The organism is Caballeronia sp. ATUFL_F1_KS4A (assembly GCF_023630905.1).
GTDB classification, from domain to species: Bacteria; Pseudomonadota; Gammaproteobacteria; order Burkholderiales; family Burkholderiaceae; genus Caballeronia; species Caballeronia zhejiangensis.
The window spans coordinates 1-115,343 of record NZ_JALQEB010000009.1 but is presented as its reverse complement, the minus strand read 5'-3'; the positions used below and the strand labels follow the sequence as shown (position 1 = coordinate 115,343).

Sequence of the window (115,343 nt, the reverse complement as noted above, 5' to 3'; positions counted from 1 at the left end):
ACTATTCGTTCTGTGCTATGCTTCTCGGATTAGCTGTCGCTTTTTAGGTCCTTCCAAGCAGACTTGATTCGCGCAATCCGCTAAACGGTCAGGCCGTGGCGCGGAAGGTTTCGTAACCCGCACTTCCTCGAGAAACTCGAAGAAAGGTGAGCGTAAAATGATGAAGCAATTCCAGTCGAACTCTTATCTGTTCGGCGGTAATGCTCCGTACGTCGAAGAGTTGTACGAGCAATATCTCGATAATCCCGCGTCAGTGCCCGAGACCTGGCGCGCCTACTTCGACGCGTTGCAGAACGTGCCCGCTTCGGACGGCACGGCTCACAACGACGTGGCTCACGGCCCCATCGTCGAATCTTTCGCTCAGCGCGCGAAGGCGAACGCCTTTCTGCCGCGCGAAAGCACCGGTGATCTGACCACCGCGCGAAAGCAAGTCTACGTCCAATCGCTGATCGGCGCGTATCGCTTCCTTGGCACGCAATGGGCCAATCTCGATCCGCTCAAGCGCCGCGAGCGTCCCCCCATTCCCGAACTCGAACCCGGCTTCTACGACTTCACCGAAGCCGACATGGATCAGGTGTTCAACGCGAACAACCTGTACTTCGGTTTCGAGCAGGCATCGCTGCGCGACATCGTCAAGGCGCTGCGCGACACGTACTGCGGCACGATCGGCGCCGAGTTCATGTACATCAGCGATCCGGAACAGAAGCGCTGGTGGAAGGAGCAGCTCGAGTCGATTCGCTCGACGCCGAATTTCTCGAACGACAAGAAGAAGCACATCCTGAATCGCCTGACGGCCGCCGAAGGCCTCGAGCGTTTCCTGCACACCAAGTATGTCGGCCAGAAGCGCTTCTCACTGGAAGGCGGCGAGAGCTTCATCGCGTCGATGGACGAAGTCGTGCGTCACGCGGGCAAGAACGGCGTGCAGGAAATCGTCATCGGCATGGCGCACCGCGGGCGTCTGAACGTGCTCGTCAATACGCTCGGCAAGATGCCGGCGGACCTTTTCGCCGAATTCGAAGGCAAGCACGTCGATGACCTGCCGGCCGGCGACGTGAAGTACCACAAGGGCTTCTCGTCGGACGTCGCCACGGAAGGCGGCCCGGTTCACCTGTCGCTCGCATTCAACCCGTCGCACCTCGAAATCGTGAATCCGGTGGTCGAAGGCTCGGCCAAGGCGCGTATGGATCGTCGCGGCGACGAAGAAGGCCTGCAAGTGCTGCCGGTGCAAGTGCACGGCGACGCGGCCTTCGCGGGCCAGGGCGTCGTGATGGAAACGCTGAACCTCGCGCAGACGCGCGGTTACGGCACGCACGGCACGCTGCACATCGTCATCAACAACCAGATCGGCTTCACGACGTCGGATCCGCGCGATGCGCGCTCGACGCTGTATTGCTCGGACGTCGTCAAGATGATCGAGGCGCCGGTGCTGCACGTGAACGGCGACGATCCCGAAGCCGTCGTGCTGGCGACGCAGCTCGCCATCGACTTCCGCATGAAGTTCCACAAGGACGTGGTCGTCGACATCATCTGCTTCCGCAAGCTCGGTCACAACGAGCAGGACACGCCGGCGGTCACGCAGCCGCTGATGTACAAGACGATTGCGAAGCATCCGGGCACGCGCGCCGTTTACGCCGAAAAGCTGGTGCAACAGGGCGTCATCACGGCCGAGGAAGCGGACAACTTCGTCAAGGAATATCGTCAGGCGATGGACGAAGGCCATCACACGATCGATCCGGTGCTCTCGAACTACAAGAGCAAGTACGCGGTCGACTGGGTGCCGTTCCTGAACCGCAAGTGGACCGACGCGGCCGACACGGCGGTGCCGCTCGCGGAACTCAAGCGTCTGGCCGAGCGCATCACGACCATTCCGGAAAACTTCAAGGTTCACCCGCTCGTCGAGCGCGTCATCAACGACCGCCGCGCGATGGGTCTCGGCGAAGCCAAGCTCGACTGGGGCATGGGCGAGCACCTCGCGTTCGCATCGCTGGTCGCATCGGGCTATGCCGTGCGTCTGACGGGCCAGGACTCGGGCCGCGGCACGTTCACGCACCGCCACGCCGTTCTGCACGATCAGAACCGCGAGCGCTGGAACGACGGCACGTACATTCCGCTGCAGAACATCGCGGAAGGCCAGGCCAAGTTCACGGTGATCGACTCGGTGCTGTCGGAAGAAGCGGTGCTCGGTTTCGAGTACGGTTATTCGACCGCTGAACCGAACACGTTCGTCGCGTGGGAAGCGCAGTTCGGCGACTTCGTGAACGGCGCGCAGGTCGTGATCGACCAGTTCATCTCGTCGGGCGAAGTGAAGTGGGGCCGTGTCTCCGGTCTCACGATGATGCTCCCGCACGGCTACGAAGGTCAGGGTCCGGAGCACTCGTCGGCGCGTATCGAGCGTTTCCTGCAACTGTGCGCGGATCACAACATGCAAGTGGTCCAGCCGACGACGCCGGCGCAGGTTTTCCACCTGCTGCGCCGTCAGATGATCCGCCTGTTCCGCAAGCCGCTCATCATCTTCACGCCGAAGTCGCTGCTGCGTCACAAGGAAGCCGTGTCCGATCTGTCGGAACTGGCGAAGGGCTCGTTCCAGCCGGTCATCGGCGAAACGGACGAAGCCATCGAGGCGAAGAAGGTCAAGCGCGTGATCGTGTGCTCGGGCCGTGTCTATTACGACCTCATCGCGCATCGCCGCGAAGCGAAGAGCAACGATGTCGCGATCGTGCGTATCGAGCAGCTGTACCCGTTCGCGCACAAGCAGTTCGACGCGGAACTCAAGAAGTACGAGAACGCGACCGAAGTCGTGTGGGTGCAGGACGAGCCGCAGAACCAGGGCGCCTGGTTCTACGTCGAGCACCATCTGCGCGAAGGCATGCGCGAAGGCATGAAGCTGGCCTACAGCGGCCGTCCTGCATCGGCATCGCCGGCGGTTGGCTACTACGCGAAGCACTACGAGCAGCAGAAGGTGCTCGTGGAAGGCGCGTTCGGCCGCCTCAAGGGCGCGCAGGTCATCGCGAAGTAAGCATTGCTTGATCGAAACCGGGCGAACGGACGTTCCCCGGTTTCGCTGCTCGTACACACAGACACGCATCAGGAAAATACAGAAATGGCTATCGTAGAAGTCAAGGTTCCCCAGCTTTCCGAGTCGGTCTCGGAAGCGACCATGCTGCAGTGGAAGAAGAAGCCGGGTGAGGCTGTCGCCCAGGACGAAATCCTCATCGAAATCGAGACCGACAAGGTCGTGCTCGAAGTGCCGGCTCCGTCGGCCGGCGTGCTGGCGCAAGTCATCAAGCACGACGGCGATATCGTCACCGCCGACGAACTCATCGCCAAGATCGACACCGAAGCGAAAGCGGGCGAAGCGCCTGCCGCCGTCGCCGCTGCCGGCGACGCCGAAGTGAAGCCCGCGCCGGTCGCGGAAACCGCCGCTGCCACGTCGGCTCCGGCTGCTGCGCAAGCATCGGCGGGCGGCGCCGCATCGCCGGCCGCGACGAAGATCTTGGCCGAGAAGGGCGTGTCGGCGGATCAGGTGTCGGGCTCGGGCCGCGACGGCCGCATCACGAAGGGCGACGCGCTCGCCGCTCAAGCCGGCGCACCGGCTGCCGCACCGGCCAAGCCCGCCGCCGCACCGGCTCCGGCCGCCGCGCGCGCCGCGAAGCCGTCGCTGCCGCAAGTCAGCGCACCGGCATCGGCCGATCAGTGGCTGAAGGACCGCCCGGAACAGCGCGTGCCGATGTCGCGTCTGCGTGCGCGTATCGCCGAACGTCTGCTCGAATCGCAGCAAACCAACGCCATCCTGACGACGTTCAACGAAGTCAACATGGCGCCGGTCATGGATCTGCGCAACAAGTACAAGGACCGCTTCGAGAAGGAACACGGCGTGAAGCTCGGCTTCATGTCGTTCTTCGTGAAGGCCGCCGTCCACGCGCTGAAGAAGTTCCCGCTCGTGAACGCATCGATCGACGGTAACGACATCGTCTATCACGGCTACTTCGACATCGGTATCGCGGTCGGTTCGCCGCGCGGTCTCGTCGTGCCGATCCTGCGCAATGCGGATCAGATGAGCCTCGCCGACATCGAGAAGAAGATCGCCGAATTCGGCCAGAAGGCGAAGGACGGCAAGCTGTCGATCGAAGAAATGACCGGCGGCACGTTCTCGATCTCGAACGGCGGCGTGTTCGGCTCGATGCTCTCGACGCCGATCATCAACCCGCCGCAATCCGCGATTCTCGGCGTGCACGCGACGAAGGAACGCGCGGTCGTCGAAAACGGCCAGATCGTGATCCGTCCGATGAACTACCTCGCGCTGTCGTACGACCACCGCATCATCGACGGCCGCGAAGCCGTGCTGTCGCTGGTCGCGATGAAGGACGCGCTGGAAGATCCGGCTCGTCTGCTGCTGGACCTGTAATACAAGCTTAGTTGCCTCGATGCGCGCGATAGGCTCGCGCGCATCGCAAGAGGCTGCTCCGCAAAAGCGGAGACACACCAAGGAAAGTCATGTCCAAAGAATTTGATGTCGTCGTGATCGGCGCGGGCCCTGGCGGCTATATCGCGGCGATTCGCGCAGCGCAGCTCGGCAAGTCGGTTGCGTGTATCGAGAAGTGGAAGAACCCGGCAGGCGCATTGAAGCTCGGCGGCACGTGCCTGAATGTAGGCTGCATTCCGTCGAAGGCGCTGCTGGCGTCGTCGGAAGAATTCGAGAATGCGTCGAAGCATCTGGCCGATCACGGTATCAGCGTGTCGGACGTGAAGCTCGATGTGTCGAAGATGCTCGCGCGCAAAGACGGCATCGTCGAAAAGATGACGAAGGGCATCGAGTTCCTGTTCCGCAAGAACAAGATCACGTGGCTCAAGGGTCATGGCAAGTTCACCGGGAAGAACGCGGCCGGCGTGCAGATCGAAGTGTCGGGCGAAGGCGAGACGGAAGTCGTCACGGCGAAGAACGTGATCATCGCGACGGGTTCGAAGGCGCGCCATCTGCCGAACATTCCGGTCGACAACAAGCTGATCGCCGACAACGAAGGCGCGCTGTCGTTCGATTCCGTGCCGAAGAAGCTCGCCGTGATCGGCGCGGGCGTGATCGGTCTGGAGCTCGGCTCGGTGTGGCGTCGTCTCGGCGCGGAAGTGACCGTGCTCGAAGCGCTGCCGCAATTCCTCGGCGCGGCGGACGAGTCGCTCGCGAAGGAAGCCGCGAAGCAGTTCAAGAAGCAGGGTCTCGACATTCACCTCGGCGTGAAGATCGGCGAAGTGAAGACGAGCGCCAACGGCGTTTCGATCGCTTACACGGACAACGCAGGCAACGCGCAGACGCTGGAAGCGGATCGTTTGATCGTGTCGATCGGCCGCGTGCCGAACACCGATAACCTCGGTCTGGAAAGCATCGGCCTGAAGGCGAACGAGCGCGGTTTCATCGACGTGGACGATCATTGCGCGACGAGCGTGCCGGGCGTGTACGCGATCGGCGACGTGGTGCGCGGCCCGATGCTCGCGCACAAGGCGGAAGACGAAGGCGTGGCGGTGGCGGAGATCATCGACGGTCAGAAGCCGCACATCGATTACAACTGCGTGCCGTGGGTCATCTACACGGAACCGGAAATCGCGTGGGTCGGCAAGACCGAGCAGCAGCTCAAGGCCGAAGGCCGCGAGATCAAGACCGGCCAGTTCCCGATGATGGCCAACGGCCGCGCGCTCGGCATCGGCCGTGCCGAAGGCTTCGTCAAGATGATCGCGGACGCGAAGACCGACGAAATCCTCGGCGTGCACGTCATCGCTGCGGACGCGTCGGATCTGATCGCGGAAGCGGTCGTGGCGATGGAGTTCAAGGCGGCGTCAGAAGATATCGGCCGCATCTGCCATCCGCATCCGTCGCTGTCTGAAGTGATGCGCGAAGCGGCGCTCGCCGTCGACAAGCGCGCGTTGAACATGTAATACCGTTTGCCTTGGCAGTAAGGCAGCACAACAAAGGCGAGCGGGTTGATCCGCTCGCCTTTGTCACATCGAACGGCCGAAGATGAACGTCACCGAATACTACGAAAACGAACTGCGCACGCGGGGTTATCAATCGGACGAGGCGCAGCTCGCGGCGGTCGCGCGTCTTCAACAGTGCTATGAAGAGTGGGTCGCGTACAAGGCGCGCCGCTCGAACGCGCTCAAGAAGTTTCTCGTGCGTCCCGAGTTGCCGCGCGGCGTCTACATGTGGGGCGGCGTCGGGCGCGGCAAGAGCTTCCTGATGGACAGCTTCTATGCGGTCGTGCCGGTGCAGCGCAAGACGCGTCTGCATTTTCACGAATTCATGCGCGAGGTGCATCGCGAGCTGGAGGAACTGAAAGGGCAGTCGGATCCGCTGGACGAACTCGCCAAACGCATCGCGAAGCGTTATCGGCTGATCTGTTTCGACGAGTTTCACGTCTCCGATATCGCCGACGCGATGATCCTGTATCGCCTGCTCGACCGTCTTTTCAAGGCCGGCGTGCAGTTCGTGACGACGTCCAATTACCAGCCCGACACGCTGTATCCGGAAGGGCTGCATCGCGATCGTCTTCTGCCCGCGATCGAGCTCATCAAAGAGCATCTCGACGTGCTCAACGTCGATGCCGGCACCGATTACCGCAGGCAAACGCTCTCGACGGTGAAGGCGTATCACACGCCGCTTGGTGCGTCGGCGAGCGAGGCGTTGCGTGCGGATTTCGCGAAACTCGCGGCCGTGCCCGACGAAAGCCCGATCCTGCACATCGAGAAGCGCGAGATCAAGGCATTGCGCAAAGCCGACGGTGTCGTTTGGTTCGACTTTGCGACGCTATGCGGCGGCCCGCGCTCGCAGAACGACTATCTCGAACTGGCGAACCGCTTTCACGCGGTCATCTTGTCGGACGTGCCGCAAATGACGCCGCGCATGGCATCGGAAGCGCGCCGCTTCACCTGGCTCATCGACGTGTTCTACGACCACAAGGTCAAGCTGCTGATGTCGGCGGCCGTGCCCGCGGAAGAACTGTACGTCGAAGGGCCGATGGCCAACGAGTTCACGCGCACGGTGTCGCGTATCGTCGAGATGCAGTCGAAGGAATATCTGGAGGCGCCGCGCCGCGTCACCGATATTTCGCTGACCTAATACGAGTATCAAAAATCTGCGGTAGGCCAATCGGCATAAGGTTTTGCGAGCAATTTCAAGATTCGGACCACTCCGATTTGCTGGCTTTCAGGTACTCGGTATCGTCGATACCGGTTATCAGTCAGTAAATTGGAGAAACTACCGTGAAGCCCTATCGCGACATGTCCGACGAAGAATGGCAGATGGTTGCACCGCTGCTTCCCGAACTGCGTCCGCGTTCGGAGTTGCGGGGCCGGCCGCTCGCCAATACCCGCGCCGTGCTCAACGGTGTCCTCTGGGTCATGTACAGCGGGGCGTCATGGTCCACGCTGCCGCGCAAATATCCGTCGTATCAGACGTGCCATCGGCGCTTCAAGGCGTGGCACGAATCGGGCGTCCTGCTGCGCGTCATGACGCAGTTGTTCGGGCCGGCCGGCGAATCGCTCTATGCGTTGATGACATCGCGCATGCGTGTGCCGGGGGAATTCAAGCCGGAAGAGCCGAACCTGCCCGCCGAAGCACAAGCGGAAGATGCGCAACATCGTCACGCCGCATGATTGCTCGAAGCGTGCTCGCGAGATGAGCAAAGCCGGTCGAAGATCGACGTCTTCGACCGGCTTTGTCTTTATATAAAGCTATTGCTGGCGCACCCAGGTTTGCGAGCGCCCCAGCAGCGAAACGCCGATATACCCGCGCACGACGAGCTTCTTGCCACCGTCTTCGAGTTTCATCTTGCACTTGTAGAGCTTGCCGCTGTCCGGGTCGAGAATCTGGCCGCCTTCCCACTCGTCGCCGTCCTGACGCATGCCGGTGATGATCGTCATGCCCTTGATCAACTGATCCTTGCGTTCGTCCGTGCAGGCCGTGCAGCGCCGTTCCGGATGATCGAATTCGCCGATGCCACGCACGACCTTGCCCGACAACTGCCCGTTGCCGTCGTCGGCGATCTGGATGATCGCTTTCGCTTTGCCGGTCTGATCGTCGATGGTCTGCCAGGTGCCGACGGGCGTCGCCTGCGCGAAAACGCTCGCGGCGAAAGTGGCGCACAGCGCGCCGAGCGTCACGCGTGCACCGCGCGAGCCGATGAAACGGGTCATGTCGTCTCCTTGTCGTGAACGGCCGAGCATACGAGAAAGCGACCGTTCCCGTCTGAGAAGAATCGTTCTAGACGCGCGCGGACCGAAAACTCAGACGGCGCGTTTAAGACCCGCTTCGAGCGTGGCGAACGTGCGCTCGTCGGTGCGATCGAAATGGAGCGGCGTGACCGACACGCTGCCTGCCGCCACCACCGCCGTTTCGCTATCGGGCGAATTCGGGCGCGGGCCACGCTGAAAGCGCAGCCAGTGATAGTCGATGCCGCGCGGATCGACGAGCGGCAACACGTCGATGCCTTCCACGAGCCCGATGCCTTGCCGCGTCACGGTGAGCGGACCCGCGGCAGACGCGTCGCAATCGGGGAAGTTGACGTTCAGGCACGTCGGCGCCTCGTGGGAAATCGAGAGCAATTGGCGGATCACGCCCGGCGCCAGCGCGCGCGCCGTGTCCCAGCGCACGTTCTCGCGGTCCGTGAAAGCCTGACTGAGCGCGATCGACGGCAAGCCGAGCAAGAGGCCCGTCATCGCCGCGCCGACGGTGCCGGAGAACATCGTTTCGACGCCGAGATTCGCCCCGCGGTTGATGCCGGACAGGACAAGTGTGGGCGGCGCGTCTTTCATGATGTGGCGCACGCCCATCACGACGCAGTCGCCTGGCGTGCCCTGTACGCCGAAGCGCCGTTCGCCCTGACGCGAGATGCGCAGCGGCGAATGCAGGCTGATGGAATGCGAAGTGCCGCTCTGATCGTGCTCGGGCGCGATGACCCAAACTTCGTGCGCGAGTTCGGCGGCGACCGCTTCGAGCACGGCGAGGCCGGGCGCGTCGATGCCGTCGTCGTTGGTGATGAGCACACGCTGCACGATGGGTGAGAGGGCGGACATCGCGAATCACTCCTTGGTCGGTGATGAAAAAGTATCGACCGATTATTACAGAGTTCGCGTTCCCGGGCGTCCGCGGCCCGTATCGAAATGAAGCCTTACTTGACGCCGAGCCCGCGCAGCACGGCGTTGCCGTCTTCGGTCAGGCGCACTTTCGGGGTGCCGGCGTCCGGCGACACGATCTCGACATAGCCGTATTCCTGCAGCGAGGCGACATCGGGCGTGGCGGCCATCACATCGATCGGCGCGTGCATCAGCAGGAGCAGCGTGGCGATTTCGTGATGGCTCAGAAGCTTTTTGATGGCTCGCACGGGTGCGGAAGCCGGACGGCGGAGGTTCATGAACGATGTCCTCAGGTTTGCATGACGATGTGCGGCGCTTTCGGCTTGACGCTTCGCGCGGACCTTGATGTCGATGGAGTGCGGGCAGGTTATCGGCCGACTCTTAGGCGAAACTTAAAACGCGCGCCGCGCGGTGCGACGAGTTGTTACACGGGATGTCACGAAGTCAGCGCGCGCTTCAAATCAGAAGGAAATCAGAAGCGATAGTCGGGATTTTTCGGGTCGAACGTCAGGTCGTCGAAGGGTTTCGTCTCGATGCGCTCGAACACGACGCTTTCGAAAATCTCGCCGTCGTTGTCGTACGACTCCAGCGTACGGAAAACCGGCCGTTCGAGGTCGAGTCCGAGCACTTCCTTTTTCGCATAGAAGGTGGGTTGGCCTTCGACCGTTTCATACGTAAGCGCGATCACGCGCAGTCCGTCGACGTTCTTCACTTCGATGTTCGTCGGTTTCGTGATGCCCGCTTCGGCGAACTTGCGCCCTTCGTCGATGAAGCGTTGCGTGATCGCGTCGATGCCGAGCTCGCGGATCGAATGATTCGACTGCGCGCGGGCGAGCGCGCCGTTCACCGATGCCCACATCGGCACGACGCCCAGAAAGCCGCCGAGATGACCGTAAAGCTGATCGGGACGCTTCGAATCGTCGTAGATGACTTCCTGGCCCGCGTGCCCGCCATCCGGCAGCCATTTCGCATAGATGCGCAGCGGCTCGCGCGTGACGCGCACGAGCATGTGATCCGCGCGCTTCGGCCATTTGCCTTTGATGCGCTCGCGGCGGCGCATCGTGAACTCGCACGAATCGAAATCGCGTAAGCCGTCTTGCAGATAGCGCGGCAGCGTGCGCGCGTCGAGCGAGCGGAAGAGGGCGACGAGTTGCGCATCGTCGAGACTGGCGAGCGCGCCGCTTCCCGCCGATCGCGACAGCCATTGCACCTGCTGCTCGACGCCGAGATCGCCGATGCGCGCAACGTCATCGGATGGATCGGCGCGTGCCGCGAAAGACGCGAGCGCGAGACACAACAGGCTCGCACAAGCGAACCGGAAGCCGGAAGCCGAGCGCGGCATGGGTATCTCCGTGAGGGCTAGCCCTGCGATGTGGATCCGGCGTCGCGCAGTTCGCGCCTGAGCACCTTGCCGATCGGCGTGAGCGGCAGCGCGTCGCGGAACTCGACATAAGCAGGCACCTTGTAGCCGGTCAGGTGTAAACGCGCGAACTTCAGCAGTTCTTCCACCGTGAGCGTGTCGTCGCGACGCACGACGAATGCCTTCACGCGCTCGCCCGTCACCGGATCGGGCACGCCGACGGCCGCGACCGCGCGCACTTTCGGATGCGCCGCGAGCACGTCCTCGATTTCGTTCGGATACACGTTGAAGCCCGACACGATCATCATGTCCTTCTTGCGGTCGATGAGCCGGATGATGCCGCGCGCATCCATCACGCCGATGTCCCCGGTCGCGAGCCAGCCGTTCGCGTCGATGGCTTTCGCCGTGTCTTCCGGACGGTTCCAGTAGCCCTTCATCACTTGCGGACCCTGGACGCAAAGCTCGCCCGGTTCGCCGACGTTCGCCCACGCGCCATCTTCGCGGCGCAGGCGCACGAGCGTGGACGGCACCGGCACGCCGATGGTTCCATCGAAAGCGCTGTCGCCGTGCGTATCGAGCGGCGTCGCGGCGACGAGCGGCGAACACTCGGTCAGGCCGTAACCTTCGACGAGCGTTTTGCCCGTCAGCGCCCTGAAGCGCTCGGCGATCACCCGCTGGGTCGCCATGCCGCCCGCCATCGCGAGCTTGAGCGACGAGAAGTCGCGCTGACGGAAGGCTTCGTTGTCCATCAGCGCGCTGTAAAGCGTGTTGAGCGCGGTGATCGCCGTGAAGTTCTCGTGACGCAGCGCGCGCACGAGGCTGCCGATATCGCGCGGATTGACGATCAGCACGTTGCGCGCGCCGATCGCAAGAAACGCGAGCGCATTCACCGTGAGCGAATAGATGTGATACAGCGGCAACGGCGTGACGACGGTCTCTTCGCCCTCGACGAGCCGCGCGCCCGCCCATGCAAGCGCCTGCATCAGATTGGCGATCACGTTGCGATGCGTGAGCATCGCGCCCTTGGCGATGCCTGTGGTGCCGCCGGTGTACTGAATGAACGCGATATCGCCGTGACCGACGCGCACCGGCTCGAACTTGCGCCGCGCGCCGAGCGCGAGCGCTTGCGGCAGGCGCACGGCATCGGGCAGCGCGTAGGCGGGCACCTGCTTTTTCACATAGCGCAGGATCAGATCGATCGCGCGGCCTTTCACGTTGAGACCGCCGCCGAGCAGATCGCCGAGCCCGGTCACGACGATGTTCCTTACGCGCGATCCCGGCCGCGCGTCCTGCACGGTCTTGGCGAAGTTCTCGAATACGACGATCGTCTGCGCGCCGCTGTCCTTCAACTGAAGGCCGAGCTCGCGCACCGTATAGAGCGGATTCACGTTGACGACGATCGCGCCCGCGAGCAGCGTGCCGAAGAGCGTCACCGGATAGACGAGCGTGTTCGGCATCATCAGCGCGACGCGATCGCCGGGCTTCACGCCGATGCCCTGCAGATACGCCGCGAACGTATGCGCCTTCTCGCCGAGCGTCGCGAACTTCAGTTCCGAGCCGAGGCTCACGAACGCGACATGATCGGCAAAACGCGCGACGCATTCGTCGAAGAAATGCGCGAGCGAGCGATAGCGCGAAGGATCGATCTCATGCGCGACATCCGGCGGATACGACGCATACCAGATGCCGTCTGTCGCGTGCGGCTCGGAAGTCCCGCGCGGCGCTGCCTGTCCCGGGCTCATGTGGTGTCTCCGTCGGCTTGTATTTTTTTGGCCGATATTTCCGGCTACCGCTCCAGTATCGCGACGACGCCTTGTCCGCCCGCCGCGCAGATCGAGATCAGTCCGCGCAACGGCTTGCCGTCGCTGCGCGCGGGCGCGTTCGCGAGCATCTTCGCCAGCGTGCCGATAATGCGCCCGCCCGTCGCCGCGAACGGATGCCCCGTCGCGAGCGAGCTGCCGTTCAGGTTCAGACGCGCGCGGTCGATCGAACCGGGCGGCGCGTCGAGTCCGAGCGCGGTGCGGCAGTATTCGTCGTCTTCCCACGCGGCGAGCGTGCACAGCACCTGCGCCGCGAATGCTTCGTGGATCTCGTAGAAATCGAAGTCCTGCAATGCGATTCCGGCGCGCGCGAGCATCGGCGGGACCGCGTAGACGGGCGCCATCAGGAGGCCTTCGCGCTTGTCGAAGAAATCGACGGCGGCGGTCGCGGAAAACGTCAAGAACGCCTGCACCGGCAAGCCACGCTCGGCGGCCCATTGCTCGGACGCGAGCAGCACCGCCGATGCGCCGTCGGTGAGCGGCGTCGAGTTGCCCGCGGTGAGCGTGCCCGCGTCGCGATCGAAGACGGGCTTGAGCGCCGACAACTGATCGAGCGATACGTCGGGCCGCAGCGTGTTGTCGCGCGCGAGGCCTTTGTACGGCGTCATCAGATCGTTGAAAAAGCCGCGCCCGTACGCCGCCGCGAGCTTGCGATGACTCTCCTGCGCGAGCGCATCCTGCGCCTCGCGCGAAATCTTCCAGCGCTTGGCCATCAGTTCGCAGTGCTCGCCCATCGAAAGGCCCGTGCGCGGTTCCGCATTGCGCGGCAGGAGCGGCCTGAAGAACATGCCGGGCCGCAGTTTAGCGAGCGCGCCCACGCGCTGTCCCGCCGAGCGCGAGCGATTCGCTTCGAGCAGGATTCTGCGCATGCGCTCGTTCACCGCGATGGGCGCGTCCGACGCCGTATCGACGCCGCCCGCGATGCCCACGTCGATCTGTCCGAGCGCGATCTTGTTCGCGACCAGAATCGCCGTTTCAAGGCCGGTGCCGCAGGCTTGCTGCACGTCGTAGGCGGGCGTTTCCTTCGCGAGCGTCGTCGACAATGCGGCTTCGCGCGTCAGATTGAAATCGCGCGAATGCTTGACGACCGCGCCCGCCGCCACTTCGCCGAGGCGCATGCCGTGCAGGTCGAAGCGATCGACGAGTCCTTGCAGCGTGAAGCTCAGCATGTCCTGATTCGACGCGCTCGCGTACGCCGTGTTCGAGCGCGCGAACGGAATGCGATTGCTGCCGATTACCGCGACACGACGCCCTTCGCTCATGGCAGCTCCCATTCGAAATGGCCACGCAGATGCGGCCGGTCGCCGGCGAGATCGCGCACTTCGAAATCGCGCGCGACGGGCGAGGGCGCGGCGGTCCAAAGCGTCGCATCGCCGGGAATGTATAGCGGCGTCTTGAAATCGCCGTGGGCGTAACCGGAAGCCAGCGCCTTGACCGGATGCAACGCGGCGAGCGTGCGCGCGAGCGTCCACATGCCATGCGCGATGGCGCGTGGAAAACCGAACGCTTTCGCGCTCAGCATGTGCAGATGGATCGGATTGAAGTCGCCCGACGCCTTCGCGTAGTCGCGTCCGAGTTGCGGCGGAAGCTGCCAGCGCGCTTCGCGCGCGAGCAGCGGCACGCGTACGTCGGCGGCATCGGCGATCTCGATCGACGGCGCCGCGCGCTCGCTGCGCGCGCCGCGCTTCAGATACACGCTGTCGCCGTCCCACACCGCCTCGCCGCGCCGATAGATGCGCGTATGCAGCGTGAACGCCTGGCCCTTGTGATGCGGCACGAGCGGCCCGCATTCCACTTCGATGCGCAACGCCTGACCGGCCGCGAGCGGACGCCGCAGCCGCACGCTGTTCGACAGATGCACGACGCCGAGCGCGGACCATGGAAACGACGGATCGGTGAGCATCATCAGATGCAAGGGAAAAGCGAGAACGTGCGGAAACGTGAGCGGCACGCCGTGCTCGGGAATGAAGCCGCACACGCGCGCGTATCGGCCGACCTGTTCGGCGTCGATCCTCACATTCGGGCGCACGAGCCGCAACGCGGGCAGCTCCGGCGCACGCGCGCGCCGGAAAAGCGCGGGCAGCGCGCGGCCGTAGAGCTTCGCGGGCGGCGGCAGCGTTTCGACGACGACGGTGCGGGCGCGCGGCATGGTCGGTGCGTGCATCGCGTTCTGCCTCCTCACGCGCCGATCAGGCTCTGGCCGCACACGCGCACCACGTTGCCCGTGATGCCCGCGCTGCCCGGACTCGCGAGCCACGCGACGGTCTCGGCGACATCGACGGGCAAGCCGCCTTGTCCCATCGAATTGAGGCGTCTGCCGGCCTCGCGCACGCCGAAGGGCATACGCGCGGTCATATGCGTTTCGATGAAGCCCGGCGCGACCGCGTTGATCGTGATGCCGCGCTCGCGCAGCAACGGCGCCATCGCGTGCACGCGGCCGATCACGCCGGCTTTCGACGTCGCGTAATTGGTCTGCCCGCGATTGCCCGCGATGCCGCTGATCGACGACACCGCGACGATGCGCCCGCCCGCGCGCAACACGTTCTGCGCGAGCAGCACGTCGTCGATGCGTTCCTGCGCGAGCAGATTGATGTCGATGACGCTGTCCCACATGTCGGCGGTCATGCGCGCGATGGTCTTGTCGCGCGTGATGCCCGCGTTATGCACGACGATATCGATGCCGCCCGACGCAGCCAGCGCCGCCGCGATTTCGGCGGGCGCTTCGGGCGCGGCGATATCCGCGACGAGCGCCGCGTGCGCGCCCGATGCCGGCGACGCGTCTTCGATCGCGAGCATGGTCTGATCGAGCGCATCGCGGGCGGCGTCGATATCGAGCCCGGTGACGATCGCGCCGTGCTCGGCCAGCACCGCCGCGATCGACGCGCCGATGCCGCGCGCCGCGCCCGTCACGAGCGCGCGTTTGCCGGCGAGCGGCTTGGCCCAGCTTGGCGGCGCGTCGGCGGGCGCATCGATGGTCACGACTTGGCCCGAGACATAAGCCGAGCGTGGCGAAAGGAAAAAGCGCAGCGCCGACTCGACATCCGCGCCATCGGCTGCGCGCAGCAGATTCGACGTAATGCCGTTGCGCGCTTCCTTGCCGAGCGAGCGGACCATGCCTTCGAGCGCATGCTGCGCGGTCGCGGCGCGGACGCTCGAGCGCGTGGCGGGCGGACGCCCGAGCACGACGATGCGCCCGTTCTTCGCGAGCGAACGCAGCGCATCGTGGAAGAACGCGTAGAGCGAATGGAGTTGCGCGCTTTCGCCGATGCCGGTCGCATCGAAAATCAGCGCCTCGACGCGGTCGGTCGCGGAAGCGTCGCGCGAGCGCGGCTCGAAGCGGCCGCTCATCGCGCCGTGCCGCGCGGCGACCGGCAGCCAGCCGGACGCGCTTTCGTGCGCGATGCCCGTCATGCCGATCGCCGACAGCACGGCCATCAGATCGTCGAAGAGCGCGGGCGACGGCCCCGCGCCGATGGCGGCCATGCCGCCGAATTCGGCCTGATCCGCGCGATGGCGGCGCAAAACCTCGGGACGCGGAAGGCCGAGCGAGCGTGCAATGCTCGTGCCGAAGGGCGAATTGACGAAGTCGAGATAGCGGTCTTTCATCGATTGTCGATCGGTCGTCGGGCGCGCGGGGCGGTGCCTTTGGTCCTGAATGCTTCAGGCAATGGCTTCGGGCAAGTGCCGCTCGAGCGCCGCGCTGCGCTTTTGCAATGCTTCGAGGATACCGAAGTCTGCGGAAAAATCATCGACTTTCACCGCTTCCTTCGCATGAGCGGCCCATTCGGCGAGCAGCGCGCGTTCGTTTTCGTCGATGAGACCGCGCGCCGCCGCCGTCTGCGACCAGGCTTCGATGTCGTGCGGGCTTTGCGGCAGCGGGGCGGCGGCGCCCGCCTTGACGGCGTCGCGCAGACGCGCCTCTAGCGCCGCGACGGCAGGCGTGAGCGCGAGCAGCTTTTCGCCGCGCGCGATCGGATCGTCTTCGAGCGCCGAAACGTGCGAGCCTGCGACGAGGCGCTCGCGCGCGTCGCCGGGTGCTTGCATCAGTATCGCGACGTCGTTGCCGAGCGCATCGACGCTAGGGGCGTGCGGCAAGCCGAACGGGAACGCGACGATGCGCAGAAACGCCGCCGCCGCGCGGTTCGGATAGTTCGCGAGCAAGCCCTCGAACGCGGCGCGCGCCTGATAAAGCGCGTCTTCGGCGCCCCAGCGCACGAGCGGCAGATCGCTTTCAGGGCGGCCATCGTCCTCGAAACGCTTGAGCGTCGCGGAGAGCAGATACAACTGCGAGAGGATGTCGCCGAGACGCGCCGAAAGACGTTCGCGGCGTTTCAGCTCGCCGCCGAGCGTGAGCATCGACACATCGGCGAACAACGCGAACGCGCTCGACAGACGCGTGGCCGCACGATAGTACGGCACGAGACGCGCATCGGCGCGCGCGGGCTTCGCGACGAACACGCCGCCGCCGCATGCGTACACGAAGGCGCGCATCGCGTTCGATGCCAGAAACGCCGCATGTCCGAAGAACGCGGCGTCGAACGCGCGCAGATCGTTGTCGCGCGTCGCTGCCATTTCCTTCAGCACGTAGGGGTGACACCGGATCGCGCCCTGTCCGAAGATGATGAGACAGCGCGTCAGGATATTCGCGCCTTCGACGGTGATCGAGATCGGCATCTGCTGATACGCCCGCGCCAGAAAATTCGACGGTCCCATGCAGATGCCCTTGCCCGCGACGACATCCATGCCGTCGTTGATGACCTTGCGCGCGCGTTCGGTGATGTGATACTTCGCGATCGCCGAGATGACGGACGGCTTCTCGCCGAGATCGACGGCCTGCGCGGAAAGACGCCGCGCCGCGTCCATCACGTAGAGATTGCCGCCCATGCGCCCGAGCGCTTCCTGTATGCCTTCGAAGCGGCCGATCGGCGTGCGGAACTGACGGCGCGCGGCGGCATACGCGCCGGTGCCGCGCACCGCGAGCTTCGCCATGCCGACGTTCGACGAAGGCAGCGAGATCGCGCGGCCGGCGGCGAGGCATTCCATCAGCATGCGCCAGCCGTTACCCACTTGCGCGCGTCCGCCGATGACCCAGTCCATCGGGATGAACACGTCCTTACCCCAGTTCGGGCCGTTCTGGAACACGGCGTTGAGCGGCCAGTGCCGCCGTCCGATGTTCACGCCGGGATGGTTCGTCGGAATGAGCGCGCAGGTGATGCCGGGCGCGTCGTCGTCGCCGAGCAGGTGATCGGGATCGAGCGCGCGAAACGCGAGGCCGAGCACGGTCGCGATAGGACCGAGCGTGATGTAGCGCTTTTCCCACGTGACGCGAAATCCGAGCGTCTCGCGGCCCTCATGCACGCCGCGACACACGATGCCGATATCCGGGATCGCCGCGGCATCCGATCCGGCGTATGGGCTGGTCAGCGCGAAGCACGGAATTTCATCGCCGCGCGCGAGCCGCGGCAGATAGTGATCTTTTTGTTCCTCGGTGCCGTAGTGCAGAAGCAGCTCGGCGGGACCGAGCGAATTCGGCACCATCACCGATACGGCCGCCGCCGACGAATGCGTCGCGAGCTTCATGATGACCTGCGAGTGCGCGTACGCGGAGAAAGCCTTTCCGCCATAGCGCTTCGGAATGATCATGCCCAGAAAGCCCTGTTCCTTGAGGTAAGCCCACGCTTCTGGCGACAAGTCTTGCCAGATGGCGGTCGTATCCCAGTCGTTCGACAGGTCGCACAGACGCGCGCATTCGTTGTCGATGAAGCTTTGCTCTTCCTGCGTGAGCTTCGGCATGCCGTGTGCGAGCAGGCGGTCCCATCGCGGGCGGCCCGAGAAAAGCTCGGCGTCCCACCAGACCGTGCCGGCTTCGATGGCGTCACGCTCCGTCGACGACATCTCCGGCAGGATCTTGCGAAACACGGCGATTACACGGCGGCTGACGAGCGCGCGACGCATCGGTGTCAGCGTGAGCGCGAGCGCCGGAAGCACGAAGACGATCGCGAGCAGCGTCGCGCCGAGCGGGACCGTCAAACCGGTCAGCGCGCCGGCGGCGACCCAGACCGCGAACCCGGTGAGCCATGCGAGCGCCGGCGCCTGCAGGAAGGCGAGCGTGCCGGCGAGCAGGAGGAAAGCGATGACATACAGGGCAGGCATCACGAATCTCCGGTATTTCAACACTCGGAGCACACACCATGCCACAGAATAAACAAGAGCATAACGACCGATTAGAACTCTAATTCGGAAGTCTCATTCTTTAGGATGTGTCCACTTCAAGGATTCGAGATTCGGGCGTTATGCTTTTGTTTCGCATTAGCACCGACAAAATCGAATGATTAGTTCGATTTACTAAACAAAATTAAAGCGATTGGATTCTTGACACCCCGCAGTACGCGGGGCGTCAAAGGGGCTGTGGGTCGTTCTTCGCGGGATGCGCCACAGCAGGTCACATCGGAGGGCTTCTAGTGTGACCACCTGCCACGCGTACGGTGGCCATAGGAGCATATTTGGAAATGGAGACGAGAGATCACTTAGTCAGGCTAAGCATGGGCGCCGTTCCTGATGACATCGGTGTTTCTGACTGGATGCTGCTTACGGGGGATGTGCTGTATTTGCTGGCCCGTTGCAGTGGCGAGGTCAGTTATCTGCGTGTGCCGCTGGATCTGGAACTGCTCAATAACGTGCGGAAGTCGACCATGCGAAAGGGAGATGGCGTGTATCGGAATAGTCGAGGTGAGCCGACACTGCTTGCCACGTATCTGGCCTTCGTTTTTCTGCAGCGGGACGTGCCGATTCAGGCTATCAGGCGCGAACTCGGCCTGTCCGAAGCGATGATGAATCTATTGCTCGTTGTCTGGCATTTTGCCGTCGGCGTCATCGATTGCGGTAGCCGATTGCAACTGATTCCCCCGCTGCCGTTCGAGGGAAACGGAGATGTCTAGCTCGTGGGAACGTCGGCAGCGCCAATTCGGAAACATCTGGTGGGGATGGCCGTGAAACGAGCTAAAAATATCGAGAACTCGCACCGCGATTGCCCTGGTCGAGGGGTGCGAGCGAGTATCGGTCCTGACTCCGCTCAGGCGAAGCCAGGACGCGTAGGAATGCCGTGATCGGGTTTCCAGACCCGCGCACGACGATCGCAAACTACAGTCGTCTCCTGTAGGCAGCAATCACCTGCCGTTAACAATCGGCAACAGGAGAGTAAGTGTTCCTAAATAAATGTGTTTACCGAGTCGAGCTAAAAATAAACTCGCTGTACAGAGAGACCGCTCCGATCGATCGGAGCTACGTTTTCGACAGCAAGCTCTATCTCTTCAGCAACGGCACGGACGGCTATAGCTATCGGTCCATATCGCTGGACTGCTCGGCGCCCAGGAAATTGCGCAAGGAGTTTCGGGTCGTCGAGGCGTCGCCGGGCGGCGGCGTCCGAGGACGCGTCGACTTCAAGAGGAAATTCCAGGCGCTGGCATTGCTGCACGATGGCGCGCCGGTCGTCGAGGTTTCGCGCGAGGTCAACTTGTCGGTGACGACGGCTTATCGCTATCGCAGGGAACTGCACGGCCTCGTCGCATTGCGCCCGCAGAACACGAATTCGCTGCTGCGGATGCTTGCCTTTCGGGGCGACGAAGCGCGATAAGCGAGGCGCGTCGGACGCGAGCCGGGTGGCGGAGAAACGCAGTTGTCCGTCGCGTCGGCTTGCGCGCGGAGCGGGGCATCGATGCTGCTGCACTTGCGGCTGAAGAAAACCAGCGCCGCGGGGACTGGCGCGCCGCCGCGTCCGCACGAAGGTGAATCGGCGAACGCAGATTCGTTTCGATTTCAATTCGACATCCGCGGACCGAATCGGAAACGGAATTGCGAACGGAAAACGAAGGCGGAAAACAAAAACCCCGCGACGATGCGCGGGGTTTTTGCGTGCGATGCGCTCGAACGAGCGTCTCGCGAAAGAGGGACCTTGGTGCCCAAGAGAGGACTCGAACCTCCACGGTGTTGCCACCGCTAGGACCTGAACCTAGTGCGTCTACCAATTCCGCCACCTGGGCAAGGGTGCGTGTTACTTCAAATCTGCTGCGCTTTACTGATCGTTCGAATGAGTGTTAAGCAGCAGAGAACGCAATTATAGCGAGCCTGACGCATCTGTCAAGCGTTTCCATGCGATGCCTGTAACGAGCCGCGAAGCGCGCCGCGTCACGAGCCGCGAAGCGCGCCGCGTCGGCGTCTCGCGCCCGTGGCGCTTAAAAGACGGGTGTTAGAATGACCCGCAACGATGACCGCATTATTGGTTGCAAAGCACCGCAAAAGTCCCGTCCAACGAGAAAAAACACGACTACGCCCTTGAGCAAATATCCGTATCCGATTCCGAGCCGCGAAGAAATTCTCGGCGTGCTGCGCACGAGCGAGACACCGCATGCCGCGAACGACATCGCCGAAGCGTTGTCGATCAAGCGCCAGGAGCGCGAAGGATTTTTCAAGCGACTGGCGGCCATGGAACGCGACGGGCAAATCCGCCTCGACAAGCGCGGCCACTATCAACTCACGCATCCGTCGAATTTTGTTGCGGGGCGCGTGCAGGGGCATCGCGACGGCTTCGGCTTTCTGATCCGCGATGACGGCCAGGACGATCTCTTCCTCCCCAATGGCGAAATGCAGAAGGTCATGCACAACGATCGCGTGCTCGCGCGCATCGTCGGCTATGACCGGCGCGGACGGCCGGAAGGGCACATCGTCGAGGTCACGGATCGCGCCAACAAGCGCGTCATCGGGCGCCTCGTCAACGAGAACGGCGCGCTGATTCTCGTGCCCGAAGACAAGCGCATCGGGCATGACATCCTCATCACGCAAAATCCGAAGAAGGCCAAGGTCGGGCAGGTCGTGTCCGTCGATCTGACGGATTTTCCGAGCCGCCATTCGCAGCCGCTCGGACGCGTGGTCGAAGTGATCGGCGATATCGACGATCCCGGCATGGAAATCGAAATCGCGGTGCGCAAGTACGGCGTGCCGCACGAATTCAGCGACGCCGCGCTCGCCGCCGCCGCCAAGCTGCCCGACGAAGTGCGCGCGGCGGATATCCGTCATCGCGTCGATCTGCGCGACGTGCCGCTCGTCACCATCGACGGCGAAGATGCGCGCGATTTCGACGACGCCGTGTATTGCGAGCCGGTCGCCGTGGGACGTGGTCAGGGTTTTCGTCTGCTGGTCGCGATCGCGGACGTATCGCATTACGTGCGTCCGAACGAAGCGCTCGATATCGATGCGCTCGATCGCAGCACGTCGGTGTATTTCCCGCGCCGCGTGATTCCGATGCTGCCGGAGAAGCTGTCGAACGGCCTGTGCTCGCTAAACCCCGATGTCGATCGCTGCGTGCTCGTGTGCGACATGGTCATTACCGCGCGCGGCGAGATCAAGGCGTATCAGTTTTATCCCGGCGTGATGCACTCGGCGGCGCGCCTGACATACACCGAAGTCGCGGCCGTGCTCACCAACACGAAGGGTCCGGAAGCGGCGAAGCGCGCCGATATCCTGCCGCAGCTGCAGAACCTCTACGGCGTCTACAAGTCGCTGCATGCCGCGCGCCAGAAGCGCGGCGCCATCGACTTCGATACGACCGAGACGTATATCGTCGTGAACTCGCAGGGCAAGATCGAGCAGATCGTGCCGCGTCATCGCAACGACGCGCATCGGCTGATCGAGGAATGCATGCTGGCCGCGAACGTCTGCGCGGCCGACTTTCTGAAGCGCAACAAGCATCCCGGTTTGTATCGCGTGCACGCGGGGCCGACGGAAGAGAAGCTCGAAAACCTGCGCGCGTTCCTGCGCGGCGTCGGCTTGACGCTCACCGGCGGCGACAAGCCGCACGCGAGCGATTACGCCGCCCTCATCGCGCAGATTCGCGACCGGCCCGACGCGCAGATGCTGCAATCGATGGTGCTGCGTTCGATGCAGCAGGCCGTCTATAGCCCGGACAACATCGGCCATTTCGGCCTCGCTTATGAGGCGTACGCGCACTTCACGAGTCCGATCCGGCGCTATCCCGACTTGCTCACGCATCGCGCGATCTACGCGATCTTGCAGGGCAAGAAGTATCTGCCGGACGTCGGTCACGATGTTTTCCTGAGCACGGGCCTCACGAAAGCCGCGCGCGAACTGCAGAAGGCCGACGACTCCGCGCGTGGCCGCGCTCGCAACAGCGTCGCGATCTGGGAAGAGCTCGGGCTGCATTGCTCGTCCAACGAGCGTCGCGCCGACGAAGCCTCGCGCGACGTCGAAGCGTGGCTCAAGTGCTACTTCATGCGCGACAAGCTCGGCGAGGAATACGGCGGCATGGTGAACGGCGTGACGTCGTTCGGCATTTTCGTGCAACTGGATTCGCTCTTCATCGAAGGACTCGTGCATGTGACCGAGCTCGGCTCGGACTATTTCCAGTACGACGAGATCAAGAACGAACTGCGCGGCGAGCGCACGGGCATTCGCTACCGGATGTCCGATCGCGTGCGCGTGCAGGTGAGCCGCGTCGATCTCGATGCGCGCAAGATCGATTTCCGGCTGGTTCGCGATACGCCGGTGAAGCCGCCGTCGCCGCGTCCGTCGACCGGTGCGAGCGATGCAGCGGCTGCCGGCATCGGCGCGGGACCGCGTATCCGTCCGTTCGGCGACGACGACGCCCCGAGCACGCGCGCGCGCGGCGGCACGAAGAAGGGCGCGTCGCTTGCGGCGAGTCCGCGCGGCGGCGCGGCGAAGAAGCGCGGAGCGGCGTCGAAGTCGGCATCGCAGGGACGGCCGGCGCGCAAGAAACGTTAGGGCGGCGCGTCAATACAGCCGCCATCGAATACGCGCGGTCCGATGCTTCGTGCTTCGGACCGCGTCGTGCTTTTCAAGTTTTCACCGAAGGTTCGGATCAGTCATGTCACGTCTCAAGGTTCTATACGGATTTCACGCAGTGACCGCACGTTTGCGCGCGGATGCATCGTCGATCGAGGAGGTGCTGTACGACCCCACGCGCAAGGATCGGCGCATGCAGGACTTTCTGCGGACCGCGAAGGAAGCGGGCGTGCGGCTGATCGCGGCCGATGAAGCGCGTCTCTGGGGGCTGTCGGGCAACGTCCAGCATCAGGGCGTGGTGGCGCGCGCGCACGATCTGCCGCTCGCGCAGAATCTGGCCGAACTGCTCGATGGCATTTCGGGCACGCCTTTGCTGCTGGTGCTCGACGGCGTCACCGATCCGCATAATCTCGGCGCGTGTCTGCGCGTCGCGGATGCGGCCGGCGCGCATGCGGTGATCGCGCCGCGCGATCGCTCGGCGGGCCTGAACGCGACGGCGGCGAAGGTGGCGAGCGGCGCGGCGGAGAGCGTGCCGTATATCACCGTGACGAATCTGGCGCGCGCGCTGCGCGAACTCAAGGAGGCGGGCGTCTGGGTGATCGGCACGGCGGGCGAGGCGACGGCATCGCTTTACGAGACCAAGCTGGATGGTCCGGTGGCGATCGTCGTCGGTGCGGAGGGCGAGGGCATGCGTCGCCTGACCCGCGAGACGTGCGACGAAATCATGAATATCCCGATGGCGGGGACGGTCGAGAGTTTGAATGTGTCGGTGGCGTCGGGGGTTTGTTTGTTTGAGGCGGTGAGGCAGCGGGCGGTGAAGAAGTAACTGCTGACCAGCATTTGAAACAGAATTCGTCCTCGCTTCTACATGGCGTCACTTAACGCAAAGCTCGAACGGCTCGGCCCTTCTCACCGAGCCGCTCTCCAATGGTTTCAGGACTTTCAAGGCCAAGAAGTGGAATGGCCAAAGCCTTTGCCGGATGGCACTTTTATCGTCAACAAGGCAAAAGGCATACATAAACCGAAAGGCATCGGCTACGCCGTCAGCGTGCGTCAGTCGCTGAATAGCCCGTACGCCGATCACGAGCCGATCACATTGTCAGACGGGTCTTGGACCTACCGGTATTTCCAAGAGCAACTCGATCCCGCTGAGCGTGATAGTCAGTTCACAAATCGCGCGCTTGTGGCATGTATGAATGATGGGATTCCGGTTGGCGTTCTGCGTCAGGTCAAGCCTAAGCCGAGACCGCGCTATCGAGTTCTCGGTTTGGCGCTGGTGACTCGTTGGCAAGATGGGTATTTCGAGCTGAAGAGTCCCCGCTTCGATTCGCCAGTGGCCAGCGCTCTGCTCATCGATCGAGTCGAGCAAGCTCTTGAGACTTTCACTGAATTCGATCCATCGTGCATCGAAGACGCCCGCAAGAAGACACTCGTTTCCATCGTCGTAAGGCAAGGCCAACCCGCGTTTCGCAATGGACTGCTCAAAGCCTACGAGCGCCGTTGCGCGCTCACGGACTGCGCGGTCGAAGCGGTTCTCGAAGCCGCGCATATCTGCGGCTACATGGGCACTGAAACCAACGACGTTCGAAACGGCCTTTTACTTCGTGCGGACTTGCACACGCTTTACGACCGCATGCTGATTACGATTGACCCTGCGACCTATGAAGTGTCGATTTCGCCGGAACTGAAGGGCAGCGAGTACGCCGCGCTAGCCGGCAAAAGGCTTCGGCTTCCGAAAGATCCCAAAAGCCAGCCGAGCCGCGACGCGCTTCTCACCCACTGGATGCACGTGCATTCGCTTCGAGAAATGCAATCGTGACGAGCACCACACGCGCGATTCGTCTTGCCGCAGCAATCTCCGCATGCCTGCTCACCGCCTGCACCGCGATGCAAGACCGCACCACCTACATCGCCGACACGCAGTACCACGCGAAGAACGCCGATTCCCGCATCCGTTTCCTCGTGATGCACTACACGGAGATCGACGAAGCGGGATCGCTCGCCGTCCTGACCGGCGATGAAGTCAGCGTGCACTACGTCGTCCCCGACGCCCCGCGCATCGAGAAAGGCGAGCCGGTCGTCTATCAACTGGTGCCGGAAGACAAGCGCGCCTGGCACGCCGGCGTGAGCTCGTGGCAGGGCGCGACGGAGCTGAACGCGTCGTCTATCGGCATCGAGAACGTGAATCTCGGTCCGATCGGCCCGCTGAGCGATGGAAAATGGCAGCCGTATCCGCCCGCGCAAGTCGATGCGCTCATCAAGCTCTCCCGCGATATCGTCGCGCGCTACCACATCCCGCCGACGCGCGTCGTCGGCCATAGCGACATCGCGCCGCAACGCAAGATCGATCCGGGTCCGCTTTTCCCGTGGCATGCGCTATACGACGCCGGCGTGGGCGCATGGCCCGACGACGCGGCTGTTGCCACGCATCTCGCGGGCCGCGATCCGAAGGCGCCATCGGACGTGCGCGCGCTGCAGGAAAAGCTGAACCGCTACGGCTACGAAGTCGCGACCGACGGCGTGCTCGACGCCAAAACCCGCCGCGTCTTCAGCGCGTTTCAGATGCACTTTCGCCCGTCGGATCACGCGGGCAACGCGGATGCAGAAAGCGACGCGATCGCCCAGGCCCTGCTCGATAAATACTTCCCACAATGAACGACTGGTTTCCGACACTGCGCGCGATCCACATGACCTGCGCCGGCCTTTCCATCGCCGGATTCGTGCTGCGCTGGATCTGGATGCTGACGAATTCGCGCCTCCTCGCCGCGCGCGCGACGAAAATCCTGCCGCATATCGTCGATACGCTTTTGCTCGCGAGCGCCATCGCGCTGGTCGCGATCATCGGCTTTTCGGCGAACGCTGCGTGGCTCGGCGCGAAAATCGCGGGGCTCGTCGTCTATATCGTGCTCGGCACGTTCGCGCTCAAGCGCGGCCGCACGAAGGGCGCGCGCGCCGTTTATGGCGTGCTGGCGATCGTCGTGTTCGCGTTCATCGCGTCGGTGGCGCGCACGCACGATCCGCTCGGCTTCCTGCACGCGTTGGCATGATCCGCGAGGCCGTCGCCCGCGCTCCGATAAAATCTCAGTTTTCACCGATACAGCAGCACCGCTCCCATGACTCAAGACGAACTCAAGCAACTGGTCGGTCAGGCCGCCGCCGACTACGTGAACGCGAACGTGCCGGAAGGCGCGATCATCGGCGTCGGCACCGGATCGACGGCGAACTGCTTCATCGACGCCATCGCGAAGTCCAAGGCGCGTTATCGCGGCGCGGTGTCGAGTTCGCTCGCGACCACGGCGCGGCTCGAATCGCACGGTTTCAAGGTGTTCGATCTGAACGACATCGAGACGCTCTCCATTTACGTCGACGGCGCCGATGAAATCGACGCGAGCGGCGCGATGATCAAGGGCGGCGGCGGCGCGCTCACGCGCGAGAAAATCGTCGCGTCGGTGGCGGACGTGTTCGTGTGCATCGCCGACGCGAGCAAGCGCGTCCCGGTGATGGGCACGTTCCCGCTGCCCGTCGAAGTCGTGCCGATGGCGCGCACGGCAATCGGCCGCAAGCTCGCGGCGCTCGGCGGCGTGCCGATCGTGCGCGTGACGAAGGACGGCTCGCCGTTCATCACGGACAACGGCAACGAAATCCTCGACGTGAAGGGCCTGTCGATCACCGATCCGCGTGCGCTCGAAGCGCAGATCAACGCCTGGCCGGGCGTCGTGACGGTCGGTCTGTTCGCGGCGCGCGGCGCGAATATCTGTCTGCTCGGCACGGAGAACGGCGTCGAGCGCATCGACTACAAGTAAGTCACGCGCGCACCAAGCGAAAGGCCCGGCGATCCGAAAATCGCCGGGCCTTTCGCGTTTTTACGCCGATCAATACGCGTTGCGTCCGATGAATCCCTTGAACATCGTCATCGCGACGATCTTGATGTCGAACCAGAACGACCAGTTGTGAATGTAGAAGAGGTCGAACTTCACGCGGCTTTGCATCTTCTCGACCTTTTCCGTCGCGCCGCGATAGCCGTTCACCTGCGCCCAGCCGGTAATGCCGGGCTTGATGCGGTAGCGGAACATGTAGCCGTAGACGAGATCCTTGTACAGATCGTCGTGCTCGATCGCGTGCGGGCGCGGACCGACCACCGACATATGCCCGAACAGCACGTTCAGGAACTGCGGCAGCTCGTCGAGGCTCGTGCGCCGCAGGAACGCGCCGACCTTCGTCACGCGCGGATCGTTGCGCGTCGCCTGCGTCACTTGACCGTGCTCGCGATGCACGCCCATCGAACGGAACTTGTAGATGCGAAACGGCCGTCCGTCCGCGCCCTTGCGATGCTGCGTGAAGAACACCGGACCCTTCGAGGTCGTCTTCACGGCGATCGCGATCGCGATCATCAGCGGCGAGAGCGCGAGCAGCGCGGCCGCCGCGAACAGGCGGTCGAAGAGCATCTTCGGCCACATCTGCAGCGTGCTGATCGGAGACGTCGTCAGGTTGATGGTCGCGAGCCCGGCGACATCCGTCATCGAATGATTGAAGAGCGAAATGCTGCGCGTGTCCGGAATCAGCCGCAGATTCACGAAATCGTGCCGCAGCGCATGCACGAAGCGGTAGATCGTGTGCTCCTGCGACAGCGGCAGCGCGAGCCACACTTCGTTGATTTCCTCGGCGCGCACCTTCTCGACGAGTTCGTCGAAATCGTTCAGCACCGGCAAACGATTGCCGCCCATGCCGATCGCGGTCGTCGGCGTGGGCATGCCGCTGATGCCGCTCGCGTGCAGTTCCTCGTCGCCGGTCGTATCGAGAATGCACACCGGAGTAAAGCCCTGTTCGGGCGTGCTGCACAGGTGCGCGAGCAAGGTCCGCGAGAAACCCTGCGCGCCGACGATCGCCACGGTGCGCTGATTCAGGCCGCGGCCGCGCATCAGGCGCAAGGCCGAGTACACGATCAGCTTCGAAGCGATGATGAGCGCGCCGGAAATGAGCGTCGAATACGCGAACCAGAGTCGCGACACCGTATCCATGCGATGTAGCGTGAAGGCGAGCAGCAGGGCGCCCGCGACGACCGCCATCCACGCCAAAGTGACGCGCGCCAGCATCATGGCGAACGGCTTGCCGCGCCAGGTTTCATACACGCCGAAAGCCGGGAAGAGCAGGAGGGCGAGTGCGGAGTTGAACGCGATCAGAAGCCTTTCGATATCGCTGACGAAATCCAGCGACGAAAAGCGTACGTCATGCGCGATCAATCCGCCCGCGATGATGAGACAGACATCCAGAACACGCGCCAGCCATGAGAACAGATCGAGGTTTTTTTCTTGCATTAATCCTAGCCGTTAGACACTTGAGGCCGATATCGCCTCGGTTGCACGAAGACGCGGAAGTAGTCGATCGAACTCCCGCTTGACGAGCCCGTAGCACTCGCATGCGCGTGCTTCCAGACCCTCGCGATCCACGACCTTGATGCAGCCGCGGCTGTGATGAATGAGACCCGCGTCGTGAAGCTTGCCCGCCGCTTCGGTCACGCCTTCGCGGCGCACGCCCAGCATGTCCGCGATCAGTTGCTGCGTGACCTGCAATTCGTTCGACGCCGTGCGATCGATTTCGATCAGCAGCCAGCGGCAAAGTTGCTTGTTCAGCGAGTGATGCCGGTTGCATGCCGCCGTCTGCGCGACCTGCGTGAGCAGCGCCTGCATATAGAGCAGCATCAGGCGGCGCAGGAAGTCCGAGCGGCCGAACTGCTCGCGCAACGCTTGCGCGCTCATGCGATACGCGAAGCCCGGGCATTGCACCTGCACGCGGGTCGGCATCGTTTCGCCGCCGGTCAGAACCGGCACGCCAGTCATGCCTTCGCGTCCCACCGCGGCAATCTCGACCGAACCGCCGTCTTCCATCGTGTGCAGCAGCGAGATGATCGCGGTCGTCGGGAAGTAGACGTGGTGAATCCGTTGGCCGGAGTCGCACAGCAGTTGCTCGGTGCGCAATTGCACGAGTTCGAGATGCGGCGTGAGCGCCTGCCATTCGTGCGCAGGAAGCGCGCCAAGCAGATGATTGCCGTGCAGGTCGGACTGGAGGGTCAGCATGATTGTTCTCTCTCGTAACTTTCGCGCGTTGCGCTTCAATTTTTATTTACTGATGTGACCGTTTTCGAAGATTGCCGCTTGCGCCGGTTCCTCGAGGAAGGATGACATCAGCCCCGTAGCCGCCCGTTTCGTACTTGAATTGCTTTTGGTTGATCGCACTGGTCTGGGTTGCGTGCTTCTAATAGCGAGGACTGTGCCAATGCGGGCAATCGCAATGCTGGCGGGGCCTCATAACTCGTGCACTTTTTGTGATGCAGCGCAGCGCTGCGTTTTTGTTTCAGTCTTGAACATCGGTGGTCTTAGGAATACGTGCGTGCCCCGATGAGTTTCATCAGCGCATACCCCTCGAATGGCGGTTGAGGATTTTTTGACCACGGTGCGACAGGCCTCACGGGTCGACATCCCTTCGACATACCACCTTCTTTCGTAGGGACAATGGAAAATGATTCATCCGTGTTCCATCGGCTCCGTGGGCTGGCGAACGCGTGTTTATCCGAGCGCTGCTTGATTCCCCACGAAGCCTTGCCGGATAAGGCTTTGCCGGTATCGGGAAAAGTCTTCCGCGCGGCGTTGCATGAAGCGGAAACGTTGCGCCCGTTGCACGAAGTGAAATCTGCGTGTGCGATTCCTCGCGCATAAGCGCCTCTGTAGCGCGGCTTTCGGCGAGGAGTAGCCCACACAGGCCTTGTAGCGACCCTCTCGCGAGTTCGGCACGCGACTAGCCGCCGTGAAACGTTTGCGCGTCATTCATCGGATTCATGGTCGGGCGCAGCGCATTTCAGTCGTGCACGCGATGCCCTGAAATGTTTCATCGAGGACAATCTCATGCGGAACTCATTAACGCGGAGAAACCGTCGCGCAGAAATTCTCGCGGCGACATCACGAGGTCATAAAAACCCGCATAAGACGCGAAGGTAAGCGAGTGAAAAAACCCTTGAAACAAGGGTTGAAATGTGTCTTTTTAAACAGTCGCTGCCGAGATGAAAGCGCGTGCGAATCGCGGTTCGACATCAACGTTCAGCACACGATGTCCGCAAGCGGAGGAATCACGCGTTCGTACGCATCCTCGATCACGTCGAACGATGTCTCGCACAGCTCTCGTCGTCCGCGCGAAAGGGCGCGCGCGAGGCGGCACTGCATCACCATGGTTTCGCTCGCGATCTTGCGCGCGCCCGCATACGTCTGCACGGGAATGTCGAAGCCTTGTTCGCGCATCCACTGCAGATAATGCGCGAGCAATTCGAAGTTCGCGCCGAGTTGCCTCATCACGTTGAAGGCGTAATGACGCGCATACGATTCGCCGCGCGCAATCATCGTATCGAGATGCTCGGGAAACGCCGCGCGCCAACGCGTGATCGGATTGTGCATCGGACGCCGCAACAGATGCGCGCACAGCAGATCCGCCGATACTTCCGCGAGCGGCGTGCCCGACAGCGGCTCGCGCACGCGCTTGACAAACTCGACGTGCGGAAAAAGCGCCGGCTCGGGCGTCGCATTCGAGCGCAGCACGCCGTCGTAGTCTTCGCCGTCGAGAAGGTGATAACCCGTGTGATGAAAGTAGCCGAGACGCCGCGCATCGCGATCGATCACATCGATGCCGATGGTCGTCTTCGCATGCTCGCGGCGATACGAAGCCGTGCGCGTGTCCGGCAGATAGAACGCATCGACTTCGACGAGCACGATATTCGCGCGGCGCGTCTGCACGAGCGCGCGCTCTTCGAGCGAATCGAACACGGAAAGCTCCTGCACTTGCAGGCCGTAGAGTTTTTCGATGTCTTCGAACGGCAGCTTGCCGAGCGTGAACTGATCGGCTTCGAAGTCCTGAGCGACGGCGAACGCGAGCGCAGCGCGCGGTTCGAGCCCGTTGCCGTGCAGAATTTCGATCCACAGATCGACGGGCGCGACCGCTTCACGCCAGATGCGCTCGCCGCGATGCAGCGCGTGCGCGTGATGCCGCCGCGCACGCATGCGCAAGGGATCGAGTGACACGACGCGGGAACGACTTGCTCCTGAATCCGTCACACCGCTCGTATGGAACGCGCTCATGCCGTGACCTCGGGCCGGAAAGGCCGGCGTTCGATACCGCGTGCGCAATGGAGCGAATGTGCTTTTAATCGTGCGTCTCTATCGCGTTCGATGGCGGTATGCATTGTGATTTTCCCATGAAGGTGCCGTATTACGCGAGTGCTATCGACGCCATGCGACGCGCGCGCGGCAGCCCGCAACCCGGGCTGTAGCGCGGTCGCATTGATCGTCGGAAAGGCGTCTTTTTCCCCGGGACGCCTTTGTGCGTGTGGTCGAGCTTATTTGAAAGGCGCGCGCGTCATGGGTCGGTGCGATGGCGCACTGAATTCAGGCGGGTCGGCACGTAACGTTCAATCGTCGCAACGCCGGTAATTGCCGGTAAAGCATGGAGATAATCGATGAACTGGAAAACGCTGGATTTCGAACAACTCACTGCGCGGGAGCTTTATCTGATTTTGCGCGCGCGCAGTGCGGTGTTCGTCGTCGAACAGTCGCATGTCCATCTCGACCCGGATGGTCGCGATGAAACCGGCACGCACGTATTCGCCGCCGAGGACATGAGCCGTTCGATGCCCGTGCTCGCCTATGCACGCATCAACGAGGGCGACGCGGATGATCCGGAAGTCGTGGTGGACAAGATCTTGACGAGCCCGCTGCGTCGCGGCGACGGCACCGCGCACGCACTGATCGAACGCGTGCTCGCGGTGACCGCCGAGCGTTGGCCCGGCCGCCGCGTGCGGCTGACCGCGCCGGTGAGCCTGCGCGGTTTCTACGAGGCGTTCGGCTTTCGCAAGACCGAAGGGCCGTTTCTCGAGCACGGCATGCCGTACATCGGTCTGACGAGAAAGGGCCGGCAATCGCGCGAAGCATCGGGCGCGAGCAAGGCTCCGTTCGCCGCGAGCGACAACGCCACGACGTACGAGTTGCTGTAAGCGCCACCAGAGACGCGCAGCGTGCGCCGCAACCGCGCGCGCGGCGAAAGAACCAACGCGGCAGTCAGCAGCATCGAAGGCGTGGACCGTCCGGGCATCGAGGCAATAACAAAGCGATAACAACGCGATAACAACGCGATCGGCGCGGCGCAGGCCGCTTCGAGACGCGTCCTCGAAACAATAAGATCGACGCCGCCGGCATGGGCCGGCGAGCGCACAAACAGCCTATCTCATGCGAATAGTCCATCTCGCCAATCACGCGCAGACGATCGGCAACGGCACCGTCAACATGATGGTCGATCTCGCCTGCATGCAGGCGCGCATGGGGCAGGACGTCGTGGTCGCGTCGTCGGGCGGCGGCTTCGAGCCGCTTTTGCGTCGCCACGGCATCACGCATGTTTCGCTGCAGCAGTCGCGGCAACCGTGGCGCGTGCCGTCGATGATCGCGGGATTCAATCGTCTCATCGATCGTTTCGATCCCGACATCGTGCACGCGCACATGATGACCGGCGCGCTCATTTCGCGTTTCGGCAGCATGCGGCGGCGCTTCGCGCTCGTCACCACGGTGCATCACGAACTGCAGAAAAGCGCGGCGCTGGTGCGCGCGGGCGATCGCATGGTGGCCGTGAGCCGCGCGCTGGCGCTCGATCTGGAGGCGCGCGGCATCGGGCCGGCGCGGTTGTCGACCGTGCTCAACGGCGCCGTCGGCGCGCCGCGGCTCATCACGCGGCCGCCCGCGAAGCCGGTGCGGCTCAAGCATCCGAATATCGTCTGCGTGGCGGGGATGTATCGCAGGAAAGGGATTGCGGATCTTCTGCAGGCGTTCGCGCAGGTGCGCGAGCAGTCCGCGAGCGAGCGCGAATTCATGGCGGAGCCGCATCTGTATCTCGTCGGCGAAGGCCCCGATCGCGGATCGATGGAAGCGCTGGCAGCCGAGCTCGGCATCGCGGAGAACGCGCACTTCACGGGTTTCGTCGCCGATACACGGCCGTATTTCGCGAGCGCCGATGTAATCGCGCTGCTCTCGCGCCAGGACCCGAGTCCGCTCGTGATCGCGGAGGCGCGCGAGGCCGGCTGCGCGATCGTCGCGACGCGCGTGGGCGGTATCCCCGAAATGCTCGACGACGGCGCTGCGGGTCTGCTCGTGCCCGCCGGCGACATCGGGCAGGCAGCGGCAAAACTGCGCTGGCTTCTGCTCGACCGGCAGGCGCGTGGGCAACTGGCGGCGCGCGCGCGTCACGGCCTGCACCAGCTTTCCGTCGAAAGAGTCTGCGACGAGTACCTCGCGGTGTATCAGCAAGCGCTTACGGAGCGCGAAGCACTGAAGCGCCGGCAGATCGATCTCGACGCGCGCACACCCCGAACGACAGATGGCGCGATTTAAGCATAGGGCTGACAAATCGCCCCGCTTGCACCGCGCCACGGTACTTTCGTCCAAACCATCCGATCATACAAAAGGCAAAAGCGAGCCGGCTTCCGTTCGCGTTCGCACAGAAAGCCTACGAGATGCTTGCTCAAATGGGTGCATGATCGGTCCGATGGCAACAGCGGGCCGCGAAAGAACGCACACGCCGCGACGCGACGCAGCCATTCTTCAGTTTCCCTGATGAATGCCTGCGCGCGCGCGGCGCGAGCGCAAGAGATGCACGTGAAGCGGTAAGAAGTAAAAAACGAAACAGTGACGTCGAAGCCAGAGGGATTACCCTGTCAGGAAATTCCCAACTGGCATTCGAAGCAACGAAGACGCAACGTATCAAGCACGACGAATGGACCTGTCGGGAACCCGTCGTGCCTTTCGCAGCCCGGGAAGCGAAAGCGATGCGCTCATACACACGGCTACGGAACAGGCGAGAAGGGGAGAAGCGAGATGGATGACAACAAAGAGCGATCGCTGGTGGCGAAGGTCATGGACGGACTCGTCTCAGGGATCGTCGAGCAAAAATATGGCGCGATACTGCCACCGCAGGACATCCTCTCGAAGGAGTTCGACGTGAGCCGCACCGTCATGCGCGAGGCGCTCTCGATGCTGCTCGCGCGGCACATGCTGGATGTGCGGCCGAAAACCGGCACGCGCATTCGTCCGATGAGCGACTGGCGTCTCATCGACGAGGACGTGGTGAGCTGGCGTTTTCGCGCCAAGCCGGATCAGACGTTTTTACGCGATGTAATCGAATTCCGCATGCTGATCGAGCCGCGCGCCGCAGCGCTCGCCGCCGCCCGCGCGACGCCCGACGAAATCGCCGGGATTCGCGATGCATTCGACACACTGTCGCGTCTGCAGGTCGGCGAGCCGGAATATCAGGCGGCTGACGAAGTGCTGCATACGCGCATCGTGGCGGCGAGCGGCAACCAGTTCTTTCGTCAGATGACGGCGATCGTGCGCGGCGCGCTGGTGACGGTCAATCCGATCGTCGACGGCATCGAGTCCGTGCGCGAAGCGACGCTCGCGGCGCAGAAGAGCGTCGTCGAGGCGATCGAGGCGAAAGATCCCGCCGCCGCCGAAGCCGCGACGCGCGCGCTCGTCGACCTGGCCGCGGAAGAAGTCGGCCGCGCGTTCTCGCTGGAGCGCGTGAACAGTCAGCCTGCGTCGCCGAACGTGAACGCGTCCGCGGGTGCGTAGCGCGTCCTCGAACGCATCGGACGATCGAATGTATCGAGCCGGGACATGTCCCGGCTTTTTGCCGTCTGAGCCCGCCGCGCGCAGTCGTCATGCGACGCAATCAGGCACAATGCGTCGCACGACGAATCTGGCGCACGGAGGCAGGCTTGAGCAATACGAATATCGATGAAAAGACGATCCGCTGGGGCATCGTCGGCGCGGGACGCATCGCGCGGCGCTTCGCCGACAGTCTCACGCACGTCGAAGGCGCGCGGCTCGCGGGCGTGTGGTCGCGCCGCGAAGAACCGGCGCGCGCATTGGCCGATGCATTCGATGCCCGCGCATTCACCGATTTCGACGCGCTGCTCGCCAACATCGACGCGCTCTACATCGCGACCTTGCAGGACAGCCATCCGGCGTACGCGTTGCGCGCGTTCGCGGCGGGCAAGCCCGTGCTGTGCGAAAAGCCCGCAGCCGTGAATGCGCGCGAGCTGCAACGCATGATCGACGCGGCGCGCGCGGCGAACGTGTTGTTCATGGAAGCGATGAAGCCGCCGTTCTATCCGCTGTATCGCCGCTTGCGCGAGCATGTGCAAAGCGATCCGATCGGTGAAATCGGTCTCGTTCGGGCCGGCTGCTCGATGGCGAACGTGCCGCTCGATCATCCGTCGTTCTCGCTGGACGCGGGCGGCGGCGCGCTGCTCGATATCGGCATTTACGAGGCGTTTCTCGCGGTCGACTGGCTCGGCGAGGCGCTCGACGTGCAGACCATCGGACGGCTCGGCGCGACCGGCGTCGACGTCTTCGCAAGCCTGAACGTGCGCCACGAACGCGGCATCGCGCAACTGTTCTGCGGACTCGAGCTGCAAGGCCGCGGCGATGCGCTCATCGGCGGCACGCTCGGCACGGTGACGATCCACGAGAACTGGTGGAATCCATCGCGCGCGACGATCGCTTATACGGACGGAAGAAAGGCCGAACTCGACGAGCCGTTCTCGGGCGGCGGCCTCAACTACGAAACCGCGCATTTCTGCGAGCTGCTGCGCGCCGGCGAAACCGAGAGCCCGGTCATGCCGCACGCAACGTCGATGCGGATGATCGCGATCATCGACGCCGCGCGGCGCGATTTGAATCTCAGGTTTCCGTTCGAAACCGACTAATGCGAAAAAGCCGCTTTTCAGCGGCCTGTTTGCGATCAGTGCCGCCCCGGCAGCGCGAGACGCCGCTCGAAAATCCGCTGCACGAATTCGAGCACGCTGCAAAGAATCCAGTAGACGAACGCCGCCGCCAGATAAAGCGGCAACGGCTGATAGGTCGCCGCGATCACTTCCTGCGCGCTGCGCAACAGTTCGGTCACCGTGATGACCGACACGAGCGATGTGTCCTTGATCAGACTGATGAGACTGTTCGACAGGCTCGGCACCGCGATGCGCAGTGCCTGCGGCCCGATCACGTAACGCAGCGTCTGCGCGCGCGACAGTCCGAGGCTATAGGACGCGAGCCACTGCCCGGCGTGGATGCCGAGAATCGCGCCGCGCATGCTTTCCGAGAGATACGCGGCCACGTTCGCCGACAGCGCGATCACGCCCGCGGGCGTCGGTTCGAGGGAGATGCCGAGGCTCGGCAGGCCGTAGTAGATGACGAAGATCTGCACGAGCAGCGGCGTGCCGCGCATCACGCTGACATAGCAGCGTCCGATCGCGACGAGCGCGCGGTTCTGGCTGATGCCCATCAACGCCAGTACGACGGCCGCGATGAGGCCGAAGAACATCGAGTAGAGCGCGAACTTGATCGTCAGCAGCGCGCCTTGCGCCAGCACGGGCGCCGATTGAACGAGCAGGGATGTCGTGGACATTTAAGAGACGCGTTGACTGAAACGGTGCTGAAGTGAAACAAACCGGCACATATTAAACCGAGCCGGCAAAAGAGAAGGGCGGCACCGTTACGATGCCGCCCTCGCGACGCCGGAAACGGCGCGTCTTATTTCGCCGGCTTCGTCACGTCGATGCCGAACCACTTGTCCGAAATCTTCGAGAACGTGCCATCGGCTTCGAGCTGGGTCATGGCGTCGTCGATCGCCTTGGCGAACTTCGGATTGCCCTTCTTGAACGGAATGCCGGACGGATTGCCCGCGCCGACATTCGCGCCGGTGCGCAGCGGCAATTGCGAATTCTTCAGCAAGTACGCGAGCATCAGGCGGTCGTTGAGCGCGGCGTCCAGACGCCCGGCGGCGAGATCACGCAGGTACTCGGGCGCGCCCGGATACGTCTTCACGTCGATGCCCGGCACCGACTTCGCCATGTCCATATAGTTCGTGCCGAGGCCGACGCCGAGCTTCTTGCCCTTCAGTTCTTCGAGCGACTTGAACTCGCGCTTGTCGTCGCTGCGCTGGATCAGTTGCGCGTTCGAGTACGTGTAGGCGGGCGAGAAATCGAGCGTCTGCTTGCGCGCATCGGTGATGCCGACCTGGTTGACGATCACGTCGAACTTGCCCGCCTGCAGGCCCGCGATGATGCCGCTCCATTCGGTCGTGACGAACTCGGGCTTCACGCCGAGCTTGGCCGCGACGGCCTTGGCGATATCGACGTCGAAGCCGACCAGTTCACCGTTCGGCGCTTTCGAGTTGAACGGCGGGAAGGTTCCTTCGAGACCGACGCGCAGCGTGCCGCGCTGCTTGACCTGATCGAGCAGATCTTCGGCGTGGGCGGCGGTCGTGACGGCCGTGAATGCCGCGCCGATCAGGCTGGCGGCGACGAGCTTCTTGAGCGTGGACAGTTTCATCGTGTTGTTTTCCTCTTGATGGGCACAGCGTCTTTTTTTCGATGCGGCGATCATAGTGAAAACGCAATCGCTGCGTAATATCGTTTGCTTATGTCTATATGCCGGATTGGGGCGTCACGCGAGCGCTTCGACGCACTCTTTCACGAGCGCGGGACCGCGATAGATCAGCCCCGTATAAATCTGCACCAGCGACGCGCCCGCCGCGAGCTTCGCGCGCGCGTCGTCGCCCGAGAAAATTCCGCCTACGCCGATGATCGGCACGTCGGTCCCGACCTCCGCGCGCAGCTTGCGGATGACCTCGTTCGACGCGTCGAAGACCGGACGCCCGGACAGGCCGCCCGCTTCGTCGCCGTGCTTCATGCCGGTCACGGCGGTGCGGGAAAGCGTGGTGTTGGTCGCGATCACGCCGTCGATCTTGTGAGCCAGCAACGTGCCCGCGATCGACTTGATCTGCTCGTCGTCGAGATCGGGTGCGATCTTCAGCGCGAGCGGCACGAGCTTGCCATGCAGATCGGACAGCCGCGCCTGCTTTTGCTTGAGCGCGCCGAGCAGCGAATCGAGTTCGCCCGCGCCCTGGAGCTGCCGCAGATTCTTCGTGTTCGGCGACGAAATGTTGATCGTCACATAGCTCGCGAACGGATAGACGCGCTCGAGGCAATACAGATAGTCCTCGGCGGCGCGTTCGATCGGCGTATCGGCGTTCTTGCCGATGTTCAGTCCCAGCACGCCGCGATAATGCGCGGCCTTGACGTTCGCGACGAACTGATCGACGCCGCGATTGTTGAAGCCCATCCGGTTGATGAGCGCGTTCGCCTCGGGCAGCCGGAAGATGCGCGGGCGCGGATTGCCCGGTTGCGCGCGCGGCGTCACGGTGCCCACTTCGATGAAGCCGAAGCCGAGCGCCGCGAGCCCGTCGATGCACGCGCCGTCTTTGTCGAGCCCCGCCGCGAGTCCGACCGGATTGCGGAACGTGATGCCCATGACGGTGCGGGGCGAATCGGGGCCGCGCTTGGCGAGCATGCCGGCGAGCCCGGTGCGGCCAGCCGCGCCGAGCATGCGCAGCGTCAGATGATGAGCGTCTTCCGCGTCCATCTTGAAGAGATGCGAACGCGCGATCGGATAGAGGGAACTGAACACGAAATGAAAGCCGGCGACGGCGAATTTTTTTAAGACCGCTATTTTAGCCGTTTCGGACGGCGTGCCGGTCCGGGCGCGCGGGAGGGACTTCGGCGGCTATTTCGGCTGGCTCGGGCCGTTGATGCGCCCGGGCATCGGCAGCGCGCCCGCGGAGTGCGTGTTCGCGGGATCGAGCAGCGTCCAGCGGCCGTCGATCAGACCTTCCAGCGGCCGGAAATTGGCCTTGTACGCCATTTTTTCGCTTTCGCGGATCCAGTAGCCGAGGTAGACGTGCGGCAAGTCGAGACTCTTCGCCTGCTCGATCTGCCAGAGGATGTTGAAGGTGCCGTAGCTCGTCTTCGGCAGATCGGGTTCGAAGAACGTGTACACGGACGACAAGCCGTCGCCGAGTATGTCGATCATGCTGATCATGCGCAGTTCGCCGGGCTCGTCCGGATGTCCCGGATGCGCGGGTTCGCGAAACTCGACGAGCCGCGAATTGATCCGGCTTTGCAGCAGGAACTGCTCGTACTGATCGCGGCTGTCGCGGTCCATGCCGCCGCCCGCGTGACGCGCCGACTGATAGCGCATGTAAAGCGCGTAATGCTCTTCGTCGTAATGCAGCGGCGCGACGCTCGCGATCAGATTGCCGTGCAGCTTCCAGACGCGCCGCTGCGCCCGGTTCGGCACGAAGCGCGCGACCGGCACGCGCACCGGCACGCAGGCGCGGCAGCCGTCGCAATACGGTCGATACGTGAAGACGCCCGAGCGCCGGAAGCCGGCCTTGACGAGTTCGGTGTAGACGTCGGAGTTGATGAGATGGCTCGGCGTGGCCACCTGCGAGCGCGCAACACGCCCTTCCAGATAACTGCAAGGGTAGGGCGCTGTTGCATAGAATTGCAGCGCGGAAAGCGGTGACAGCGGCAGCTCGTTCGGATGTGTCACGTTGGCGGCTCTCGCAGGCGTCGTCTCGTCGTTGCCGGCCGGCGCGCGAGATCGTCTTCAGGCGCGCGGCGGCTGCATTGCATGTGTCGCTCGGGCATCACGCGTGTAGCGTTTAGCGTGCCAGCACGTCGAGAAGGACGGATTTGTCGAAGCGCCAGCCGATCGCCGGTTCCGCCGTCGCCCGTCTCAGATGCGCGACGAACGCGCGGCGCGCGATCTCGCGGCCGCCCAGCGACGCCAGATGCGACGTGTTCTGCTGGCAGTCTATCATCTCAATTTGATTGCGGCGCAAGTGTCCGACGAGCGCCGCAAGCGCGATTTTCGACGCGTCGGTCTTGTGCGCGAACATCGACTCGCCGAAGAACATGCGCCCGAACGACACGCCGTACAGTCCGCCCACGCGCACGCCGTCGAACCACGTCTCGACGCTGTGCGCGTTGCCTGCGCGATGCAAGGTCGTGTAGGCATCCACGATATCCGACGTGATCCACGTTCCGCGCTGGCCGTCGCGTGGCGTGTCGGCGCAGGCGCGCATCACGGCGGGAAAATCGTCGTCGACGCGGATCTCCCAGACCGGATCGCGCACCACGCGCTTCAAGGTCTTGCGCAGCGAATCCGACACCTTGAACTCGGCCGGAAACAGCACCATGCGCGGATCGGGACTCCACCACAGCACGGGCTGGCCGTCGGAATACCACGGGAAGATGCCGCGCCCGTAAGCATCGATGAGCCGCGACGGCAGAAGATCGGCGCTCGCGGCGAGCAGGCCCGGCGCGCCGCTCGCCGCGCCGAGCGCGCGCTCGACGGGCGGGAAGGGATCGTCGTCGGCGAGCCAGGGAACCATGTTCTCGGGAGGGCGGCGTTCAGTGAGATTCGTCGGACAGCGGCGGAATCAGCCGTCGCGCAGCGTGCGGAAGATGTCGCCCGTATGCAGCGTGAAGTTTCCGGCGGCGCGATCGGCGAAGAAGAATCGCAGCGTCTGTCCGACCGTCGGAAAGGCGATCTCGTCCCACGGAATCTCGCTTTCCTCGAAGAGCTTCACTTCCAGACTCTCCTCGCCGGGATCGACTTCGATATCGAGCAGCCGCGCCAGATAGAACAGATGCACCTGATGCACGTGCGGCACGTTGAGCAGCGTGAAGAGACTCTGAATCTCCACGCGCGCGCCCGCTTCCTCGAGCGTCTCGCGCGCGGCGCCTTCGCTCGTCGTTTCCTGCATTTCCATGAAGCCCGCGGGCAGCGTCCAGTAGCCGTAACGCGGCTCGATCGCGCGACGGCACAGCAGCACCTTGTCGTCCCACACCGGCACGGTGCCCACGACGTTGCGCGGATTCTGATAGTGAACGGTGCCGCAGTTGTTGCAGACGAAGCGCTCGCGGTTGTCGCCGGGCGGAATGGCGAGACCGACCTCGTGGCCGCAGAGGGAACAGAATTTCATGGAAATGGACGTGGGAAGTGTGCTGCGAGTGTATCACCGCACCGCCGCGGCTTTGAGGCGCGCGAATGGATTGCGGTATCGGTCGCGGCGCATGTCCGGCGTGCCCGAGGGCGAAGGTGCGACGCCTGCCTTCTCGCTACAATAGTTGACCGGAATTGCAATGTCCCTTTCACGATCAGGCCGCCGCGCGCGTCCCAACCGAACGCCATGTCATCCACGCCAGCCGCTTCAAGCCGTTCTCCGATGCTCGCCACCGCCGACGCGCTCGGCCGTCTGCTCGACGCCGCGCGTCAGGTCGACGCCCGCGAGCGCGTCGACACGCTCGATGCGCTGAACCGCGTGCTCGCCGCCGACGTGACCTCGCCGCTCGACGTCCCGCCGATGCACACCAGTTCGATGGATGGCTACGCGGTTCGCATCGCCGATCTCGCTGGCGCGAGCGAAGGCGCGCCGGTCACGTTGCGGGTGTCGCAGCGCATCCCGGCGGGGCACGCGGCCGGGCCGCTCGCGGCGGGTACGGCCGCGCGCATCTTCACCGGCGCGACGGTGCCCCCCGGCGCGGACGCCGTCGTCATGCAGGAAATGGCACAAGCGTCGGACGACGGGCGCGTTGCGTTCGGGCAGGCGCCCACGGCGGGCGAGTGGATCACGCAACAAGGCGCGGATATCCGGCGCGGCTCGGTGATCCTGCCCGCAGGCACGCGCCTGACGCCGCAGGCGCTCGGGCTCGCGGCGTCGGTCGGATGTGCGCAGCTCGAGGTCGTGCGGCGCGTGCGCGTCGCGATCTTCTTCACCGGCGACGAACTGCGCATGCCGGGCGAGCCGCTCGAACCCGGCGCGATCTACAACTCGAACCGCTTCACGCTGCGCGCGCTGCTCGCGAAGCTCGGCTGCGAGGTGACGGATCTCGGCATCGTGCCGGACCGGCTCGATGCGACGCGCGAAACCTTGCGGCGCGCGGCGGCGGACCACGATCTCATCCTGACGTGCGGCGGCGTGTCGGTCGGCGAGGAAGATCATGTGAAGCCGGCGGTCGAGGCCGAAGGACGCATTTCGATGTGGCAGATCGCGATGAAGCCGGGCAAGCCGCTCGCGTTCGGCGCGGTGCGGCGCGGCGGCGCGGTTCGCGATGAGGCGTTTTTCATCGGCTTGCCGGGCAATCCGGTTTCGAGTTTCTGCACGTTCCTGCTGTTCGTGCGGCCGTTTCTGCTGCGGCTCGCGGGCGTGACGAACGTCGCGCCGCGCGTCTATTCGATGCGCGCCGACTTCAGCCAGAAAAAAGGCGATCGCCGCAACGAATTCCTGCGCGCGCGCGTGAACGCGTCGGGCGGCCTCGATCTCTTCGAGAATCAGAGCTCGGCCGTGCTGACATCGACCGTCTGGGGCGATGGTCTCATCGACAATCCGCCGAATCATGCGATCGGCGCGGGCGAGATCGTGCGCTTCATCCCATTTTCAGAACTGACGCGGTAGAGAAATGAAGATCGATTTGAGATTTTTTGCGAGCGTGCGCGAGGCGCTGGGCGTCGCGAACGAGACGGTCAGCGTGCCGGACACGGTGGTCAATGTCGGCGACGTGCGCGCGTGGCTGCGCATGCGCGGCGGCGTGTGGGAAGAGACGCTCGCGGAAGGCCGTGCATTGCGCATGGCCTGCAATCACGTGATGACGAATCCGTCACAGCGCATCACCGAGGGTTGCGAAGTGGCGTTCTTTCCGCCTGTGACGGGTGGCTGAGATGAACACGCGTTCGAAAATCCGCGTGCAGGAAGCCGATTTCGACATCAGCGCGGAAGTGGCCGCGTTGCGCGCCGACAATCCGAAAGTGGGCGCGGTCGCGTGTTTCGTCGGCACGGTGCGCGATCTGAACGAAGGCAGCGCCGTCGAGACGATGGAACTCGAGCATTACCCCGGCATGACCGAAAAATCGCTCGAAACGATCGCCGATCAGGCGCGCGAGCGCTGGCGCGGCTCGGACGTGCTGATCGTGCATCGCGTGGGCAAACTCAAGCCGCTCGATCAGATCGTGCTCGTCGCGACGACGGCGATGCATCGCGCGGAGGCGTTCGAATCCTGCGCCTTCGTGATGGACTATCTCAAGACGCAGGCGCCGTTCTGGAAGAAGGAGAAGACCGAAGCGGGCGAACGCTGGGTCGACGCGCGCGAGTCCGACGATACGGCGCTCGCGCGCTGGCAGACCTGACCGGCGTCATTTTTCGTCGGCCGATTTGCCGATGAACTTCGCGGGAAACGGCTCGGCGTCGGGACGCTCGGGGAAGCGCGGCTCGGGCGCGCCGCCCGTGCGCTGCCGCTTCAGCGCCGCGAGGAGTTCCTGCTGCTCGACGGGAATCTCGTAGTCCCAGCCGAACTTGCTCAACTGCAAGCTCTGCGCGATGCGCAGCGCGGGTTCCATGAACTGCACGGCCGCAGCCGGCTCATAGCGCGACTCGACCGTGTTGAGAAACAGCGACAGCCAGCGCGCGAAGTGTTGCGGCTCGATATCGTCGATCGGGCGATGCGCTTCCTGCACGTTGCCGCGATATTGCTTCGATCCGAGCACGAGACTCGACCAGAAGGTGGTCATTTTGGCGAGATGCTCGTCCCAGCGGCCGGCGAGCGCGCGCGAAAAGATCGGCCCGAGGAGCGCATCGTCATCGACGCGCCGATAGAAGGCTTCGACCAGCGCGCGGACATTGGCTTCGCTGGGTGCGCGTTCGCGCGGGGCATCGGCGGAAAGGTGTTCGGTGTTCGTCATCTTTGAAACAGTGAAGGCGGATCAGATAATTTTCCGGCGAAGAATGTAAAGATGCCGCAAAATGGCGCATCCATGCGGCCGATTCGTCGACGCGCGTCTCAAGCCGTACGAAAAGCACGCTTGTACGGATTCCGTGCATTTTGGTACGACGCGGGCGAGCGGTGCGCCGATGGTAAGTCAGCCACGTCCGCTCGTGTCATCGTCCCTCGTCTTGACGCGGACTCCTTGACGATACGCGCGTTTCGTCGAAATCCCGAGGCGCTTTTGCATCCACTTTCTCCGCGCGAGATCATGCGACTCACCGATTACACCGATTATTCGCTGCGCGTCCTGCTCTATCTCTCGGTTCGACCTTCCGGCCTTTCGACGATTCAGGAAATCTCGGATGCATATGGCATTTCGAAGAACCATCTGATGAAAATCGTCCAGCAGCTTGGCGAACTCGGGTGGGTCGAGACCGTGCGCGGCCGCAACGGCGGACTGAGACTTTCATCGCGGACGAACGACCTCACGATCGGCGACATCGTGCGCAGAACCGAAAGCGATTTCGCGCTCGTGGGCTGCCTCGTGAATCAGCCGGCGGATCGGCAAGCCTCGTCGCACGCGCGCTGCGTCATTCAGCCGGCCTGCCGGTTGCGCGGCGTGCTGGCAGCCGCGCGCGACGCCTTTCTCGCCGAACTCGACAAGCACACGGTCGGCGAGCTCGCTCAACCCGCGAACGATCTGGCGGCTCTGCTCGGCATCGTCAGCATCGCGCCGATTGCGGTGGGTGCGCCCGGGGCGCTTCGCGCGCCTTCGTGATTCCAGCCGGCACGCGTTGAACGAAACCCGGACGCCGTAGGTCAATTCAGAGCCTGGGCGGTTGGCTGCCGCCATTGTCGAAGAGCAAAAAGAGCACTTTCCGGCCCAAACGATGCTTGAAAGTGACAAAAAGCGCCTCATTTTGGTCGTATTCAGAATCGGAGCTTTTAAAAAATGAGAATCGACAAACTCACCACCAAATTTCAGGAAGCGCTGTCCGACGCGCAGAGCCTCGCGGTCGGGCGCGACAACCAGTACATCGAACCGGTGCATTTGCTGGCCGCGCTCATCGCGCAGCAGGACGGCTCCGCGCGCTCGCTGCTGTCGCACGCGGGCGTGCAGGTTCAGGCGCTGCAAACGGCGCTCAACGAAGCGATCAACCGTCTGCCGCAAGTCCAGGGCACCGACGGCAATGTTCAAGTCAGCCGCGAACTCGCGGGCCTGCTCAACGCCGCCGACAAGGAAGCGCAGAAGCTCAACGACACGTACATCGCGAGCGAGATGTTCCTGATCGCCGTCGCGGATGACCGTGGCGAAGCCGGCCGTCTCGCGAAGCAGCACGGCCTGACGCGCCGTGCGCTCGAAGCCGCGATCAACGCCGTGCGCGGCGGCGCGCAGGTCAATAGCCAGGACGCGGAAAGCCAGCGCGAGGCGCTCAAGAAATACACCGTCGATCTGACCGAACGCGCCCGTGCGGGCAAGCTCGATCCGGTCATCGGCCGGGACGATGAAATTCGCCGCTCGATCCAGATTCTCCAGCGCCGCACGAAGAACAATCCGGTGCTGATCGGCGAGCCGGGCGTCGGCAAGACGGCGATCGTCGAAGGACTCGCGCAGCGCATCGTCAATGGTGAAGTGCCGGAAACGCTCAAGGGCAAGCGCGTGCTCTCGCTCGACATGGCCGCGCTGCTCGCGGGCGCGAAGTATCGCGGCGAGTTCGAGGAGCGCCTGAAGGCCGTGCTGCACGACATCGCGAAGGACGAAGGGCAAACCATCGTCTTCATCGACGAGATTCACACGATGGTCGGCGCGGGCAAGGCCGAAGGCGCGATGGACGCCGGCAACATGCTCAAGCCGGCGCTCTCGCGCGGCGAGCTGCATTGCATCGGCGCGACGACGCTCGACGAATACCGCAAGTACATCGAAAAGGACGCGGCGCTCGAGCGGCGTTTCCAGAAAGTGCTCGTCGATGAACCGTCGGTCGAGGCGACCATCGCGATTCTGCGCGGCTTGCAGGAGAAGTACGAACTGCATCACGGCGTCGAGATCACCGATCCGGCTATCGTCGCGGCGGCGGAGTTGTCGCATCGCTATATCACGGACCGCTTTTTGCCCGACAAGGCCATCGATCTGATCGACGAAGCCGCGTCGCGCATCAAGATGGAAATCGATTCGAAGCCCGAAGAGATGGACAAGCTGGATCGTCGTCTCATTCAGCTGAAAATCGAGCGCGAGGCCGTGAAGAAGGAGAAGGACGAGGCGTCGCAGAAGCGTCTGCAACTCATCGAAGAGGAAATCGACCGGCTCAATCGCGAGTATTCCGATCTCGAGGAAATCTGGACTGCCGAGAAAGCGGCGGTGCAGGGCAGCGCGCAACTGAAGGAAGAAATCGAGAAAGTGCGCGCGGATATCACGCGTCTGCAGCGCGAAGGCAAGCTGGAGAAGGTCGCCGAGTTGCAGTACGGCAAGCTGCCGGAACTCGAAGCGCGTCTGAAGCAGGTGACGCAGGCCGAATCGCAGGAGCAGAACAACCCGACGCGTCCGCGTCTTCTGCGCACGCAGGTCGGCGCCGAGGAAATCGCGGAAGTCGTGTCGCGTTCCACCGGCATTCCCGTTTCGCGGATGATGCAGGGCGAGCGCGAGAAGCTGCTGCAGATCGAAGCGAAGCTGCATGAGCGCGTGATCGGCCAGGACGAGGCGATCGGCGCGGTCGCTGACGCGATTCGCCGCTCGCGTGCGGGTCTGTCGGATCCGAATCGTCCGTATGGCTCGTTCCTGTTCCTCGGGCCGACGGGCGTCGGCAAGACGGAACTGTGCAAGGCGCTCGCGGCGTTCCTGTTCGATTCGGAAGATCATCTGATCCGCATCGACATGAGCGAGTTCATGGAGAAGCACAGCGTCGCGCGTCTGATCGGCGCGCCGCCGGGATACGTCGGTTATGAGGAAGGCGGCTATTTGACCGAGGCCGTGCGCCGCAAGCCGTACAGCGTGATTCTGCTCGATGAAATCGAGAAGGCGCATCCGGACGTGTTCAACGTGCTGCTGCAAGTGCTCGACGACGGGCGCATGACGGACGGTCAAGGCCGCACCGTGGACTTCAAGAACACGGTGATCGTGATGACGTCGAACCTCGGCTCGCAGGTCATTCAGGGCATGGTCGGCGAGCCGCAGGAAAGGGTGAAGGACGCCGTATGGGAAGAAGTGAAGCTGCACTTCCGGCCGGAATTCCTGAACCGTATCGACGATGTCGTCGTGTTCCATGCGCTCGATCGCACGAACATCGAGTCCATCGCGAAGATTCAGCTGGCGCGTCTGCACGAGCGGCTCGCCAAGCTCGATATGGACCTCGACGTGTCGGATGCGGCGCTCGCGCAGATCGGCAAGGTCGGATACGACCCGCTGTTCGGCGCGCGCCCGCTGAAGCGCGCGATCCAGCAGGAGATCGAGAATCCGGTCGCCAAGCTGATTCTCGCGGGCCGGTTCGGGCCGAAGGACGTCATTCCCGTCGATGTGCGGGAAGGCCAGTTCGTGTTCGATCGCGTGGTGCATTGAGGGCGGTTCGGTCGTAGCGGTAGCGCGGCGGCCGTCGGGCGAAAAAGGCAACGGAGCGATTCGTTGCCTTTTTTGTTTCTATAATCTGTGCGATTGCACGGATTCCCGCGCGGAGCACGTGCGATGAATGAAAATCCATTCGATTGCATGGATTATCGTGATCTCATATAATGATTCGGTTTTATCCCTGCGATCGCACGGATTCAAATTATGGAAATCGATATTCGAACGGCGAGCGAAATCGGCGTCGCGGTGCGTGCGGCGCGCAAAGCGCAACGGCTTCGCCAGGACGATGCGGCCGGCAGCATCGGCGTCAGCGAGAGCTTTCTCGGCAAGGTCGAAAAGGGCGCTGAGAGCGTGCATTGGGGCAAGCTGTTCCAAGTGCTCGAAGGCTTGGGCGTGCGCGTGACGGTCGATATCCCGGACGAAGCGGGTGAGCTTTTCGCGGGAGAGGCGGTCAAGCGTTACGTCCGCGTCGAGCGCGCCGAGAAACGTCGTCGCGCACGAGAGGACGCGGATGAGTCCTGAGACCATCGCGACGCTCGAAGGCCGCCGCAATCTGATCGCGAGCATCAACGACGTCGAAGTGGGCGTGCTCAACGCCGACGACGACATCTGGTCTTTCTCCTATCTGCCGGCGTGGCGCGACAGCGTGGACGGTTATCCGCTGAGTCCGGCGCTGCCGCTGCAACCGAACGCGTTGCGCGACGGCAGCACCCGCCGCTCGGTGCAGTGGTACTTCGACAACCTCCTTCCGGAAGAAGGCCAACGCACGCTGCTCGCGCGCGACGCGGCCATTCGCAACGAAGCCGATGGCTTCGCGCTGCTCGCGCACTACGGTGCCGAATCGGCGGGTTCGGTGACGCTGCGTCCACCCGGTGCAAGCGACGAGCAACCGCCCGCCGAGCGCTTGCTGCCCGACGAAGCGTTGCAGGCGCGGATCGACGCGTTGCCCCGCCTGCCGCTCACGCACGACGCACTCAAACGCATGTCGCTCGCCGGCGCGCAGCACAAGCTGGCGGTGGTGTTGCGCGACGACGCGTTGTTCGAGCCGGCAGGCCGCACACCGTCGACGCATATCCTCAAGCCGAATCATCAGGACACCGATGACTATCCGCACTCGGTCATCAACGAATGGTTCGTGATGAAGCTCGCCGACAAGCTGCGCCTCGGCGTTCCGGGCGTGCATCGGCGCTACGTGCCTTCTCCCGTGTATCTCGTGGATCGCTTCGACCGCGAGTCGCGGGCGGGACAATGGCGCCGGCTGCATAGCATCGACGCTTGCCAGTTGCTCGACCTCGCGCGTACGTTCAAGTACGAGCAGGGCAGCGTCGAGCAACTCGCGACACTGGCCGCGCGTTGCCGGAATCAGGCGTCCGCACGCACGCGGCTCTTTTCGTGGCTCGTGTTCAATGTGCTGGTGGGAAATTCGGACGCGCATCTGAAAAACCTGAGTTTCCTCGTCTCGCGCCAAGGTATTCAGCTTGCGCCGTTCTACGACCTGCTGAGCGTAGCCGCATACGCGACGCCGTCGTATCAAAAGGACGCATGGCCGAAGCGGGCATCGTTCGCGTGGGACATCCTCGGCGCGCGCTACTACGACGACTTCGATCGCGCGTTGATGCTGCGGGCGGGCGAAGTGCTCGGTATCGCCAGGACGACGGCCGAACGGCTGCTGGATGCGCTCGCAGGTTCGATCGTGCGCGCGGCCGCCGATCTGTACGCGCGCGTCGAAGAGAAAAACGCGGCGTTGCTCGCCGAGCGGCCGGGACTCGCTGCGACGCTCGGCGGCGAGCTGATGTGTCTGCGTGTGATCCGCTACACGATCATCGAGGACATGACACGCAAGCTTGCAGCCGCCTGAAACACAAAAGCCCCGCTCGGTTCAACGCCGGCGGGGCTTTCGATTCAATGCGTGAAAGCGCGTTCAGCCTTGCTTGGGCTCTTCGCTCTTGCCGAAAAGACCTGCGAGGCCGCCAAGCGAGCCCAGAACGCCGGTCAGATCGAGCTGGCCTTCGGGCGGCACCTCACCGTTCGGCGTTGCGCGATCGACGATATGCGGCAGCACCGCCGCGAGCATGCCGGACAGTTGGTCGCCCGAGACGCCTGCTTTCTGCGCGAGCGCGCCGACGTTGTCCTGCCCGAGCACGTTCGTGAGCGTGTCCGGGCTGATGGGCTTGTTCTCGCCCGTGCCGATCCACGACTGGACCACGTCGCCCGCGCCGTGTTGCTGGAAGCGCTGGATCAGGCCCATGAGGCCGCCGGGCTGGCTGTTGACGAAAGCGAGCGCCGCGGCGATCAGCGCGGCCTGGCCGGACTGAGCCGGTTGGCCGCCCGGTTGTTGCGACGAATTGCCGAGGGTGGAGGCGAGGATATCGAGTAGGCTCATGACGGTCTCACTACGAGAGGTTGCGGGGTGGGTTCGCCTGTGCCGCCGCATTCGGCTCGGAACCGGTCGCGGCGGCGCGGGCATCGGCCGCGAGCGGCCGTTCGACGATGGTCATACGAAGGCAAGTTTCCTTCGACAAGGTTCCCCGAAGAATCACTGACTGGCAGCCGCGGCGCTGGCGGCCTTATCTTTCTTGCTGCGTTTCGATTTTGCGGGCTTCGCTTCGCTCGCGGCGGAAGGGCTCGACGCACTCGCTGCTGCCGACGCTGCGCTGTCCTTTTTCGATTTTTTCGACGCCTTCGTTCCCGATGCAGGCGCGGCAGGCGTCGTGGCCGGCGTCTGCGCCGTCGTGGCTGCGGGCGAGGTCGCGCCGGTGGCCGCGGTCGACGATTTGACCGTCGAGTTCGGCGCGGCGCTGCCGCCTTGCGTCGACGGCGTCGCGGGCTTCGACGGTTTGCCTGTCGGCGGCAGCGACGAGCCGCCGATCGTCAGCCCATTCTGTTCCAGATTCGTCACGGATTTGGCGCCGAGACCCTTGACGCGAGTCGCGAGATCGTCGGCGTCCTTGAAGGGGCCGTTCTTCGTGCGCTCGTCGATGATCGCCTTCGACTTCACCGGCCCCAGACCCTTCACCGATTCCAGCGCGGCTTGATCGGCGGTATTGACATCGACCGCGGCGAACGCCGCTCCCATCGACAGCACGAACGCAAAGCACAGCATCAGCAGCTTTTTCAGCATGACGGCACTCCAGGCTTGAGAGAAAGGATGAATCGATAAGTTCGGGCCAATCGGGAAGATGCCGTTAAGGATAGGGCAAAAAACCGTCCCGAACGATGGCGCCCGCATTGTGCACGACCCCGCCGCGCGCACCGCGCCCGCGCACAATCTTTAACGTTGCAAAACGCTGCACGGATGACGTCGCTGTTTTAGCGGGCGTGCGCGCATCACTTCGATGTGCGCGCGGACGTCTTCGCGAAAGCGCCGCGGACCTCGAAGCCGACTTTATCGACGACTTCGCCTTTTGCATCGACCAGTTCGAGCACATGCCGGCCCGGCCACGGCAGCCATGCCGCTCGGGCGTCGTGACCGTAGGGTTTGCCGTCGAGCCGCCACGCGAGGCGCGCGCTGCCGTCCACGCGGGTGAACCACACGCGCTGACGCGCCGGCGGAATGTCAGGGTCGAGCGCGAAGATCGTGCCGTCCGTCGGTGCGCCGATGCGTGCGGCCCGCGCGTCGGCGTTCGCGCCGCGTGCCGCCTGCGCCGCGTTCGCCGTGAGACCGATGGCGCTCATCTGCGTGCCGCGCACGAACCACTCGCTGCGCGCCGGTTCGATGTCGTTCTGATACGTGACGCGCGTCGTCACGACGCCCGATGGCGCTTGCGGCGCGCGGCTATCCGATCGCCGGTTCAGATAGTTGACGATCGCGTTCCACGCCGGCGCCGCGCCCGTCACGCCGGAAACGTCCCACATCGGCGCGCCGTCGGCATTGCCGACCCAGACGCCCACGGTGTAGCGCGATGTGAAACCGATCGCCCAGTTGTCGCGCATGTCCTTGCTGGTGCCGGTTTTCACGGCGCTGAAGGTGCGCGTGGCGAGCACGCTGTCGAAGCCGAACGTGCGCGTGCGTGCGTTGTTGTCCGCGAGGATGTCGGTGACGATGAAGCTCGCTTCCGGGCTGAAGACGCGCGTGCCCGCCTGCGCCGGCCGATGGTCCGCGAGATCGAAGAAGGGCTGTGCGACGCCGCCGTTCGCGAGCGTGCGATACGCGTTGGCGAGCGTCGCCAGCGTCACGTCCGCGCTGCCGAGCGCGAGGGAAAAGCCATAGTAATCGCCTGCTTGCGACAAAGGCAGCCCGAGCGCGACGAGCGTCTTCGCGAAGCGATGCGGCGTGACCATCACGAGCGTACGCACCGCCGGCACGTTGAGCGACGAGCCGAGCGCGGTTCGCACGCTTACCCAGCCCTTGAAGTCGTGATCGTAGTTTTGCGGAATGTAGAGGCCGCCGCCGGTCGCGAGATCGAGCGGCGCGTCGTCGAGCAGCGTGGCGGCGGTGACGCGCTTTTCGTCGATCGCCTGCGCATACAGAAAGGGCTTGAGCGTCGAGCCGGCCTGACGTGCCGCGAGTACGGCGTCGACTTCCGGCGCGTTCGACAGGCCGCCCGCCGAGCCGACCCACGCGAGCACGTCCCCCGAACGATTGTCGATCACGATGGCCGCCGCGTCGTGCACATTGCGCGGATGCGCGCGCGCGTTCAGTTCGGCGAGCGTGCGGGCGAGCGTATCGCGGGCGAAGCGTTGCAGGCGCGCGTCGAGCGTGGAGCGCACGCGCGCGCCGGCCTTCGGATGCACTTCGCCCGCGATGCGTCGCGCGAGATGCGGCGCGAGTGCGTCGTCGCCCTGAGCGAAGGCGGGCGCGGACGCGGTGCGGGTCAACGTGAGCTGCACGTAGCTGTCGAGATTGATGCACGGATCGACGCTCAGCGCGACGCCGTGCAGCGTCTGCATGTCGCGCAGAATCACGCACGCGCGCGCGGCGACCTTCGCAAAGGGCGCGTTCGGCGCGCGCACCAGCGCGGCGGCGAGCGCCGACTCGCGTTCGTCGAGACCGGAAGGGGCCTTGCCGAACAGCGTCTGCGATAGCGCCGACAACCCGACGATCTCGCCGCGAAACGGCACGAGATTCAGATACGCCTCGAGAATCTGATCCTTGCGCCAGGTGCGTTCGAGCCACAGCGCGCCGATTGTCTGCCCGGCCTTTTCGCCGATCGAACGGCGGCCGGCGCGCTTGCCGTCATCGTCGATGAGACCGGTGAGTTGCATCGTCACCGTCGATGCACCGCGCGTACGCGTGTTCCACAAATTGCCCCACGCGGCTGCCGCGGCGCCGCGCCAGTCGACGCCCGCGTGCTCGTAGAAACGCCTGTCCTCCGATACGACGATCGCTTCGCGCAAGGCGGGCGACACGTCGGACAACGCGATCCAGTCGCCGCGCCGCGCGCTCTTGTCGACGCGCGTGCGCGCGAGCGGCTCGCCGTCGCGCGAGAGCAGCACCCAGTCGGAGCTGCGCCAGTTCGCGCGCACTTCGTCGAAGCCCGGCTGCGCCTGCACCGGCATCGATAGCGCGCATGCGATCAGAAGGCAGGCGGCGCGTTTCATCGGATCACTTCGCGGCGAGCGGCTTGACGACCACCGGCGCATTCGGCAGCGCGCCGAACGCCGACGGCGCGTAGAGCGCTTCGACGCGCGTCGGCGGCAGGCCGAACGTGCCCGGATTGTTCAGGCGGATCGTGTATTCGACGCTCAGCTTGCCCTTCGGCAGATAGTCGTAATACGCGCGATAACCATCGAAGCCACGCTCGACGAACGCGGGCCACGCGCCGTCATCCCGCTTCTCGCCTTCGGTCGCCGCAGCGGAATCGCGTCCGAGACCGGAGCCGAGGATCGTCGCGCCCGCGGGAATCGGATCGTTGACGACGACCCACGTCATGTCGCTTTGCGCGTCGATGTCGAGATGCACGCGGACGATATCGCCGCGCGACAGCACGCCTTTCACGGCGGGATCGATCGGCGTGACAGTTTTCGCGATGCGATAGCCCGCCGCGAACGGCGCCTTCAACGCGACAGCCGCGAGACTTTCGATCGTCGCCCACGGCTTGCCCGTGCCGTCCTGCGAGAGCGTGAGCGAACCGCTGCTCCACGGCAGCATCACGCTGCGCGCGTTCGCGTTCTTCGTCGCGGGCGTGGCCGAGGCGGGCGCGGGCGTGGACATGACAGCGGCGCTCCAATTCACGCTTTGCGCCGATGCGCCCAGCTGGATCGACGCGTGACCCGTCACCGGCGTGCTCTCGAAGAGTTGCGAGAATCGGCCGACGGCGAGCGCGCCCCACAGATTGGCGGTCGTCGTTTGCCACGCGCCGTGCTTCTGCAACGCGAGCAGGCCCGCGACGACGCGCGGCATTTCGTCCTTCCAGCCGGGCGCATCCGCGAAGATGAGCGCGGTGCGCGCGGCGTTGGTTTCCGTGCCGGTCATGAGCCACCAGAGATCGTCGTCGCGCTCGGTCGAGAACGTGAGTCGCGTGCCCTGATACGTCAGACGCGCGCGAATGATCTGCTCCGCCTGCGCACGCTTCTCGTCGCGATTCGGAATGCCGTCGACGCGCGACAGGATTGCGTAGTAGTCCAGCACCGCGGATGTCGGCCACTGATCCGGCGCGACCGTGATCGAGCCGAGCATGCGCGGCTGTGCAAGGCCATAGCGCGAGAGCGCTTCGATCGCGGCGAGCTTCCTATCGTCGAGATCGTTGCGCGGCGCCCAGAACTTGCGCTCGAGCTTGCCGTCGACGAAATTCGCGAGGCCCGCCGCCATCTGATTGCGCAGATCGTCGGGCAGCGCGAAACGGCGATCCTGTTTCGCGGCTTCATCGGTGACGGCGAGCAGATAGGCCGTGAGGGCGGGGCTGCCGGTCGGGCGCTCGTCGTCGGCGGGCGGGAAGTAGTTCGCGAGGCCGTCGCGATCGAGATACGACGGCATCCGCGCGAGCACGCCTTGCCAAAGCGCTGCGTCCATCAGGCCGAGCGCGCGCGAAGTCTGCTGTTCGAGGCAACTGTACGGATAGCGCTCGAACCAGCGACGCACGCCGGGCAGTCCTTCGGCGAGCTTCGATTGCAACGACACCGCGATGCCGCCGCGCACGGCGCCGTCGCTCGACTTGATTGCATCGGCGGGCGGCGCGACGGGCAGCGTGAGCGTGCCGTCGACTTGCGCGAGGGTCGCCTGCTGGACATTGACGGGAATCGCCGCGACGACTTTCTGCGTCAGTTTGACGGCATCGCTCGCCCTGGGTCCGGCCTGTTCGGACGCGGTCACGTTCCATTCCAACGCTGCGGATGAATTCGCGCCGAGCACATCGGGCGTCGTGACCTCCCACGCGACTTCCTGCGACGATTCCGGCGCAAGCTCGACCGTGCGCGCATCGAGCGCCAGCGCGCCGGCATGCGGCGTGATGACGACGCGCATCGTCCGCGCGGTCGTGTTGCGCAGCGTGAACTGCGCGCGGAACGAATCGCCGACACGCACGAGCGGCGGCAATCCCGATATCAGTTGCAAGTCCTGCGTGCTCTGAATCGATGCGCTGCCGGTGCCGAACTGTCCCGCGCCGACCGCCGCCACCGCGACGATGCGAAAGCGCGTGAGCGCGTCGTTCAGCGGAACGTCGATGGTCGCTTCGCCTTTGGCATCGAGCGTGACGCGCGGATTCCACAGCAGCAGCGTGTCGAACAGTTCGCGCGTCGCGCTGTGTCCGCCGCCGCCGCCCGCAGGCACCGCCTTGCGCCCGAAGTGCCGCCGCCCGACGATCTCCATCTGCGCGGTCGCCGTCTGGACGCCGTACGCGCGCCGTTCGAGCATCGCGTCGAGCACGTCCCAGCTTCGATTCGGCATCAGTTCGAGCAAGGCTTCATCGACGGCCGCGACGGCGATCTGCGTGCCCGCGGGCGCGGGCTTGCCATCGGGCAGCGCGACTTTCACCTTGACGTGCGCCTTGCCTCGCACGGTGTACGACTTCGCATCCGGACTCACGCTGACCGCGAGCCTGTGCGCCGCCGTGCCGACCTTGATCGACGCCAGCCCGTAGCGGAACGCGGGCTTGCTCAAATCGACGAGCGGCGTCGGCGCCTGATACTGACGGCCTTCGTACCAGAACGCGCGCGCCCATTCGACCGGCGCCTTCCATCCCCAAGTGAAGAAGGAATACCACGGCACTTCGCGGATGCGTCCGCGCAACGCGAGCACCGACACGTACACGTTCGGCGCCCACGACTCTTCGATTTTCAGCTCGACGCTCGGATCGGTGCCGTTCAGTTCGACGACTCGCGTCTCGACGATGCCCTCGCGCTCGACGGCGACGAGCGCCGTCGCGGAGCGGAACGGCATGCGGACCTGGAAGCGCGCGGTTTCGCCGGGCTCGTAACTCGTCTTTTCCGGCAGCACGTCGATGCGGTCGGTGTTCTCGCCGCCGAACCACAGCTCGTCCGCGCGCGTGACCCACACGGACGTACTCGCGTTGGCCGCGCGGCCGTCGCCGTCTTTCGCGATCGCGATGACATCGACGTTGCCGGCATCCTTCAGCTTCGCATCGCACGAGACGATGCCGTGATCGTCGCTCTTGCCGCTGCACAGCGTGCCGAGATCCTTGATTTCCGTGTGGTTGTCGTAAGCGTAGAAGCCGCCGACCATGCGCTTTCTCGAGCTCGACATCACGCGAGCGACGGCCTTGATCTCCACCGACACGCCCGCGCGCGGCTTGCCCTGCAGATCTAGCGCGATCGCCTGCACCGGCAGCGCGCCGCCGACCGATACCCAATGTCCCGCTTTCACGCCGACCGCGACGTCGGCGGGCCACAGCGTCGTGCCGCCGCTGATCGTCTGAATCTCGCCGTTCGGATCGGCGAAGCTCGCTTCGAGCGTGAGACGCTTCGGCGATTCGAGCGCCGGCAGCGGCTTGATCGTGACCTTGCCGGCGCCTTCGCGATCGAGCGTGACGCGCAGCTTGTCGGCGACGAGCTTCGTCGTCGCGTGGTCTTCCTGCTCGCTGTCTTCGTCTTCGTCTTCGGCCGGCGCGCTCGCGCCGTCGTCCGTCGGCTTGCGGTAAGGCGCGAAAGTGAACGCTTCGTATTGCGAAGCGAAGGGCGGCGCGGCATCGCGCACGAGCGCGGAAACCTGCACCGGCAGATTCGATGCCGGTCCGCCCTGCACGTATTCGAGCCGCACCGCGACCGGCGCTTCCTGCGCCGCGACGAGACCGGACGCTTTGGCCTCGCCGGCCGTGATCGAGCCTTTGAACACCGGCAGGCGGAATTCCTCCACGCGGAAGCTGCCGGCTCCGTACGACTGCGTCACCGGGTTGTCGTTGTCGTTGGCGTTGCCGCTATCGTCGTCGGATGAAGCTGTGCCGTTGTCGAGCGACACGCTGTATTCGCCGAGCTTCGCGGCGGCGGGCACGGCGAAGGTCGAATCGGCGCTGTGATCGGCGGCCCATTTGAGCGGCAAATGCCACGTCTGTCCGCTGCCGACGTGCCGGATCGTCACGCGCGTTGGATAGCTCTTCGGAAACGCGAAGCCGCCGAGCGTTTGCACGCGCAGCAGGTGCTTCATGGATACGGTTTCGCCCGCGCGCAGCAGCGTGCGGTCGAACACCGTATGCGCGCGCGTCGTGCGCGCCGCGCTCATGTCGGTCGGCACGTTGAAGCGCCACGATTCGATGCCGCGATCCCAGTCCGATGTCACGAACGCCATGTCCGGACCGCTCACGGGATCGTTCACGCGCGCGGACACGAAAAAGCCGCCCCACGCGAGACTGCGCTCGTTGCATCGGCGCACGGACGCGAGCGGCTTGCCGATTTTCGCGATGCCTTGCGCATCGGTTTTCGCGGTGGCGATTTCATCGCCGTTGCAGTCGGTGACGCGCACGTCGGCGTTCGCGACGGGCTTGCCCTTGTCGAGCGTCGTGACCCAGACGACGCTGTTCTCGCGTCCCTCTTTGAAATGCACGCCGAGATTGGTGACGAGCACCGACGTTCGCACGTACATCGCCTGATTCTTGTCGAGCAGCGATGCGCCGAGCGCCGGCGAACTCAGTTCGACGACATAGAAGCCCGGCTTTGTCAGCGGAATGCCGACGACTTCGAACGGACGCAGCGCTTTCGGATCGGCGGCGGGCAAGGCGAGGGTTTCGACGCCGCGCTGTTTCGCGAGCATCGACAGCGAACGAATGTCGATTTGCGGATCGTTCGACACCGAGCCGTCGCTGTTCGGGATGATGACCGGCTCGATACCGTTGTTCAGCATCGCGGGCATGAGCTTTTCGATGGACGAGCGCGACATCGAGACGCCGTCGAACATGTCGACGGCGCGCATCCACTCGCGGATGTCCGTGTCGGCGTCGAGCTTGAGCTTCGTGATCTGCGACGTGCCCGAATGGAGCCCTTGCACATGCAGGTCCGCTTCGACATGACGCAGCGTGACCGGCAGCATCGCCGGCATGCCGGGTTCCGCGAATCGCTCGATGATGCCGAACGTGCCCGACGAGAATTTCGCGAGCGGCGGCATCGCGGCGGTCGCGGTCTTGAGCGGGAAAAGGTCGGCGTTGGCGAGCGTGCGGCCGCTCACGTCTTTCAGATTCGCGGGCGCCTCGATGGTGAGACTGGCGCGCTCGGGCAGCGGCGCGGCGAACTCGATGCCGCTCACTTCCGCATCCTTGTCGCTAGGATCGAAGTGAGGCGCGGCGCTTCCTTTCGGACCGCGCAGTGCGAACTTCTGCGCATCGGCGCGGCTGATCGGCGCGGAGAACGTGAGGCGCATCGGCCGCAGCGGCGTGCACGGTGCGTTGGCGTTTTCGCGCTCGCAGGAGAAACCTGCGGTGAAGGGCTTGCGCACGTCGAAGTTGAAGCGCTTCTCGACGTCATTGGCGATGCCGCTCGGTCCCGTCACGCCCGTGCCGTACACCAGCTGCATTTTTGTCGCGGACGGCAACGTTTGCTGGCACGCGAGCGTCAGTACGCGATCGCTCTCTTTCTCCAGGCGGAAGTGTTTGAGCAGCGCGGCGCGCGTGGCGTCGTCGACGGCGCGGACCGGAATGCGATTGCCGAGCGCGCTCGATTCGCACCAGACATGCTGCAGCACGGACGCCTGCGTCGCCGGGCCGTTCAGACGCAGCACGAAGGCCTGATTTTCTTCGATGTCGCCGTAGCCCGGCATGATGCGTGTGACGAACGGTCCGCCCGTCTGGAACGCGAAGTGGCGCGGGCCGGAAAGCGCGTTGCCGGCCGTGGATTTGAGGGTGTCCGAGAGATCGAGCGCGCAGCGCACGCCGGGCGGCAGATCGTGCTCGAAGTCGAAGGCCCAGGTCTTGGCGTCGATCCAGCGGCCCGAGCCCGCGGTAGCCGATGCGCCCGCGCCGCTACAGGCGATCTTGCCGGGCGCGGCGGCGGCCGCATTGCCGAAGGCGGTCATCGGTTCGTCGAACTTGGCGACGACCTGCCGCACTTGCGCGACCTTGCCTTGCGGCGACACGCTCGTGATGCGCGCGGCATCGGCCCGATGAAGCGCGGCGCTTGATCCCAACGCGGCGATCAGCGTGGTTGCGGCCAGAATCCATTTTTTTTGTGACGTTGTTATGCGGCTCATCCACTCGCTCCGAGTTTTCCTCGACGCGAGATTCTACTGGAGCCTTACGTCGATCTTTCGTCGGCTGCGCTCGGGCGACGCTTTTTAACGGAAGATCAATCTGCGTTCACGTTCGGCAGATGCCGCGAACTCACGCGCCGCCAATACACGAACAAGCCGACGCCCGCGACGCCGAGGCTCGCCGAATTCGCGATCCAGAAGCCGCGCGCGCCCTGCAGCCATTCGGGCACGCCGCCGCCGACATCGAAGCCGAGCAGATAACCGCCGCCTAGCCCGATGCCCCATAGCGCGATCGCGTAGATCACGGTCGGCACGAGCGTCACCTTGTATGCGCGCAGGATGAACGCGGTGGTGATCTGCAGCGCATCGCAGAAGTGATAGAAGAAGATGATGAGCACGAGCGGCATCGCGGCCGCGATCACGTTCGCATCGGGTGTGTAGGCAGCGATCACGAGCGGACGCGCCGCGAGCAGGAGCACGCCGTACACGAGCGCGAGCACGCACGCCATGCCGATGCCGTGACGCGAGATCGAGCGGGCGTCGTCGTAGCGTTGCGCGCCGAGCGCCTGCGACACGAGCGTCGACGACGCGATGCCGATCGCGAGCGGCGTCATGTACAGCACCGCGCCGAGATTGCCCGCGATCTGATGACCGGCGAGCGTCGTCGTGCCGAAGCGCGAGATAAAGAGCGCCATGAACGTGTACGACGTGACTTCGATCAGATACGAGAGGCCCATCGGAATGCCGAGCCGCAGAAGCGCGAGCTGACGCCGCCAGACCGGCCAGCAGAAGTGCGAGAAGATGGCGAACGGGCGGAAGAACTCGACCTTGAGAAGCACCGTCATGCCGACCGCCGCCAGCACCCAGTTGATGAGCGTGCTCGCGAGCGCGCAACCCGGACCGCCCAGCGCCGGCACGCCGAATCCGCCGAAGATGAACCACGTGTTGAGTGGAAACTTGAGCAGCAGGCCGCCGACCTGCAGGAACATCACGAGGCGCGGCTTGCCGACGGCGTTCGTGAGCGAGCTGTAGACGCGAAACGCGAGGCTCGCGGGCAGGCCGAACGACAGAATGCGCAGATAGTCGACGGTGCGGTCGTGCAGCGCGGGCGGCGTCTTGGCGAGCGACAGAAGCGGCTCGGGATGGAACAGCAGCACGAAGCCGATCACGGCGAGCGCGGCGGCGAGCCAGAACGCCTGACGCGTCTCTTCGCCGATTTCGCTTTCGCGGCCCGCGCCGAAGAGCTGGCCGGCGATCGGCTGCAGTGCGACGAGAATGCCCGTCAGGCCGATATACACCGAGATATAAACGGAACCGCCGAGACCGAGCGCGGCGAGATCGGTGGCGGAGAAGCGGCCGACCATCGCGGTGTCGATCACGCCGAATGCGATCACCGCGAGCTGGCCGATCAGCACCGGCCAGGCGAGCGCGGCGATCTTGCGCACATCGCTCAGCATGCCGGTCGTACTCGCGGAAGTCGGTATCGCGCGCATCGTATTACTGCGCGCGGCGCAGGCTCTTCGGGCGCAGCGGTTTCTTCGCCGGCGGCACGGGACGCTCGATGCGCACGTAGAGACGGAACCGCTCGTCGCGGTCGGCGACGCGCCGGCCTTCCCAGACGAGCTTCCACTGGAACGCCGACATCGACGACGGCTCGCCGTAATCGGCCGGATCCTGGCGCAGGATCACATCGCAATCCTCATCGAACGCGAAATGCATGCCGCCGAAATACGCGAAGGTGGCGATCTGCGCGTCGCCGAGGCGTACGGGCGAGATGCAGGTGTAGTCGGGCGGCAGATGATCGGCAATTTGCTCGGCCACGTCGCGATACGTCCGGCTGTAGTTCACGACCGGCAGCCACAGCGTCATGAGCAGGACCCACATGAGCGTGGTGCCCGCACTCGACAGCACGACGCTGCGCCACAGCACCTTCGGATGACGGGCGAGCCGCCAGCGCGCGAGCAGGAACCAGCAGACGGTCACGGCCACCGCGCACACAAAGGAAATCAGCTTGAACTCGGGATGGAAACCCGGAGCGAGACGCGCGAGATTGCGGGCCATCGCCGAGGGGAAGCCGAACATGCCGGCGGTCCACACGAGCCACACCAGCGAGCCGATGATCGTGAAACTCAGCATCGCGAACCAGTCGATCGCGTTGATCGCGCCGCGCTTGAGGGTAGGCAGCGCGAACGTCGCGAGCACCGAAAGCGGCGGCAGAAGCAGCATGAATAGCCGGTTGGTCTCGTGCGCCTGCAGCACGACCAGCACGAGCAGCGGCCCGATGATCGACAGCGGCACCCCGACGTGCGGCGAGCGGCGCAGCCCGCCCCAACTGACGAACGCCCACACCGCGAGCGGCCACGCGGGCCACGTGAAGAGCGGCAGGTTCTTGATCGCGTAGCCGAATATCGAACCGGGCGTGCCGGAGAAGAACGAGAAGCTGTTGCGCCACCATTGGCGCAGCCACCATTCGCCGTCATCCGGGAAGTAATGCAGTGTCGGCAGCACCCATGCGCCGATCAGCAGGATCGCGACCGGCAGCCCGAAGATCAGGAGCGGCGCGGAGCGGATTTGTTTGACGACGATCGTCATCGCGAGCGTGCAGAGCAACAGCGCGAAGACGAGCACCGGCGAGCTCGACAGGCCGACTACGCCAAGCGCCGCGCCCCACACGAGACCGCCGTGGATCGGCTTGTCGAGGCTGCGCACGAGGCCGTAGAGGAGCATCGCGGTGCCGGCGAACTGCGCAAGCTGCGGCGTGGTCTCGTGGCCGCGCTCGGCGAGTCCGAAGCACGCGAGCAGAATCAGCAGCGCGCCATCGGCGAGCGTGCGGCCGTAGTCGCGCGGCTCCGGTTCGCCGCCGAACGCATATTTGAAGGGCTGGGCCTCGTCGCGCCGGCCGAGCAGATAGGCCGAATACCAGACGAACGCGCAGGCGAGACAGAAGAGCAGGCCCGTGACCACGCGCGATGCGTTGCTCGCATCGACCCACGGACTCAAAAGCCGAATCGCCGATGCGCCGAGCCAGTACATGAGCGGGCCGTCGGCGGTCGGCGCCTTGCCGACCAGGTTAGGCAGCAGCCAGTCGCGCGCGTCGCCATTGGCCATCGTCCACATGACGCCGAAGCCGCCCGCATCTTCGTTCTTCCACGGATCGCGGCCGAACAGTCCGAACGACGCATAGGTGATGCAGATGGCGAGCAGAAGCCAGCGCGGCAGGGCGCTGGTGGCGGAGGCGGTCAGACGAACGACAGATCGCATGCGTGAAGGCTTGATGGAGAGCGGCCCGCTGATTCGCGCTGGATGCGCGACGGGGCCAAAGCAACCGGCATTGTAGTCGCGCGGCGGCGTAAAGGGCGGTTCATCGAAGCTCGCCGTAACCCCGCGCAACAATGCATGCCGGATGCAGCAAGGGCGGTGCGGTGGCATGCGCCAAGCTGCCGGCGACAAAAAAGGGCAGCCGAAGCTGCCCTTTTCGCTGAAGCCGAAGCCCGACTTACTTCTTGGTGGAGAAGCGCGCGAACTTGTTGTTGAACTTCTCGACGCGGCCCGCCGTGTCCATGATCTTTTGCTGACCGGTGTAGAACGGGTGCGATTCCGACGACACTTCGATTTTCGCGAGCGGGTAGGTCTTGCCGTTGAATTCGGCGGTTTCGCGCGTCTGGATGGTCGAGCGGGTCACGAACTTGAAGTCGTTCGACATGTCGACGAACAGGACTTCGCGGTAATCCGGGTGAATGCCTTCTTTCATGGTCTTTCCTGGTATCTGGCGGTAGCCAACCCCGTTGCACTCGTTTTTTAGTGCCGCGCGAGTCACTTGCCTAGGGTCGAAAAACGGCGATTATGCCAGAAAATCAGTCGGTTGACATCTTTTTCGGAGGCCGCGGCGCAACTCATGCAGCCGGCGCGACGAGCGCCCCAACGCCCGCCGGGTCTTGCCGGTAATAGCGCGCGAGCAGCCGGTAAAGCTCGGGATATTCGGCTTCGAACAGCTTCGGCGTCACGAAAAGCGCCTCGCTGCACACCGCGAAGAATTCCGACGGATGATCGGTCGCGTAAGGATCGATCAGCGAGTCGCGTTCGAACCGCGCCCAGCGGCGCTCCGGCACGGCATCGACGCGTGCGCAGAACTGGTCATAGGCGTTGTCGAAAATGTCGGACCACGCGGTCGAATCGAGCGGCGCGTGCCAGCGCCGGTAAAGCGGCGGATGACCGTCGGCCTCGCCCGTCACCATGTCGATCTTGTGCGCGAATTCGTGGATGACGACGTTGTAGGCGTCCGATCCGTCGGCCATCTGCGCGTCTTCCCACGACAGGACGACCGGGCCGCCTTCCCACGCTTCGCCGCTCGCATCGTGCTCGACTTCGTGCACCACGCCGTCTTCGTCCTCCACGGTTTTGCGGATGATGAACTCGCCCGGATACACGATCACACCGACCCAGCCGCGATATAAATCGAGATCGAGATTGAGCACCGGCAGACAGGCCTGCGCGGCGATCGATACGATCATCTGATCCGTCAGTTCGAGATCGTGCGCCGTCGAGAATTCCTTCTGCGCGATGAAAAGGCTCGCGGTGTCGCGCAGACGCGCGAGGTCGCTGGCGTCCAGATGTCCGAAGCACGGATACGTGTCGAGCGTGCGTTGCCAGAGCGCGTCGTCGATCGCGTATTTGCGCAGCGCGCGCTCGCGGCGTTGCGCGCCGAACCAGCGGGAGAAGAGGTTGGCCATGCGTTGAATCGGAAGACTGGACTAGTTGCGGATTGTACGCACGGCCCCAATAAAAAACCGCCTGACGATGCAGGCGGTTTTCTGTTCCGAAGCAGCGAAGCGGGACGGGGATCAGCCTCCGCCGCGGCGCATCATGTCGAAGAACTCGGCGTTGTTCTTCGTCTGACGGATCTTGTCGAGCAGGAATTCCATCGCTTCGACTTCGTCCATGTCGTGAATGAACTTGCGCAGCACCCAAACCTTCTGCAGCAGATCGGGCTTGATGAGCAATTCTTCGCGACGCGTGCCCGACTTGTTCAGATTGATCGACGGATAGACGCGCTTTTCCGCGAGGCGGCGCTCGAGGTGCACTTCCATGTTACCGGTGCCCTTGAACTCTTCGTAGATCACGTCGTCCATGCGGCTGCCGGTTTCGATGAGCGCCGTGCCGATGATCGTGAGCGAGCCGCCTTCCTCGATGTTGCGCGCGGCGCCGAAGAAACGCTTCGGACGCTGCAGCGCGTTGGCGTCGACACCGCCCGTCAGCACCTTGCCCGATGCCGGCACGACCGTGTTGTAGGCGCGCGCGAGACGCGTGATCGAGTCGAGCAGAATCACGACGTCATGCTTCATTTCGACGAGACGCTTCGCCTTCTCGATGACCATTTCGGCCACTTGAACGTGACGCGCGGCCGGTTCGTCGAATGTCGATGCGATGACTTCGCCGCGCACCGAGCGCTGCATTTCAGTGACTTCTTCCGGGCGTTCGTCGATGAGCAGCACGAACAGGATGACGTCCGGATGATTCGCCTTCACCGCATGCGCGATGTGCTGCAGCATCACGGTTTTACCCGACTTCGGCGATGCGACGAGCAGGCCGCGCTGGCCCTTGCCGATCGGCGAGATCATGTCGATGATCCGGCCCGTGACGTTTTCCTCGCCGCGCATTTCGCGTTCGAGCGGCAGCGGCTTGTTCGGATGCAGCGGCGTGAGGTTCTCGAACATGATCTTGTGTTTCGAGGCCTCGGGCGGCTGCCCGTTGACTTTGTCCACCTTCACGAGCGCGAAATAGCGCTCGCCGTCCTTCGGCGTGCGGACTTCGCCTTCGATCGTGTCGCCGGTGTGCAGATTGAAGCGGCGGATTTGCGACGGGCTGATATAGATGTCGTCCGTGCTCGCGAGATACGACGTCTCGGGCGAGCGCAGAAAGCCGAAGCCGTCGGGCAGCACTTCGAGCGTGCCGTCGCCGAAAATCGTGTCGCCGCCCTTGGCGCGCTTTTTAAGAATCGCGAACATCAATTCCTGCTTGCGCAGGCGGTTCGCATTTTCGATTTCGAGGCCGTTGGCCATCTCGATCAGTGCGGAGACGTGCTGAGACTTGAGCTCGGATAAATGCATACGGATTTCCCGCCGGGGAGAGAGGTGCGACAGAAAGATTTGGGAGAAGAGGTGAGCGGAACCGCTCGAGACTTAATACTTCTTGAACTCTTGTGATTCTAGCATAGCACACGCCACAGCGGCCTCGGGTGGGCTTTGGGCGGGGCTTGTCGGCCGATGTTGTCGCGTGACAACATCGGCTGCATCGGCACCACGCCCTGGCGTGTCGTCGATGCAGACGCGAGCGACGGGAGATGCCGCCGCTCGCCGGTGATGCCGTTACAGGTTGCTGTCGAGGAACGCGGTCAGTTGCGACTTGGACAATGCGCCGACTTTCTGCGCGGCCACTGCGCCGTTCTTGAAGAGAATCAGCGTGGGAATGCCGCGCACGCCGAACTTCACGGGCGTCGACTGATGTTCGTCCACGTTGATCTTCGCGATCTGCAGGCGATCGCCGTAATCCTTCGCGACTTCGTCGAGGATCGGGGCAATCATCTTGCACGGACCGCACCACTCAGCCCAGAAATCGAGCAGGACAGGTTTATCCGACTTGACGACATCCTGTTCGAAAGAAGCGTCGCTGATGTGCTTGATTGATTCGCTCATTGTCTGAATACCTCTATTGAATCGAGGCCCGCGTTTGAATGCTCGCCACGATACACCAAAACCGAAAAAATTTTCGTCACCAACGGGCCGGACTTCGGCCCGCGCGCCGTGCGCCAGAATGAACCGCGAACGGCGGCGAATGATCCGCGGAAGGGCGAAATGCACCACTTCCAAGTAATTCACGTGTCATCTTAGCCTAATTCGCTATCCGTTGCCGGATGCTGATAGGGCGCATCTGAGGCCGAAAATACGAAGCACAAGAGGGGCTCGGAAGGGCGTGCGTTTCGCCGACGCCTTCCGGCTGCGCCCGACCCCGTGGTACAATTCAACGTGACGGGCCTCCTCGCATGGTGGCGCGGTCAACCTGGTCAGGTCGGGAACGAAGCAGCCACAGCCGCTTTCCACCAGTGCCGAGGGTCGGGCTCGTCACCTTCCGCTTTTCTTCCGTAGGTCTCCCTGCTGGTTTTCCTGGCTTATTCGTGTTCCGCACGCCATGGCGCGTGGCGAGTTCGTGCGCCCGATCACCCCGCTGGAGCGGCGTTTGCGCAAGGTCGTTGCTGATACAATTTCGCGCATGACCTATCAAGTTCTCGCACGCAAATGGCGACCGAAATCATTCGAGTCGCTCGTCGGCCAGGAGCACGTCGTCCGTGCGCTCACGCACGCGCTCGACGGCGGCCGCCTGCATCACGCGTATCTTTTCACGGGCACGCGCGGCGTCGGCAAGACGACGCTCTCGCGCATCTTCGCGAAGGCGCTCAATTGTGAAACCGGCGTGACCTCGAAGCCGTGCGGCGTGTGCCGTGCGTGCCGGGAAATCGATGAAGGCCGCTTCGTCGATTACGTCGAGATGGATGCGGCGAGCAATCGCGGCGTCGACGAAATGGCGGCGCTGCTGGAGCGCGCCGTGTACGCGCCCGTCGATGCCCGCTTCAAGGTCTACATGATCGACGAAGTGCACATGCTCACGAACCACGCCTTCAACGCAATGCTGAAGACGCTGGAAGAGCCGCCGCCGCACGTGAAGTTCATTCTCGCGACGACCGATCCGCAGAAGATTCCGGTCACCGTGCTCTCGCGTTGCCTCCAGTTCAATCTGAAGCAGATGCCGGCGGGGCACATCGTCTCGCATCTGGAGAACATTCTTCAGCAGGAGAACATCCCGTTCGAGCCGCAGGCACTGCGTCTCTTGTCGCGCGCGGCGGACGGCTCCATGCGCGACGCGCTTTCGCTGACCGATCAGGCCATCGCGTATTCGGCGAACGAAGTCACCGAGGAAGCCGTGCGCGGCATGCTCGGCGCGCTCGATCAAAGCTACCTGATCCGTCTCATCGACGCGCTCGCCGGCGGCGACGGCCCCGGCGTGCTCGCGATCGCCGACGAAATGGCGCTGCGCAGCCTGTCGTTCTCGACGGCGCTGCAGGATCTGGCGAGTCTTCTGCATCGGATCGGATGGGCGCAGTTCGCACCGACGTCGGTGCTGGACGAATGGCCTGAAGCTGCGGACATCCGCCGCTTCGCCGAGATGCTGTCGGCCGAGCAGGTTCAGCTTTTCTATCAGATCGCCACGGTCGGGCGCAGCGAGCTCGGTCTCGCGCCGGACGAGTACGCCGGCTTCACGATGACGCTCCTGCGCATGCTCGCGTTCGAGCCGGCGGGCGGATCGGGCGGCGGCGTCGCCGTGGGTGCGCCTTCGGGCGCGAAGCCCGCGCGCAGCGCCGCGCTCGTGGGTGCGATGGCCGAGCGCGCCGTCGCGCCTGCGCCTGCGTCGGTTGCTAAAGCGCCGGCGCCCGCCGTCGAGACGCTGGTCGTGAAGGCGGTCGAAGAACCCGTCGTCGAAAAGAGCGAGCCCGTGCCGGTAAAAGCCGCGCCGATGCCGAGCGCCGCGCGACAGGCCGTCGATGAAGCCGCGCCTGCCGCGCCGAGCACGTCCGACGAAGCCGCGACATCGCGCGCGGCAAGCGGCGCGAGCGCGGCGCTTGAAGTCTTGCGCAGCGCGGGCATGCGCCTGTCGTCCGATCGGGGCGCGCGTGGCGCGTCTGCGCAGACGGCGGCTCCCGCTGCGCCCAAGCCCGTCGCGAAACCGGCCGCGCAAGTTCCGGTGCCGACGCCGCGCCGCGCTCCGGCTGCCGCATCCGCCGCGCCCGAGCCGAAGCCCGAGCCGAAGCCCGCGGCCGGCAACGCGAGCAAGTCGAACGTCGTGCCGCCGTGGGAAGAGATGCCGCCCGACGACTACGCGCCGGCCGGATCCGAAGACGCTTACTTCATGCCGCCCGACGACGGCTTCGTGCCAGCCTTCGACAGCGGCCCGGACGACATGCGCTTCAACGCCGAGCCCGCCATGAAACCGGCGCCCGTCATCGACACGGCGCCGTTGCCGCCCGCCGTGCCGCTCGATGCGCTCGGCGTGTCGATCGAATGGGCGGCGCTCGCCGTCGATCTTCCGCTGAAGGGCGTTGCGTATCAGCTTGCGTTCAACAGCGAGCTCACCGCCTGCGATGCGAATTCCGTGACGCTTGCGGTTCCGGTCCAGATGTACACCGACGCCACGCATGTCGGCAAGCTCAAGGCCGCGCTCGCCGAAAAGCTCGGCCGCGCGATCGAGGTCAGCGTGAACGTCGCGCCCGCGCGGCGCACCGCCGCCGCGCTCGACGCCGCCGAACGCGCCCGCCGTCAGCAGGAAGCCGAGCAGGAGATCAAGCAGGATCCGTTCGTGCAATCGCTGATCCGCGATTTCGGCGCGAGCATCGTGCAGGGTTCGATCAAGCCGATTGCCGCATCGGGCGCGAATCCATCGTGAACTGAAGCGCGCGGCGCGGTTTTCGACTTCGCGCCGCCGCACCGAATATCGGGCGCGCGCATCGCGCGTGCTTTTGCCACACGTTTTCCAGTAAGGAGCCGAACCATGATGAAGAACCAACTCGCCGGGCTGATGAAACAGGCTCAGCAGATGCAGGAAAACATGAAGAAGATGCAGGATCAGCTCGCGCAGATCGAGGTCGAGGGCCAGTCCGGCGCCGGTCTCGTGAAGGTGACGATGACCTGCAAGAACGACGTTCGCCGCGTGCAGATCGACCCGAGCCTGCTCGCCGACGACAAGGACATGCTGGAAGACCTCGTCGCCGCCGCGTTCAACGACGCCGTGCGCAAGGCGGAAGCCACTACGCAAGAGAAGATGAGCGGCATGACCGCCGGCATGCCGATGCCGCCGGGTTTCAAGCTGCCGTTCTGATCGCGCGCGCCGGAGCGGATTCGGCGCGCTTCGATGTCAAATGAAGGACACATGAAACAACCTTCCGCCCTGTCGGCGCTCGTCGAAGCGCTGCGTGCGCTGCCCGGCGTCGGACCGAAGTCGGCGCAGCGCATGGCGTATCACCTGATGCAGCACGATCGCAGAGGCGCCGAAAAGCTCGGCAATTCGCTGCTGTTCGCCACCGAGAATCTGAAGCACTGCGAGAAGTGCAACACGTTCACGGAAAGCGATATCTGCGAAGTCTGCAGCGACGAAGAGCGCGATCCGGCTTTGCTGTGCGTCGTCGAGACGCCTGCCGACCAGATCATGCTCGAACAGACGCTCACGTATCGCGGGCTCTATTTCGTACTGATGGGACGGCTCAGCCCGCTCGACGGCATTGGTCCGAAGGAGATTCACTTCGAGCGGCTCATCAATCGCGCGCTCGACGGCGTTGTGCGGGAAGTGGTGCTCGCCACCAACTTCACCAACGAAGGCGAAGCGACCGCGCACTATCTCGCGCAAACGCTCAAGAGCAAAGGGCTCAAGGTGACGCGGCTCGCGCGCGGCGTGCCGGTCGGCGGCGAGCTCGAATATGTCGATGCCGGCACGATCGCGCGCGCGATGCTCGATCGCCGTTCCGTATGAAAGGACTCCAATCGATGACAGAAACCGAAGCGCTCGCGCTCGCGACGCATCGTCACTACAAGGGCGGGCTGTATCGCGTGATCGGCGTCGCGCGGCACTCGGAAACCGAGGAAGCGATGATCGTCTACGAGCATCTGTGGCCGCATGAACGCGGCTTGTGGGTGCGCCCCGCGGCGATGTTCAACGAGACGCTCGCCGACGGCACGCCGCGCTTCAAGCCGCTCGATATTCCGCTCTGAGAAAACACACAAAGGAGACACGACCATGAGCGCAACGACGGGACCACTCGCGGGCGTGAAGGTACTGGAACTGGGCACGCTCATCGCCGGACCGTTCGCCGCGCGCTTCATGGGCGAGTTCGGCGCCGACGTCATCAAGATCGAGGATCCGAACGGCGGCGACCCGCTGCGCAAGTGGCGCAAGCTCTATCCGGAAGTGGGCGGCACGTCGCTCTGGTGGGCCGTGCAGGCGCGCAACAAAAAATCCGTGACGATCAATCTCAAGGCCGACGAGGGCAAGGAGATCGTGCGGCGGCTCGCGAAGGAAGCCGATATCGTCGTCGAGAATTTCCGGCCCGGCTTGCTGGAGAAACTCGGGCTCGGTTACGAGGTGCTGTCCGCCGACAATCCCGGTCTCGTGATGGTGCGCCTTTCCGGTTACGGTCAGACCGGTCCGTATCGCGATCGTCCGGGCTTCGGCGCAATCGCGGAATCGATGGGCGGTTTGCGTCATATCACCGGTTATCCGGATTTGCCGCCGCCGCGCATCGGCATTTCGATCGGCGATTCGATCGCCGCGCTGCACGGCGTGATCGGCGCGCTGATGGCGCTGCATCATCGCCAAGTGAACGGCGGCAAAGGCCAGGTCGTCGACGTCGCGCTCTATGAAGCCGTCTTCAACATGATGGAAAGCGTCGTGCCGGAATACGGCGTGTACGGCATGGTGCGCGAGCGCACGGGCGCGTCGCTGCCGGGCATCGTGCCGTCGAACACGTATCCGTGCCGCGATGGCAGCATCGTGATCGGCGGCAACAGCGATCCGATCTTCAAGCGCCTGATGAACGCGATCGATCGCGCGGATCTCGCGGACGATCCCGCGCTCGCGTCGAACGACGGACGGGTGCCGCGCACGCAGGAAATCGACGACGCTATCGCCGCTTGGCTCTCGACGCGCAGCATCGACGAGGCGCTCGCTGTGTTGAACGCCGCCGACGTGCCGGCCGGGCGCATCTACAGCGTCGCCGACATGTTCACCGATCCGCAATACCTCGCGCGTCAGATGCTGCAGCGTTTCCCGTGGCAGGACGGCCGCGAGATCACGCTGCCGAACGTGACGCCGAAGCTCTCCGAAACGCCGGGGGAAACGCGCTGGCTCGGGCCGCAACTCGGTGAACACACGGATGAAGTACTTCAAACGCTCGGGTATGATGCCGACGATATTGCGCGGCTGCGCGCGGCCAAGGTGATCTGAGCCTCGAGCCGAACAGCGCCGACAACGATAAAACCAGGAGACAGACAACGATGAAACGCAGAACGTTCATCGCGAGCGGCGCCGCGCTCGCGGGCGGGGCAATCTCGGGCATGCCGCTCGCATTCGCACAGAACAAGCTGGAGCAGAGCAAGGTATCGGTCGCGGTCGGCGGCAAGAATCTCTTCTACTATCTGCCGCTCACGATCGCCGAGCGTCGCAACTACTTCAAGGACGAAGGGCTCGACGTCGAAATCGCCGATTTCGCGGGCGGCGCGAAGGCGCTTCAGGCGGCGGTCGGCGGCAGCGCGGATGTCGTATCCGGCGCGTTCGAGCACACGTTGCTGCTGCAGGCGAAGAATCAGTACTTCCGCGAATTCGTGCTGCAAGGGCGCGCGCCGCAGATCGTGCTCGCCGTGTCCAAGAAGGCGATGCCGAACTACAAGTCCGTCGCCGATTTGAAGGGCAAGAAAATCGGCGTGACGGCGCCGGGCTCGTCGACGGCGATCATGGCGAGCTTCGTGCTCGCGCAAGCGGGGCTGAAGGCGACCGACGTGTCGTTCATCGGCGTCGGCGCGGGCGCGGGCGCGATCGCCGCGCTGCAATCCGGCCAGATCGACGCCATCGCCAACCTCGATCCGGTGATGACCAAGCTCGATCGCGCGGGCGATATCCGCATCGTGTCGGACACGCGCACGCTCGCGGACACCGTCAAGGTGTTCGGCGGCAACATGCCGGCGGGTTGCCTGTACGCGTCGCAGAGCTTCATCACGAAGAATCCGAACACGACGCAGGCGCTCACCAACGCGATGGTACGCGCGCTGAAGTGGCTGCAGACGGCCTCGGGCAAGGATCTCATCTCGACGGTGCCGGAAAGCTATCTGCTCGGCGATCGCGCGCTGTATCTCGATTCGTGGCAGCACGTGAAGGAAGCGCTGTCGCCGGACGGCCTGATGCCCGCCGACGGTCCCGCGACCTCGCTCAAGACGCTGCAAGCCTTCGACGAAACCGTGAAGGGCAAGCCGATCGACCTGTCGAAGACCTGGACCAACGATTTCGTCAAGAAGGCGCTTGCGAGCGTCAAGGTCTGACCGATGTCGTCGCCATCGAACCATGCGCTCGCGCTCGAGGACGTCACCTGCACGTTCGCGTCGCGCGAGAGTCGCCGTGATCGCTACACGGCGGTCCGCGATACGAGCCTCGCGATCGCGCCAGGAGAATTCGTGTCCGTCGTCGGGCCGACCGGCTGCGGAAAATCGACATTGCTCAACGTGTCGGCGGGATTGCTGGAGCCTTCGTCGGGCACCGTGAGCGTGTTCGGCGAAAAGCTGAAGGGCATCAACCGGCGCGCGGGCTACATGTTCCAGGCCGATGCGCTGATGCCGTGGCGCTCCGCGCTCGACAACGTCACGGCCGGCCTCGCGTTTCAGGGCGTGCCGAAGGCCGAAGCCGACAAGCGCGGCGAGGAATGGCTGAAGCGCGTGGGCCTCGGCGGTTTCGGCGACCGTTATCCGCATCAGTTGTCGGGCGGCATGCGTAAGCGCGTCGCGATGGCGCAGACGCTCATCCTCGATCCCGACATCATCCTCATGGACGAGCCGTTCTCCGCGCTCGACATCCAGACGCGCCAGCTCATGGAAAACGAGTTGCTCGATCTGTGGGCCGCGAAACGCAAGGCCGTGCTTTTCATCACGCACGATCTGGACGAGGCGATCTCGATGTCCGATCGCGTCGTCGTGCTGGCGGCGGGGCCGGGCACGCATCCGATCGGCGAATTCGCGATCGATCTGCCGCGCCCGCGCGATGTCGCCGAGATCCGCTCGCATCCGCGCTTCGTCGAACTGCACGCTCGGATCTGGGGCGTGCTGCGCGAAGAAGTGCTGAAGGGTTATCAGCAGCAGCTGAAGCCCGCCGCCGCCGAATAAGACGATACGACCATGTGGAACAAGCTGCGCCCGAATCGGGCGAATCTCATCGTGTGGCAGTGGCTGTTGCTGCTCGCGTGCTTCGTGCTGTGGTACATGCTGACGAGCCCGACGCTCTTGCCGCCTTTCTATTTCGACGACGCGAACAAGGCCGCCTTTTTCTTCGGCGAGCCGCAGAAGGTGCTCATACGCATCTGGGAATGGTTCACGAGCGGCGAGATTTACATCCATCTGTGGGTGACGCTGATCGAAACGGTGCTGGCGTTCGTCATCGGCACGGTGACGGGACTCGGCGTCGGTCTCTGGCTCGCGCTCGCGCCGATGACGAGCGCGCTCCTCGATCCCTACATCAAGGCCGCCAATTCGATGCCGCGCGTGATCCTCGCGCCGATCTTCGCGGTGTGGTTCGGTCTCGGCATCTGGTCGAAGGTCGCGCTTGGCGTGACGCTCGTGTTCTTCATCGTGTTCTTCAACGTGTATCAGGGCGTGAAGGAAGTGAGCCCGGTCGTGCTCGCGAATGCGCGCATGCTCGGCGCGAATCGCAAGCAGTTGCTGCGGTATGTCTATCTGCCGAGCGCGACCAGCTGGGTGTTTTCGAGCCTGCACACGTCGGTGGGGCTCGCGTTCGTCGGCTCGGTGGTCGGCGAATATCTCGGCTCGGCGCGCGGTGTCGGTTATCTGATCCTGCAGGCCGAAGGCACCTTCGACATCAACACGGTGTTCGCGGGGATTCTCGTGCTGACCGCGTTCGCGCTGGTGCTCGACGGTCTCGTCGCGCTGGTCGAGCGCCGGCTCATGAAATGGCAGCCGAAGAGCGGAGAAACCGAGAAGCTTTGACGCCCCGGTTGTGCGCGTGCCAACACGCCGTCAACGAAGCCGACCGTTTTCGGAATGCCCGTCATGGCACGACACGGTCGACATCGCTATCATGCTGTCCTGGACAGGCCGTTGCACGACGTCCGTCGTGCGATCCCGCGGGACCAACAATGAAACTGCGAACTGACGGTTCGATTGCGGTGGTATTGCCATCGCCGATCGGCGACAGCCTCATCGGGCTCGTTCTCGTCGACAATCTCATCCGCAACGGATATCGCCCCGTCGTGTTCGGCTGGGTCGTGGAGCAACTCGCCGACTGGTTTCCCCATGTGACGGTAGGGCGTCGCGACGCCTGGCAGGGCGCGTTCGACACCGTGATCGAGCTTCGCCCGACCGACTACGCATCGACGCTGAGCCGCTCGGGCCAGACCATCTGTCTCGCCACGCTGCCCGAATACGGCGGCTCGAAGCACATGGTCGACCGCATCGTCGATATCGCGAAGAACGTGCTCGGTCTCGCCGACGTGACGCGCGCGAACGGTCTCGTCGTGCCGTCCGGCGTCATGCGCGGGCGCTTCGCGAATCGCGTCGTCATTCATCCGACCGGCAGTCATCCTGAAAAGATGTGGGGCCGCGAGAAGTTTCTTGCGCTCTCGCGTGCGCTGACGCGGCGGAGATTGCGGCCGAGCTTTCTCGTCGCGCCTGCGGAGTTCGGCGTCTGGGGCGATATCGCTGAAGAAGGGTGCGAGGTCAATGCGCTGCCGCAACTGGGCGAAGTCGCGGCATGGATCGCCGAATCGTCGTGGTTCATCGGCAACGATTCGGGGCTCGGGCATCTCGCGTCCTGCATCGGCGTGCCGACGCTCTCTCTCTTTATGCGCCAGGGCCTTGCGCGCTCGTGGCGTCCGGGCTGGGGCCCGGGCGCGGTCGTGGTGCCGCCGTCCTTTCTGCCTTTCGGCGGGCTTCGCGAACGCTTGTGGCAACGCCTGCTCACCGTGCGTCGCGTGACATCCGCGTTCAGGACGTTGCACGGCAACCATGCGCGCGCGGCGCAACACTACGCGATGGCCGATTTCGCCGACGCCAAAGCGGCTCAGCCGACCCAAGCAACGCGCATCGGCATGCTGCCGCGCGCGCAATCGCGACGCCTATAAGCGGACGCCTTCACGCCGCGAAGCGCGAATAGACGCGCCAGCAGCGAAGCGCGCGCCACACTTCGCTCGCATTGGTCGCGCCCTTCAGCATCGCGCGAACATACCCCGACTGCAGAAACTGCCGCGCGAAAGGCTTGCGCAGTTCGTCGTCGGTCAGGCGCTTTCTGAGCACATGCAGGAGATGACCGCTTTCGCGGTTGGCTTGGCGTAGCAGAATCCGGCTGAGACTTCGGTCGGTTTGCGGATCGAGCGCGGCGGTCACGAGCGCGTCGATCACGCGCAGATAACCCGCCGCGCGGCGCGCGACAGCGGCCGGCGAGGGCGAGTTCGTGATCGATTCCGGATTGCGTCGATAGCCGTACAACGGTTCGCGCACGAAACCGACGCGCTGTGCGTGAAGCCCGAGCTGCAACGCCCAGATGATGTCCTCGTGCACCACGCCTTCCTCGAAACGCAGGCCGTGTCTCACGACGACATCGCGCCGCACGCATTGCAGCCACACGCAGACGACCCAGTCGTCGTTCGGCACGGTCCGTTTCAGCCACGCCGTGCCGTCGCAGATGTCGCCCCACGGCTGGCCTTCGTACATCGGTCGAGGATCGGCGGGCGGCGGCAAGTCCTCGAAGCTGAATCCGTTGCCGATCACGACATCGAGCCGATGCTGGCGGCCGTGTTCGATCCACGTGCGCAACGCGCCGGGCTTCATCCAGTCGTCGCCGTCCGCGAACGCGATCCACTCGCCGCGCGCGAGCGTCAGCCCGACATTGCGCGACGCCGATACGCCGCGATTTTCCTGCGCTACCACACGGATGCGCGCATCGGCCGCCGCCATCGTTTCGAGCATGGCGAGACTGTCGTCTGTCGCGCCGTCACAGATCGCGATGACTTCGAGATCGACGCCTTGCTGATCGAGCACCGAGCGCAGCAGCGCTTCGAGCCAGGCTTCGCAGTTGTAGACCGGCACGATGACGCTGACATTGGGGCATAGACTCGCCATGGCTCTTCGCGGAGTGCGTGAAAGCGCGCAATGGTAGCAGTGCGCGCGTTATGGCTCGATCACGATCTTGCCCGTCACGCGCCGGTTCATCATGTCGTCCAGCGCTTGCGGCGTTTCGTCGAGCGAGTAGCGTTTCGTGACGACAGGGCGCAGCTTGCCCGCTTTGATCCACTCGACCATCGTCGCGAATTCCCGATCGGCGAGCGCGTGTTCGCGCTGCATGTGACCGCCCCAGAACACGCCGACGATGCTCGCGCCTTTCAGCAGCGCCAGATTGAACGGCAGCTTCGGAATCTCGCCGTTCGCGAAGCCGACGACGAGATACCGTCCGCGCCAGCCGATGCTGCGAAACGCGGGTTCGGCATACGTTCCGCCGACCGGATCGAAGATCACATCCGGCCCGTTGCCGTCCGTCAGCGCCTTGATACGTTCGCGCAAGTCTTCGTGCGCGTAATCGATGACCTCGTCCGCGCCATGTTCGCGACAGAACGCGAGCTTCTCCGCGCTCGATGCCGCCGCGATCACGCGCGCACCGACGATCTTGCCGATCTGGATCGCCGCGATGCCGACGCCGCCGGCCGCGCCCAGCACGAGCAGCGTGTCGCCGGCCTTGAGCTCGCCGCGATCGACGAGCGCGTGATACGACGTGCCGTAGGCGAGCGAGAACGCGGCGGCCTCGGCGAGATCGACGTCATCGGGCAAGACGATGCAATCGGCGGCTTTCGCGCGCGCCTGTTCGGCGAACGCGCCTTGCGCGGTGTAGGCGGCCACGCGCATGCCGGGCGCGAGATGCGTGACGCCCGCGCCGGCTTCGCGCACGATGCCCGCGAACTCCGCGCCGGGCGTGAACGGCAGCGGCGGCTTGAACTGGTATTTGTTCTGGATGATGAGCACGTCGGGAAAGTTCACGCTCGCCGCTTTCACGTCAATGACGACTTCGCCTGCTTCCGGATGCAGGTCGGGCAGCGTTTCGATCGAAAGCGTGTGGGGCAATCCGTGTTCGTTGCATCGTACGGCGCGCATGTTTTCTCCTGGTTGAACTGGGCTCAGTGTATGGCAGTTCGAGTCGTCGTCGCGCCACTTTCCTCGGTTACAATCGTCGGATGCGAATCCTACTCAGCAACGACGACGGTTATCTGGCGCGCGGCATCAATGTGCTGCACGATGTCCTGCAGCCGCTCGGCGAAGTGACGGTGATGGCGCCGGAGCAGAACTGCAGCGGCTCGTCCAACTCGCTTACGCTGTCGCGGCCCTTGAGCGTTCATCAGGCGCCGAACGGTTTCAACTTCGTGAACGGTACGCCGACCGATTCCGTGCACATCGCGCTCACGGGCATGCTCGACGAGCAGCCTGATCTCGTCGTGTCGGGCATCAACAACGGGCAGAACGTCGGCGAGGACACGCTGTACTCGGGCACCGTGGCGGCCGCCACCGAAGGCTTCATGTTCGGCATTCCGGCGATCGCATTCTCGCTCGTCGGCCGCGACTGGCTTCATCTCGACGACGCCGCGCGCGTGGCGGCCGAGATCGTCGCGCATTTCCTCGAACATCCGATGCCGGGTCATCCGTTGCTGAACGTGAACATTCCGAGCCTGCCTTACGATCAGTTGCGCGAATGGAAAGTGACGCGCCTCGGCAAGCGTCATCCTTCGCAGCCGGTGATCCGCCAGACCGATCCGCGCGGCAACCCCATCTACTGGATCGGCCCGTCAGGCGATGCGCTCGACGCGAGCGAAGGCACCGATTTCCACGCGGTCGCGAACGGCTTCGTGTCGATCACGCCGCTGCAACTCGATCTCACTCATACGAAGCTCATGGCGGAGACGCGCGAATGGGCGCGCGCCGGGAGCGCTCGCACATGAGCGACGAGCGCGCCAAGCGCTTTCCGCTGGCGCTCGCGGATCTTGTTCGCGAGCCGCGCAAACCCGCGGCCCGTCCGCAAGATTCGCGCGGCAAGCCAACCGCCGCTTCCGCGCTGAAGCCGACGCAGCCGGCAAGGCCTGGACAATCGCGCGCGGCGAACGCGACGATGAAAAATCCCGCGACGGCAGCGGCGTCCGCGAAGCCGGCCACGTCCGTTTTTCCCGTGCGTTCGGGCGCGAAGACCGCAATTGGCGGGGCGAAACCGGTTCCGTCGGCGAGCAAGAGCGCGGCGCAGACGCATCATTCGGCTCATCCGGCGCGCGCGAATTCACTGCGTCCGGCGCCGCGGCCCGGCGAGCGCGACCTGAACGCCGCCGCGATCGCGACGAAAAAAGGCGCGCCCAATGTTGCGCTGGCAAGCACGCAGACACTCACATCGGAACGGGTGCGCGAGCGCATGGTCGAACGCCTGCGCTCGAACGGCGTGACCGATCCGCGCGTGCTCAATGCGATGTCGGTCGTGCCGCGCCACATGTTCGTCGATCCGGGGCTCGCGGCGCAGGCTTACGAAGACGCCGCGCTGCCGATCGGCCATCACCAGACCATCTCGAAGCCGTCGGTCGTCGCGCGCATGATCGAACTGGTCGCGACCGGGCGCGCGTTGAACAAGGTGCTGGAGATCGGCACCGGTTGCGGTTATCAGGCGGCCGTGCTGTCGCAAGTCGCCACTGAGGTTTATTCGATCGAACGCGTGCGTCCGTTGTCGGAGCGCGCGAAGCTCAATCTTCGGCCGTTGCGCGTGCCGAATATCCGGCTGCATTACGGCGATGGCCGCCTCGGCTTGCCCGCGGCCGCGCCGTTCGACGCGATCGTCATCGCGTGCGCCGGCCTCGACGTGCCGCAGGCCTTGCTCGATCAACTGGCGGTCGGCGGCAAGCTCGTCGCGCCGGTCGGATCGCAGGCCGCGCAGTCGCAGGTGCTGACGCTCGTCACGCGCGTGTCGGCAAGCCAATGGCGGGAAGAGCAGCTCGATCGCGTTTTCTTTGTACCCTTAAAATCCGGAGTGATTTGACACCGATGAGTATCCTGCGTGCTTTGCGAGAAGGAAGTGCGGACGAAGCCTTAAGCGCGGCGCAGCGCGGCGTGTGCGTGCTGGCGTTGTCCGCGCTGGCGGCGTGTTCGACGCGCATGGACATGGCGCCGGTCGTCGACAGAACGGGCGCGCCCATCGGCACGACGGCAGCGCAGACGCCGGACAACGGCCCGCCGCCGCCGGGCTATTACCGTGTGAAGCCGGGCGACACCCTATATCGGATCGCACTGGAAAACGGTCAGAATTATCACGACATCGCAGCGTGGAACAACCTGACCAACCCGAACCAGATCGAAGTCGGCCAACTGATGCGCGTGGCGCCTCCGGGCGCGAATGTCGCGGCGGCGACGCCCGGTGTGGCGACCGCGCCGATCGTGGGCGGCGGCGTGCAGACGCAGCCGTTGAATGGCGCGAACGCGTACGCGAGCCCGCAGCCGGGTGCGACCGCGCAGCCGCCGTATTACGGCGCCAACTCGGGTATGGGCGCGGCGCCGGGAACGGCCGGCGCGGCGGCGGGCATGGCATCGGCGCCTGGCGTGCCGGGCGCGGATGCGAACGCGGCGGCGCCAGCGGCCCAGCCGGCGTTCATCTGGCCGGCGCGCGGTCCGATTCTCGGCACATTCAACGAAGCGAGCAACAAAGGTTTGAACATTGGCGGTGCGGCGGGAGATCCGGTCAACGCGTCGGCGGATGGCCGAGTGGTTTACTCCGGAAATGGGCTGCGCGGCTACGGCAATCTCATTATCATCAAACACGACGCAACTTTTCTGACAGCGTACGCACATAACCGTGCTTTGATGGTAAAAGAGGGAGACGCGGTAACTAAAGGGCAGAAGATCGCTGAGATGGGGAACAGCGATTCGGACCGCGTGATGTTGCATTTCGAAGTTCGCCGGCAGGGAAAACCTGTTGACCCACTGAAGTATTTGCCGCCGCAATAAAGCGAAACCATCATGCCAAAAACGAAGCGCCGCCTGCCGCAAGCCGAGACTGAGACGATCAGCCGACCTTTGCAAGTGTCGGTGGAAGACGGTGCTTCGACTCAAGACGAGGACATCGACAATGTCGATGTCGACGTCGATTCGGACGAAGAAGGCAACAGCCGCGGAAAAAGCAGCGACGAAGCAGCGGAAGGCGCAAACGATTCCGCGCCCGACGCCGACGATTTCCGCTCGCTTTTGCAGGCCGAGCTCACCGCCGACACGATCCAGCATTACCTGAACCGCATCAGCGTGAAGCCGCTCCTGACCGTCGAGGAAGAGCAGCGCTATTCGCGACTCGCGAAAGCCGGCGAATTCGACGCGCGCCAGGTGATGATCGAGCGCAATCTGCGGCTCGTCGTCAGTATCGCGAAGGGATATCTCAATCGCGGCGTGCCGTTGCTCGACCTGATCGAGGAAGGCAATCTCGGCCTCATGCACGCAATCGAGAAATTCGATCCGACGCGCGGTTTCCGGTTTTCGACCTATGCCACTTGGTGGATCCGCCAGAGCATCGAGCGCGCGATCATGAACCAGGCGCGCACGGTGCGTCTGCCGGTTCACGTCATCCGCGAGTTGAACCAGGTGCTGCGCGCGAAGCGCCATCTGGAAAAAAATTCCGCCAATTCGAATGACAGCGTCGCGCCCGAACGCCGCGACGCGAGCATCGACGATATTGCGTATCTCACCGGCAAGACGCCCGAGGAAGTCACCGATATCCTCGCGCTCAACGAACACACGGCTTCGCTCGACGCGCCGCTCGACCTCGATCCGGGCAGCAGCCTGCTCGATCTCCTTTCCGACGATCAGAGCCAGTCGCCGGACGCGGAAGTGCAGCATCGCGAACTCGAATCGCTCACGCGACTGTGGCTCTCGCGTCTGTCCGACAAACACCGGCATGTGATCGAACGGCGTTTCGGGCTGAACCACATCGAGCCCGCGACGCTCGAAGAACTCGCCGACGAAATGGGCCTCACGCGCGAGCGTGTGCGCCAGATCCAGCAAGAGGCGCTCGTGCGTCTCAAGCGCTTTTTCGCATCCAACGGCGTTCGCAAGGACGCCGTGCTTTAACGCTTCGGCGACGCCCTTCGGCTTGGGGCGTCGCGCTCCAGGATTCAATGACACCGATTCTCGTTTTCGACATCGAGACAATCCCCGATGTCGACGGCATTCGCCGTCTCGAAGATTTGCCCGACGATCTCTCCGACCGCGAGGTCGCCGAACATGCGTTCGAAGCGCGCCGCGAGCGCGTCGGCAATGATTTCTTGCCGCATCATCTGCAGCGTGTCGCGGCGATTTCGTGCGTGTTTCGCGACAACAACGGCTTTCGCGTGCGCTCGCTCGGCACGACGGCCGACGGCGAGGCCGCGCTCATCCAGTCGTTCTATCGCGTGATCGAGAAATACACGCCTCAGCTCGTGTCGTGGAACGGCGGCGGCTTCGATCTGCCCGTGCTCCACTACCGCGCGCTCGTGCACGGCATCGCCGCGCCGCGCTACTGGGATCTCGGTCAGGACGACCGCGAGTTCAAGTTCAACAACTACATCAGCCGCTATCACATGCGGCACATCGACCTGATGGACGTGCTCGCGATGTATCAGGCGCGCGCCAATGCGCCGCTCGATGCGCTCGCGAAGCTATGCGGCTTTCCCGGCAAGCTCGGCATGGACGGCGGCAAGGTCTGGGAAGCGTATTGCGACGGCCATATCGACGAAATCCGCAACTATTGCGAGACCGACGTCGTCAACACGTATCTGATGTACTGTCGTTTTCAGATGATGCGCGGCGGCTTCACGCCCGATGAGTACGCGGACGAAATCAACTTCGTCAAGAATGCGCTCGCGCAGGAGACTTCGCCGCACTGGGCGGAGTATCTGGCGGCGTTCGTCGAATGAGAGCGTGACGTTCGTCTACAATCTCGCCTTTGCCCCACGATAAGTCAGGAAGTACGCAGGTGTCCGAAGCCGCTCGAAAAACCCAGCATCGCCGCCGCGCCGCGCCGGCGAAATCCGTCACGCCCGATCCGAACTTCGTCGCGCCCGAAATCGAAATCGAGTCGCTCGACATGGAAGCGCGCGGCGTCGGTCGCACGGTCAACGAAAACGGAGAGCCGGGCAAGGTCATCTTCGTCGAAGGCGCGTTGCCGGGCGAACGTGTCAGCTATTCGAGCTACCGCAAAAAGCCGAGCTTCGAGCAGGCGCAAGTGGTGAGCGTGCTGCGCGAGAGCGTGATTCGCGCGAAGCCGAAGTGCCAGTTTTTCGGCATTTGCGGCGGCTGCTCGATGCAGCATCTGGATGTTCGCGCGCAAATCGCCGTGAAGCAGCGCGTGCTCGAAGACAACCTGCAACATCTGTCCAAACTGCGCGCCGAAACCATGTTCCGGCCGATTCACGGGCCGTCGTGGGGATATCGCTATCGCGCGCGCCTGACCGTGCGGCACGTCGAAAAGAAGGGCGGCGTGCTGGTCGGCTTTCACGAGCGCAAGAGCAGTTACGTCGCCGACATGACGAGCTGCGAAGTGCTGCCGCCGCATGTTTCCGCGATGCTCGTGCCGCTGCGCCATCTGGTGGCGGGCCTGTCGATTCGCGATCGCATGCCGCAGATCGAGCTCGCGGTCGGATCGGACGTCACGGCGCTCGTGCTGCGCATTCTGGAGCCGCTGACCGAAGCCGACGAAGGGCTGCTGCGCACTTTCGCCGATGCGCACGGCGTCCAATGGTGGCTCCAGCCGAAAGGACCGGACACGGTTTATCAGTTCTATCCGCTCGATAGCGAGCTCGCTTACACGCTGCCGGAATTCGATATCCGCATGCCGTTCAAGCCGACCGACTTCACGCAGGTGAATCACCAGATCAATCGCGTGCTGGTGAGCCGGGCGCTCAGCCTGCTTGCTCCGGAGAAGTCCGATCGCGTGCTCGACCTTTTCTGCGGCATCGGCAATTTCACGCTGCCGCTCGCGCGGGTGTCGCGTGAGGTTGTCGGGATCGAAGGCAGCGAAGCGCTGACGGCCCGCGCGTTGGAGAACGCGAAGGCGAATGGCGTCGATGGCCACACGTCGTTCGCGTGCCGAAATCTCTTCGAAGTGACCGCCGACGACCTGCGCGCGCTTGGCCGCTTCGACAAGTTTCTCATCGATCCGCCGCGCGAAGGCGCGCTCGCCGTGTCGAAGGCGCTCGCGGACATCGCCCAGAGCGGCGATGGACCGTTGCCCGAGCGCATCGTCTATGTGTCGTGCAATCCGGCGACGCTCGCGCGCGACGCCGGCCTGCTCGTGCACGAAGCGGGTTATCGGATGAAGGGCGCGGGCGTCGTGAACATGTTCCCGCACACGTCGCACGTCGAATCGATTGCGTTGTTCGAGCGCGACTGATCCGGCTGCGGCGCTTCGCAGGCACAAAAAAACCGGCCCGAAGGCCGGTTTTTCGTTTCTGCCGCGTTTGGCGCGCTTAGTTGCGGTTGCCGCCGAAGATGCCGAGCAGCGCCAGCAGGTTCGTGAACACGTTATACAGGTCGAGATAGATCGCGAGCGTCGCGCTGATGTAGTTCGTCTCGCCGCCGTTCACCACGCGCTGCACGTCGAACAGCATGTACGCCGAGAAGATCACGATGGCGAGCACGGAGATCGTCATCATGAGCGCGGGCAACTGCAGGAAGATGTTCGCGAACGCCGCCAGCAGAATGACGATCACGCCCATGAACAGGAACTTGCCGAGGCCCGAGAAATCGCGCTTGCTGACGGTCGCGATGGTCGCCATGGCCGCGAAGATCACGCCCGTGCCACCGAAGGCCATCATGATCAGTTGCGGTCCGTTCGAGAACCCGAGAATGAAGCTCAGGAGACGCGAGAGCATCAGGCCCATGAAGAACGTGAAGCCGAGCAGGACGACCACGCCCATGCCGCTGTTCTTGGTTTTCTCGATGGCGAACATGAAGCCGAACGCGATCGCGAGGAACGCGATGAAGCTCATTGCCGGGCTGGTAGCCGCGAACAGCGAGAAGCCCGTCGCGACGCCGACCCATGCGCCGAGCACCGTCGGCACCATCGAGAGCGCGAGCAGCCAGTAGGTGTTGCGCAGCACGCGGTTGCGCACCTCGACCGAGGTGACGCTGCCATTACGGCCAAAGCTGTAGGGTGATTCGTTCATGGTTTCTCCTTGCTCCAATTGTCTGTCGTTCGGTCTTCCCGCGACTTCGTCATATACGAATGATAAGGTGCGCGGACTTAAGCCAATATTAGAACCGCTTGGTGCCCGCGCCGCGCTGCGTGCTTCCGGTTGCAATGCAGCGTTTTGTTCCAATATGGCCCCGGCGCGCGCCGAATTCAATAGCCCGAAAGGCCAGTTCGGCCGTCCGGACAGCCAAGTCCTCGCAGGGTTTGATCCTTACGATGCCGTAAGGTTTCAATCGCAATCATACATTGCTTCGTGCTACAATTGTCGATTCGTTTTAATCCGTAAACCGTTCATTTTTTGGAGTTTTTATGGCGATCGAGCGCACCCTGTCGATTATCAAGCCGGACGCAGTGGCAAAGAACGTTATCGGCCAGATCTACAGCCGTTTCGAGAACGCAGGTCTGAAGATCATTGCGTCGCGCATGGTTCATCTGTCGCGCGCCGACGCCGAGAAGTTCTACGCCGTGCACGCCGCACGTCCGTTCTTCAAGGATCTGGTCGAATTCATGATCTCGGGTCCGGTGATGATTCAAGTCTTGGAAGGCGAGAACGCCATCCTGAAGAATCGCGACCTGATGGGCGCGACCGACCCGAAGAAGGCGGACAAGGGCACGATCCGCGCCGACTTCGCCGACAGCATCGACGCGAACGCGGTTCACGGTTCGGACGCGCCGGAAACGGCAGCGCAAGAAGTTGCGTTCTTCTTCCCGCAAGTGAACGTCTACTCGCGTTAATTTTCGCGTTGAAAGCCGCGATGGCTGTTCGGTCATCGCGGGCATCGCGCCTCGACGCAATAAAAGCGGTACGAAAAGAAGCAGAAATTGGCGCGAACGGTCCCGGGAAGATACCGGGCTTCGCAATCTGAAATGGCAGAACTTGACATGACGAGCAGCACCACCGTCAATCTCCTCGATCTCGACGCCGCCGGGCTCACCGCGTACTGCGCGAGCCTGGGCGAAAAGCCGTTTCGCGCCAAGCAATTGCAGCGCTGGATCCACCAATATGGTGCTGAAGACTTCGACGGCATGACGGATCTCGCGAAATCGCTGCGCGAAAAACTCAAGGGCCGCGCCAACATGGCGATGCCCGACATCATCAGCGACCACGTTTCCGCCGACGGCACCCGCAAATGGCTGGTCGACGTCGGCAACGGCAACGCGGTCGAAACCGTGTTCATCCCCGAAGAGACGCGCGGCACGCTGTGCGTGTCGTCGCAGGCGGGTTGCGCGGTGAACTGCCGGTTCTGTTCCACCGGCAAGCAGGGCTTTTCCCGAAACCTGACGACGGGCGAGATCATCGGCCAGTTGCGCATGGCGGAGTTCGCGCTGCGCAAGTCGCTCGGGCGCGAAGTCGGCGGGCCGGGCAAGGGCGAGCGCGTCGTCACGAACGTCGTGATGATGGGCATGGGCGAGCCGATGCTCAATTACGACGCCGTCGTGCCGGCCATGCGCCTGATGCTCGACGACAACGCCTATGGCTTGTCGCGCCGTCGCGTGACCTTGTCGACCTCCGGCGTCGTGCCGATGATGGACCGCCTCGCGGCCGACCTGCCGGTGGCGCTCGCGGTATCGCTGCACGCGCCGAACGATCCGCTGCGCGACATGCTGGTCCCGCTGAACAAGAAGTACCCGCTGCGCGAATTGATGGCCGCGTGTCAGCGTTATCTGAAGGTCGCGCCGCGCGACTTCATCACGTTCGAATATTGCATGCTCGACGGCGTCAACGACACCGAAGCGCACGCGCGCGAATTGCTTGCCGTGACGCGCGACGTGCCGTGCAAGTTCAATCTGATCCCGTTCAATCCGTTTCCGGAGTCGGGGTTGACGCGCTCGAAGAACGAGCAGATCAAGCGGTTCGCGCAGGTGTTGATCGATGCGGGCGTCGTAACGACCGTGCGCAAGACGCGCGGCGACGATATCGACGCTGCGTGCGGTCAACTCGCGGGCGCGGTGCAGGACCGCACGCGTCTTGCCGAACGCATGGGCCGTGCAGGCAGCAAGACGATCGAGGTGCGGGCGGTCTGACCGGGCGTCCGCATCGAAAAAAGCCGCAGCGGAGGGCGCAGCAAGCGTCTGGATGCGGCGCTAAAAGCCGAACATTTTGTTATAAAGCGGTCTGCAATGGCGCTGCGGTTGTATCGTGCACGGGGTTTTTGGAACCGAACGACGCAACAGCGCTATATAGAAGAATCGATGCGAGGAATTTGGCATGAGTGAGCCGCAGCACCCGACGCCTTTCGGCAGTCATTCCGGCAACAACCGGTCCGGCAGTCAGTACGACGGCCTGGGCGACGCGGAAAGGGCGGCATCGAATGCGAGCCAGGCGGGGAATCTGGACTCGATACAGGCGGTCGGCGCGCGTCTCGCGCAACTTCGCCAGGCGAAAGCATGGTCGATCGACGACGTTTCCGCGCGTCTCAAGGTGTCGCCGCCGAAACTGCTCGCGCTCGAAGCGGGCGATATCAGCCAGTTGCCCGATCGCACGTTCGCGGCGGGCATCGTGCGCAGTTACGCGAAGATTCTCGGCGCCGATCCGGCGCCGTTCACGCAGGCGTTCCGGCGCAGCGGCGATGACATCGCGCAGAATCTGAAGGTGCCGGCGTCGGCGGGCGCGGGTCTGCCGCGCGGACGCGTGTCGGTGCCGCTCGGCAATTCGTCGGGCCGCAAGCGCTCGTGGATGTGGGGCGTGCTCGCCATCATCGTCGTGCTGGCCGTGCTCGTGATGTGGCACACCGGCGGCGATTCGAACAACTGGCTCGCGCGCCTCAAGGCGACGACGGGCATCGGTCTGTCGTCGACGTCCGCGCCTGCTTCGGCATCGAACGAAGCGTCGGGCACGACATCCGCGCCGACGCCCGACGAGGCCGCGGCCGCCAACACCGGCGAAGCGTCGCTGCCCGAAGTGGCGGCCGGCCCCGGCGAGCAGCCGATGCCGCGTCCGCTCGGCACGAATGCGCTGCCGGCTTCGTCGTCGACGCTGTCCGCGGTGCAGGGCGCGAGCGCGCCGGCTGCGGCGGCGCCCGCATCGGCCGCGAAGCCTGCTTCGGCTGTTGCGATGGCGGCGTCGGCTCCGGCCGTCGCGGGCAGCGGTTCGAGCGCGATCGAATTGAAAGTGAAGGAAGATAGCTGGTTCAGCGTGCGCGGCAAGGACGGCAAGGAACTGTATTCCGGACTCGTGCGCGCGGGCAACACCCAGCGCGTGGAAGGCGAGGCGCCGTTCAAGGTGACCGTCGGCAACGTGAAGGGCGTCGAGTCGCTGTCGGTCGATGACGAGCCCGTCGACGCCAAACGCTATTCGTCCGCACGCGGAAACGTCGCGCGTCTCTCGCTGCCTTGAGCTTGCGAGATCGATCTGTCCAGCGCGGCGGACAAGTCGAGGGCGTCACGGTGCAAGCCGTGACGCCCGTTTGAGGTTCCACACACGCGACCGGCGCCGTATCGGCGGCAAGGTTGCCAAAGGGTTTTTCGATGCAATCCGAAGCTCAATCCCTGATCAACAGCAAGATTTGTTCGACCGAGCCGGTCTTCGGCGGTCCGTTGACGCGCCGGTCATCGCATGCCGTCGACGTGCGCTGGGGTGGCCAGCTCGTGACGATCGGCGGCGATTCGCCGGTGCGCGTGCAGTCGATGACCAACACCGACACGGCGGACGCGATTGGCACGGCCATCCAGATCAAGGAACTGGCGCAGGCGGGCTCCGAGCTCGTCCGCATTACGGTGAATACGCCGGAAGCGGCGGCGGCCGTGCCGCATATCCGCGAGCAGCTCGATCGCATGGGCGTGACGGTGCCGCTCGTCGGCGATTTCCACTACAACGGCCATCTGCTGCTGCGCGATCATCCCGCGTGCGCCGAGACGCTGTCGAAATACCGGATCAATCCGGGCAACGTCGGCCAGGGCGCGAAGCGCGACACGCAATTCGCGCAGATGATCGAAGCCGCGATCGAATACGACAAGCCGGTGCGTATCGGCGTGAACTGGGGCAGTCTCGATCAGGATCTGCTCGCGCGCATGATGGACGAAAACGCCGCGCGTTCGAATCCGTGGGAACTGCAAAGCGTGATGTACGAGGCTCTGATTCAATCCGCGGTCGGCTCGGCGGAGCGCGCCGTCGAACTGGGTCTCGGCCGCGACAAGATCATCCTGTCGTGCAAGGTCAGCGGCGTGCAGGATCTGATCGCCGTGTATCGCGAACTCGCGAAGCGTTGCAGCTTCGCGCTCCATCTCGGCCTGACCGAAGCGGGCATGGGCTCCAAGGGCATCGTTGCATCGACGGCGGCGCTTTCGGTGCTGCTGCAGGAAGGCATCGGCGACACCATTCGCATTTCGCTCACGCCGGAACCGGGCGGCGCGCGCACCGGCGAAGTCGTCGTCGGCCAGGAAATCCTGCAGACGATGGGCCTGCGCTCCTTCACGCCGATGGTCATCGCGTGTCCCGGCTGCGGCCGCACGACGAGCACGCTGTTCCAGGAGTTGGCGTCGCAGATTCAAAGCTACTTGCGCAACTCGATGCCCACGTGGCGCGATCAGTACCCCGGCGTCGAGAAGATGCACGTCGCGGTGATGGGCTGCATCGTCAACGGGCCGGGCGAATCGAAGCACGCCAATATCGGCATCAGCTTGCCGGGTTCGGGCGAGAATCCGGCGGCGCCCGTGTTCATCGACGGCGTGAAGGTGAAGACGCTGCGCGGCGAGCGCATCGCCGAGGAATTCCAGCAAATCGTCAGCGACTATGTCGAGCGTACCTATGGGCAGCGCGTCGAGACGTCCGCGGCATCACTCTAAAGACAGATGACTGAACAGAAGAAACGGCTCGAGAAACTGAGCGGCGTGAAGGGCATGAACGACATCCTCCCGCAGGATGCCGCGTTGTGGGATTTCTTCGAAACCACCGTCAAGTCGATGCTGCGCGCATACGGCTATCAGAACATCCGCACGCCGATCGTCGAGCACACGCAGTTGTTCACGCGCGGCATCGGCGAAGTGACCGACATCGTCGAGAAGGAGATGTACAGCTTCACCGACGCGCTCAACGGCGAGCATCTGACGATGCGCCCGGAGAACACCGCGGCGGTCGTGCGCGCGACCATCGAGCACAACCTGTTGTACGACGGCCCGAAGCGTCTGTGGTACGTCGGTCCGATGTTCCGTCATGAGCGTCCGCAGCGCGGGCGTTATCGCCAGTTCCATCAGGTCGGCGTGGAGGCGCTTGGCTTCGCCGGGCCGGACACCGACGCCGAAATCATCATGATGTGCCAGCGTCTGTGGGACGACCTCGGACTCACCGGCATCCGCCTCGAACTGAATTCGCTCGGTCAGGCCGAAGAGCGCGCGGCGCATCGCAAGGAACTGATCGCGTATCTGGAAAAACACGTCGATTCCCTCGACGAGGAAGCGAAGCGCCGGCTCTACACGAACCCGCTGCGCGTGCTCGACACGAAGAATCCGGCGATGCAGGAGATCGCGCAGAACGCACCGAAGCTCGTCGACTTTCTCGGCGACGCATCGCGCAAGCACTTCGAGGGCGTGCAGCGTCTTTTGAAGGCGAACAACATTCCCTTTACGATCAACCCGCGTCTCGTGCGCGGTCTCGACTACTACAACCTGACCGTGTTCGAGTGGGTCACCGACAAGCTCGGCGCGCAGGGCACGGTCGCGGGCGGCGGTCGCTATGATCCGCTGATCGAACAGCTCGGCGGCAAGCCGACGGCCGCGTGCGGCTGGGCCATGGGCGTCGAGCGCATCCTCGAATTGCTGAAGGAAGAGCAGCTCGTGCCGGAAGCCGAAGGCACGGACGTCTATGTCGTGCATCAGGGCGAAGCGGCGGCGGAGCAGGCGTTCATCGTCGCCGAGCGGCTGCGCGACACGGGTCTCGACGTCATTCTGCATTGCAGCCCGGACGGCGCGTCCGCGAGCTTCAAGTCGCAGATGAAAAAGGCCGACGCGAGCGGCGCGGCGTTCGCCGTAGTGCTCGGAGAGGACGAACTCGCGCAAGGTATGATCGGCGTCAAGCCGCTGCGCCGCTCGATCGACGAAACGTCTGGCGGACAAAAGAACGAGCAAGTGAACGTTCGGGCGGAAGACTTGACCGAATACCTAATCAATGCGATGGTTGCAACCGCCGATGACGAGGGTGCCTGAGATTCAGGCGCATTGCCGCGCGCGTGGGCCTGATCGGGGCGATCCGGCATCGTGCGCGGAACTCGTTGAGGGAATTGAAACGCAGGAAGGAATAGCTGGACGATGAGCTATCACGACGAACAAGAATCACTTGAAAGCGTAAAGGCCTGGTGGGCCAAATGGGGTAACACCACGACGTGGGTTGTGCTCGTGGCGCTCGTCATTGCGGCCGGGTACAACGGATGGAATTTCTGGCAGCGCCGTCAGGCCGCCGAGGCGTCGGTGCTTTACGACCATCTGCAGCAGGCAGTGGACGGAAACAATCAGGCGTTGGTCCAGCGCGTCGCGACGGACATGGAAGACAAGTTCGGCGGCACCGGCTACGCGCAGATGACCGCGCTCGCGGCCGCGAAATCGCTCTACATGGCGGGCAACACGGCTGGCGCGAAGGCGCAACTGCAATGGGCCATCGACCATGCGAAGGACGAAGAGTACAAGCAGATCGCGAAGCTGCGTCTGGCGCTCGTGCTGCTCGACGAGAAGAACTACGACGCGGGCCTGAAACTGCTCGCCGAGCAGCCTCTCGAAGCGTTCAAAGGCGTGATCGCGGACCGCCGTGGCGACCTGCTCGCAGCTCAAGGCAAACGCGACGACGCGCGCGCGGCCTACAAGGTCGCGCTGACGGCGCTGCCCGAGAACGACACGTCCGCCCGTCAGCTGATTCAGTTCAAGCTCGACGCGCTCGGCGGCTGATCCGGCTGGTTTCCAATCGGTTCGTCTTCGATCCCTGCCATCAGTCAATCAAGCCGCCCGCCACGGTGTCGCCATGAAGCGACGCGGCGGGCAGCGCCGATCAACCCAATTCACCAATTCATGTTGCGTCCACCGATGACATTTTTGAAACGCTACGCCGTGCCGCTCGCTTGCGCGATGACCGTCTTGTTGACCGCTTGCTCGTCGACCAAGGATGAACGCCGCGTGCCGGTACCGCTCGCGGAGTTCAAGCCGGTGCTGAACGTCAACCAGGCGTGGAAGGCAAGCGTCGGCAAGGCTGGCCGTTATCTGTTCTCGCCGGTCGCGGTCGGCGATTACGTTTATGCCGCGGGCGCGAACGGCTCCGTCGCTAAAATCGACGCGAAGACCGGTCAGGACGTCTGGCGGGTCAAACTGAAGGACGATCTGTCCGCGGGCGTCGGCAGCGACGGCAATCTCACGGCCGTAGGCGGTCTGAAGGGGCAGGTCGACGTGCTCGGCCCCGACGGCAAGCTGCTGTGGACAGCAACCGCGCCGGGCGAGATCGTTTCGCCGCCGCTGGTCGGCAACGATCTCGTGATCGTGCGTACGATCGACGGCAAGGTCATCGCGTTCAACGCGCAGACCGGCGAGCAGAAGTGGATCTTCCAGTTGCGCGCGGTGCCACTGAATCTGCGCGTCGCGGCCGGCATGACGTTCGCGGCCAATCAGGCTGTGCTGGCGGGCTTCCCCGGCGGCACGTTCGCGGCGATCAACCTGCAATCGGGCGATGCCTTCTGGCAAGCGCCGGTGTCGTATCCGAAGGGCGTGACCGAAGTCGAGCGCATCAACGACGTGACCGGCGCGCCGGGACTCGTCGGCGCGCAGACTTGCGCGGTGACGTTCCAGGGCCGTATCGGCTGCTTCGATGCAAATTCGGGCCGCCCGGTTTGGGAAAAGAACTTTTCGAGCGACAGCGGCCTGGCTCAGGACGAGCAGATCGTGGCCGCCGGCGACGACTGGTCGGTCGTCAATGCGTTCCGCGCGTCGGATGGCACGCCGCTCTGGAAGACGGACGTGCTGAAGAACCGCAGTGTCAGCGTGCCGTACATTCTCGGCCGCGCGGTCGTCGTGGGCGATTACAAGGGCTTCGTGCACTTCCTGAACGTGGAAAACGGCGAACTGATCGGCCGCGCGCCGACCGATGGCAGCGCGATCACCGCTGCGCCCGTGATGGCGGGCAACACGCTCGTCGTGCAGACGCATGACGGCGATCTCTACGGTTTCCGTCCGAGCAACTGATCGCAGCCGGACCGCGAGCGAGTCAGGCTTGCTCGCGGTCCTGAATAGCAAGCGCGCCGTCGATGTTGCGCGGCGCGGCAGGCTCGCCACGGCGAGCCGCACGAGAAAGAAGCGCTGCGTCATGCGCGCATCGCGATAAAACCCGCATGCAAAAGCAGGGTCGCAAGAACGAAGCGCGACGCGCGAAGGCGTCGTGCAAGAAGAGCCTCGAACGAGGCGGAACCGGCGAACGACCGCCGACGATCCGGCCGACCAGCGCGCCTCGCGTGCGGCAGGCCGAATCCATGCTAATTTTCGACAAGCGCAGCCATTGCGCGGCGTAGCGGAACGCAACGAGACGGTTGTACCGCCCGTTCCGCGTTCGCCTTGCGTTCAACCTTGAACAAAATCAGATGAAACCCGTGATTGCCCTCGTCGGGCGCCCCAATGTTGGGAAATCGACTCTTTTCAACCGGCTGACGCGCTCGCGCGACGCGCTCGTCGCGGATTTGCCGGGCCTGACGCGCGACCGTCATTACGGCGAAGGCCGTGTGGGCGGCGAACGACCGTATCTCGTGGTGGACACGGGCGGCTTTGAGCCGGTGGCGAAGGACGGCATTCTGCACGAGATGGCGCGGCAGACGCGCCAGGCGGTGGAAGAGGCCGATATCGTCGTGTTCATCGTCGATGGACGCAATGGGCTCGCGCCGCAGGACAAGGCGATCGCCGACTATCTGCGCAAGACGGGCCGGCCGCTCTTTCTCGTCGTCAACAAGGCCGAAGGCATGAAGTACTCGGCGGTCGCGGCGGACTTCTACGAGCTCGGTCTCGGCGATCCGCGCGCGATCTCGGCGGCGCACGGCGACGGCGTCGTCGAAATGATCAACGACGCGCTGGATATCGCGTACAAGGATCAGCCGGAAGAGTCGGAAGACGAGAAGGCGAAACATGGCGTCAAGATTGCGATCGTCGGGCGTCCGAACGTCGGCAAGTCGACGCTCGTGAACACGCTGATCGGCGAAGAGCGGGTGATCGCGTTCGACATGCCGGGCACCACGCGCGATTCGATTTATGTTGATTTCGAGCGACAAGGCCGCAAATACACATTGATCGACACGGCCGGCCTGCGTCGGCGCGGCAAGGTGTTCGAAGCGATCGAAAAGTTTTCGGTCGTGAAGACGCTGCAGTCGATCGCGGATGCCAACGTCGTCATTCTTCTCCTCGATGCGCAGCAGGACATCTCGGAACAGGACGCGCATATCGCCGGTTTCGTGGTCGAGCAGGGCCGTGCGCTCGTGGTGGGCGTGAACAAGTGGGACGGTCTCGATTCGCATGTGCGTGAGCGCACGAAGTCGGACCTGACGCGCAAGCTCAAGTTTTTGGACTTTGCTAAATTCCACTACGTTTCGGCGCTGGAGAAGACGGGCATCGGCGCGTTGATGAAATCGGTCGACGACGCCTACGCCGCCGCGATGGCCAAGCTGCCGACGCCGAAGCTGACGCGCGCGCTCATCGAGGCGGTGGAATTCCAGCAGCCGCGCCGGCGTGGCCCGGTGCGTCCGAAGCTGCGCTACGCGCATCAGGGCGGGCAAAATCCGCCGATCATCGTCGTGCACGGCAACGCGCTCGACGCGATCACGGACACGTACAAGCGATATCTGGAAGGGCGCTTTCGCGAAACTTTTGGGCTCGCCGGCACTCCACTTCGCATAGAGTTTCGATCGAGTCGAAACCCTTACGCGGACAAGGAGTAAGAGCCGCGTGAAGCCTTACGCTTCGGTGCCGCTGGCCATTTGGCCGATCCGGCTACTGAAACGTAAAACAGCGAAAATCAGCTATAGTGTAGCGATTGTCGGCGGATCTCTTTTTCTTCGTCCACAATACTTCCAACCTGCAAAAAAACACGGAGTTTGCTATGAGCAACAAAGGGCAATTGTTACAAGACCCGTTTTTGAACGCACTGCGTAAAGAGCACGTGCCGGTCTCGATCTATCTGGTCAACGGCATCAAGCTCCAAGGGAACATTGAATCGTTCGACCAGTACGTCGTGTTGCTCCGAAATACGGTCACCCAGATGGTCTATAAGCACGCCATTTCGACGGTCGTGCCCGCTCGCCCGGTGAACTTCCACCCGGACGCTGAACCGTCCTAAACCTCGTCGCGGCCGGCGCGAAATTGCCACTTCTAATGCGAACATTAAGCAACTCGCCGGTCGCTTCAAATACTTAAACATATTAATTTGATTAACGCAGCGCTCGTCGGCATCGACTTCGGCAAGATCGATTTCGAAGCCAGTCTCGAAGAACTCAGTCTGCTCGCACAAAGTGCGGGCGCCCATCCCGCCGTCACGCTCACCGGCCGCCGTCAGAGTCCCGATGCCAAGATGTTCATCGGCAGCGGCAAGGTCGAGGAACTGCGTCTGCAGTGCGAAGCGAACGACGTCGAACTCGTCATCTTCAATCACGCGCTCGCGCCCGCGCAGCAGCGCAATCTCGAAGTCGCGCTGAATCGCCGCGTGGTCGATCGCACGAGCCTCATTCTCGATATCTTCGCGCAGCGCGCCCGCAGTCACGAAGGCAAGCTGCAGGTCGAACTCGCGCAACTGCAATATCTGTCGACGCGCCTCATTCGCGCGTGGACTCACCTCGAACGGCAGAAGGGCGGTATCGGCCTGCGCGGTCCGGGTGAAACGCAGCTCGAAACCGATCGGCGTCTGATCGGCGAGCGCATCAAGGCGCTCAAGTCGCGTCTCGAGAAACTGCGCCGCCAGCACGGCACGCAGCGACGTCAGCGCGCGCGCAATCGCACGATGTCCGTGTCGCTCGTCGGCTATACGAACGCGGGCAAGTCCACCTTGTTCAACGCGCTCACGAAAGCGCAGGCGTACGCGGCGGACCAGCTCTTCGCCACCCTCGATACGACTTCGCGCCGCGTGTTCCTCGGCGAGGAAGCGGGCCATGTCGTCGTGTCGGATACCGTCGGGTTCATCCGCGAATTGCCGCACCAACTGGTCGCCGCATTCCGCGCCACGCTCGAAGAAACCATTCATGCGGACGTGCTGCTGCACGTCGTCGATGCATCGAGCGCGGTGCGCCTCGATCAGATCGATCAGGTGAACGAGGTGTTGCGCGGCATCGGCGCGGACAACATTCGACAGATTCTCGTCTTCAACAAGATCGATGCGGTGCCCGAGCTCGCGGCCCGTGGCGAAGCGGTTGAAAGGGACGAGTATGGTAATATTTCGCGCGTTTTCTTGAGCGCACGCACGGGTCAGGGGCTCGATGCGCTGCGCGCTGCCATCGCCGAAATAGCCACGGCGGAATCCGAAGAAACCGATGCGGGCCTACCCAGCGTGCTCGCCGAATTTCCGGGGCCGCACGAGGCGTCCGAAGCAACGCAATCCACGCAGTCCGGGTCAAACGCCATACACGACACGAACGCGCAGCCGGATGACCATCGGCCGGCCGTCGAGCGTGACAATCAAAAGGTTCCCGAGCACGGACACTGAGTGCCTTCGGAATTGCATCGACCCGGCGTCGACCCCGGCTGTCTAATGGTGAATCACCGAGTGAACGACTACAAAGAGCGGACTAACCGGCAAGCTGAGCCTGCCGTCTTTTCGATCAACGATCCGCGCTGGGGGCGGGGCGACGGCAATGGCGTGAAGAACGACTCGAAGCGTCCGCAGGACGGCAAGCGTCCGAACGGCAAGGACGAAGGTCCGCCCGATCTCGACGAGATGTGGCGCGAATTCAACCGCCGCATCGCGGGCGTGTTCGGCCGGAAGCCCGGCAACGGCGCGCCGCGCGAGAATGGCCGCGGCACGAAGATCGGGCTCGGCATCGTTATCGGCGTGCTTATCGCCATCTATCTCGGCAGCGGTGTGTTCGTCGTGCAGGACGGCCATGTCGGCGTCGTCTCCCAGTTCGGACAATATCGTCAGACGGTCGCGCAAGGCATCCACTGGCGTCTGCCGTATCCGTTCCAGTCGAGCGAAATCGTCGATACGTCGCAGATCCGCTCCGTCGAAGTCGGGCGCGGCACCGCGCTCTCCCAAGGCAACGTGCGCGACGCGTCGCTGCTGACGAACGACGCGGATATCGTCGACGTGCGCTTCGCCGTTCAATACCAGATCAAGTCGCCCACCGATTTCCTGTTCCGCAGCATCAACGCCGACGACAGCGTCACGCAAGCGGCGCAGTCGGCGATCCGCGAGATCGCCGGCAGTCTTTCGACGGACGACATGCTCTACAAGGATCGCGAAGCCCTCCGCGCGCGCCTCATCGAAACGATCCAGCGCTCGCTCGATACCTATCGCACCGGTCTGCAAGTGACGGGCGTCGCCGTGCAAAGCGTGCAGGTGCCGCAACAGGTGCAGTCGGCGTTCGAGGAAGCGGCGCGCGTGCGTCAGGACAACGAGCGCGCCCGCGATACGGCGCAAGCCTACGCGGATCAATTGTTGCCGCGCGCGAAGGCCGATGCCGCCAAGCTGATCGACGAGGCGAGGGCGTACAGCAATCGCGAAGTCACGCAGGCGCAGGGCGACGCGGAGCGCTTCAAAGAGGTGTACGCGGAATATTCGAAGGCGCCCGCGGTCATTCGTCAACGCATGTACCTGGACACGATGCAGCAGATCTACTCGCGCACGACGAAGGTGTTCGTCGATAGCAAGGCCGGCAATAACGTGGTGTATCTGCCGCTCGACAAGCTCGTCGAAGCCAATCGACAGCAGGTGAAGGAATCGGCGGATGCCGCCAGCGGCGCGGTGGCGTCGGGCGCGTCCGAAGCGCCTCAGGCGCGCGCGCAGGGCGCGGCGAGCGCATCGGCGCCGGCCGCGGTTGCGCCGGCCAGCGCGGCCAGCGGCGCGAGCGCCAATGCCGGCGGCGATCCGCTGCGTTCGCGCGATGCGTTCCGCTCCCGCAGTCGTCAAGACGACCTGCAATAAGGAGCGCGACATGAATCGAATTTTTGCGCTCATCGTCGCTGTCGTGATCGTGCTTTTCATCGGATCGTCGATGATCTTTACCGTCGACGAACGGCATGCCGCCGTCGTCGCCGCGCATGGCGAAGGCAATCCGCGTCTCGAAGGCCCGGGGCTGCATTTCAAGCTGCCGCCGCCGTTCCAGACGCTCACGCTCATCGACACGCGTACGCTCACCATCGACGAATCCGGCGCCGATCGTTTCTCGACATCGGACAAGAACGAAGTGCTGGTGAACACGGTGATCAAGTATCGCGTCGCCGATCCCTTGAAGCTCTTCGAAAGCAACGAGAAGAACACGCAGACGGCCGAGGAACGCATCACCGCGCTCACGCGCACCGCGCTCGCGAGCGGCTTCGCGAAGCGCTCGCTGACGGACGCGCTCGGCAATCAGCAGGCCATCGAAACCGACGCGCAAAAGAGCGTGGAAGGCGCGGCCGCGGCATTCGGCGTGCAAATGGTCGATTTGCAGATGACGCGCATCGACTTCCCGCCGGCCGTAGCGGATGCGGTCTACAAGCGCATGATCGCGGCGCGCCAGCAGGCGGCGGCGAACGAGCGCGCGAAGGGCACGGCGGAGGCGGACAAGATCAAGGCCGACGCCGAGCGCACGCAGCAGGCGATTCTCGCCGACGCGTACAGCCAGGCGCAGTCGATCAAGGGCGAAGGAGACAGCAAGGCGGCGGCCATAGCGGCCGATGCGTACGGACGCGATCCGCAGTTCTACCAGTTCTATCAGAGCCTCGAAGCGTATAAGAAGACGTTCAAGCCGGGCGACGTCATCGTCGTCGATCCGAGCAGCGACTTCTTCCGCTTCATGAAGAGCCCGACCGGCGGCGCGGCTGACACGCCGGCTCCGGCCACGGTGAAGCGCTGATCCCGTGCGCGCGCCGCGCGGCCAGCCTGTGCTGGCTGCGTGGCCTATAAAAATCCCTTGGACATGGCCGAGACGTTACTGCTCGCTCTTGCGTTGATGCTGATCATCGAAGGTATGTTTCCCTTCGTTTTTCCGACCGCGTGGCGCGACACTTTTCGCCGCATCGCGGAGCGGCCGACGCACCACATCCGCATCGGCGGGCTGGTCGCGATGGTGCTCGGCCTGATTCTGCTCCTGATCGCGACGTGAGCCGCGCCCGGCAGCATCGCACCGTTTCGCCTATCTTGTTTCTATCTTTCGTCCCTGACCGACGAGCGCCACGCACGAAGCGTCGAGCCTCGCGTCCCGTAGGAATCGCATCGATGTCCACCTGGTTACTTCCCGAGAATATCGCCGACGTTCTGCCGTCGGAAGCCCGCAAGATCGAAGAGTTGCGCCGCCGTCTGCTCGACCGTTTCCGGTCCTACGGCTACGAACTCGTCATGCCGCCGATGCTCGAGTATCTCGAATCGCTGCTGACGAGCGGCGGAAGCGACCTGAATCTGCGCACCTTCAAGCTCGTCGATCAGCTGTCCGGGCGCACGCTCGGCCTGCGCGCGGACATCACGCCGCAGGTGTCGCGCATCGACGCGCATCTGCTGAATCGTCAGGGCGTGACGCGTCTGTGCTACGCGGGCGTCGTGCTGCATACGCGTCCGCGCGGGCTGCACGCCACGCGCGAGCAGATTCAGATCGGCGCGGAAATCTACGGTCACGCAGGACTGGAAGCGGATCTCGAGATCCAGCAATTGATGCTCGACTCGCTGCATCTCGCAGGTCTGACGAAAGTGCGTCTCGATCTGTGTCACGCGGGTGTGCTTGCCGCGTTGCTGGAACTCGAGCCGGCCGCGGCGTCGCTCGGCGAGGCGCTCTACGACGCGCTCGCGAGCAAGGACGTGCCGCGCCTCCACGAACTGACCGCGCATCTCGGACAGGTACCGCGCGAGGCGCTGCGCGCGCTGCCGTCGCTGTACGGCGATGCGTCGGTGCTGCAGATCGCGCGTGGCCGTCTGCCGAATCTGCCGGTGATCGCGCGCGCGCTCGACGATCTCGCGTTTCTCGCAGGGCAAGTCGAAGGCGCGGAACTGATGATCGATCTCGCGGACTTGCGCGGCTATGCATATCACAGCGGCGTGATGTTCTCGGCTTACGTCGATGGCGTGCCGAACGCGGTCGCGCGCGGCGGCCGGTACGACGACGTCGGTCTGGCCTACGGCCGTGCGCGGCCCGCGACGGGCTTTTCGCTCGATCTGCGCGAAGTGGCGCGCATTTCCCCGGTCGACGCGCGCGGCAGCGCGATCCTCGCACCGTGGAGGCACGACGAGCCGCTGCGCGCGGCGATTCTTGCGCTCCGCGACGCGGGCGAAGTGGTGATCCAGGCGCTGCCCGGCCATGAACACGATCTGGACGAATTCGCGTTCGATCGCGTGCTCGTCGAACGTGACGGCAAGTGGACGGTCGAAACCCGCCCCTGAAGCGGCCAGCGCATACAGTCGCTTGATCGGCAAGGGATTTTGCTTAGCCGATTCCAATCGCGCGAGCGTGACGAAATCGCGAAACGCGTCCCGAAAAACTCGGAACCTTTCGCGAACATAGGTAAAATACGTTTTTAACCAGCTAACGAATCAACATGTCTGCCAGTGCAGTGAATGTGAACCCGGGGCGCAACGTCGTCGTGGTGGGCACCCAGTGGGGTGATGAGGGCAAGGGCAAGATCGTCGACTGGCTGACGGACCACGCCCAAGGCGTCGTGCGCTTCCAGGGCGGTCACAACGCCGGCCATACGCTCCTCATCGGCGGCAAGAAGACCATTCTGCGCCTCATTCCGTCGGGCATCATGCGCGCGGGCACGGCCTGTTACATCGGCAATGGCGTCGTGTTGTCGCCGGAAGCGCTGTTCAAGGAAATCGACGAACTGGAAGCGGCTGGCATCGACGTCCAGAAGCGCCTTTTCATTTCCGAAGCCGCCACGCTCGTTCTGCCGTACCACGTTGCCATCGACCAGGCGCGCGAAGCCAAGCGCGGCGCCGGCAAGATCGGCACGACCGGCCGCGGCATCGGCCCGGCGTACGAAGACAAGGTCGCGCGTCGCGGCTTGCGCGTGCAGGATCTCTTCGACCGTGCGGTGTTCGAGGAACGCCTGCGCGAAGCGCTCGACTTCCACAACTTCGTGCTGACGCAATACCTCGGCGCGAAAGCCGTCGATTTCCAGGAAACGCTCGACACGATGCTCGGCTATGCCGACCGTCTCGCGCCCATGGTCACGGACGTCTCCCGCCGCCTCTACGACGCGAACCACACCGGCAGCAATCTGCTGTTCGAAGGCGCGCAAGGCACGCTGCTCGATATCGACCACGGCACGTATCCGTTCGTCACGTCGAGCAACTGCGTCGCGGGTGCGGCAACGGCCGGCGCGGGCATCGGGCCGCAGCGTCTGAACTACATTCTCGGCATCACGAAGGCGTATTGCACGCGCGTCGGCTCGGGCCCGTTCCCGAGCGAGCTGTATGATGCCGACAATCCGCAACGCCAGGAAAAGGTCGGCCTGGATCTCGCGACCGTCGGCAAGGAATTCGGTTCGGTCACGGGCCGTCCGCGCCGCACCGGCTGGCTCGACGCCGCCGCGCTGCGCCGTGCGATCCAGATCAACGGCGTCTCGGGCTTGTGCATCACGAAGCTCGACGTGCTCGACGGCCTCGATGAAGTGAAGCTCTGCACCGGCTACACGCTCGACGGCAAGCCGGTCGATATCCTGCCGCGCGGCGCATCGGAAGTCGCGCGTTGCGAGCCGGTATACGAAACGTTCGGCGGCTGGAAGGAAAGCACCATCGGCATCACGCAATGGGACGGCCTGCCGGAGAACGCGCGCGCCTATCTCACGCGTGTGCAGGAAGTCGCGGGCGTGCCGATCGACATGGTGTCGACCGGTCCGGACCGTGACGAAACCATCCTGCTCCGTCATCCGTTCAAGGTCTGAGCGCGACAAGCGCCTCGACCGCAACCGGACGCTGTAAAGAATGTGGCCGCTTCTGCGGCCACATTTCGTATATAACCTAAGCATTTGAAAGAGCCTCACCATGATCGCGATGACGGACCCGCGCAACGACGACAAGAACCTCTGGGTCGGCTGGGATGAATACCACCGGCTGATCGAACTGCTCGCACTGAAGGTGCACGAGTCGGGCTGGAAGTTCGACAAGATCCTATGCCTCGCGCGCGGCGGCCTGCGCGTGGGCGACCAGCTCTCGCGCATCTACGACCTGCCGCTCGCCATTCTCGCAACGAGCTCGTACCGCGAGGCGGCGGGCACGGAGCAGGGCGATCTCGACATCGCGCAATACATCACGATGACGCGCGGCGATCTGTCCGGCAATGTGCTGCTCGTCGACGATCTGGTCGATTCGGGCGTCACGCTCGCACGCGTGCAGGAGCATCTGAAGGAACGTTATCCGGCGATCACGGCCGTGCGCTCCGCGGTGCTCTGGTACAAGGCATGCTCCAAGGTCAAGCCCGACTATCACGTTCAGCATCTTGAAACGAATCCGTGGATTCATCAGCCGTTCGAGGAGTGGGACACGGTCCGTCCGCACAACCTCGGCGCATGGATCAAGCGCGGCACGCAAAACGGCCGCGGCTGAGCGCCACGGCCTGACCGTTCGCGCCGATAACGCCGTTCGCCTGGCACCAAGCCGGGCGCAACGGCGTTTTTCATTGGCTGCAGCGAACAGCGAAGCGCGAAGGATTGTGTCCGACGCGCTTGCCGACGCGTGCGGGGCGCGATGCTACACTCTCAATCGCGTCTCTCGTGGCGCTGCAGCAACACGCGAGACGGCATCTTGGCGTGCGACGTTAGATAGAATGGCGTTCGTTTCTTTCCGCTCTGGACGGATATCTCGCTTTTATGACTAACACGACTCACGCGCACGAGCATAAACAACCATTGCCCTCGCTTGCGCTTGCGGCCATCGGCGTCGTTTTCGGCGACATCGGCACGAGTCCTCTCTACTCATTGAAGGAAGCCTTTAGCCCGTCGCACGGCATCGGCCTGTCCGAGGCGTCGATTCTCGGCGTCATCTCATTGCTCTTCTGGGCGATCGTCATGGTCGTCGCCGTCAAGTACGTGCTCTTCGTCATGCGCGCCGACAACAACGGCGAAGGCGGCGTGTTCGCAATGACGACGCTCGCGCTGCGCAGCGTGAAAGAGGCCGGCAAGGTCTCCGGCGTGCTCATGATGCTCGGCATCTTCGGCGCATGCATGTTCTATGGCGATGCGGTCATCACGCCCGCGATGTCGGTGCTCTCGGCAGTCGAAGGTCTGGAGATCGCGGCGCCCAAACTCACGCCCTACGTGCTGCCGATCACGATCGTCATCCTGATCCTGCTCTTCTGGATTCAGCGCCACGGCACGGCAGTGGTCGGCAAGCTCTTCGGCCCGATCATGGTCGTGTGGTTCGCGACGCTCGCTGTGCTCGGCGCCGCGCATATCGTGATCGAGCCGCGCATTATCGTCGCGCTCAATCCGTACTACGCGATTTCCTTCATGGCGCAGCACGTATTGCAGGCGTATATCGTGCTCGGGTCGGTCGTGCTGGTCCTGACCGGCGCGGAAGCGCTGTACGCGGACATGGGTCACTTCGGCGTGAAGCCGATCCGTTACGGCTGGTATGGCTTCGTGATGCCGTCGCTGCTGCTGAACTATTTCGGCCAGGGCGCGTTGCTGATGCACGATCCGAAGGCAATAGAGAATCCGTTCTTCCTGCTCGCGCCCGACTGGGCTTTGCTGCCGCTCGTGATCCTGTCGACGGTCGCGACGGTGATCGCATCGCAGGCGGTCATTTCCGGCGCGTATTCGCTGACGAGCCAGGCGATCCAGCTCGGCTACGTGCCGCGCATGAAGATCCTGCATACCTCGGAGCTCGCGATCGGCCAGATCTACATTCCGCTCGTCAACTGGATGCTGCTTTTCATCATCCTGTGCATCGTCATCGGCTTCAAAAGCTCGGAGAATCTTGCCGCCGCGTACGGTCTGGCCGTCACCGCGACGATGTTGACGACCACGATCCTCGTGTCGGTCGTGATGGTGAATCTGTGGGGCTGGAACCGCTGGCTCGTCGGCGGGATGATTACCGTGTTCCTGATGATCGACATTGGCTTTTTCGGCGCGAGCCTGCTGAAAGTCGAGCAGGGCGGCTGGCTGCCGCTGTGCATCGGCGGGGCGCTCTTCTTCCTGCTGATGACCTGGTACAAGGGCCGCATGATCGTGAAGGACCGCACGGCCGCGGACGGCATTCCGCTGATGCCGTTTCTGCAGGGCCTGCTCGCGCATCCGCCGCATCGCGTGTCGGGCACGGCGATCTATCTCACCGGCAGCGATTCGCTCGTGCCCGTGAGCCTGCTGCACAATCTCAAGCACAACAAGGTGCTGCACGAGCGCACCATTTTCATGAACTTCACGACGCGTGACATTCCTTATGTCGACGACGCGCATCGTCTCGAAGTGAAGGACATCGGCGGCGGGCTGTTCCTCGTGAAGGCGGCGTACGGTTTCAACGAGACGCCGGACGTGAAGGCCGTGCTCGAACAGATCACGCGCACCCACGCAATGACCTTCGAGCTGATGGACACGTCGTTCTTCATGGCGCGCGAGACAGTCGTGCCGACGGAACTGCCGGGCATGTCGGTGTGGCGCGAGCGCGTGTTCGCGTGGATGCATCAGAACGCGGCGAAGCCCACCGATTTCTTTAGCATTCCCGCAAATCGCGTGGTAGAACTGGGCACGAAGATCGAAATCTGACGCTGCATCGTTGCGAAGCGCAAAAAGAAAACCCCACGTCGCAAGACGTGGGGTTTTTTGCTGACGCCGTGAGGCTTTATCGTTTCAGTTTTGCGAACGCCGCTGCCATCGCGCCGGCCGGTTCCGGCTCGCGACGCTGTTGCGGACGCTGACCCGACCGACGATCCTGACCGCCGCCGCGCTGCGAACCCGCGCCGCCGCCCGCGCCCGATGAAGCCGGAGCGAAGTCGTCGTCCAGACGCATGGTGAGGGCGATGCGCTGGCGCTTCACGTCTACCTCCAGCACTTTCACCTTCACGACCTGACCGGCCTTCACGACTTCGTGCGGATCCTTGATGAACTTCGTCGACATCGCCGAGACGTGCACGAGGCCGTCCTGATGCACGCCGATATCCACGAACGCGCCGAACGCCGCCACGTTCGTCACTACGCCTTCGAGGATCATACCCGGCACGAGATCCGAAATCTTCTCGATGCCTTCCTTGAACGTCGCCGTCTTGAACTCGGGGCGCGGATCGCGGCCCGGCTTTTCAAGCTCGGCGAGAATGTCGCGCACGGTCGGCAGGCCGAAACGATCGTCGACGAATTCGGTCGGCGAGAGACCGGTCAACGCTTCGCGCTTGCCGAGCACATCGCCGATATGCTTCTTGATCTTCGCGAGAATGCGCTCGACGACGGGATACGCTTCCGGGTGCACCGACGAGCGATCGAGCGGATTCTCGCCGTTGTTGATGCGCAGAAAACCGGCTGCCTGCTCGAAGGTCTTGTCGCCCAAACGCGGCACCTTCTTCAGATGCTCGCGCGACGGGAACGGCCCGTTGGCATCGCGAAAATCGACGATATTGCGCGCGAGCGTCGCGTTCAGTCCCGACACGCGCGCGAGCAGCGCGACGGAGGCCGTGTTCGCGTCGACGCCGACGGCGTTCACGCAATCCTCGACGACAGCATCGAGCGAACGCGCGAGTTCGCGCTGATTCACGTCGTGCTGATACTGGCCGACGCCGATCGCCTTGGGTTCGATCTTGACGAGCTCCGCGAGCGGATCCTGCAGACGCCGCGCGATGGAAACCGCGCCGCGCAGCGAGACGTCGAGTTCCGGAAACTCCTTCGCGGCGAGTTCGGACGCCGAATACACCGACGCGCCCGCTTCCGACACGACGATCTTCTGCAGCTTCAGTTCCGGATGCTTCGCGATGAGTTCGCTCGCGAGCTTGTCGGTTTCGCGCGAGGCCGTGCCGTTACCGATCGAGATGAGTTCCGCTTGCGTGGCTTGCGCGATGCGCGCGAGCTTCGCGAGGGAGCCGTCCCAGTCGCGGCGCGGCTCGTGCGGATAGATGGTGTCGGTCGCGAGCAGCTTGCCGGTGCGATCGACGACCGCCACCTTCACGCCCGTACGCAGGCCCGGATCGAGGCCGATCACGGCCTTCGGACCCGCGGGCGCGGCGAGCAGCAAGTCCTTCAGGTTGCGCGCGAACACGCGAATGGCTTCGTGCTCGGCTTCTTCGCGCAATTGCGTGAGCAGTTCGGTTTCGATATGCGGCTGAACCTTCACGCGCCAGCACCAGCGGCAGACGTCGGCGAGCCATTTGTCGGCAGCGCGTGAGCGGTTCACGATGCCGAAGTGGCCCGCGATCATCGCTTCGCACGGATGCGGAATCTGCGCGTCGAGTTCTTCGCCCAAGCCCAGCTTGACGCTCAGCACGCCTGCGTTGCGGCCACGGAACAGCGCGAGCGCGCGGTGCGACGGCACGGTGCGGATCGTTTCGCTGTAGTCGTAGTAGTCGCGGAATTTTTCGCCTTCCTCGCCTTCCTTGCCGTCCACCACCTTCGACATGACGAGTCCCTGATTGAACAGATGCTCGCGCAGCTTGCCGAGGATCTCGGCGGTTTCGCCGAACTGCTCGGAGAGGATGTCGCGCGCGCCGTCGAGCGCGGCTTTGGTATCGGCGACGCCTTTTTCCGCATCGACGAATTTCGCGGCTTCCGTTTGAGGATCGAGCGTGGGATCGGCGAGGAGCGCCTGCGCGAGCGGCTCGAGACCGGCTTCGCGGGCGATTTGCGCGCGCGTGCGCCGCTTGGGCTTGTACGGCAGATAGAGGTCTTCCAGCACCTGCTTGCTGTCGGCGCTTTCGATGGCGCCGCGCAGTTCGTCGGTGAGCTTGCCTTGCTCGTCGATGCTTTGCAGGATCGCCGCGCGGCGATCTTCGAGTTCGCGCAAGTAGAGCAGGCGCTCTTCGAGCGTGCGCAGTTGCGTGTCGTCGAGATTGCCGGTGACTTCCTTGCGATACCGGGCGATGAACGGGACAGTCGAGCCTTCGTCGAGAAGCTGCACGGCGGCGGCGACCTGGCGCGGCTGCACGGTGAGTTCGGTGGCAATGCGCTGTACGATCTTGAGTGCTACGGTTTCCGTCATGATTCTGCGCTGTCTGCGGCTCGCCGGCGAGATCCGCGCCGTGTGCGCGGCTTCGCGAAAGCGAGGCGCCGCGGGCGGGTGACGCTGTGACGAGCCAGGTTCGGACCGGGTTGCTGAAGCGGGGGATTTTGCCATAAATGGCGAAGCGCTCCGGCGTGCGGTGATAGAATTTGGGCATCGCACGAGCCGTTTTGCGCCTGATTCTTTATCACGTTGCCGTCCATCCATTTGCCCAACTTTCGCCTTCCAAACGTGCCGGTTACCGCGGCGGTTTTGCTGCTTTGCGCAGCGGGCGCATTCGCGCCGCAGCGCGCGCTCGCTCAAGCCGCCAAGCCCGTCGACCCGGACACGTCCGTGAGTGCTCGTGCCCCGGATGCAGCGGCTCAGCCAAGCGCCGATGATTCCCTCCAAGCCGATTTCGCCCAGCGCCAGAAGGTGCTCGACCGGCGCACCGAGGAAAACAACTACCGCTACGGCGTGAAAGAGCACGACTGCTATAGCAAGTTCTTCGTGAATCATTGTCTGGACAACGCGCGCAACGAGATGCGCGAGACGCGCCAGCAAATCCGCCAGGAACAGCTCGCGCTCGACGACGAGCAGCGCGCCGAGCGGGCGAAGCAACGCGATCAGCAGAAGGCGATCAAGCGGGCGCAATACGAGGCCGAAGCGCCGCAGCGCGCGGCGAACGAGAAAGCGAGCCAGCAGGCCTACGAGGACAGGCAACGTCAGAACGCGCTGGCCGCCGCCCAGCGCGAAGCCGAAGCGCCGCAACGCGCGGCCAACCAGGCGGCGTACGACCGCAAGCAGGCGGACTACCAGAAGCAACTCGACGAAGCGCGCGCGCGCGGCGTGCAGGACGCGCAGGACCGCGAGCAAAAGGCGCAGCGCTACGAGCAGAAGCAGCAGGAAGCCGCGCAGCATCGCGCGGAAGTCGAAGCGCGTCAGAAAGAAGCCGCGAGAAAAGCGCAGGAAAAGGCGCAGCAGCAAGAGCAGCAGCGCCAGGAGCAATTGAAACTGCAGCAGCAGCAACAACAGCAGCAAGGTAAATAGGGCAGTCGGGCTCGTCGAACGGGCCCGCGCCAAGTGGATGAAAGGAGGCGAGCATGCAGCAGCGCTTTAGTGAATCCCCGCACGCACCCCGACAACCCGCCATGGATGCCGCCCTGCTGCGCGATCGCATCGCGCAGTTGCAGGACGAGCATCACAGTCTGGACACGCTGATCGACAAGATGTCCGGCATCGATGACCTCGAGCTGAGGCGCCTGAAAAAGCGCAAGCTCAAGGTGAAAGACACCATACTCCTGCTGCAATTGCAGCTTGACTCGGACGCGCACTGAACGCCGCGTGCCCGCCGCGAGCGCGTGCTGCGACGGCGCCTCGTGTGCGCGGCCGCGCCGAAACCCGCAGGATTTAGCACGCCTTGAACTCACCCGCACAACCCAGTGATGACGCGAACGCGCCGCTCGCGCTGACCGATAAACGCGGCGTCGAGCTGGACGCCATCTTTTCCGCGCAAGGTCTGCTCGCACGCGCGATCGACGGTTATCGGCCGCGTGCATCGCAGATCGAAATGGCGCGTTCCGTCGCCGCCGCGATGGAAGCGTCCGGCCGCGCAATGCCCGAGCCCGCGATGTTCGAGGCGCAGCGCCGCCCCGCGCGCAAGCTCGGCCCGTCCGACAAACCCTATGCGCCCGACGAGCAGCCGGCCGATGACATCGGCATCGCGACGGCGAAGGCGGCTATCGACGGCGGCGAGAACACGCTCATCGTCGAGGCGGGCACGGGCACCGGCAAGACCTACGCGTATCTCGTGCCGGCGATGCTGTGGGGCGGCAAGGTCATCGTGTCGACGGGCACGAAGCATCTGCAGGATCAGCTTTTTCAGCGCGACATTCCGACCGTGCGCGACGCGCTCGCCGTTCCGGTTTCGGTCGCGATGCTCAAAGGCCGCGCCAACTATCTGTGTCACTACTATCTGGAGCGCACCGCGGACAACGGCCGTCTGCCGACGCGCCAGGACACGTCGCATCTGCAGGAGATCGTCCGTTTCGCGAAGATCACGCGCACCGGCGACAAGGCCGAACTCGCGAGCGTGCCGGAGAATTCGCCCGTCTGGCCGATGGTCACGTCCACGCGCGACAACTGTCTCGGTCAGGAATGCCCGCACTACAAGGAATGCTTCGTGATGCAGGCGCGCAAGGAGGCGCAGCAGGCGGACATCGTCGTGGTGAATCACCATCTGTTCTTCGCCGATGTGATGCTGCGCGACACCGGCATGGCCGAGCTTCTGCCGACGGCGAACACGATCATCTTCGACGAAGCGCATCAGTTGCCCGAAACCGCGACACTCTTCTTCGGCGAGACGCTTTCGACGACGCAACTGCTCGAACTCGCCCGCGATACCGTCGCCGAAGGTCTGTCGCACGCGCGTGACGCCGCCGACTGGACCAAGCTCGGCGCGGCGCTGGAGCGCGCCGCGCGCGACGTGCGGCTCGCGTTCAAGGAAGATTCGGTGCGTCTGTCGCTCGGCCAGTTGCCGGACGACCATCCGATCTTCGAGGCGCTCGACACGCTCGAGACGCATCTTTCGGCGCTTGCCGCGGCGCTGTCCTCGCATGCGGAACGCGCCGAATCGTTGCAGGCGCTGGTGCGCCGCGCGCGCGAGTTGCAGGATCTGCTCGCGGGCTGGACGACGCCGCCGACATCGCTCGAACGCGCCGTCGTCGCGGATGAGGACGTCGCGAAAGAGGCCGCGAAGGAAGAGCCGAACGAAATGGTGCGCTGGATCGAGGTGTTTTCGCACACGGTGCAGTTGCACGAAACGCCGCTTTCGGTCGCGCCGATCTTCGCGAAGCAGCGCGCAGGCGTGCCGCGCGCGTGGATTTTCACGTCCGCGACGCTCTCGGTGCGCGGCGACTTCACGCATTACGCGGCGCAGATGGGCCTCAACGCGCGCCGTTCGATGACGCTGCCGAGCCCGTTCGATTATCCGTCGCAAGGGCTTTTGTACGTGCCGCGCAATCTGCCGCAACCGTCGTCGCCGCAATTCACCGATGCCGTCTTCGATGCCGCGCTGCCGGTGATCGAATCGGCGGGCGGCGGCGTGTTCGTGCTGTGCACGACGCTGCGCGCCGTCGACCGCATCGCCAATCGCATGCGCGATGTGATCGAGCGGCGCGGCTGGGACAATCCGCTGCTCGTGCAGGGCGATGCGAGCCGCACCGAACTGCTCGACCGTTTCCGCGCCTATGGCAACGCGATTCTGGTGGGCAGCCAGAGCTTCTGGGAAGGCGTCGATGTGCGCGGCGATGCGTTGTCGCTCGTCGTCATCGACAAGCTGCCGTTCGCGCCGCCCGACGATCCGGTGCTGGCCGCGCGCCTCGACGCGCTGACGAAGAAAGGTTTGAGCCCGTTCGCCGTGCATCAGTTGCCGCAGGCGGTCATCACGCTCAAGCAGGGCGCGGGGCGGCTGATTCGCGCGGAGACGGATCGCGGCGTGCTGATGATCTGCGACACGCGGCTCGTCGACAAGCCTTACGGCCGGCGCATCTGGCAAAGCCTGCCGCCGTTCAAGCGCACGCGCGAGCTGGACGTGGTGCGCGAGTTTTTCAGCGATGCCGCGAAGTGGAAGACGGAACTGGCCGAATAAGCATCGGGTTCGCAATTCTCGTCGACATGAAAAAACGGCCGGTGATCAACCGGCCGTTTCGCTTTTTGCTTTCTGGACTACCAGATCTGATACCAAGGCTTGTCAGCGCCCGCGCGCCGCTTGCCGGTGACATACGGGCTGTCCGGGAACGTCGCTGCGAGCACGCGCTTGGTGTCGTCGGCGAGTTGCGGCTGATCGAGACGCTCGTACGACAGCATCATGATGTGCAGCGCGTCTTCGGTTGCCGGCGCGTTCTTGTACTCGCGAATGGCGAGCTGCGCTCGATTGATCGCGGCCACATACGCGCCACGGCGATAGTAATAATCGGCGGCGTGCACTTCATGCGATGCGAGCGCGTTCACGATATAGCGCATGCGCTGCGCGGCATCGGGCGCGTACTTGCTTTGCGGATACTTGTCGACGACGACCTTGAACGCGTCGTAGGACTCGCGCAGCGACTTCGGATCGCGCTCGCTCATGTCCTGACCCGAGAAGCGGCCGAAGAGGCCCAAGTCGTCGTTGAAGTGGATCATGCCCTTGAGATAGTACGCATACGCGATTTCGGGATGATCCGGGTGCAGCTTGATGAAACGGTCGATGGCCTGGTCGGCGTTGGCGGTTTCGCCGTCCTTCCAGTTGCAGTACGCGACGTTGATCTGCGCCTGCTGTGCGAAATGGCCGAACGGATCGCGGCCTTCGAGCCCTTCGAAATACTTCGCGCACTTGCCCCAGTCGCTGCCGGATAGCGCGTCCTGGGCCTCCGTATATAATTTGTTGTTATTCCATGTTGCCGTTTCGTCGGTCTTCTCGGGCAGGCCGTGACAGGCCGTGACGATGGCGACGCTCGCGGCCAGCGCCAGATACTTGATCGATTGACGCATCGAGAGATGAATGGTGTTGAAGGCTCGCATCAGTGCTTGCTGTTCCTGGCTAAATCTAGTTGATTCTTCGCTGTTCTAGCTGTTTTTCCGGCGCGGCTGTTCTTCCATGCCGCCGAATCTCGTTCAAATGACCCGCTCAAGTACTCGTCGTACCAAAGACCAACTCAAAGATTATAGCCCATGCGCTACCCCCGACGACGCAGCGCAGGCCGATTCGGGCGGCGGCGCGGCTCGCGAAGCGCCGCGCACGGCCCGCGTGCCCGACGAGCTCGCGGGCGACCGGCTCGACAAGGTGCTCGCGAAAATCTTCCCCGAGTTCTCGCGCAGCCGGTTGCAGGGCTGGATCGAGGAAGGGCGCGTGCTGGTCGACGGCGCGGGCGCGAAAGTGCGCCAGCCCGTCCCGCTCGGCGCGACGATCACGCTCGTCCCCGACCTTCTGCCCGAGCAGCTCGCGTTCGCGCCGGAGCCGGTGCCGCTGCATATCGTCTATGAGGACGAGGCGCTCGTCGTCATCAACAAGCCCGCGGGCATGGTCGTGCATCCGGCCGCGGGCAACTGGAGCGGCACGCTGCTCAACGGCCTGCTGCATCGTTACGGCGATGCCGCCGCCGGGCTGCCGCGCGCGGGCATCGTGCATCGGCTGGACAAGGAAACGTCCGGGCTGATGGTCGTCGCGCGCACGCTCGAGGCGCAAACCGACCTCGTGCGGCAGTTGCAGGCGCGCACGGTGAAACGCCGCTACGTCGCGTTCGTGTGGGGCAACATGCCCGACGAAGGCACGATCGACGCGCCCATCGGCCGCGATCCGCGCGAGCGCACGCGCATGGCGGTGGTAAAGACTGCGTCGGGAAAGCCCGCGCGCACGCATTTCCGCACCATCGACCGCACGACGTGGCACGGCCAGCCCGTCAGCGCCATCCATTGCGATCTGGAAACCGGCCGGACGCATCAGATTCGCGTGCATTGCGCGCATATCCAGCATCCGCTGCTGGGCGACCCGGTGTACGGGCACGCGCGCGGCAAGCGGTCGGTCAAGCCGCTGCCCAACGAATTCGCGCGACAGGCGCTGCACGCGTGGCGCCTCGGCTTGATCCATCCCGCGACGGGCAAGGAAGTGCACTGGCGCGCGGACGTTCCCGAAGACATCGCGACGCTCGCCGCGGAGCTCGGCTTCGGACAGGACGAAGAAGTCGAGTTCGATGAGGGCGACGATTTCGCCGAAGTCTATGAAATGGGCGAAGGCGAAGAAGGCGACTGGGACGACGAAGATTACGAGGACGACGAAGCATGACGCGCGACGCTGCGAATTTGCCATCGAAAGACTGTCTCTGGCCGCAATGGAACGTGTCGCCGCGCGTGCGGGCATTCGTCACGACGCGTAATGGCGGCGTGAGCGATGCGCCTTATGGCGGCGGCGAGCCCGGCGCGGGTGGCCTCAATCTCGGTTTTTCCACGGGCGATGCGCCTGACGCGGTGAAGGAAAATCGCCGCCGCGCGCTCGCGTTGACGGGTTCGCGCGAAGCCGCGTGGCTCGAGCAGATCCACGGCACGGAAGTCGTGGAGGCGGGCGCCGTCATCGAGCGCCTCGCGCAGGGCGAGCGCACGCGCGCCGACGCCAGCGTGACGGATCGCGCGGGCGTCGTGTGCGTCGTGATGACGGCCGATTGTCTCCCGGTGCTGTTTTGCGACGACGACGGCCGCGCGGTCGGCGCCGCGCACGCGGGCTGGCGCGGTCTCGCGGGCGGCATCATCGAAAAGACGGGCGAGCGCGTCGCGTCGCTCGCGGGCGTGCCGGCCTCGTCGCTCAACGCGTTTCTCGGGCCGGCCATCGGGCCGCAGGCGTTCGAAGTGGGCGAAGACGTGCTCGACGCCTTCATCGCAGCGTCGCAAGAGGATCGCCGCGACGCGACGAGCGCCGCGTTCCGTCCCGTCTGCGGCGCACCGGCCAAGTATTTCGCCGATATCTACGCGCTCGCGCGTATGCGTCTTGCCGATCTAGGCATCGATGCCGCGCGCGTTCACGGCGGCACGCATTGCACCGTCACGGAAAAAGAGCGCTTTTATTCATATCGACGCGATCGCGTGACGGGCCGCATGGCCGCAATGATCTGGCTCAATGAATGACCATTGTCATTAGTGTTGGAACATACCCAACTATCGTTTCTTGCCTATGACGAAACCCCTTGCGAACGCAACATTTCGCATGGGGGAAAACGATAATTAAAAAAATATCGCACTGCGGCAAAATCGGGACGAAGCATTGACATGCCTGACATCCTAGAGCAAGAATGTTCCTGGAATTCAATCAATCGGGCACGGCGTAGCAAGGCTCAGACTTGCCACGCGCATAAGGCGCACCAACACTTGCGCGCTGGTCGAGGAAAGCCCGGCGATGCCTGCATCAGCAATCCAAGTCTTCCGAGACTCACAGGTCAATAGCGGGTATGGCTTCCAAATCTACTTCCTCATCTTCCCGCTCCCGTACCGCCGACAGCACCTCGGCAGAAGCATCCGCCGAAACGACAGGCGTACAGCAGGCGTTCGATCAATGGCTGAACGCGTGGCGCAGCGTCGCCGATCCCGCGCAGTGGTCGAAATTCACTCAGCAGACGAATAGCGCGAATGATGCGGCCGCGGCGGCGGCATTGCCGTTCGCTGCTTTCAGTGCATTCGCCAACGGATTTCCGAACGGATTTCCGTCGACGGCATTCCCGTCGTTTCCGATGTCCGGCGCCATGCCGCAGATGCCCGATTTCACGAAGATGAACGGCATGGCGGAATTCGCCAAGCTCGCGAGCAGCATGCCGGGCTTCGGCGCGGCGATGCAGGGGTTGCCCACGTTGCCGAAGATTCCGACCGCCGCGATCGCGCCCGAGCGTCTGCACGAGTTGCAGAGCAACTATTCGCGCGATGCCGCCGAGTTGCTCAAGCAGGCGGGCGCGCAGAGCATCGATCCGTCGGCGCTGAAGGATCGTCGCTTCACCGACACAGCATGGCAATCCACGCCGGCATATGCGTTCACCGCCGCGTGGTATCTGCTGAACGCGCGCTATCTGCAGGAACTCGCCGACGCCGTGCAGAGCGATCCGAAGACGCGCGAGCGCATCCGCTTCACGGTGCAGCAGTGGGCGGCCGCGGCCGCGCCGAGCAACTTCCTCGCGCTCAATCCCGACGCGCAGAAGACGCTCATCGAAAGCAAGGGCGAGAGCCTGCGCCAGGGCATGTTGAACCTGCTCGCCGACATGCAGCGCGGCAAGATTTCGCAGTCGGACGAATCGCGCTTTCTCGTCGGCAAGAACATCGCATCGACGGAAGGCTCGGTCGTGTACGAGAACGAACTCGTGCAACTGATCCAGTACAAGCCGCTCGCGCCGAAGGTGTATGCGCGCCCGCTTCTGATCGTGCCGCCTTGCATCAACAAGTTCTACATTCTCGATCTGTCGCCGGAAAGCTCGCTCGTGCGCTATGCGCTCGAAGAAGGGCATCAGGTGTTCATCCTGTCGTGGCGCAACGCGGATCAGTCGATCGCGCACAAGACGTGGGACGACTACGTCGAACAAGGCGTGCTGGAGACGATCGGCGTCGTGCAGGAGATCACGGGCGAAGACAAGATCAACACGCTCGGTTTCTGCATCGGCGGGACGCTTCTCGCGACCGCGCTCGCGGTGGCGGCGGCGCGCGGCGAGGAACCGGCCGCATCGATGACATTGCTCACCTCGATGCTCGACTTCTCGGATACCGGCGTGCTCGACGTGTTCGTCGACGAGGCGCACGTGCAGATGCGCGAGCAGGCGATCGGCGGCAAGAACGGCGCGCCAGCCGGTCTCATGCGCGGCATCGAGTTCGCGAATACGTTCTCGTATCTGCGACCGAACGATCTGGTGTGGAATTACGTCGTCGATAACTATCTCAAGGGCCGCACGCCGCAAGCGTTCGATCTGCTCTTCTGGAACAGCGATTCGACGAACCTGCCCGGCCCGATGTGCGTCTGGTATCTGCGCAACACGTATCTCGAGAACAAGCTGAAGACGCCGAATGCGCTGAAGGTGTGCGGCGAGCCGGTCGACCTGTCGCGTCTCACGGTGCCGACCTTCATCTACGGCTCGCGCGAAGATCACATCGTGCCGTGGAAATCGGCCTATGCCTCCGCGCCGATTCTCTCCGGACCGCAGACCTTCGTGCTCGGCGCGTCGGGGCATATCGCGGGCGTGATCAATCCGCCGTCGAAGAACAAGCGCAGCTTCTGGATGATCGACAGCAACGACGGGCATCTGCCCGAGAACCCCGACGCGTGGTTCGATGCCGCCGCCGAGCATCCCGGAAGCTGGTGGCCGACCTGGTCGAAGTGGCTCGCCGCGAACGCGGGCGAGCAGGTCAAGGCGGGCGCGGCGCAGGGATCGAAGACTTACCCGGTGATCGAGGCCGCACCCGGCCGTTACGTGCTGGAACGCGACTTCTGAGCGGCGCGTGACCGTGCGCGCGAGCGCATGGAACCGTTCGTAGCCGCATTAACATTCGATGCCAAGAGGAAACTGAAATGACTGACGTAGTGATCGTATCGGCCGCGCGTACGGCGGTAGGCAAATTCGGCGGCTCGCTCGCGAAAATCGCG

97 protein-coding genes, 1 tRNA gene and 1 other RNA gene are annotated in these 115,343 nt (G+C 64.0%); 63 read left to right on the top strand and 36 right to left on the bottom strand.

The window, feature by feature from the left end:
• Positions 1-157 precede the first annotated feature (157 nt).
• The 5 genes from NCS03_RS08645 to NCS03_RS08625 all read left to right on the top strand — a co-directional run bounded on the left by NCS03_RS08645 (position 158) and on the right by NCS03_RS08625 (position 7,641).
• Entirely contained in the window at positions 158-3,016 is a 2,859-nt protein-coding gene (locus NCS03_RS08645; protein WP_008349241.1) for a 2-oxoglutarate dehydrogenase E1 component, read from the top strand.
• Between the two features lie 84 nt (positions 3,017-3,100).
• Positions 3,101-4,405, top strand: coding sequence for a 2-oxoglutarate dehydrogenase complex dihydrolipoyllysine-residue succinyltransferase (gene odhB / locus NCS03_RS08640; protein ID WP_008349242.1), 1,305 nt, complete (start codon positions 3,101-3,103; stop codon positions 4,403-4,405).
• 89 nt (positions 4,406-4,494) lie between these two features.
• A complete protein-coding gene (gene lpdA, locus NCS03_RS08635) occupies positions 4,495-5,925 on the top strand; it encodes a dihydrolipoyl dehydrogenase (protein WP_008349243.1) in 1,431 nt (476 codons plus the stop codon).
• 82 nt (positions 5,926-6,007) lie between these two features.
• Positions 6,008-7,105 (top strand): cell division protein ZapE, encoded by a 1,098-nt coding sequence (zapE, locus tag NCS03_RS08630; protein ID WP_250529058.1) that lies wholly within the window; start codon positions 6,008-6,010, stop codon positions 7,103-7,105.
• A gap of 143 nt (positions 7,106-7,248) precedes the next feature.
• Positions 7,249-7,641 (top strand): transposase, encoded by a 393-nt coding sequence (locus tag NCS03_RS08625; protein WP_250529057.1) that lies wholly within the window; start codon positions 7,249-7,251, stop codon positions 7,639-7,641.
• 78 nt (positions 7,642-7,719) lie between these two features.
• On the opposite strand, the gene NCS03_RS08620 is transcribed toward NCS03_RS08625, so the two are convergent.
• The 9 genes from NCS03_RS08620 to NCS03_RS08580 all read right to left on the bottom strand — a co-directional run bounded on the left by NCS03_RS08620 (position 7,720) and on the right by NCS03_RS08580 (position 18,453).
• The gene (locus tag NCS03_RS08620; protein WP_034473199.1) at positions 7,720-8,181 is read right to left on the bottom strand and encodes a DUF2147 domain-containing protein; all 462 of its coding nucleotides are present in this window, start codon (positions 8,179-8,181) and stop codon (positions 7,720-7,722) included.
• Positions 8,182-8,271: 90 nt separating this feature from the next.
• Complete coding sequence (gene surE, locus NCS03_RS08615) at positions 8,272-9,060, bottom strand: 5'/3'-nucleotidase SurE (protein ID WP_250439853.1); 789 nt, start codon at positions 9,058-9,060, stop codon at positions 8,272-8,274.
• A gap of 95 nt (positions 9,061-9,155) precedes the next feature.
• Entirely contained in the window at positions 9,156-9,398 is a 243-nt protein-coding gene (locus NCS03_RS08610) for a hypothetical protein (RefSeq protein WP_008349248.1), read from the bottom strand.
• A gap of 194 nt (positions 9,399-9,592) precedes the next feature.
• Positions 9,593-10,462, bottom strand: a complete 870-nt coding sequence (locus NCS03_RS08605; protein WP_250439852.1) for a DUF1571 domain-containing protein — start codon at positions 10,460-10,462, stop codon at positions 9,593-9,595.
• A 17-nt stretch (positions 10,463-10,479) separates the two neighbouring features.
• Complete coding sequence (locus tag NCS03_RS08600; RefSeq protein ID WP_250439851.1) at positions 10,480-12,222, bottom strand: AMP-binding protein; 1,743 nt, start codon at positions 12,220-12,222, stop codon at positions 10,480-10,482.
• A 44-nt stretch (positions 12,223-12,266) separates the two neighbouring features.
• Positions 12,267-13,562, bottom strand: a complete 1,296-nt coding sequence (locus NCS03_RS08595; RefSeq protein ID WP_250439850.1) for an acetyl-CoA C-acetyltransferase — start codon at positions 13,560-13,562, stop codon at positions 12,267-12,269.
• Positions 13,559-14,464, bottom strand: a complete 906-nt coding sequence (locus NCS03_RS08590) for a MaoC/PaaZ C-terminal domain-containing protein (protein ID WP_034473192.1) — start codon at positions 14,462-14,464, stop codon at positions 13,559-13,561. Before NCS03_RS08590 ends, NCS03_RS08595 begins: the two co-directional genes overlap by 4 nt.
• Positions 14,465-14,478: 14 nt before the next feature.
• The gene (locus NCS03_RS08585; RefSeq protein ID WP_008349254.1) at positions 14,479-15,906 is read right to left on the bottom strand and encodes a 3-oxoacyl-ACP reductase; all 1,428 of its coding nucleotides are present in this window, start codon (positions 15,904-15,906) and stop codon (positions 14,479-14,481) included.
• A gap of 54 nt (positions 15,907-15,960) precedes the next feature.
• Entirely contained in the window at positions 15,961-18,453 is a 2,493-nt protein-coding gene (locus tag NCS03_RS08580; protein WP_250439847.1) for an acyl-CoA dehydrogenase, read from the bottom strand.
• Positions 18,454-18,842: 389 nt separating this feature from the next.
• On the opposite strand from NCS03_RS08580, the gene NCS03_RS08575 reads away from it, so the two are divergent.
• Positions 18,843-19,238, top strand: coding sequence for a hypothetical protein (locus tag NCS03_RS08575; RefSeq protein ID WP_250481549.1), 396 nt, complete (start codon positions 18,843-18,845; stop codon positions 19,236-19,238).
• Between the two features lie 437 nt (positions 19,239-19,675).
• Positions 19,676-19,933, top strand: coding sequence for a helix-turn-helix domain-containing protein (locus NCS03_RS08570; protein ID WP_008349260.1), 258 nt, complete (start codon positions 19,676-19,678; stop codon positions 19,931-19,933).
• Positions 19,934-20,252: 319 nt separating this feature from the next.
• On the opposite strand, the gene NCS03_RS08565 is transcribed toward NCS03_RS08570, so the two are convergent.
• Positions 20,253-20,339 (bottom strand) — tRNA-Leu (locus NCS03_RS08565).
• 292 nt (positions 20,340-20,631) lie between these two features.
• Between NCS03_RS08565 and rnr the strand changes: the two genes are divergently transcribed.
• The 6 genes from rnr (at position 20,632) to rpiA (ending at position 26,918) form a co-directional block, all read left to right on the top strand.
• Positions 20,632-23,094, top strand: coding sequence for a ribonuclease R (gene rnr / locus NCS03_RS08560; protein ID WP_008349262.1), 2,463 nt, complete (start codon positions 20,632-20,634; stop codon positions 23,092-23,094).
• 103 nt (positions 23,095-23,197) lie between these two features.
• Complete coding sequence (gene rlmB / locus NCS03_RS08555) at positions 23,198-23,941, top strand: 23S rRNA (guanosine(2251)-2'-O)-methyltransferase RlmB (RefSeq protein WP_008349264.1); 744 nt, start codon at positions 23,198-23,200, stop codon at positions 23,939-23,941.
• A 42-nt stretch (positions 23,942-23,983) separates the two neighbouring features.
• Entirely contained in the window at positions 23,984-24,934 is a 951-nt protein-coding gene (locus NCS03_RS08550; protein ID WP_250529056.1) for an HNH endonuclease, read from the top strand.
• 68 nt (positions 24,935-25,002) lie between these two features.
• Positions 25,003-25,770, top strand: coding sequence for an N-acetylmuramoyl-L-alanine amidase (locus tag NCS03_RS08545; RefSeq protein WP_250529069.1), 768 nt, complete (start codon positions 25,003-25,005; stop codon positions 25,768-25,770).
• Entirely contained in the window at positions 25,767-26,162 is a 396-nt protein-coding gene (locus tag NCS03_RS08540; RefSeq protein WP_008349269.1) for a SirB2 family protein, read from the top strand. Before NCS03_RS08545 ends, NCS03_RS08540 begins: the two co-directional genes overlap by 4 nt.
• Before the next feature lie 66 nt (positions 26,163-26,228).
• Positions 26,229-26,918 (top strand): ribose-5-phosphate isomerase RpiA, encoded by a 690-nt coding sequence (gene rpiA, locus NCS03_RS08535; RefSeq protein WP_008349271.1) that lies wholly within the window; start codon positions 26,229-26,231, stop codon positions 26,916-26,918.
• A 69-nt stretch (positions 26,919-26,987) separates the two neighbouring features.
• On the opposite strand, the gene NCS03_RS08530 is transcribed toward rpiA, so the two are convergent.
• The 3 genes from NCS03_RS08530 to NCS03_RS08520 form a co-directional block, all read right to left on the bottom strand.
• Positions 26,988-28,409 (bottom strand): undecaprenyl-phosphate glucose phosphotransferase, encoded by a 1,422-nt coding sequence (locus tag NCS03_RS08530; protein WP_034473220.1) that lies wholly within the window; start codon positions 28,407-28,409, stop codon positions 26,988-26,990.
• A gap of 33 nt (positions 28,410-28,442) precedes the next feature.
• Positions 28,443-29,189 carry a Crp/Fnr family transcriptional regulator gene (locus tag NCS03_RS08525; protein ID WP_008349275.1) on the bottom strand — a complete coding sequence of 249 codons (747 nt, stop codon included), beginning with the start codon at positions 29,187-29,189 and terminating at the stop codon, positions 28,443-28,445.
• A 1,017-nt stretch (positions 29,190-30,206) separates the two neighbouring features.
• Positions 30,207-31,235 (bottom strand): DUF1839 family protein, encoded by a 1,029-nt coding sequence (locus tag NCS03_RS08520; RefSeq protein WP_051079023.1) that lies wholly within the window; start codon positions 31,233-31,235, stop codon positions 30,207-30,209.
• A gap of 377 nt (positions 31,236-31,612) precedes the next feature.
• Here NCS03_RS08520 and NCS03_RS08515 point away from each other — a divergent pair, with 377 nt between their 5' ends.
• The 4 genes from NCS03_RS08515 to NCS03_RS08500 all read left to right on the top strand — a co-directional run bounded on the left by NCS03_RS08515 (position 31,613) and on the right by NCS03_RS08500 (position 35,905).
• Complete coding sequence (locus tag NCS03_RS08515; RefSeq protein WP_008349278.1) at positions 31,613-32,146, top strand: GNAT family N-acetyltransferase; 534 nt, start codon at positions 31,613-31,615, stop codon at positions 32,144-32,146.
• A gap of 232 nt (positions 32,147-32,378) precedes the next feature.
• Complete coding sequence (locus tag NCS03_RS08510; protein ID WP_250529055.1) at positions 32,379-33,530, top strand: glycosyltransferase family 4 protein; 1,152 nt, start codon at positions 32,379-32,381, stop codon at positions 33,528-33,530.
• A gap of 483 nt (positions 33,531-34,013) precedes the next feature.
• Positions 34,014-34,766, top strand: a complete 753-nt coding sequence (locus NCS03_RS08505) for a FadR/GntR family transcriptional regulator (protein WP_008349281.1) — start codon at positions 34,014-34,016, stop codon at positions 34,764-34,766.
• 146 nt (positions 34,767-34,912) lie between these two features.
• Entirely contained in the window at positions 34,913-35,905 is a 993-nt protein-coding gene (locus NCS03_RS08500) for a Gfo/Idh/MocA family protein (RefSeq protein ID WP_250529054.1), read from the top strand.
• Between the two features lie 35 nt (positions 35,906-35,940).
• On the opposite strand, the gene NCS03_RS08495 is transcribed toward NCS03_RS08500, so the two are convergent.
• From NCS03_RS08495 to NCS03_RS08470, 6 genes are all read right to left on the bottom strand, one after another.
• Positions 35,941-36,600, bottom strand: coding sequence for an amino acid ABC transporter permease (locus NCS03_RS08495; protein WP_034473185.1), 660 nt, complete (start codon positions 36,598-36,600; stop codon positions 35,941-35,943).
• Between the two features lie 125 nt (positions 36,601-36,725).
• A complete protein-coding gene (locus tag NCS03_RS08490) occupies positions 36,726-37,526 on the bottom strand; it encodes a cystine ABC transporter substrate-binding protein (RefSeq protein ID WP_008349288.1) in 801 nt (266 codons plus the stop codon).
• A gap of 114 nt (positions 37,527-37,640) precedes the next feature.
• Positions 37,641-38,663 carry a quinone-dependent dihydroorotate dehydrogenase gene (locus NCS03_RS08485; protein WP_250529053.1) on the bottom strand — a complete coding sequence of 341 codons (1,023 nt, stop codon included), beginning with the start codon at positions 38,661-38,663 and terminating at the stop codon, positions 37,641-37,643.
• A 96-nt stretch (positions 38,664-38,759) separates the two neighbouring features.
• The gene (locus tag NCS03_RS08480; RefSeq protein ID WP_033536383.1) at positions 38,760-39,587 is read right to left on the bottom strand and encodes an arginyltransferase; all 828 of its coding nucleotides are present in this window, start codon (positions 39,585-39,587) and stop codon (positions 38,760-38,762) included.
• Positions 39,588-39,699: 112 nt separating this feature from the next.
• A complete protein-coding gene (gene aat, locus NCS03_RS08475; protein WP_008349292.1) occupies positions 39,700-40,431 on the bottom strand; it encodes a leucyl/phenylalanyl-tRNA--protein transferase in 732 nt (243 codons plus the stop codon).
• 48 nt (positions 40,432-40,479) lie between these two features.
• Positions 40,480-41,025: an NUDIX hydrolase gene (locus NCS03_RS08470; RefSeq protein ID WP_008349294.1), complete on the bottom strand. Its 546-nt coding sequence runs from the start codon at positions 41,023-41,025 to the stop codon at positions 40,480-40,482.
• Positions 41,026-41,268: 243 nt separating this feature from the next.
• On the opposite strand from NCS03_RS08470, the gene NCS03_RS08465 reads away from it, so the two are divergent.
• From NCS03_RS08465 to moaE, 3 genes are read left to right on the top strand one after another with little or no spacing between them, the layout of a single operon-like run.
• On the top strand, positions 41,269-42,498 hold the full coding sequence (locus NCS03_RS08465) for a molybdopterin molybdotransferase MoeA (RefSeq protein WP_350029356.1): 1,230 nt from the start codon (positions 41,269-41,271) through the stop codon (positions 42,496-42,498).
• Between the two features lie 4 nt (positions 42,499-42,502).
• Positions 42,503-42,760, top strand: a complete 258-nt coding sequence (gene moaD, locus NCS03_RS08460) for a molybdopterin converting factor subunit 1 (RefSeq protein WP_008349297.1) — start codon at positions 42,503-42,505, stop codon at positions 42,758-42,760.
• 1 nt (position 42,761) lies between these two features.
• A complete protein-coding gene (gene moaE, locus NCS03_RS08455) occupies positions 42,762-43,226 on the top strand; it encodes a molybdopterin synthase catalytic subunit MoaE (protein WP_008349299.1) in 465 nt (154 codons plus the stop codon).
• Positions 43,227-43,232: 6 nt separating this feature from the next.
• Here moaE and NCS03_RS08450 read toward each other — a convergent pair whose 3' ends face one another.
• Positions 43,233-43,778, bottom strand: a complete 546-nt coding sequence (locus tag NCS03_RS08450; RefSeq protein ID WP_034473178.1) for a group III truncated hemoglobin — start codon at positions 43,776-43,778, stop codon at positions 43,233-43,235.
• Between the two features lie 291 nt (positions 43,779-44,069).
• Between NCS03_RS08450 and NCS03_RS08445 the strand changes: the two genes are divergently transcribed.
• The 4 genes from NCS03_RS08445 (at position 44,070) to NCS03_RS08430 (ending at position 49,215) form a co-directional block, all read left to right on the top strand.
• A complete protein-coding gene (locus tag NCS03_RS08445) occupies positions 44,070-44,579 on the top strand; it encodes an Rrf2 family transcriptional regulator (RefSeq protein ID WP_250439840.1) in 510 nt (169 codons plus the stop codon).
• Positions 44,580-44,753: 174 nt separating this feature from the next.
• Complete coding sequence (gene clpB, locus NCS03_RS08440) at positions 44,754-47,351, top strand: ATP-dependent chaperone ClpB (RefSeq protein ID WP_008349306.1); 2,598 nt, start codon at positions 44,754-44,756, stop codon at positions 47,349-47,351.
• Between the two features lie 210 nt (positions 47,352-47,561).
• Positions 47,562-47,879 carry a helix-turn-helix domain-containing protein gene (locus NCS03_RS08435; RefSeq protein ID WP_008349308.1) on the top strand — a complete coding sequence of 106 codons (318 nt, stop codon included), beginning with the start codon at positions 47,562-47,564 and terminating at the stop codon, positions 47,877-47,879.
• Positions 47,869-49,215, top strand: coding sequence for a HipA domain-containing protein (locus NCS03_RS08430; protein ID WP_250529052.1), 1,347 nt, complete (start codon positions 47,869-47,871; stop codon positions 49,213-49,215). Before NCS03_RS08435 ends, NCS03_RS08430 begins: the two co-directional genes overlap by 11 nt.
• A 63-nt stretch (positions 49,216-49,278) precedes the next feature.
• Here NCS03_RS08430 and NCS03_RS08425 read toward each other — a convergent pair whose 3' ends face one another.
• From NCS03_RS08425 to trxA, 10 genes are all read right to left on the bottom strand, one after another.
• Positions 49,279-49,740: a YidB family protein gene (locus tag NCS03_RS08425; protein WP_008349311.1), complete on the bottom strand. Its 462-nt coding sequence runs from the start codon at positions 49,738-49,740 to the stop codon at positions 49,279-49,281.
• 153 nt (positions 49,741-49,893) lie between these two features.
• Positions 49,894-50,478, bottom strand: coding sequence for a ComEA family DNA-binding protein (locus NCS03_RS08420; protein WP_175982271.1), 585 nt, complete (start codon positions 50,476-50,478; stop codon positions 49,894-49,896).
• A gap of 206 nt (positions 50,479-50,684) precedes the next feature.
• The gene (gene pbpC / locus NCS03_RS08415; RefSeq protein ID WP_250529051.1) at positions 50,685-52,898 is read right to left on the bottom strand and encodes a penicillin-binding protein 1C; all 2,214 of its coding nucleotides are present in this window, start codon (positions 52,896-52,898) and stop codon (positions 50,685-50,687) included.
• 4 nt (positions 52,899-52,902) lie between these two features.
• Positions 52,903-58,926, bottom strand: a complete 6,024-nt coding sequence (locus tag NCS03_RS08410) for an Ig-like domain-containing alpha-2-macroglobulin family protein (protein ID WP_250529050.1) — start codon at positions 58,924-58,926, stop codon at positions 52,903-52,905.
• A 95-nt stretch (positions 58,927-59,021) separates the two neighbouring features.
• Positions 59,022-60,383: an MATE family efflux transporter gene (locus NCS03_RS08405; RefSeq protein WP_250434835.1), complete on the bottom strand. Its 1,362-nt coding sequence runs from the start codon at positions 60,381-60,383 to the stop codon at positions 59,022-59,024.
• A gap of 40 nt (positions 60,384-60,423) precedes the next feature.
• Complete coding sequence (locus NCS03_RS08400; RefSeq protein ID WP_008349322.1) at positions 60,424-62,187, bottom strand: ArnT family glycosyltransferase; 1,764 nt, start codon at positions 62,185-62,187, stop codon at positions 60,424-60,426.
• A gap of 235 nt (positions 62,188-62,422) precedes the next feature.
• Positions 62,423-62,677: a type B 50S ribosomal protein L31 gene (locus NCS03_RS08395; protein ID WP_008349325.1), complete on the bottom strand. Its 255-nt coding sequence runs from the start codon at positions 62,675-62,677 to the stop codon at positions 62,423-62,425.
• A gap of 142 nt (positions 62,678-62,819) precedes the next feature.
• The gene (locus NCS03_RS08390; RefSeq protein WP_250480545.1) at positions 62,820-63,656 is read right to left on the bottom strand and encodes a M90 family metallopeptidase; all 837 of its coding nucleotides are present in this window, start codon (positions 63,654-63,656) and stop codon (positions 62,820-62,822) included.
• A gap of 111 nt (positions 63,657-63,767) precedes the next feature.
• Positions 63,768-65,033 (bottom strand): transcription termination factor Rho, encoded by a 1,266-nt coding sequence (gene rho / locus NCS03_RS08385; RefSeq protein WP_008349328.1) that lies wholly within the window; start codon positions 65,031-65,033, stop codon positions 63,768-63,770.
• 258 nt (positions 65,034-65,291) lie between these two features.
• Positions 65,292-65,618, bottom strand: a complete 327-nt coding sequence (gene trxA / locus NCS03_RS08380) for a thioredoxin TrxA (RefSeq protein WP_008349330.1) — start codon at positions 65,616-65,618, stop codon at positions 65,292-65,294.
• A 332-nt stretch (positions 65,619-65,950) separates the two neighbouring features.
• Here trxA and ffs point away from each other — a divergent pair.
• The 10 genes from ffs to NCS03_RS08330 all read left to right on the top strand — a co-directional run bounded on the left by ffs (position 65,951) and on the right by NCS03_RS08330 (position 74,860).
• Positions 65,951-66,049, top strand: an RNA gene (ffs, locus tag NCS03_RS08375) — signal recognition particle sRNA small type.
• A gap of 143 nt (positions 66,050-66,192) precedes the next feature.
• Positions 66,193-68,418, top strand: coding sequence for a DNA polymerase III subunit gamma/tau (locus NCS03_RS08370; protein ID WP_250529049.1), 2,226 nt, complete (start codon positions 66,193-66,195; stop codon positions 68,416-68,418).
• Between the two features lie 105 nt (positions 68,419-68,523).
• Positions 68,524-68,850 (top strand): YbaB/EbfC family nucleoid-associated protein, encoded by a 327-nt coding sequence (locus NCS03_RS08365; RefSeq protein WP_008349334.1) that lies wholly within the window; start codon positions 68,524-68,526, stop codon positions 68,848-68,850.
• 51 nt (positions 68,851-68,901) lie between these two features.
• Positions 68,902-69,498 (top strand): recombination mediator RecR, encoded by a 597-nt coding sequence (gene recR / locus NCS03_RS08360; protein ID WP_250529048.1) that lies wholly within the window; start codon positions 68,902-68,904, stop codon positions 69,496-69,498.
• A 14-nt stretch (positions 69,499-69,512) separates the two neighbouring features.
• Entirely contained in the window at positions 69,513-69,737 is a 225-nt protein-coding gene (locus NCS03_RS08355; protein WP_034473750.1) for a DUF1653 domain-containing protein, read from the top strand.
• 25 nt (positions 69,738-69,762) lie between these two features.
• Positions 69,763-70,968: a CaiB/BaiF CoA transferase family protein gene (locus NCS03_RS08350; RefSeq protein WP_008349341.1), complete on the top strand. Its 1,206-nt coding sequence runs from the start codon at positions 69,763-69,765 to the stop codon at positions 70,966-70,968.
• 50 nt (positions 70,969-71,018) lie between these two features.
• A complete protein-coding gene (locus tag NCS03_RS08345; protein ID WP_250434830.1) occupies positions 71,019-72,056 on the top strand; it encodes an ABC transporter substrate-binding protein in 1,038 nt (345 codons plus the stop codon).
• Positions 72,057-72,059: 3 nt separating this feature from the next.
• Positions 72,060-72,890, top strand: a complete 831-nt coding sequence (locus NCS03_RS08340; RefSeq protein ID WP_250529047.1) for an ABC transporter ATP-binding protein — start codon at positions 72,060-72,062, stop codon at positions 72,888-72,890.
• Between the two features lie 12 nt (positions 72,891-72,902).
• Entirely contained in the window at positions 72,903-73,727 is an 825-nt protein-coding gene (locus NCS03_RS08335) for an ABC transporter permease (RefSeq protein ID WP_034473729.1), read from the top strand.
• A 149-nt stretch (positions 73,728-73,876) separates the two neighbouring features.
• The gene (locus tag NCS03_RS08330) at positions 73,877-74,860 is read left to right on the top strand and encodes a glycosyltransferase family 9 protein (RefSeq protein ID WP_008349351.1); all 984 of its coding nucleotides are present in this window, start codon (positions 73,877-73,879) and stop codon (positions 74,858-74,860) included.
• A 10-nt stretch (positions 74,861-74,870) separates the two neighbouring features.
• Here NCS03_RS08330 and NCS03_RS08325 read toward each other — a convergent pair whose 3' ends face one another.
• Both NCS03_RS08325 and NCS03_RS08320 read right to left on the bottom strand, forming a co-directional pair.
• Positions 74,871-75,857 carry a glycosyltransferase gene (locus tag NCS03_RS08325; RefSeq protein WP_250529046.1) on the bottom strand — a complete coding sequence of 329 codons (987 nt, stop codon included), beginning with the start codon at positions 75,855-75,857 and terminating at the stop codon, positions 74,871-74,873.
• A gap of 48 nt (positions 75,858-75,905) precedes the next feature.
• A complete protein-coding gene (locus NCS03_RS08320) occupies positions 75,906-76,880 on the bottom strand; it encodes an NADPH:quinone oxidoreductase family protein (RefSeq protein WP_008349355.1) in 975 nt (324 codons plus the stop codon).
• Positions 76,881-76,960: 80 nt separating this feature from the next.
• Between NCS03_RS08320 and surE (NCS03_RS08315) the strand changes: the two genes are divergently transcribed.
• Genes surE (NCS03_RS08315) through rlmD form a run of 6 tightly spaced genes read left to right on the top strand, consistent with a single transcriptional unit; the run spans position 76,961 to position 83,163 of the window.
• The gene (surE, locus tag NCS03_RS08315; protein WP_008349357.1) at positions 76,961-77,719 is read left to right on the top strand and encodes a 5'/3'-nucleotidase SurE; all 759 of its coding nucleotides are present in this window, start codon (positions 76,961-76,963) and stop codon (positions 77,717-77,719) included.
• Positions 77,716-78,792, top strand: coding sequence for a protein-L-isoaspartate(D-aspartate) O-methyltransferase (locus NCS03_RS08310; protein WP_250529045.1), 1,077 nt, complete (start codon positions 77,716-77,718; stop codon positions 78,790-78,792). Before surE (NCS03_RS08315) ends, NCS03_RS08310 begins: the two co-directional genes overlap by 4 nt.
• A 5-nt stretch (positions 78,793-78,797) precedes the next feature.
• Complete coding sequence (locus tag NCS03_RS08305; RefSeq protein WP_250529068.1) at positions 78,798-79,754, top strand: peptidoglycan DD-metalloendopeptidase family protein; 957 nt, start codon at positions 78,798-78,800, stop codon at positions 79,752-79,754.
• Between the two features lie 12 nt (positions 79,755-79,766).
• A complete protein-coding gene (rpoS, locus tag NCS03_RS08300) occupies positions 79,767-80,864 on the top strand; it encodes an RNA polymerase sigma factor RpoS (protein ID WP_008349362.1) in 1,098 nt (365 codons plus the stop codon).
• Positions 80,865-80,911: 47 nt separating this feature from the next.
• Positions 80,912-81,688 (top strand): 3'-5' exonuclease, encoded by a 777-nt coding sequence (locus NCS03_RS08295; protein WP_008349363.1) that lies wholly within the window; start codon positions 80,912-80,914, stop codon positions 81,686-81,688.
• A 59-nt stretch (positions 81,689-81,747) separates the two neighbouring features.
• The gene (gene rlmD / locus NCS03_RS08290) at positions 81,748-83,163 is read left to right on the top strand and encodes a 23S rRNA (uracil(1939)-C(5))-methyltransferase RlmD (protein WP_008349365.1); all 1,416 of its coding nucleotides are present in this window, start codon (positions 81,748-81,750) and stop codon (positions 83,161-83,163) included.
• Positions 83,164-83,239: 76 nt separating this feature from the next.
• Here the strand turns inward: rlmD and NCS03_RS08285 are convergent, their stop codons facing one another.
• Entirely contained in the window at positions 83,240-83,938 is a 699-nt protein-coding gene (locus NCS03_RS08285; RefSeq protein ID WP_008349366.1) for a Bax inhibitor-1/YccA family protein, read from the bottom strand.
• 335 nt (positions 83,939-84,273) lie between these two features.
• On the opposite strand from NCS03_RS08285, the gene ndk reads away from it, so the two are divergent.
• The 17 genes from ndk (at position 84,274) to NCS03_RS08200 (ending at position 103,788) form a co-directional block, all read left to right on the top strand.
• Positions 84,274-84,699, top strand: coding sequence for a nucleoside-diphosphate kinase (gene ndk / locus NCS03_RS08280; RefSeq protein ID WP_008349368.1), 426 nt, complete (start codon positions 84,274-84,276; stop codon positions 84,697-84,699).
• A 147-nt stretch (positions 84,700-84,846) separates the two neighbouring features.
• The gene (gene rlmN / locus NCS03_RS08275; RefSeq protein WP_008349370.1) at positions 84,847-85,989 is read left to right on the top strand and encodes a dual-specificity RNA methyltransferase RlmN; all 1,143 of its coding nucleotides are present in this window, start codon (positions 84,847-84,849) and stop codon (positions 85,987-85,989) included.
• A 184-nt stretch (positions 85,990-86,173) separates the two neighbouring features.
• Entirely contained in the window at positions 86,174-87,301 is a 1,128-nt protein-coding gene (locus NCS03_RS08270; RefSeq protein ID WP_034473736.1) for a helix-turn-helix domain-containing protein, read from the top strand.
• Between the two features lie 131 nt (positions 87,302-87,432).
• A complete protein-coding gene (gene ispG / locus NCS03_RS08265) occupies positions 87,433-88,749 on the top strand; it encodes a flavodoxin-dependent (E)-4-hydroxy-3-methylbut-2-enyl-diphosphate synthase (RefSeq protein WP_250529044.1) in 1,317 nt (438 codons plus the stop codon).
• Between the two features lie 6 nt (positions 88,750-88,755).
• Positions 88,756-90,105: a histidine--tRNA ligase gene (hisS, locus tag NCS03_RS08260; protein WP_008349374.1), complete on the top strand. Its 1,350-nt coding sequence runs from the start codon at positions 88,756-88,758 to the stop codon at positions 90,103-90,105.
• A gap of 102 nt (positions 90,106-90,207) precedes the next feature.
• Entirely contained in the window at positions 90,208-90,837 is a 630-nt protein-coding gene (locus tag NCS03_RS08255; protein WP_008349377.1) for a tetratricopeptide repeat protein, read from the top strand.
• A 135-nt stretch (positions 90,838-90,972) separates the two neighbouring features.
• Positions 90,973-92,118: an outer membrane protein assembly factor BamB gene (gene bamB / locus NCS03_RS08250; protein WP_008349379.1), complete on the top strand. Its 1,146-nt coding sequence runs from the start codon at positions 90,973-90,975 to the stop codon at positions 92,116-92,118.
• A 392-nt stretch (positions 92,119-92,510) separates the two neighbouring features.
• The gene (gene der, locus NCS03_RS08245; RefSeq protein ID WP_008349381.1) at positions 92,511-93,851 is read left to right on the top strand and encodes a ribosome biogenesis GTPase Der; all 1,341 of its coding nucleotides are present in this window, start codon (positions 92,511-92,513) and stop codon (positions 93,849-93,851) included.
• A 161-nt stretch (positions 93,852-94,012) separates the two neighbouring features.
• On the top strand, positions 94,013-94,249 hold the full coding sequence (hfq, locus tag NCS03_RS08240) for an RNA chaperone Hfq (RefSeq protein WP_008349383.1): 237 nt from the start codon (positions 94,013-94,015) through the stop codon (positions 94,247-94,249).
• A gap of 87 nt (positions 94,250-94,336) precedes the next feature.
• The gene (gene hflX / locus NCS03_RS08235; RefSeq protein WP_008349385.1) at positions 94,337-95,605 is read left to right on the top strand and encodes a GTPase HflX; all 1,269 of its coding nucleotides are present in this window, start codon (positions 94,337-94,339) and stop codon (positions 95,603-95,605) included.
• 60 nt (positions 95,606-95,665) lie between these two features.
• Complete coding sequence (gene hflK, locus NCS03_RS08230) at positions 95,666-97,042, top strand: FtsH protease activity modulator HflK (protein WP_008349387.1); 1,377 nt, start codon at positions 95,666-95,668, stop codon at positions 97,040-97,042.
• A gap of 10 nt (positions 97,043-97,052) precedes the next feature.
• Positions 97,053-97,955, top strand: coding sequence for a protease modulator HflC (gene hflC / locus NCS03_RS08225; protein WP_008349390.1), 903 nt, complete (start codon positions 97,053-97,055; stop codon positions 97,953-97,955).
• A 57-nt stretch (positions 97,956-98,012) separates the two neighbouring features.
• Positions 98,013-98,204, top strand: coding sequence for a DUF2065 domain-containing protein (locus NCS03_RS08220; protein WP_033536382.1), 192 nt, complete (start codon positions 98,013-98,015; stop codon positions 98,202-98,204).
• A gap of 113 nt (positions 98,205-98,317) precedes the next feature.
• The gene (locus NCS03_RS08215) at positions 98,318-99,469 is read left to right on the top strand and encodes an ATP phosphoribosyltransferase regulatory subunit (protein WP_250529043.1); all 1,152 of its coding nucleotides are present in this window, start codon (positions 98,318-98,320) and stop codon (positions 99,467-99,469) included.
• Between the two features lie 155 nt (positions 99,470-99,624).
• Positions 99,625-100,971, top strand: a complete 1,347-nt coding sequence (locus tag NCS03_RS08210) for an adenylosuccinate synthase (protein ID WP_250529042.1) — start codon at positions 99,625-99,627, stop codon at positions 100,969-100,971.
• 100 nt (positions 100,972-101,071) lie between these two features.
• Positions 101,072-101,632 carry a phosphoribosyltransferase gene (locus NCS03_RS08205; RefSeq protein WP_008349397.1) on the top strand — a complete coding sequence of 187 codons (561 nt, stop codon included), beginning with the start codon at positions 101,072-101,074 and terminating at the stop codon, positions 101,630-101,632.
• Between the two features lie 263 nt (positions 101,633-101,895).
• Positions 101,896-103,788, top strand: coding sequence for a potassium transporter Kup (locus NCS03_RS08200; RefSeq protein ID WP_250434818.1), 1,893 nt, complete (start codon positions 101,896-101,898; stop codon positions 103,786-103,788).
• A 76-nt stretch (positions 103,789-103,864) separates the two neighbouring features.
• Here the strand turns inward: NCS03_RS08200 and NCS03_RS08195 are convergent, their stop codons facing one another.
• Positions 103,865-106,201, bottom strand: a complete 2,337-nt coding sequence (locus NCS03_RS08195) for a Tex family protein (RefSeq protein ID WP_008349400.1) — start codon at positions 106,199-106,201, stop codon at positions 103,865-103,867.
• A 213-nt stretch (positions 106,202-106,414) separates the two neighbouring features.
• Between NCS03_RS08195 and NCS03_RS08190 the strand changes: the two genes are divergently transcribed.
• From NCS03_RS08190 to yoaA, 3 genes are all read left to right on the top strand, one after another.
• Positions 106,415-107,251, top strand: coding sequence for a flotillin family protein (locus NCS03_RS08190; RefSeq protein ID WP_051079026.1), 837 nt, complete (start codon positions 106,415-106,417; stop codon positions 107,249-107,251).
• A 101-nt stretch (positions 107,252-107,352) separates the two neighbouring features.
• Complete coding sequence (locus NCS03_RS08185; protein WP_008349403.1) at positions 107,353-107,538, top strand: DUF465 domain-containing protein; 186 nt, start codon at positions 107,353-107,355, stop codon at positions 107,536-107,538.
• An 83-nt stretch (positions 107,539-107,621) separates the two neighbouring features.
• Entirely contained in the window at positions 107,622-109,850 is a 2,229-nt protein-coding gene (gene yoaA, locus NCS03_RS08180) for a DNA repair helicase YoaA (RefSeq protein WP_008349405.1), read from the top strand.
• Between the two features lie 77 nt (positions 109,851-109,927).
• On the opposite strand, the gene NCS03_RS08175 is transcribed toward yoaA, so the two are convergent.
• A complete protein-coding gene (locus NCS03_RS08175; RefSeq protein ID WP_008349407.1) occupies positions 109,928-110,761 on the bottom strand; it encodes an outer membrane protein assembly factor BamD in 834 nt (277 codons plus the stop codon).
• Between the two features lie 97 nt (positions 110,762-110,858).
• On the opposite strand from NCS03_RS08175, the gene NCS03_RS08170 reads away from it, so the two are divergent.
• Both NCS03_RS08170 and pgeF read left to right on the top strand, forming a co-directional pair.
• Entirely contained in the window at positions 110,859-112,022 is a 1,164-nt protein-coding gene (locus NCS03_RS08170) for an RluA family pseudouridine synthase (RefSeq protein ID WP_250529041.1), read from the top strand.
• The gene (gene pgeF, locus NCS03_RS08165; protein ID WP_250529040.1) at positions 112,019-112,855 is read left to right on the top strand and encodes a peptidoglycan editing factor PgeF; all 837 of its coding nucleotides are present in this window, start codon (positions 112,019-112,021) and stop codon (positions 112,853-112,855) included. Before NCS03_RS08170 ends, pgeF begins: the two co-directional genes overlap by 4 nt.
• 478 nt (positions 112,856-113,333) lie before the next feature.
• On the opposite strand, the gene NCS03_RS08160 is transcribed toward pgeF, so the two are convergent.
• Positions 113,334-113,504, bottom strand: coding sequence for a hypothetical protein (locus NCS03_RS08160; RefSeq protein ID WP_239295302.1), 171 nt, complete (start codon positions 113,502-113,504; stop codon positions 113,334-113,336).
• Here NCS03_RS08160 and phaC point away from each other — a divergent pair.
• A complete protein-coding gene (gene phaC, locus NCS03_RS08155) occupies positions 113,503-115,191 on the top strand; it encodes a class I poly(R)-hydroxyalkanoic acid synthase (RefSeq protein WP_239295303.1) in 1,689 nt (562 codons plus the stop codon). The two genes, NCS03_RS08160 and phaC, sit on opposite strands and share 2 nt — an antisense overlap.
• Positions 115,192-115,343 lie beyond the last annotated feature (152 nt).

Excerpts from the sequence above, each read along its gene's own strand:
- NCS03_RS08645 (WP_008349241.1), top strand. The coding sequence starts at position 158 with ATGATGAAGCAATTCCAGTCGAACTCTTATCTGTTCGGCGGTAATGCT.
- odhB (WP_008349242.1), top strand. The coding sequence starts at position 3,101 with ATGGCTATCGTAGAAGTCAAGGTTCCCCAGCTTTCCGAGTCGGTCTCG.
- lpdA (WP_008349243.1), top strand. The coding sequence starts at position 4,495 with ATGTCCAAAGAATTTGATGTCGTCGTGATCGGCGCGGGCCCTGGCGGC.
- zapE (WP_250529058.1), top strand. The coding sequence starts at position 6,008 with ATGAACGTCACCGAATACTACGAAAACGAACTGCGCACGCGGGGTTAT.
- NCS03_RS08620 (WP_034473199.1), bottom strand. The coding sequence starts at position 8,181 with ATGACCCGTTTCATCGGCTCGCGCGGTGCACGCGTGACGCTCGGCGCG.
- surE (WP_250439853.1), bottom strand. The coding sequence starts at position 9,060 with ATGTCCGCCCTCTCACCCATCGTGCAGCGTGTGCTCATCACCAACGAC.
- NCS03_RS08610 (WP_008349248.1), bottom strand. The coding sequence starts at position 9,398 with ATGAACCTCCGCCGTCCGGCTTCCGCACCCGTGCGAGCCATCAAAAAG.
- NCS03_RS08605 (WP_250439852.1), bottom strand. The coding sequence starts at position 10,462 with ATGCCGCGCTCGGCTTCCGGCTTCCGGTTCGCTTGTGCGAGCCTGTTG.
- NCS03_RS08600 (WP_250439851.1), bottom strand. The coding sequence starts at position 12,222 with ATGAGCCCGGGACAGGCAGCGCCGCGCGGGACTTCCGAGCCGCACGCG.
- NCS03_RS08595 (WP_250439850.1), bottom strand. The coding sequence starts at position 13,562 with ATGAGCGAAGGGCGTCGTGTCGCGGTAATCGGCAGCAATCGCATTCCG.
- NCS03_RS08590 (WP_034473192.1), bottom strand. The coding sequence starts at position 14,464 with ATGCACGCACCGACCATGCCGCGCGCCCGCACCGTCGTCGTCGAAACG.
- NCS03_RS08585 (WP_008349254.1), bottom strand. The coding sequence starts at position 15,906 with ATGAAAGACCGCTATCTCGACTTCGTCAATTCGCCCTTCGGCACGAGC.
- NCS03_RS08580 (WP_250439847.1), bottom strand. The coding sequence starts at position 18,453 with ATGCCTGCCCTGTATGTCATCGCTTTCCTCCTGCTCGCCGGCACGCTC.
- NCS03_RS08575 (WP_250481549.1), top strand. The coding sequence starts at position 18,843 with ATGGGCGCCGTTCCTGATGACATCGGTGTTTCTGACTGGATGCTGCTT.
- rlmB (WP_008349264.1), top strand. The coding sequence starts at position 23,198 with ATGTCACGTCTCAAGGTTCTATACGGATTTCACGCAGTGACCGCACGT.
- NCS03_RS08550 (WP_250529056.1), top strand. The coding sequence starts at position 23,984 with ATGGCGTCACTTAACGCAAAGCTCGAACGGCTCGGCCCTTCTCACCGA.
- NCS03_RS08545 (WP_250529069.1), top strand. The coding sequence starts at position 25,003 with ATGCAAGACCGCACCACCTACATCGCCGACACGCAGTACCACGCGAAG.
- NCS03_RS08540 (WP_008349269.1), top strand. The coding sequence starts at position 25,767 with ATGAACGACTGGTTTCCGACACTGCGCGCGATCCACATGACCTGCGCC.
- rpiA (WP_008349271.1), top strand. The coding sequence starts at position 26,229 with ATGACTCAAGACGAACTCAAGCAACTGGTCGGTCAGGCCGCCGCCGAC.
- NCS03_RS08525 (WP_008349275.1), bottom strand. The coding sequence starts at position 29,189 with ATGCTGACCCTCCAGTCCGACCTGCACGGCAATCATCTGCTTGGCGCG.
- NCS03_RS08520 (WP_051079023.1), bottom strand. The coding sequence starts at position 31,235 with ATGAGCGCGTTCCATACGAGCGGTGTGACGGATTCAGGAGCAAGTCGT.
- NCS03_RS08515 (WP_008349278.1), top strand. The coding sequence starts at position 31,613 with ATGAACTGGAAAACGCTGGATTTCGAACAACTCACTGCGCGGGAGCTT.
- NCS03_RS08510 (WP_250529055.1), top strand. The coding sequence starts at position 32,379 with ATGCGAATAGTCCATCTCGCCAATCACGCGCAGACGATCGGCAACGGC.
- NCS03_RS08505 (WP_008349281.1), top strand. The coding sequence starts at position 34,014 with ATGGATGACAACAAAGAGCGATCGCTGGTGGCGAAGGTCATGGACGGA.
- NCS03_RS08495 (WP_034473185.1), bottom strand. The coding sequence starts at position 36,600 with ATGTCCACGACATCCCTGCTCGTTCAATCGGCGCCCGTGCTGGCGCAA.
- NCS03_RS08490 (WP_008349288.1), bottom strand. The coding sequence starts at position 37,526 with ATGAAACTGTCCACGCTCAAGAAGCTCGTCGCCGCCAGCCTGATCGGC.
- aat (WP_008349292.1), bottom strand. The coding sequence starts at position 40,431 with ATGGTTCCCTGGCTCGCCGACGACGATCCCTTCCCGCCCGTCGAGCGC.
- NCS03_RS08470 (WP_008349294.1), bottom strand. The coding sequence starts at position 41,025 with ATGAAATTCTGTTCCCTCTGCGGCCACGAGGTCGGTCTCGCCATTCCG.
- NCS03_RS08465 (WP_350029356.1), top strand. The coding sequence starts at position 41,269 with ATGCTCGCCACCGCCGACGCGCTCGGCCGTCTGCTCGACGCCGCGCGT.
- moaD (WP_008349297.1), top strand. The coding sequence starts at position 42,503 with ATGAAGATCGATTTGAGATTTTTTGCGAGCGTGCGCGAGGCGCTGGGC.
- moaE (WP_008349299.1), top strand. The coding sequence starts at position 42,762 with ATGAACACGCGTTCGAAAATCCGCGTGCAGGAAGCCGATTTCGACATC.
- NCS03_RS08450 (WP_034473178.1), bottom strand. The coding sequence starts at position 43,778 with ATGACGAACACCGAACACCTTTCCGCCGATGCCCCGCGCGAACGCGCA.
- NCS03_RS08445 (WP_250439840.1), top strand. The coding sequence starts at position 44,070 with ATGCGACTCACCGATTACACCGATTATTCGCTGCGCGTCCTGCTCTAT.
- clpB (WP_008349306.1), top strand. The coding sequence starts at position 44,754 with ATGAGAATCGACAAACTCACCACCAAATTTCAGGAAGCGCTGTCCGAC.
- NCS03_RS08435 (WP_008349308.1), top strand. The coding sequence starts at position 47,562 with ATGGAAATCGATATTCGAACGGCGAGCGAAATCGGCGTCGCGGTGCGT.
- NCS03_RS08430 (WP_250529052.1), top strand. The coding sequence starts at position 47,869 with ATGAGTCCTGAGACCATCGCGACGCTCGAAGGCCGCCGCAATCTGATC.
- NCS03_RS08425 (WP_008349311.1), bottom strand. The coding sequence starts at position 49,740 with ATGAGCCTACTCGATATCCTCGCCTCCACCCTCGGCAATTCGTCGCAA.
- NCS03_RS08420 (WP_175982271.1), bottom strand. The coding sequence starts at position 50,478 with ATGCTGAAAAAGCTGCTGATGCTGTGCTTTGCGTTCGTGCTGTCGATG.
- pbpC (WP_250529051.1), bottom strand. The coding sequence starts at position 52,898 with ATGAAACGCGCCGCCTGCCTTCTGATCGCATGCGCGCTATCGATGCCG.
- NCS03_RS08410 (WP_250529050.1), bottom strand. The coding sequence starts at position 58,926 with ATGAGCCGCATAACAACGTCACAAAAAAAATGGATTCTGGCCGCAACC.
- NCS03_RS08405 (WP_250434835.1), bottom strand. The coding sequence starts at position 60,383 with ATGCTGAGCGATGTGCGCAAGATCGCCGCGCTCGCCTGGCCGGTGCTG.
- NCS03_RS08400 (WP_008349322.1), bottom strand. The coding sequence starts at position 62,187 with ATGCGATCTGTCGTTCGTCTGACCGCCTCCGCCACCAGCGCCCTGCCG.
- NCS03_RS08395 (WP_008349325.1), bottom strand. The coding sequence starts at position 62,677 with ATGAAAGAAGGCATTCACCCGGATTACCGCGAAGTCCTGTTCGTCGAC.
- NCS03_RS08390 (WP_250480545.1), bottom strand. The coding sequence starts at position 63,656 with ATGGCCAACCTCTTCTCCCGCTGGTTCGGCGCGCAACGCCGCGAGCGC.
- rho (WP_008349328.1), bottom strand. The coding sequence starts at position 65,033 with ATGCATTTATCCGAGCTCAAGTCTCAGCACGTCTCCGCACTGATCGAG.
- trxA (WP_008349330.1), bottom strand. The coding sequence starts at position 65,618 with ATGAGCGAATCAATCAAGCACATCAGCGACGCTTCTTTCGAACAGGAT.
- NCS03_RS08370 (WP_250529049.1), top strand. The coding sequence starts at position 66,193 with ATGACCTATCAAGTTCTCGCACGCAAATGGCGACCGAAATCATTCGAG.
- NCS03_RS08365 (WP_008349334.1), top strand. The coding sequence starts at position 68,524 with ATGATGAAGAACCAACTCGCCGGGCTGATGAAACAGGCTCAGCAGATG.
- recR (WP_250529048.1), top strand. The coding sequence starts at position 68,902 with ATGAAACAACCTTCCGCCCTGTCGGCGCTCGTCGAAGCGCTGCGTGCG.
- NCS03_RS08355 (WP_034473750.1), top strand. The coding sequence starts at position 69,513 with ATGACAGAAACCGAAGCGCTCGCGCTCGCGACGCATCGTCACTACAAG.
- NCS03_RS08350 (WP_008349341.1), top strand. The coding sequence starts at position 69,763 with ATGAGCGCAACGACGGGACCACTCGCGGGCGTGAAGGTACTGGAACTG.
- NCS03_RS08345 (WP_250434830.1), top strand. The coding sequence starts at position 71,019 with ATGAAACGCAGAACGTTCATCGCGAGCGGCGCCGCGCTCGCGGGCGGG.
- NCS03_RS08340 (WP_250529047.1), top strand. The coding sequence starts at position 72,060 with ATGTCGTCGCCATCGAACCATGCGCTCGCGCTCGAGGACGTCACCTGC.
- NCS03_RS08335 (WP_034473729.1), top strand. The coding sequence starts at position 72,903 with ATGTGGAACAAGCTGCGCCCGAATCGGGCGAATCTCATCGTGTGGCAG.
- NCS03_RS08330 (WP_008349351.1), top strand. The coding sequence starts at position 73,877 with ATGAAACTGCGAACTGACGGTTCGATTGCGGTGGTATTGCCATCGCCG.
- NCS03_RS08325 (WP_250529046.1), bottom strand. The coding sequence starts at position 75,857 with ATGGCGAGTCTATGCCCCAATGTCAGCGTCATCGTGCCGGTCTACAAC.
- NCS03_RS08320 (WP_008349355.1), bottom strand. The coding sequence starts at position 76,880 with ATGCGCGCCGTACGATGCAACGAACACGGATTGCCCCACACGCTTTCG.
- surE (WP_008349357.1), top strand. The coding sequence starts at position 76,961 with ATGCGAATCCTACTCAGCAACGACGACGGTTATCTGGCGCGCGGCATC.
- NCS03_RS08310 (WP_250529045.1), top strand. The coding sequence starts at position 77,716 with ATGAGCGACGAGCGCGCCAAGCGCTTTCCGCTGGCGCTCGCGGATCTT.
- NCS03_RS08305 (WP_250529068.1), top strand. The coding sequence starts at position 78,798 with ATGAGTATCCTGCGTGCTTTGCGAGAAGGAAGTGCGGACGAAGCCTTA.
- rpoS (WP_008349362.1), top strand. The coding sequence starts at position 79,767 with ATGCCAAAAACGAAGCGCCGCCTGCCGCAAGCCGAGACTGAGACGATC.
- NCS03_RS08295 (WP_008349363.1), top strand. The coding sequence starts at position 80,912 with ATGACACCGATTCTCGTTTTCGACATCGAGACAATCCCCGATGTCGAC.
- NCS03_RS08285 (WP_008349366.1), bottom strand. The coding sequence starts at position 83,938 with ATGAACGAATCACCCTACAGCTTTGGCCGTAATGGCAGCGTCACCTCG.
- ndk (WP_008349368.1), top strand. The coding sequence starts at position 84,274 with ATGGCGATCGAGCGCACCCTGTCGATTATCAAGCCGGACGCAGTGGCA.
- rlmN (WP_008349370.1), top strand. The coding sequence starts at position 84,847 with ATGACGAGCAGCACCACCGTCAATCTCCTCGATCTCGACGCCGCCGGG.
- NCS03_RS08270 (WP_034473736.1), top strand. The coding sequence starts at position 86,174 with ATGAGTGAGCCGCAGCACCCGACGCCTTTCGGCAGTCATTCCGGCAAC.
- ispG (WP_250529044.1), top strand. The coding sequence starts at position 87,433 with ATGCAATCCGAAGCTCAATCCCTGATCAACAGCAAGATTTGTTCGACC.
- hisS (WP_008349374.1), top strand. The coding sequence starts at position 88,756 with ATGACTGAACAGAAGAAACGGCTCGAGAAACTGAGCGGCGTGAAGGGC.
- NCS03_RS08255 (WP_008349377.1), top strand. The coding sequence starts at position 90,208 with ATGAGCTATCACGACGAACAAGAATCACTTGAAAGCGTAAAGGCCTGG.
- bamB (WP_008349379.1), top strand. The coding sequence starts at position 90,973 with ATGACATTTTTGAAACGCTACGCCGTGCCGCTCGCTTGCGCGATGACC.
- der (WP_008349381.1), top strand. The coding sequence starts at position 92,511 with ATGAAACCCGTGATTGCCCTCGTCGGGCGCCCCAATGTTGGGAAATCG.
- hfq (WP_008349383.1), top strand. The coding sequence starts at position 94,013 with ATGAGCAACAAAGGGCAATTGTTACAAGACCCGTTTTTGAACGCACTG.
- hflC (WP_008349390.1), top strand. The coding sequence starts at position 97,053 with ATGAATCGAATTTTTGCGCTCATCGTCGCTGTCGTGATCGTGCTTTTC.
- NCS03_RS08215 (WP_250529043.1), top strand. The coding sequence starts at position 98,318 with ATGTCCACCTGGTTACTTCCCGAGAATATCGCCGACGTTCTGCCGTCG.
- NCS03_RS08210 (WP_250529042.1), top strand. The coding sequence starts at position 99,625 with ATGTCTGCCAGTGCAGTGAATGTGAACCCGGGGCGCAACGTCGTCGTG.
- NCS03_RS08205 (WP_008349397.1), top strand. The coding sequence starts at position 101,072 with ATGATCGCGATGACGGACCCGCGCAACGACGACAAGAACCTCTGGGTC.
- NCS03_RS08200 (WP_250434818.1), top strand. The coding sequence starts at position 101,896 with ATGACTAACACGACTCACGCGCACGAGCATAAACAACCATTGCCCTCG.
- NCS03_RS08195 (WP_008349400.1), bottom strand. The coding sequence starts at position 106,201 with ATGACGGAAACCGTAGCACTCAAGATCGTACAGCGCATTGCCACCGAA.
- NCS03_RS08185 (WP_008349403.1), top strand. The coding sequence starts at position 107,353 with ATGGATGCCGCCCTGCTGCGCGATCGCATCGCGCAGTTGCAGGACGAG.
- NCS03_RS08175 (WP_008349407.1), bottom strand. The coding sequence starts at position 110,761 with ATGCGAGCCTTCAACACCATTCATCTCTCGATGCGTCAATCGATCAAG.
- NCS03_RS08170 (WP_250529041.1), top strand. The coding sequence starts at position 110,859 with ATGACCCGCTCAAGTACTCGTCGTACCAAAGACCAACTCAAAGATTAT.
- pgeF (WP_250529040.1), top strand. The coding sequence starts at position 112,019 with ATGACGCGCGACGCTGCGAATTTGCCATCGAAAGACTGTCTCTGGCCG.
- phaC (WP_239295303.1), top strand. The coding sequence starts at position 113,503 with ATGGCGGAATTCGCCAAGCTCGCGAGCAGCATGCCGGGCTTCGGCGCG.
- NCS03_RS08160 (WP_239295302.1), bottom strand. The coding sequence starts at position 113,504 with ATGCCGTTCATCTTCGTGAAATCGGGCATCTGCGGCATGGCGCCGGAC.